Annotated in this window: 104 protein-coding genes and 8 tRNA genes (2 of these 112 running past the window's edge); 73 read left to right on the top strand and 39 right to left on the bottom strand. The window is 60.8% G+C overall.

What is annotated here, in order from left to right:
- The 3 genes from ACZ9W6_RS13140 to ACZ9W6_RS13130 all read right to left on the bottom strand — a co-directional run.
- Positions 1-240, bottom strand: partial view of a LiaF transmembrane domain-containing protein gene (locus ACZ9W6_RS13140; RefSeq protein ID WP_465191610.1) — the beginning only. The gene continues 465 nt to the left of window position 1, outside the view; only the first 240 of its 705 coding nucleotides appear in the window; the start codon lies at positions 238-240; the stop codon falls past the left edge of the window.
- A complete protein-coding gene (locus tag ACZ9W6_RS13135) occupies positions 237-695 on the bottom strand; it encodes a hypothetical protein (RefSeq protein ID WP_465191609.1) in 459 nt (152 codons plus the stop codon). The genes ACZ9W6_RS13140 and ACZ9W6_RS13135 overlap by 4 nt, the downstream gene beginning before the upstream one ends.
- 228 nt (positions 696-923) lie before the next feature.
- Positions 924-1,421: an Ivy family c-type lysozyme inhibitor gene (locus tag ACZ9W6_RS13130; RefSeq protein ID WP_465191608.1), complete on the bottom strand. Its 498-nt coding sequence runs from the start codon at positions 1,419-1,421 to the stop codon at positions 924-926.
- A gap of 179 nt (positions 1,422-1,600) precedes the next feature.
- Between ACZ9W6_RS13130 and ACZ9W6_RS13125 the strand changes: the two genes are divergently transcribed.
- The 4 genes from ACZ9W6_RS13125 (at position 1,601) to ACZ9W6_RS13110 (ending at position 7,052) form a co-directional block, all read left to right on the top strand.
- The gene (locus tag ACZ9W6_RS13125) at positions 1,601-2,866 is read left to right on the top strand and encodes a hypothetical protein (protein WP_465191607.1); all 1,266 of its coding nucleotides are present in this window, start codon (positions 1,601-1,603) and stop codon (positions 2,864-2,866) included.
- Positions 2,867-2,908: 42 nt separating this feature from the next.
- The gene (locus tag ACZ9W6_RS13120; RefSeq protein WP_465191606.1) at positions 2,909-3,616 is read left to right on the top strand and encodes a hypothetical protein; all 708 of its coding nucleotides are present in this window, start codon (positions 2,909-2,911) and stop codon (positions 3,614-3,616) included.
- Positions 3,616-6,426, top strand: coding sequence for an AAA family ATPase (locus tag ACZ9W6_RS13115; protein WP_465191605.1), 2,811 nt, complete (start codon positions 3,616-3,618; stop codon positions 6,424-6,426). Before ACZ9W6_RS13120 ends, ACZ9W6_RS13115 begins: the two co-directional genes overlap by 1 nt.
- A gap of 80 nt (positions 6,427-6,506) precedes the next feature.
- On the top strand, positions 6,507-7,052 hold the full coding sequence (locus ACZ9W6_RS13110; RefSeq protein ID WP_465191604.1) for a hypothetical protein: 546 nt from the start codon (positions 6,507-6,509) through the stop codon (positions 7,050-7,052).
- 31 nt (positions 7,053-7,083) lie between these two features.
- Here ACZ9W6_RS13110 and bluB read toward each other — a convergent pair whose 3' ends face one another.
- The gene (bluB, locus tag ACZ9W6_RS13105) at positions 7,084-7,746 is read right to left on the bottom strand and encodes a 5,6-dimethylbenzimidazole synthase (protein WP_465191603.1); all 663 of its coding nucleotides are present in this window, start codon (positions 7,744-7,746) and stop codon (positions 7,084-7,086) included.
- A 181-nt stretch (positions 7,747-7,927) separates the two neighbouring features.
- Here bluB and ACZ9W6_RS13100 point away from each other — a divergent pair, with 181 nt between their 5' ends.
- A complete protein-coding gene (locus ACZ9W6_RS13100) occupies positions 7,928-8,389 on the top strand; it encodes a YbjN domain-containing protein (protein WP_465191602.1) in 462 nt (153 codons plus the stop codon).
- On the opposite strand, the gene ACZ9W6_RS13095 is transcribed toward ACZ9W6_RS13100, so the two are convergent.
- From ACZ9W6_RS13095 to glpK, 4 genes are all read right to left on the bottom strand, one after another.
- Positions 8,383-9,603: an MFS transporter gene (locus ACZ9W6_RS13095; protein ID WP_465191601.1), complete on the bottom strand. Its 1,221-nt coding sequence runs from the start codon at positions 9,601-9,603 to the stop codon at positions 8,383-8,385. The two genes, ACZ9W6_RS13100 and ACZ9W6_RS13095, sit on opposite strands and share 7 nt — an antisense overlap.
- 129 nt (positions 9,604-9,732) lie before the next feature.
- The gene (gene ugpQ / locus ACZ9W6_RS13090) at positions 9,733-10,479 is read right to left on the bottom strand and encodes a glycerophosphodiester phosphodiesterase (protein ID WP_465191600.1); all 747 of its coding nucleotides are present in this window, start codon (positions 10,477-10,479) and stop codon (positions 9,733-9,735) included.
- Positions 10,476-11,984: a glycerol-3-phosphate dehydrogenase gene (glpD, locus tag ACZ9W6_RS13085; RefSeq protein ID WP_465191599.1), complete on the bottom strand. Its 1,509-nt coding sequence runs from the start codon at positions 11,982-11,984 to the stop codon at positions 10,476-10,478. Before glpD ends, ugpQ begins: the two co-directional genes overlap by 4 nt.
- A gap of 23 nt (positions 11,985-12,007) precedes the next feature.
- Positions 12,008-13,507 carry a glycerol kinase GlpK gene (glpK, locus tag ACZ9W6_RS13080; RefSeq protein WP_465191598.1) on the bottom strand — a complete coding sequence of 500 codons (1,500 nt, stop codon included), beginning with the start codon at positions 13,505-13,507 and terminating at the stop codon, positions 12,008-12,010.
- A 201-nt stretch (positions 13,508-13,708) separates the two neighbouring features.
- On the opposite strand from glpK, the gene ACZ9W6_RS13075 reads away from it, so the two are divergent.
- From ACZ9W6_RS13075 to ACZ9W6_RS12990, 18 genes are all read left to right on the top strand, one after another.
- Positions 13,709-15,229: a helicase HerA-like C-terminal domain-containing protein gene (locus ACZ9W6_RS13075; RefSeq protein WP_465191597.1), complete on the top strand. Its 1,521-nt coding sequence runs from the start codon at positions 13,709-13,711 to the stop codon at positions 15,227-15,229.
- Between the two features lie 99 nt (positions 15,230-15,328).
- Positions 15,329-17,482 (top strand): UvrD-helicase domain-containing protein, encoded by a 2,154-nt coding sequence (locus tag ACZ9W6_RS13070; RefSeq protein ID WP_465191596.1) that lies wholly within the window; start codon positions 15,329-15,331, stop codon positions 17,480-17,482.
- 40 nt (positions 17,483-17,522) lie between these two features.
- A complete protein-coding gene (locus tag ACZ9W6_RS13065) occupies positions 17,523-19,229 on the top strand; it encodes a response regulator (protein WP_465191595.1) in 1,707 nt (568 codons plus the stop codon).
- 38 nt (positions 19,230-19,267) lie between these two features.
- A complete protein-coding gene (locus ACZ9W6_RS13060) occupies positions 19,268-20,041 on the top strand; it encodes a hypothetical protein (protein WP_465191594.1) in 774 nt (257 codons plus the stop codon).
- 60 nt (positions 20,042-20,101) lie between these two features.
- The gene (locus tag ACZ9W6_RS13055; protein WP_465191593.1) at positions 20,102-20,281 is read left to right on the top strand and encodes a DUF3460 family protein; all 180 of its coding nucleotides are present in this window, start codon (positions 20,102-20,104) and stop codon (positions 20,279-20,281) included.
- 60 nt (positions 20,282-20,341) lie between these two features.
- Complete coding sequence (locus ACZ9W6_RS13050; RefSeq protein ID WP_465191592.1) at positions 20,342-21,007, top strand: class I SAM-dependent methyltransferase; 666 nt, start codon at positions 20,342-20,344, stop codon at positions 21,005-21,007.
- A gap of 137 nt (positions 21,008-21,144) precedes the next feature.
- Positions 21,145-21,552 carry an ExbD/TolR family protein gene (locus ACZ9W6_RS13045; RefSeq protein ID WP_465191591.1) on the top strand — a complete coding sequence of 136 codons (408 nt, stop codon included), beginning with the start codon at positions 21,145-21,147 and terminating at the stop codon, positions 21,550-21,552.
- On the top strand, positions 21,549-22,403 hold the full coding sequence (tolA, locus tag ACZ9W6_RS13040; protein WP_465191590.1) for a cell envelope integrity protein TolA: 855 nt from the start codon (positions 21,549-21,551) through the stop codon (positions 22,401-22,403). Before ACZ9W6_RS13045 ends, tolA begins: the two co-directional genes overlap by 4 nt.
- A gap of 4 nt (positions 22,404-22,407) precedes the next feature.
- Positions 22,408-23,706, top strand: a complete 1,299-nt coding sequence (gene tolB / locus ACZ9W6_RS13035) for a Tol-Pal system beta propeller repeat protein TolB (protein WP_465191589.1) — start codon at positions 22,408-22,410, stop codon at positions 23,704-23,706.
- A gap of 111 nt (positions 23,707-23,817) precedes the next feature.
- Positions 23,818-24,381 (top strand): OmpA family protein, encoded by a 564-nt coding sequence (locus tag ACZ9W6_RS13030; RefSeq protein WP_465191588.1) that lies wholly within the window; start codon positions 23,818-23,820, stop codon positions 24,379-24,381.
- A 45-nt stretch (positions 24,382-24,426) separates the two neighbouring features.
- Entirely contained in the window at positions 24,427-25,179 is a 753-nt protein-coding gene (locus tag ACZ9W6_RS13025; RefSeq protein WP_465191587.1) for a YbgF trimerization domain-containing protein, read from the top strand.
- A gap of 109 nt (positions 25,180-25,288) precedes the next feature.
- Complete coding sequence (gene purE, locus ACZ9W6_RS13020) at positions 25,289-25,774, top strand: 5-(carboxyamino)imidazole ribonucleotide mutase (RefSeq protein ID WP_465191586.1); 486 nt, start codon at positions 25,289-25,291, stop codon at positions 25,772-25,774.
- Positions 25,775-26,905: a 5-(carboxyamino)imidazole ribonucleotide synthase gene (locus tag ACZ9W6_RS13015; RefSeq protein ID WP_465191585.1), complete on the top strand. Its 1,131-nt coding sequence runs from the start codon at positions 25,775-25,777 to the stop codon at positions 26,903-26,905.
- Positions 26,906-26,958: 53 nt separating this feature from the next.
- Positions 26,959-27,822: a phosphoribosylaminoimidazolesuccinocarboxamide synthase gene (locus ACZ9W6_RS13010; RefSeq protein ID WP_465191584.1), complete on the top strand. Its 864-nt coding sequence runs from the start codon at positions 26,959-26,961 to the stop codon at positions 27,820-27,822.
- A 181-nt stretch (positions 27,823-28,003) separates the two neighbouring features.
- Positions 28,004-28,591: a GNAT family N-acetyltransferase gene (locus ACZ9W6_RS13005; RefSeq protein WP_465191583.1), complete on the top strand. Its 588-nt coding sequence runs from the start codon at positions 28,004-28,006 to the stop codon at positions 28,589-28,591.
- 164 nt (positions 28,592-28,755) lie between these two features.
- Entirely contained in the window at positions 28,756-29,688 is a 933-nt protein-coding gene (locus ACZ9W6_RS13000; protein WP_465191582.1) for a sodium-dependent bicarbonate transport family permease, read from the top strand.
- 9 nt (positions 29,689-29,697) lie between these two features.
- Positions 29,698-30,000: a P-II family nitrogen regulator gene (locus tag ACZ9W6_RS12995; protein ID WP_465191581.1), complete on the top strand. Its 303-nt coding sequence runs from the start codon at positions 29,698-29,700 to the stop codon at positions 29,998-30,000.
- Positions 30,001-30,009: 9 nt separating this feature from the next.
- On the top strand, positions 30,010-30,945 hold the full coding sequence (locus ACZ9W6_RS12990; protein ID WP_465191580.1) for an alpha/beta hydrolase: 936 nt from the start codon (positions 30,010-30,012) through the stop codon (positions 30,943-30,945).
- Positions 30,946-31,005: 60 nt separating this feature from the next.
- On the opposite strand, the gene ACZ9W6_RS12985 is transcribed toward ACZ9W6_RS12990, so the two are convergent.
- Positions 31,006-31,575: a carbonic anhydrase gene (locus tag ACZ9W6_RS12985; protein ID WP_465191579.1), complete on the bottom strand. Its 570-nt coding sequence runs from the start codon at positions 31,573-31,575 to the stop codon at positions 31,006-31,008.
- 233 nt (positions 31,576-31,808) lie between these two features.
- Here ACZ9W6_RS12985 and ACZ9W6_RS12980 point away from each other — a divergent pair, with 233 nt between their 5' ends.
- The 3 genes from ACZ9W6_RS12980 (at position 31,809) to ACZ9W6_RS12970 (ending at position 38,048) form a co-directional block, all read left to right on the top strand.
- Positions 31,809-33,830, top strand: a complete 2,022-nt coding sequence (locus ACZ9W6_RS12980) for an oxidoreductase (protein WP_465191578.1) — start codon at positions 31,809-31,811, stop codon at positions 33,828-33,830.
- A gap of 211 nt (positions 33,831-34,041) precedes the next feature.
- Entirely contained in the window at positions 34,042-34,908 is an 867-nt protein-coding gene (locus ACZ9W6_RS12975) for a phosphate/phosphite/phosphonate ABC transporter substrate-binding protein (protein WP_465191577.1), read from the top strand.
- Positions 34,905-38,048, top strand: coding sequence for a bifunctional diguanylate cyclase/phosphodiesterase (locus ACZ9W6_RS12970; protein WP_465191576.1), 3,144 nt, complete (start codon positions 34,905-34,907; stop codon positions 38,046-38,048). Before ACZ9W6_RS12975 ends, ACZ9W6_RS12970 begins: the two co-directional genes overlap by 4 nt.
- Here the strand turns inward: ACZ9W6_RS12970 and ACZ9W6_RS12965 are convergent.
- Positions 38,045-38,545, bottom strand: a complete 501-nt coding sequence (locus tag ACZ9W6_RS12965; protein ID WP_465191575.1) for a TlpA family protein disulfide reductase — start codon at positions 38,543-38,545, stop codon at positions 38,045-38,047. The genes ACZ9W6_RS12970 and ACZ9W6_RS12965 overlap by 4 nt on opposite strands.
- Before the next feature lie 120 nt (positions 38,546-38,665).
- Here ACZ9W6_RS12965 and ACZ9W6_RS12960 point away from each other — a divergent pair, with 120 nt between their 5' ends.
- The 5 genes from ACZ9W6_RS12960 (at position 38,666) to ACZ9W6_RS12940 (ending at position 43,428) form a co-directional block, all read left to right on the top strand.
- Positions 38,666-39,610, top strand: a complete 945-nt coding sequence (locus tag ACZ9W6_RS12960; protein WP_465191574.1) for a carbohydrate kinase family protein — start codon at positions 38,666-38,668, stop codon at positions 39,608-39,610.
- Positions 39,611-39,751: 141 nt separating this feature from the next.
- Positions 39,752-41,035, top strand: coding sequence for a glutamate--cysteine ligase (gene gshA, locus ACZ9W6_RS12955; protein WP_465191573.1), 1,284 nt, complete (start codon positions 39,752-39,754; stop codon positions 41,033-41,035).
- 7 nt (positions 41,036-41,042) lie between these two features.
- Positions 41,043-41,996 (top strand): glutathione synthase, encoded by a 954-nt coding sequence (gene gshB, locus ACZ9W6_RS12950; RefSeq protein WP_465191572.1) that lies wholly within the window; start codon positions 41,043-41,045, stop codon positions 41,994-41,996.
- Positions 41,981-43,051, top strand: coding sequence for an FAD:protein FMN transferase (locus tag ACZ9W6_RS12945; protein ID WP_465191571.1), 1,071 nt, complete (start codon positions 41,981-41,983; stop codon positions 43,049-43,051). Before gshB ends, ACZ9W6_RS12945 begins: the two co-directional genes overlap by 16 nt.
- The gene (locus tag ACZ9W6_RS12940; RefSeq protein WP_465191570.1) at positions 43,048-43,428 is read left to right on the top strand and encodes a diacylglycerol kinase; all 381 of its coding nucleotides are present in this window, start codon (positions 43,048-43,050) and stop codon (positions 43,426-43,428) included. Before ACZ9W6_RS12945 ends, ACZ9W6_RS12940 begins: the two co-directional genes overlap by 4 nt.
- Before the next feature lie 80 nt (positions 43,429-43,508).
- Here ACZ9W6_RS12940 and ACZ9W6_RS12935 read toward each other — a convergent pair whose 3' ends face one another.
- The 6 genes from ACZ9W6_RS12935 to ACZ9W6_RS12910 all read right to left on the bottom strand — a co-directional run bounded on the left by ACZ9W6_RS12935 (position 43,509) and on the right by ACZ9W6_RS12910 (position 49,798).
- A complete protein-coding gene (locus tag ACZ9W6_RS12935; RefSeq protein ID WP_465191569.1) occupies positions 43,509-43,892 on the bottom strand; it encodes a hypothetical protein in 384 nt (127 codons plus the stop codon).
- A gap of 129 nt (positions 43,893-44,021) precedes the next feature.
- Entirely contained in the window at positions 44,022-44,429 is a 408-nt protein-coding gene (locus ACZ9W6_RS12930; protein WP_465191568.1) for an SRPBCC family protein, read from the bottom strand.
- A gap of 344 nt (positions 44,430-44,773) precedes the next feature.
- Positions 44,774-47,074, bottom strand: coding sequence for a type I DNA topoisomerase (gene topA / locus ACZ9W6_RS12925; protein ID WP_465191567.1), 2,301 nt, complete (start codon positions 47,072-47,074; stop codon positions 44,774-44,776).
- Positions 47,075-47,196: 122 nt separating this feature from the next.
- Positions 47,197-47,655 carry a Smg family protein gene (locus ACZ9W6_RS12920; protein WP_465191566.1) on the bottom strand — a complete coding sequence of 153 codons (459 nt, stop codon included), beginning with the start codon at positions 47,653-47,655 and terminating at the stop codon, positions 47,197-47,199.
- Positions 47,656-47,672: 17 nt separating this feature from the next.
- A complete protein-coding gene (gene dprA, locus ACZ9W6_RS12915) occupies positions 47,673-48,785 on the bottom strand; it encodes a DNA-processing protein DprA (RefSeq protein WP_465191565.1) in 1,113 nt (370 codons plus the stop codon).
- A complete protein-coding gene (locus ACZ9W6_RS12910; protein ID WP_465191564.1) occupies positions 48,782-49,798 on the bottom strand; it encodes a LysM peptidoglycan-binding domain-containing protein in 1,017 nt (338 codons plus the stop codon). The genes dprA and ACZ9W6_RS12910 overlap by 4 nt, the downstream gene beginning before the upstream one ends.
- A 111-nt stretch (positions 49,799-49,909) precedes the next feature.
- Between ACZ9W6_RS12910 and def the strand changes: the two genes are divergently transcribed.
- The 8 genes from def (at position 49,910) to ACZ9W6_RS12870 (ending at position 58,438) form a co-directional block, all read left to right on the top strand.
- Positions 49,910-50,413 carry a peptide deformylase gene (def, locus tag ACZ9W6_RS12905; RefSeq protein ID WP_465191563.1) on the top strand — a complete coding sequence of 168 codons (504 nt, stop codon included), beginning with the start codon at positions 49,910-49,912 and terminating at the stop codon, positions 50,411-50,413.
- 85 nt (positions 50,414-50,498) lie between these two features.
- Positions 50,499-51,422 (top strand): methionyl-tRNA formyltransferase, encoded by a 924-nt coding sequence (gene fmt, locus ACZ9W6_RS12900; protein ID WP_465191562.1) that lies wholly within the window; start codon positions 50,499-50,501, stop codon positions 51,420-51,422.
- A 60-nt stretch (positions 51,423-51,482) separates the two neighbouring features.
- On the top strand, positions 51,483-52,337 hold the full coding sequence (gene htpX, locus ACZ9W6_RS12895; protein WP_465191561.1) for a zinc metalloprotease HtpX: 855 nt from the start codon (positions 51,483-51,485) through the stop codon (positions 52,335-52,337).
- An 82-nt stretch (positions 52,338-52,419) separates the two neighbouring features.
- Positions 52,420-53,667, top strand: a complete 1,248-nt coding sequence (gene rsmB / locus ACZ9W6_RS12890; protein ID WP_465191560.1) for a 16S rRNA (cytosine(967)-C(5))-methyltransferase RsmB — start codon at positions 52,420-52,422, stop codon at positions 53,665-53,667.
- A 13-nt stretch (positions 53,668-53,680) separates the two neighbouring features.
- Complete coding sequence (locus ACZ9W6_RS12885; RefSeq protein ID WP_465191559.1) at positions 53,681-54,247, top strand: DUF4390 domain-containing protein; 567 nt, start codon at positions 53,681-53,683, stop codon at positions 54,245-54,247.
- A complete protein-coding gene (locus ACZ9W6_RS12880) occupies positions 54,247-56,358 on the top strand; it encodes a sensor histidine kinase (RefSeq protein WP_465191558.1) in 2,112 nt (703 codons plus the stop codon). The genes ACZ9W6_RS12885 and ACZ9W6_RS12880 overlap by 1 nt, the downstream gene beginning before the upstream one ends.
- Positions 56,358-57,626, top strand: a complete 1,269-nt coding sequence (locus tag ACZ9W6_RS12875) for a sigma-54-dependent transcriptional regulator (protein ID WP_465191557.1) — start codon at positions 56,358-56,360, stop codon at positions 57,624-57,626. Before ACZ9W6_RS12880 ends, ACZ9W6_RS12875 begins: the two co-directional genes overlap by 1 nt.
- 23 nt (positions 57,627-57,649) lie before the next feature.
- Positions 57,650-58,438, top strand: coding sequence for a HesA/MoeB/ThiF family protein (locus ACZ9W6_RS12870; protein WP_465191556.1), 789 nt, complete (start codon positions 57,650-57,652; stop codon positions 58,436-58,438).
- A gap of 53 nt (positions 58,439-58,491) precedes the next feature.
- Here the strand turns inward: ACZ9W6_RS12870 and ACZ9W6_RS12865 are convergent, their stop codons facing one another.
- The 6 genes from ACZ9W6_RS12865 to ACZ9W6_RS12840 form a co-directional block, all read right to left on the bottom strand.
- Entirely contained in the window at positions 58,492-58,986 is a 495-nt protein-coding gene (locus ACZ9W6_RS12865; protein WP_465191555.1) for a TlpA family protein disulfide reductase, read from the bottom strand.
- A 20-nt stretch (positions 58,987-59,006) separates the two neighbouring features.
- Entirely contained in the window at positions 59,007-59,423 is a 417-nt protein-coding gene (locus ACZ9W6_RS12860) for an acyl-CoA thioesterase (RefSeq protein WP_465191554.1), read from the bottom strand.
- A gap of 42 nt (positions 59,424-59,465) precedes the next feature.
- Positions 59,466-59,828, bottom strand: coding sequence for a VacJ (locus ACZ9W6_RS12855; RefSeq protein WP_465191553.1), 363 nt, complete (start codon positions 59,826-59,828; stop codon positions 59,466-59,468).
- Between the two features lie 11 nt (positions 59,829-59,839).
- Positions 59,840-60,682: an energy transducer TonB gene (locus ACZ9W6_RS12850; RefSeq protein ID WP_465191552.1), complete on the bottom strand. Its 843-nt coding sequence runs from the start codon at positions 60,680-60,682 to the stop codon at positions 59,840-59,842.
- Positions 60,683-60,732: 50 nt separating this feature from the next.
- Complete coding sequence (locus ACZ9W6_RS12845; RefSeq protein WP_465191551.1) at positions 60,733-61,197, bottom strand: Dps family protein; 465 nt, start codon at positions 61,195-61,197, stop codon at positions 60,733-60,735.
- A gap of 74 nt (positions 61,198-61,271) precedes the next feature.
- Positions 61,272-61,715 (bottom strand): FxsA family protein, encoded by a 444-nt coding sequence (locus tag ACZ9W6_RS12840; RefSeq protein WP_465191550.1) that lies wholly within the window; start codon positions 61,713-61,715, stop codon positions 61,272-61,274.
- A gap of 24 nt (positions 61,716-61,739) precedes the next feature.
- Between ACZ9W6_RS12840 and cutA the strand changes: the two genes are divergently transcribed.
- The 4 genes from cutA to ACZ9W6_RS12820 all read left to right on the top strand — a co-directional run bounded on the left by cutA (position 61,740) and on the right by ACZ9W6_RS12820 (position 62,441).
- On the top strand, positions 61,740-62,063 hold the full coding sequence (gene cutA, locus ACZ9W6_RS12835; RefSeq protein WP_465191549.1) for a divalent-cation tolerance protein CutA: 324 nt from the start codon (positions 61,740-61,742) through the stop codon (positions 62,061-62,063).
- Positions 62,064-62,186: 123 nt separating this feature from the next.
- Positions 62,187-62,262 (top strand) — tRNA-Lys (locus ACZ9W6_RS12830).
- 13 nt (positions 62,263-62,275) lie between these two features.
- Positions 62,276-62,351: transfer RNA gene (locus tag ACZ9W6_RS12825), tRNA-Lys, on the top strand.
- A gap of 14 nt (positions 62,352-62,365) precedes the next feature.
- A tRNA-Lys gene (locus tag ACZ9W6_RS12820) sits at positions 62,366-62,441 on the top strand.
- A 62-nt stretch (positions 62,442-62,503) separates the two neighbouring features.
- On the opposite strand, the gene ACZ9W6_RS12815 is transcribed toward ACZ9W6_RS12820, so the two are convergent.
- Both ACZ9W6_RS12815 and ACZ9W6_RS12810 read right to left on the bottom strand, forming a co-directional pair.
- Positions 62,504-63,571 carry a glycosyltransferase family 4 protein gene (locus ACZ9W6_RS12815; RefSeq protein ID WP_465191548.1) on the bottom strand — a complete coding sequence of 356 codons (1,068 nt, stop codon included), beginning with the start codon at positions 63,569-63,571 and terminating at the stop codon, positions 62,504-62,506.
- Positions 63,559-64,356, bottom strand: a complete 798-nt coding sequence (locus ACZ9W6_RS12810; protein ID WP_465191547.1) for a UDP-2,3-diacylglucosamine diphosphatase — start codon at positions 64,354-64,356, stop codon at positions 63,559-63,561. Before ACZ9W6_RS12810 ends, ACZ9W6_RS12815 begins: the two co-directional genes overlap by 13 nt.
- Before the next feature lie 177 nt (positions 64,357-64,533).
- Between ACZ9W6_RS12810 and ACZ9W6_RS12805 the strand changes: the two genes are divergently transcribed.
- From ACZ9W6_RS12805 to ACZ9W6_RS12770, 8 genes are all read left to right on the top strand, one after another.
- Complete coding sequence (locus ACZ9W6_RS12805; RefSeq protein WP_465191546.1) at positions 64,534-66,153, top strand: phosphoethanolamine transferase; 1,620 nt, start codon at positions 64,534-64,536, stop codon at positions 66,151-66,153.
- 3 nt (positions 66,154-66,156) lie between these two features.
- Complete coding sequence (locus tag ACZ9W6_RS12800; protein ID WP_465191545.1) at positions 66,157-66,852, top strand: phosphatase PAP2 family protein; 696 nt, start codon at positions 66,157-66,159, stop codon at positions 66,850-66,852.
- Positions 66,853-66,927: 75 nt separating this feature from the next.
- Positions 66,928-67,197, top strand: coding sequence for a PepSY domain-containing protein (locus tag ACZ9W6_RS12795; protein ID WP_465191544.1), 270 nt, complete (start codon positions 66,928-66,930; stop codon positions 67,195-67,197).
- A gap of 89 nt (positions 67,198-67,286) precedes the next feature.
- On the top strand, positions 67,287-67,838 hold the full coding sequence (locus ACZ9W6_RS12790; RefSeq protein ID WP_465191543.1) for a cytochrome b/b6 domain-containing protein: 552 nt from the start codon (positions 67,287-67,289) through the stop codon (positions 67,836-67,838).
- 3 nt (positions 67,839-67,841) lie between these two features.
- Positions 67,842-68,504: a response regulator gene (locus ACZ9W6_RS12785; protein WP_465191542.1), complete on the top strand. Its 663-nt coding sequence runs from the start codon at positions 67,842-67,844 to the stop codon at positions 68,502-68,504.
- Positions 68,491-69,834: an ATP-binding protein gene (locus ACZ9W6_RS12780; protein WP_465191541.1), complete on the top strand. Its 1,344-nt coding sequence runs from the start codon at positions 68,491-68,493 to the stop codon at positions 69,832-69,834. Before ACZ9W6_RS12785 ends, ACZ9W6_RS12780 begins: the two co-directional genes overlap by 14 nt.
- Before the next feature lie 409 nt (positions 69,835-70,243).
- Positions 70,244-71,212 (top strand): LysR family transcriptional regulator, encoded by a 969-nt coding sequence (locus ACZ9W6_RS12775; protein WP_465191540.1) that lies wholly within the window; start codon positions 70,244-70,246, stop codon positions 71,210-71,212.
- A 200-nt stretch (positions 71,213-71,412) separates the two neighbouring features.
- Complete coding sequence (locus ACZ9W6_RS12770; protein ID WP_465191539.1) at positions 71,413-72,699, top strand: NAD(P)/FAD-dependent oxidoreductase; 1,287 nt, start codon at positions 71,413-71,415, stop codon at positions 72,697-72,699.
- A gap of 75 nt (positions 72,700-72,774) precedes the next feature.
- Here the strand turns inward: ACZ9W6_RS12770 and ACZ9W6_RS12765 are convergent, their stop codons facing one another.
- A complete protein-coding gene (locus tag ACZ9W6_RS12765; protein ID WP_465191538.1) occupies positions 72,775-73,152 on the bottom strand; it encodes a SirB2 family protein in 378 nt (125 codons plus the stop codon).
- An 82-nt stretch (positions 73,153-73,234) separates the two neighbouring features.
- Between ACZ9W6_RS12765 and recC the strand changes: the two genes are divergently transcribed.
- The 3 genes from recC (at position 73,235) to ACZ9W6_RS12750 (ending at position 80,303) form a co-directional block, all read left to right on the top strand.
- Positions 73,235-76,411, top strand: coding sequence for an exodeoxyribonuclease V subunit gamma (gene recC, locus ACZ9W6_RS12760; protein ID WP_465191537.1), 3,177 nt, complete (start codon positions 73,235-73,237; stop codon positions 76,409-76,411).
- Complete coding sequence (gene recB, locus ACZ9W6_RS12755; protein WP_465191536.1) at positions 76,404-79,979, top strand: exodeoxyribonuclease V subunit beta; 3,576 nt, start codon at positions 76,404-76,406, stop codon at positions 79,977-79,979. The genes recC and recB overlap by 8 nt, the downstream gene beginning before the upstream one ends.
- A 99-nt stretch (positions 79,980-80,078) precedes the next feature.
- Positions 80,079-80,303, top strand: a complete 225-nt coding sequence (locus tag ACZ9W6_RS12750; RefSeq protein WP_465191535.1) for a hypothetical protein — start codon at positions 80,079-80,081, stop codon at positions 80,301-80,303.
- Between the two features lie 110 nt (positions 80,304-80,413).
- On the opposite strand, the gene ACZ9W6_RS12745 is transcribed toward ACZ9W6_RS12750, so the two are convergent.
- Entirely contained in the window at positions 80,414-81,256 is an 843-nt protein-coding gene (locus ACZ9W6_RS12745) for a flagellin N-terminal helical domain-containing protein (RefSeq protein WP_465191534.1), read from the bottom strand.
- Positions 81,257-81,464: 208 nt separating this feature from the next.
- Between ACZ9W6_RS12745 and pap the strand changes: the two genes are divergently transcribed.
- The 4 genes from pap (at position 81,465) to ACZ9W6_RS12725 (ending at position 86,190) form a co-directional block, all read left to right on the top strand.
- A complete protein-coding gene (gene pap, locus ACZ9W6_RS12740; protein WP_465191533.1) occupies positions 81,465-82,952 on the top strand; it encodes a polyphosphate:AMP phosphotransferase in 1,488 nt (495 codons plus the stop codon).
- Positions 82,949-84,691, top strand: coding sequence for an exodeoxyribonuclease V subunit alpha (recD, locus tag ACZ9W6_RS12735; protein ID WP_465191532.1), 1,743 nt, complete (start codon positions 82,949-82,951; stop codon positions 84,689-84,691). Before pap ends, recD begins: the two co-directional genes overlap by 4 nt.
- A 101-nt stretch (positions 84,692-84,792) precedes the next feature.
- A tRNA-Pro gene (locus ACZ9W6_RS12730) sits at positions 84,793-84,869 on the top strand.
- Between the two features lie 121 nt (positions 84,870-84,990).
- Positions 84,991-86,190, top strand: coding sequence for a cation:proton antiporter (locus ACZ9W6_RS12725; RefSeq protein ID WP_465191531.1), 1,200 nt, complete (start codon positions 84,991-84,993; stop codon positions 86,188-86,190).
- 60 nt (positions 86,191-86,250) lie between these two features.
- On the opposite strand, the gene ACZ9W6_RS12720 is transcribed toward ACZ9W6_RS12725, so the two are convergent.
- Together ACZ9W6_RS12720 and ACZ9W6_RS12715 are read right to left on the bottom strand one after the other, a co-directional pair.
- A complete protein-coding gene (locus ACZ9W6_RS12720; protein WP_465191530.1) occupies positions 86,251-87,030 on the bottom strand; it encodes a ferredoxin--NADP reductase in 780 nt (259 codons plus the stop codon).
- 419 nt (positions 87,031-87,449) lie between these two features.
- A tRNA-Tyr gene (locus ACZ9W6_RS12715) sits at positions 87,450-87,534 on the bottom strand.
- Positions 87,535-87,656: 122 nt separating this feature from the next.
- On the opposite strand from ACZ9W6_RS12715, the gene ACZ9W6_RS12710 reads away from it, so the two are divergent.
- On the top strand, positions 87,657-88,904 hold the full coding sequence (locus ACZ9W6_RS12710; protein WP_465191529.1) for an ATP-binding protein: 1,248 nt from the start codon (positions 87,657-87,659) through the stop codon (positions 88,902-88,904).
- The gene (locus ACZ9W6_RS12705; protein ID WP_465191528.1) at positions 88,882-89,406 is read left to right on the top strand and encodes a response regulator transcription factor; all 525 of its coding nucleotides are present in this window, start codon (positions 88,882-88,884) and stop codon (positions 89,404-89,406) included. The genes ACZ9W6_RS12710 and ACZ9W6_RS12705 overlap by 23 nt, the downstream gene beginning before the upstream one ends.
- Positions 89,407-89,660: 254 nt before the next feature.
- Here ACZ9W6_RS12705 and ACZ9W6_RS12700 read toward each other — a convergent pair whose 3' ends face one another.
- The 7 genes from ACZ9W6_RS12700 to ACZ9W6_RS12670 form a co-directional block, all read right to left on the bottom strand.
- Positions 89,661-91,082: an FAD-binding oxidoreductase gene (locus ACZ9W6_RS12700; RefSeq protein ID WP_465191527.1), complete on the bottom strand. Its 1,422-nt coding sequence runs from the start codon at positions 91,080-91,082 to the stop codon at positions 89,661-89,663.
- On the bottom strand, positions 91,051-91,389 hold the full coding sequence (locus ACZ9W6_RS12695) for a hypothetical protein (RefSeq protein WP_465191526.1): 339 nt from the start codon (positions 91,387-91,389) through the stop codon (positions 91,051-91,053). The genes ACZ9W6_RS12700 and ACZ9W6_RS12695 overlap by 32 nt, the downstream gene beginning before the upstream one ends.
- A complete protein-coding gene (locus ACZ9W6_RS12690; protein ID WP_465191525.1) occupies positions 91,376-92,014 on the bottom strand; it encodes a glutathione S-transferase family protein in 639 nt (212 codons plus the stop codon). Before ACZ9W6_RS12690 ends, ACZ9W6_RS12695 begins: the two co-directional genes overlap by 14 nt.
- Before the next feature lie 54 nt (positions 92,015-92,068).
- Positions 92,069-92,710, bottom strand: coding sequence for an exopolysaccharide biosynthesis protein (locus ACZ9W6_RS12685; protein ID WP_465191524.1), 642 nt, complete (start codon positions 92,708-92,710; stop codon positions 92,069-92,071).
- 49 nt (positions 92,711-92,759) lie between these two features.
- A complete protein-coding gene (locus ACZ9W6_RS12680) occupies positions 92,760-94,118 on the bottom strand; it encodes an aldehyde dehydrogenase family protein (protein ID WP_465191523.1) in 1,359 nt (452 codons plus the stop codon).
- 64 nt (positions 94,119-94,182) lie between these two features.
- A complete protein-coding gene (locus ACZ9W6_RS12675; protein WP_465191522.1) occupies positions 94,183-95,058 on the bottom strand; it encodes an NUDIX hydrolase in 876 nt (291 codons plus the stop codon).
- 213 nt (positions 95,059-95,271) lie between these two features.
- Positions 95,272-95,348 (bottom strand) — tRNA-Arg (locus ACZ9W6_RS12670).
- Between the two features lie 165 nt (positions 95,349-95,513).
- On the opposite strand from ACZ9W6_RS12670, the gene ACZ9W6_RS12665 reads away from it, so the two are divergent.
- Positions 95,514-96,251, top strand: a complete 738-nt coding sequence (locus tag ACZ9W6_RS12665) for a c-type cytochrome (protein WP_465191521.1) — start codon at positions 95,514-95,516, stop codon at positions 96,249-96,251.
- A 109-nt stretch (positions 96,252-96,360) separates the two neighbouring features.
- Here ACZ9W6_RS12665 and ACZ9W6_RS12660 read toward each other — a convergent pair whose 3' ends face one another.
- Positions 96,361-98,364, bottom strand: coding sequence for a UvrD-helicase domain-containing protein (locus ACZ9W6_RS12660; protein ID WP_465191654.1), 2,004 nt, complete (start codon positions 98,362-98,364; stop codon positions 96,361-96,363).
- Positions 98,365-98,507: 143 nt separating this feature from the next.
- Between ACZ9W6_RS12660 and ACZ9W6_RS12655 the strand changes: the two genes are divergently transcribed.
- Positions 98,508-99,329, top strand: coding sequence for a symmetrical bis(5'-nucleosyl)-tetraphosphatase (locus ACZ9W6_RS12655; RefSeq protein ID WP_465191520.1), 822 nt, complete (start codon positions 98,508-98,510; stop codon positions 99,327-99,329).
- A 90-nt stretch (positions 99,330-99,419) separates the two neighbouring features.
- Here the strand turns inward: ACZ9W6_RS12655 and ACZ9W6_RS12650 are convergent, their stop codons facing one another.
- The 3 genes from ACZ9W6_RS12650 to mutM form a co-directional block, all read right to left on the bottom strand.
- On the bottom strand, positions 99,420-100,745 hold the full coding sequence (locus ACZ9W6_RS12650; RefSeq protein ID WP_465191519.1) for a dicarboxylate/amino acid:cation symporter: 1,326 nt from the start codon (positions 100,743-100,745) through the stop codon (positions 99,420-99,422).
- Positions 100,746-100,966: 221 nt separating this feature from the next.
- The gene (locus ACZ9W6_RS12645; protein WP_465191518.1) at positions 100,967-101,722 is read right to left on the bottom strand and encodes a lysophospholipid acyltransferase family protein; all 756 of its coding nucleotides are present in this window, start codon (positions 101,720-101,722) and stop codon (positions 100,967-100,969) included.
- A 55-nt stretch (positions 101,723-101,777) separates the two neighbouring features.
- Positions 101,778-102,593, bottom strand: coding sequence for a bifunctional DNA-formamidopyrimidine glycosylase/DNA-(apurinic or apyrimidinic site) lyase (gene mutM / locus ACZ9W6_RS12640; protein ID WP_465191517.1), 816 nt, complete (start codon positions 102,591-102,593; stop codon positions 101,778-101,780).
- A 75-nt stretch (positions 102,594-102,668) separates the two neighbouring features.
- On the opposite strand from mutM, the gene ACZ9W6_RS12635 reads away from it, so the two are divergent.
- From ACZ9W6_RS12635 to ACZ9W6_RS12585, 11 genes are all read left to right on the top strand, one after another.
- Complete coding sequence (locus ACZ9W6_RS12635) at positions 102,669-104,432, top strand: tetratricopeptide repeat protein (protein ID WP_465191516.1); 1,764 nt, start codon at positions 102,669-102,671, stop codon at positions 104,430-104,432.
- A complete protein-coding gene (lolB, locus tag ACZ9W6_RS12630; RefSeq protein WP_465191515.1) occupies positions 104,429-105,010 on the top strand; it encodes a lipoprotein insertase outer membrane protein LolB in 582 nt (193 codons plus the stop codon). The genes ACZ9W6_RS12635 and lolB overlap by 4 nt, the downstream gene beginning before the upstream one ends.
- Positions 105,007-105,870 carry a 4-(cytidine 5'-diphospho)-2-C-methyl-D-erythritol kinase gene (ispE, locus tag ACZ9W6_RS12625; RefSeq protein WP_465191514.1) on the top strand — a complete coding sequence of 288 codons (864 nt, stop codon included), beginning with the start codon at positions 105,007-105,009 and terminating at the stop codon, positions 105,868-105,870. Before lolB ends, ispE begins: the two co-directional genes overlap by 4 nt.
- A gap of 7 nt (positions 105,871-105,877) precedes the next feature.
- A tRNA-Gln gene (locus tag ACZ9W6_RS12620) sits at positions 105,878-105,954 on the top strand.
- 24 nt (positions 105,955-105,978) lie between these two features.
- Positions 105,979-106,055: transfer RNA gene (locus ACZ9W6_RS12615), tRNA-Gln, on the top strand.
- An 86-nt stretch (positions 106,056-106,141) separates the two neighbouring features.
- Positions 106,142-107,125 carry a ribose-phosphate pyrophosphokinase gene (locus ACZ9W6_RS12610; protein ID WP_465191513.1) on the top strand — a complete coding sequence of 328 codons (984 nt, stop codon included), beginning with the start codon at positions 106,142-106,144 and terminating at the stop codon, positions 107,123-107,125.
- Positions 107,126-107,190: 65 nt separating this feature from the next.
- On the top strand, positions 107,191-107,478 hold the full coding sequence (gene rplY / locus ACZ9W6_RS12605) for a 50S ribosomal protein L25 (RefSeq protein ID WP_465191512.1): 288 nt from the start codon (positions 107,191-107,193) through the stop codon (positions 107,476-107,478).
- 93 nt (positions 107,479-107,571) lie between these two features.
- Entirely contained in the window at positions 107,572-108,153 is a 582-nt protein-coding gene (gene pth / locus ACZ9W6_RS12600; protein WP_465191511.1) for an aminoacyl-tRNA hydrolase, read from the top strand.
- 3 nt (positions 108,154-108,156) lie between these two features.
- Complete coding sequence (locus tag ACZ9W6_RS12595) at positions 108,157-110,205, top strand: acyltransferase family protein (RefSeq protein WP_465191510.1); 2,049 nt, start codon at positions 108,157-108,159, stop codon at positions 110,203-110,205.
- Between the two features lie 73 nt (positions 110,206-110,278).
- The gene (gene ychF / locus ACZ9W6_RS12590; RefSeq protein WP_465191509.1) at positions 110,279-111,370 is read left to right on the top strand and encodes a redox-regulated ATPase YchF; all 1,092 of its coding nucleotides are present in this window, start codon (positions 110,279-110,281) and stop codon (positions 111,368-111,370) included.
- 84 nt (positions 111,371-111,454) lie between these two features.
- Positions 111,455-111,633, top strand: the 5' portion of a protein-coding gene (locus ACZ9W6_RS12585) for a glycosyltransferase family 4 protein (RefSeq protein WP_465191508.1). 964 nt of this gene lie beyond the right edge of the window; only the first 179 of its 1,143 coding nucleotides appear in the window; it begins with the start codon at positions 111,455-111,457; its stop codon lies off the right edge, out of view.

Here is a 111,633-nt window from a genome sequence, read left to right as displayed (position 1 = left end):
ATCCAGCGTCATCAAGAGGCCGAGGCCGAACAGCAGGCCGGCGCTGAGTTTGCGCCGCAGCGGGCCGCCTTTGGCCAGCAGCAGGCCGCCGAACAGCATGAACATCAGTGGCCAGAACGGTTGCTGGCTGAAGCTGCCGATTACGCCAAGATTATTCAGCAGCAACAGGCAGCCGCCGGCGATGATGACGAGGCCCGCCAGCAGGCGTTTGCGCGCGGCGGTGGCGTATGCCGGTCTCATTGCTCGCCCTCGCTGTTGACGCGCACGCGGATGCCGCCGGCAGGCAGCAGGACACCAAGGCCGAACAGGATGATCAGCAGAGGCCAGCTATTGGCAAAAGTCAGGCCGGCCAGCTGCTGCAGGCAGGTAAACAGCCAGGCCGCCAGCGCCACTCGCACAAAGCCCTTCCATAGGCCGCGAGCATCACGCCGGCTGAACCAGTGCGACAGGCCGGACAGCAACAGCAGAGCGGCAAACAGATGGCCGATGCCGTAGTCGGCCACGCTGCCCGCCCATTGCGGCCAACTCAGAAAAGGCAAGAGGTCGAACTGGTGCAAGAGCAAGAGACTGCCGGCCACCAATAGCACCAAGCCCCAGAAGCGGCGCAGGCGCTGATGGCGTTGCGGATGACGTTGGCCGCAAGACAGGTGCTTGTGCGGGTGATGGCAGGCGGACTGATAGTCAGGTGAGGACATGGGCGGCTCCGGCAGCAGGATTGAACATGATCACAACATATCTGTTGCCGGGCAAGTTGTCGTGGCGCTTTCGGTGAATGCCGCCGCTGCTTCGGCGAGTGCCGCCAGGCTAGGGTATTTTGTTGGCAATAGCGGGCGGGATGGCTATGCCTTGCGGCCAGCCTGTATGTTGGCCGCACAGCAAAAAGCCCGGCATGACCGGGCTTTTTTTGTTGGCGTGCTGGCAGCTCAGGGCAGCGACAGCGGCAGGGCGCTGTTGTCGTTCAGCTTGCCGGCCAGCGGCGAGGCCGGGTCGCTTTCTTCGCGCAGCAAGGCCTGCTGTTGTGTATCCGGCTGGCCCAGCAGCAGATTGCTGCCATCCTCGCGCGCATAGCGCGCCTGCAGCGCATGTGTATCGGGGCGATACAGCACTGTCAGCTGGTGCGGGCAGTTGTGCGGCTCGCACACCGTGCCGCGCAGATACAGGGTGTTGCCCTGACGCAGCGGAATCATCGGCGTATTCACGCCACGCGCGACCCAGCGCGGCTGTTTGAGGCCGGACTCGCGAAAAGCCTTGCGCAGCGCGTCGCGGAAATACTTGTCGCCGGCATAGACATCATGAAAATAGCTGCATGCGGCGATCTCGCCGCACAGGCTGGCCTTGCGGGCGTCAACGGGGGCATGGGCCAACACCGGCCGGGCCAGCAATAACAGACTGGTCATGGCCAGCAAATGCCGGATCTTCATTCATCTACTCCACGGGCACAAATCCTGAACAGCCGCCACCTTGCCAGTGCCGGCCGCTGCTGGCAAGAGCACAGTTTACTTAAACCTTGAAATGAGCCGGCAAGCCCGCGCCAGTGTCATTGACTTGCCGCATTCGGCCACCGACAATCCCATGCTTCATTGCAAAGCGGATATCTGCCTTGGATTTGCTTTCCGATTACTTACGTCCCGGCCTCGGCGCGGACGAGCTGCCGGCGCTGCAGCGCCTGACGGCGGCCTGGCCTTATCTTGCCGTCTTCATCACCCTGTTTCGCGGCAGCGACGACGATGTGCTGATGCGGCTGCTGGTGCTGCGCGAGCTGGGCCAGCGTGCCGATGCGCCGTACTGGACGCCGCAAGACATCGCCCAGCGTTTTGCCTACCTCAACGACACCAAGCTCACCACCATCCTGACGCGGCTGCGCGAGGGTGATCTGCTGGTGTACGACAGCGATGCCGGCCATTACAGCCTCAGTGAAGGCGCGCGCGTCGCCTTGTCGGCGCTGGCGACACTGATAGACTTTGCCGGCGACGATGTCGAGCTGGGTTATCTGACCAGCCAGGTGGCCGCCGGCCAGTCGCTGGGCCAGGTCTCGCACGAGGCGATGCAGCATCTGCTGGCGCGGCTGAACGAGCTGCATGCCGAATTTGCCGAGGCGCTGGAGTCGCAGTCCGAATTCCGCATCCGCGCCGCCCAGCACCGGCTGGAGTCGGTGTGGCGCTGGGTGGAGAAATCCACCAGCGTGGTGCGCAGCCTGACCGCCGACGACACGCTGACCCTGCTGACGCTGGCTCAGGCGCAGGCGATTGCCCTGGCGCAAAGCCGCATGCTGGCGCTGGCCGCGACTTTCGAGCGCCGCCTCGCCCAGTTGGCCGCACAGCGCGTGCATCTGGGCAGCTCCGGCCTGACCTCGACCGATATCGCCGACTGGCTGCGCCATCTTGGCCCCGCTACCTTGGCTGGTCTGGCCGACGGCCTGGTTGCGGCCAACCTCGAGCCGGCCTTTGTCACCACGCCGGAGCTGGCCGACGTTGCCGAATTCGAGCTGATCGGCCGCGAGCGGCAAGCCGCCAGCGATATGGCGCTGCCGCAAGCTGCCAGTGCCGAAGTCGGTGATGCGCCCGAAGTCGAGCGCCTGCTGGCCGCCGAAGCCTTGTACGACGAACTATTGCAGCTGGGGCTGGACCTTGCGCCGGGCGAGTCGCAAGACATCGCGCAGGCGGTGCTGGCCGACAGCTACAACGAGACTGCCTATCGCCTGTCGCTGCTGTCGCTGTTGGGCGACCCGGAAAGCAGCCGCGATGCCAGCGTGATTGCCGAACTGGCCCGCCTGCCGCTGACGCTGGCCGGCGGCGACGACATCATCAACCCCGACCACCCCGAAGTGGCCACGCTGTCCGATGCGCGGCTGGTGGCGGGCAAGTGACCCAAGCCGCCGGCGCGTGCCGGCGGCAGCCGAGAGAGACTCATGGATACGCAACTCTCCACCTTGATTGCGCGCCTGCTCGCGCATCGTGTGATTCCGCGCCACGACCCGCTGGCGCGGCGCGCGCTGCTGGACGACAGCTTCCGCAGCGAGCTGGAACAAAGACTGGCCGCCTGCGGCCTGCGCCTGGTCGAGAACCCATACGCCGAGCACATTGCCGTGGCATTGCTGCCGAAAGAAACCGAAGCGGTGTTCGGCTCGGGCGAGGCCTGGCTCAACAATAATCTGGGCCTGCCGCGCGATGGCGTGGCGCTGCTGGTGATTGTCTGGGCACTGATCATTTTGCCCAAGCGCGAACGGCAGATCAGCCGTGTCGAGGCCGGCCGTGAAAGCCAGCACGATATGTTTGCCGCGCAAAAACCGCTGGCAACCGGCGAGGCGGTGTCGGTCGGTATTTCCGAAGAGGCGCTGTTTGCCGACTTCGGCAAGCAGCTTGGCGGTCGCACCCGCTTTGCGGCCAACCTTGGCCGCCTGGTGAATCTGGGTTTTCTGGTCCGCCGCAACAAATGGCTGGAAGAAGGCCCGCTCTTGGATGTGCTGATCGACTACAGCCAGCTGGCGCCGCGCATCATTGATGGCGCGCTGGGCGAAGTGCTGGCGCGCCGCGCCAGTCTGACGGCTGGCACGGATGCCGGCAGCGATGAATCAAGGTTGGCCGCAGACAGCCAGCCGCAAGCGGAGCAAGCCTGATGTTCCAGATGAAATCGGTAGAAATGGTGCACTGGGACTTCTGGCAACGGCTGACCGTGCCGCTGGATGCGCAGATTGTCACCATCATCGGCCCGAACGGTTCGGGCAAGACCACGCTGCTGGATGCCTTGCGCACCCTGCTGGCGATCAAATGTTCGGGCAAGCGCGATTACAAGCGTTATGTGCGCAATAACCGCGCCGCCTTTGCCTATCTGAAAGGCGTGGTGGCCAACCCGCGTCGGCTGAATGGCGGTCTGTATCCGACGCCGTTTTTCCCGCTGGTCAGCGAGGAAGTCACCCTGCTGTGCCGCATCAAGAAACAGGGCGGCGACTGGGTGCGCCATTACGCGATTGTCGAAGGCGATGCCGAGCTGGATCACGCCGTCAGCGCCGCCGACACCGCCTGGCTGGGCGTGCAGGAATACCGCCGCCGCCTCGAGGCTGCCGGCCTGACTGCAGCCGTGGCCGAGGTGCTGGCGCTGGAGCAGGGCGACACCGACAAGCTGACCGAATACAGCCCGCGCCAGTTGCTGGATCTGGTGTTCCAGGTGTTTGGCGACAAGGATGTGCTCGACAACTACCAGCGCGCGCGTGACGAACAGCAGGCGGCCGAGGCCGAGCTGAACGCGCTGTCGCAACAGCAGGAAGCACTGGATGTGCGCGTCGAGGCGATGAAGTCGCGCGCCAACCGCTACCTCGAATGGCAGGGCCTGCAAAAGCGTATCGAACGGCTGCAGAACGAAGCCTTGCCGGTGCTGGGCCTGATGGATGGCCGCGCCGCGCTGGGGCGCGATTGGCAAAGCTATCGCGCCGAGCTGGAACGTTATCAGCGCGTGCGACTCGAGCATCGCGATACGCTTGCCCATGTGGCGCAGCTGGCGCAACAGGAAAGCAGCGCGCAACAGGCGCGGCGTGAGGCCGAAGCAGCGCGTGCCAGCCAGCAGCAGGCCTTTCTGGCGGCGCGTGATGCCTTGCGCGATGTACAGAGCCGGCTGAAAGAGCGCGATCGCCTGCAAGCGCTGGCCAATCAGCAATACGGTGCCGATGGCGAAGTGCTGCAGCAAAGGTTGGCCGCCAGCCGCGCCACGGTAGACAGCCTGCGCGACAGCCTGCGGGCGGCGCGTGGCCAGCGCGATGCGTTGCATGGCGAGCTGGCCGGCCTCGAAGGCGGCAAGCCGCGTGCGGCCGAAGAGGTGCGCCAGTTCCGCGCCGCGCTGGACGAGGCCAACATTGCCCACAGCCTGCTGGCCGATATTGTCGAAGTAACCGACAGCCAGTGGCAGGGCGCAGTCGAGGCGCTGCTGCGGCCTTACCGCCAGGTCATCATCCTGCACGACGAATCCGACCGCCGCGCAGCCTGGCAGCTGGGTGAAAAGCTGCGTTACCGCCATTTCGTGGTGGCCGAGCGCCATGCCGCGCCGGCCGCGAAAAAAGGCAGCCTGCTCGAAGTCGTGCGCTTTGCCGAGGATGCGCCGGAATGGCTGCATCAGCAGCTCAACCGCGTGACGCGGGTGGCCGATGTTGCCGCCGGTGCCAAACTCGATGGCGACTGGATTACCGCCGACGGTTATTTCCGCGAGCGGCGCGGTGCGCGCCACATCGGCATTCCGGCGCGTGAATACGCGTTTGGCGAGGCGGCGCGCATGGCGCGTATCGCCAGCCTGCAACAGCAGCTGAAAGCGCTGAACCAGCAGATCCTGCGTGAAGAAGAAGCACTGGTCAGCGCCAGCCGCGACAGCGCGAGTCTGGCCGAGTACCTGTCAGGCATGGACAGCCTGCAGGCGCTGGCGCAGCGTGCCGAAGAATTCGCCGCTCTCGAGGCGCAGCTGGCCAGCCTCGAAGCTGCCGTCAGCGAGCAAGGCGCCAGCCTCGCCACGGCTGACGAAGCCTGCCGCGCCGCCGAACAGGCCTATGGCGATGCGCGTCTGGCGCACGACCGCGTTTGCCAGCGCGAGCAAAGCAGCCTGCAGGGCGAGCAGCAGGCACGCAGCAGCGTCGAGCTGCGCCGTCGCAATCTGCGCCGCCAGCTGGCCGAGCTGCGCGATTGCCGCCAGCATCTGCCGGCCAGCGCACAGGACGCGGCCTATGTCGCCGCGTTGAACGAGGAATTCGAGTCGGCCGCCGATGTGCGCCACGAGATTCACTATCTGTCGGAAAAACTCGCCAGCGGCGACTGGGAGTGCGACCCGGCGGTGCTGCAGCTGAAAGACAAGCTGCAGGAAGACCAGGGCAATCTCTTGCGGGATTGCCAGCGCCGTCAGGCCGAGGTCGAACGCGCGGCCGCGCTGACTACCGATGCGCGCGAGGCTTATCTGGGCAAGCTGCGTGCCACCGTGCGTACTTATGCGGCCAACCTCAAGCGCCTGGGCGAGCTGGCCGGCATCGCGGTGGAGGTCGAGCTGCCGGTGCTCAGCAACGACGACGGCATGCTCGCGCAGGCCGGCCTGCAGTTGAAGTTCAACTTCGACCAGAAGGGCATGATGGGGCTGAACGACGGCGAGGCCTCCGGTGGCCAGCAGGTGATGAAGTCGCTGATTTTGCTGATCGGCCTGATGATGGACGAGGCCAACCCGTCGGGCTTTGTGTTCATCGACGAGCCGTTTGCGCATCTGGACATCTTCAACATCGACCGCGTCGCCGGCTTTTTGAAGGTTACCGGTGCGCAGTACCTGATCACCACGCCGAACACGCATAACATCAATATCTTCGCGCCCTCCGGCCTCACGCTGGCGACGCGCAAGAAGCGGCCGGGCGAAACCTGGGCCCCGCCCATCCTGCAAACGCGCAGGCGGGTGGCTGGAGAAGAGTGATTATGATGTCTGGCTTATTGATATGGAATTTTAAACAATGTAGTATGCATTTCCTTATCAATTATTAATGCAATTTGATTATGAGAAAAAGCATTTTTGTGGTTCTGCCAGTTGTCGCAATGCTGGCTGCTTGTTCTACGACTAGCTCTGTCGCTCATTACAAAGCGTCCATGACTAATGTCATCGCAATTAAAGATCAAGCAGGGTCGCAAGATAAGAAAGTGAAAGTCGGGGCTTTTACCCAGAACTCGTCCATTGGAAGTTTGTGGTGCCGTGCAGTTGGTCCCGTGTCTATTGGGGCAGGGAAAACGCCAGCAGTTTTTGTACAAGAAGCTCTGCAAGAGGAGCTTTATATGGCTGGTGTTTACTCAACAAAGGCGGCTAATCAAATTACAGGCCATCTGGATGAAATCACGTTCAGTTCCATTAGTCCTGCAAACTGGGAAATCAGGCTGACCTTGAGTTCGAGTAATGGCAATTCATATTCGACAAAAGTAAAACATGGTTTTGACACCAGCTGGGATGCAATCTCGGCATGCAAAAATGTAACTGACTCGTTCCCAGCAGCAGTTCAGTCTGTCTTGAAGGAAGCGGTGTCTGATCAACGTTTTGCTAAATTGTTTTAAGCAAGCGAGCATCGGTTAAAAGCTGATAAAGCTATTGGGCTAATCCTGCTTGAGAGCTAGGGTTAGCCCAAATATCGTCAAACACCAGCTCGGCCAGCGGCTGGCGTCTGGCCCAGTTTTCCTGTTGCAGCATGGGCTGCTCGTAAAAGGCATCCACCTGGCCGATGCACAGGATAGCAACGGCCTTGGCACCCTCGGGCAGCTGCAGCAGGTCGGCTACAGCGGCCGGGTCGAAAATCGATACCCAGCCAAGGCCTATACCTTCGGCGCGGGCGGCCAGCCACATATTCTGGATGGCGCAGGCCACCGAGGCGAGGTCCATCTCCGGCAGGGTACGGCGGCCGAACACATGGCGCTCGCGGCCATCCATCAGCGCGGCAACCAGCACCTCGGCGCAATCGCGCAAGCCTTCTACTTTCAGCTGCAGGAAAGCCTGCTGTTTTTCGCCCAGTGCCGCCGCCGTGCGCTGGCGTTCGGCCTCGACGATCTCTTGCAGTGCGCCGCGTACCTCGGGCCGGGTGATGCGGATAAAGCGCCACGGCTGCATGAAACCGACGCTGGGGGCGTAATGCGCGGCCTGCAGCAGGCGGGCGAGCATGCCCTCTGGCAGGGGGCCGGGGCGGAAATGGCGCATGTCGCGGCGTTCGCGAATCACGCGGTAAATGGCGGCGATATCGGCATCGGGGTAGTGCATGGGGCGTACCGGTTGCGGGCAAGGCCGACAGCTTAACGGCTTTGCCGCGGGCAGGCGAATCAGTCCGGTGGGGGCGAGGGGGGCGGTCTAAGCTGGAAGGGTGCCAGCCTGCCGCTGGCCGGTTACGGTGTGCCTCCGGTCCGCCCCGTTGCCCTGACGCCGACCGGCCAAGGGGATAAGCATGTGGAAAATCCTGTTATGCGCAAGCCTGCTGTTGCCGGCAAGCGTGCACGGCGCAGACAAGCTGGTGGATGCGGCCAACCCGGAGGCGCTGTTGGCGCTGGCGCGCTATTTCGGCCCGGCTGATCTGATGGTGGACGAGATGGGCACGCCGCTGATGCGCGGCAGCATGAATGGCGAGACTTATGTGCTGCTGTTTCTGGGCTGCAAGCAGGGCAAGGAGTGCAGCGATATCCAGTTTGCCAGCAGTTGGCCGCAAAGCCGCGTGTCGCTGGAGCAGCTGAACCTGTGGAACCGCAGCATGCGCTACGGCCGCGCCTATCTGGATCTGGAAGAAGACCCGGTGCTGGAGATGACGGTCAATCTGCAGCACGGGGTCTCGGCCGGCAATCTGGCGGAATGGTTTGACTGGTGGCGGGTGACCTCGGCCTATTTCAGCCAGCTGGTGCGCCCGCTTCAGTGAATCTCGCGGATCTGCGGGTAGCGCCACAGCATGGCAACACACAGCAGCAGCATCAGGCCGCCGGCCACCAGCAGAATGGCCTGATGCGGCACCTGCAGCGCCAGCAGGCCGGTGACGATCACATAAGACAGCGGCGTGAGGCCGTGCGAGAGGGTGTCGTTCAGCCCCATCACGCGCCCCAGCTTGTCGCGTTCGCTATAGCTTTGCAGCATGCTCATGGTCGGCACATTATTGCAGGCGATGCAGATGCCGATCAGCACCACGTTGGCCGCAACAAACCACAGGCCTGGTGTGTATGCCAGCAGCGCCAGTAACACGCTTTCCAACATCAGCATCGCCATCACGAACAGGAATTTGTGCCGGCGCGGCGCAAAGCGCAGCATCAACAGGCCGCCCAGCGTCATGCCGACGCCAAAGCCCGACAGCAAGGTGGTGTAGCTGTGGCTGTCGCCGCCGAGCTCGCGGGTGACAATCAGCGGGATGCTCTGCTGCAGCGGCCCCATGAACAGCACATTGGCAAAGGCAAACACCAGCAGTAACAGCGACAGCTGCGGATGGTGGCGGATGTAGGCGAGGCCCTCCAGCAGCTCGTGGCGAAAGCTCGGGCGCGTGCCGGCGTGAGTCTCGGCGGCCATCTGGCGTCTGCCCAGCTGCCAGTAACACAGCAAGGCCGCCGCCAGCAGGATGACACCCTGCCACAACAGCACCGCGCCATACGGCAGCAAGAGCAGCAGGCCGCCGGCCAGCACCGGGCCCAGTATCATCCCAAGCTGCGAGGTGACCAGCAGCAGCGAATTGGCCTGCGGCAAATCCGCCTCGGGCACCAGCTCCGGCAGCAGCGCATCGCGCGCCGGCCAGTAGCAGGCATCCAGCAGGCCATAGCAAAAGGCAAAGGCCAGCAACAGGCCGAAGCTGGCCGCATCCTGCAGCATCAGCCAACCCAACAGCGCAATCAGCAGCGCACGAAAGCTCAGCGAGAAGGTCAGCAACCGCGACTTGGCCACGCGGTCGGCCAGCACGCCGCCGGCCAGCATGAAGATCAGGCGCGGCACGGTGGCGGCAATGAGGATATAGCCGTAATCGCTCTCGCGACCGAGCACCTTGATCGCATACCAGCTCTCGGTCACCCAGGCGACCGACAGGCTGAAGACCGACAACAGCGTGGTAAACCACAAGGCAAGAAAACGGGGTTGGCGCAGACTGGCAGCTAGCATGGTGGTGGCAGGACTCGGCAGGTGGGGAGGCTCATGCTAGGTGAAAGTCAGCTGGTATTCAATTGGTATTGAATGATGTGGTCAAAGCCGCTGCTCTTTGTGTTGCAGCGGCCACGACGTGTCGCAGTCTCACGGGCGAATCTGGTCTACCGCATCGGTAATCACGCTATCGACGCCCCAGGCCAGCAGCTGGGCGACGCGGGCCGGTTCGTTGGCGGTGTAGCACAGCAGGCGGTAGCCGGCGTGCTTGATGGCGCGGATGCGCTGCTCGTCCAGCAGCAGGTGATTGCAGTCCAGCGCCATCGCGCCGCAGGCGGCCAGCTGCGCTTGCCAGTCATCAGCCCATTCATCCAGCAGCAGGGCGCGCGGCAAGGCCGGCGCGGCCTCGGCGGCGGCTTGCAGTGCCGCCAGCGAAAAGGATGACAGCAGTGGTGGCACGGCAGCCTGTTGCCAAAGGTTGGCCGCATCGAGTGCGACGGCGGCGCCGGTTTGCCGTTCGCGGCCGGGCACCGGTTTGATCTCGATATTCGCCAGAGCATTATTGGCCAGCAGATAGCGTGCAATCGCCGCCAGTGTCGGCAGGCTTTCACCGGCAAAGGCTGCACTGTGCCAGCTGCCGGCATCCAGTCGCGCCAGCTCGCCCAGCGTCAGCGCATCGGCACGGCCTTGGCCATTCGTGGTGCGCGCCAGGGTGTCGTCGTGCAGCAGAAAGCTGTGGCCATCGCTGCTGAGCTTGACGTCGAATTCGAAAGCGCGCTGACCAAGCTGATGGCCGAGGCGAAACGCCGCCAGCGTGTTTTCCGGGGCGAGCTTGCCGGCACCGCGATGGGCGATGATGGCAGGATAGGGCCAGCTGGACAGGCGGGTGTCGGTCATGAGCTTGATTCCGTTTGATTGGTACGGGGAGCAGGCGGATGGGCGTGCAGCCAGTCATCCAGTATCCGGCCGGCGTTGGCGGGCAGGTGCAGATAGAGCTTGCTGCGCCGTTGCAGCATGTCTTCGGCGCAGCCGGCCCATTCATTGTTGCGCAGATAGTCGATTTCGGCGGCAAACAGCCCGGGCAAGACTTCCTCGCCCAGCGCGGCGAGGCTCTGGCTGTCACCCAGCCAGCGCCGGGCGCGGCTGCCGTAGGCGCGGGCGATGCGCTCGCTCAGGCGCACGGGAAGCCACGGGTAGTCGCGGCGCAATTGCTGCAAAAAGCCGTCAAAATCAGCGTCAGGCAGATCGCCACCGGGCAGCGGGCTGCCGGCTGTCCATGGTACGGGCTGCTGGCCCAGCCAGGCTTGCAGCTGATCGACGACCTGTTCCGCCAGCTTGCGGCTGGTGGTGATCTTGCCGCCGTAGACCGACAGCAGCGGCGCGCCTTGGCAGTCGCTTTCCAGCGCGTAATCGCGGCTCACGCTACGGGCTGACTCATGTTCGTCATCCAGCAAGGGGCGAACGCCGCTGAAGCTGGCGACCACGTCGGCCGGGCTGATCTGGCGGCGGAAATAGCGATTGGCCATCGTACACAGATAGGCGGTTTCGGCGGCATCTATGCCGGCCTTGGCCGCATCGCCATGAAAGTCGGTATCGGTGGTGCCGATCAGGGTGAAGTCGTGTTCGTAGGGCAGGGCAAAAATGATGCGACGGTCGGGGTTCTGGAAAATATAGGCGTAGTTGTGGCTGAACAGGCGCGGCACGATGATGTGGCTGCCCTTGACCAGCCGGATATGGCGGCGCAGCGGCGCGGCGATCACGCCGTCCAGCAGTTGCTGTACCCACGGCCCGCCGGCATTCACCAGCATGCGGGCCTTGATCGTGTGCGGCGTATCGCCGCCGAGCTGGCACCGCCAGTAGCCGTCTTCGCGCTGCGCCGACAGGCAGGGCGTGCGCGGCAGGATGTTGGCCCCTTGCTCGCTGGCGGCCAGCGCATTGAGCACCACCATGCGCGCATCGTCCACCCAGCCATCCGAATAGACAAAGGCCTGGCGGAAGCCGTCTTGCAAGGGCTCTCCGGTTGGGTGCTGTGCCAGCCGGATGCGCTGACTGGCCGGCAACACACGGCGACGGGCGAGGTGATCGTAAAGCCACAGGCCGATGCCGATCAGCCAGGCCGGACGTTGGCCGCGGTCATGCGGCAGCACGAAACGCAGTGGATGCATGATGTGCGGCGCTGCCGCCAGCAGGGTTTCACGCTCCTGCAGGGCCTTGCGTACCAGCGCGAATTCGCCGTATTCGAGATAGCGCAGGCCGCCATGGATCAGCTTGGTGCTGGCGGAAGAGGTGTGCGCGCCCAGATCATGCTGCTCGCACAGGGTAACGCTCAGGCCGCGCCCGGCCGCGTCGCGGGCAATGCTGCAGCCATTGATGCCACCACCGATGATCAGCAGATCCTGCATGTTTGCCTCCCGAGGCTGCCTGTTCAGCCGCCGCTGGCCTGGTACAACACCTGACGAATGGCGGCCTGCCAGCCGCCCAGCAGCCGTTCGCGCCTGGCCTCATCCATTTGCGGGGTGAATACCTTGCCGGCCTGCCACAGCTTGGCCAGCGCCGCCTGGTCCGGCCACAGGCCGCAAGCTAGCCCGGCAAAGCCGGCCGCGCCAAGCGCCGTGGTTTCGGTTTGTTGCGGCCGCAGGACGCGGCAGCCCAGCAAATCGCTCTGCGTCTGCATCAGCAGATTATTGACGGTGGCGCCACCATCTACCCGCAACTCGTGCAGGCTCATGCCTGCATCCAGCTGCATGGCCTGCACCACGTCGTAAGTCTGCAGGGCAATGCTCTCCAGCGTGGCGCGCGCGATGTGGCCGCGCTGGCTGGCCTGAGTCAGGCCGCCAAGTTGGCCGCGCGCCTGTGGCTGCCAGTACGGTGCGCCCAGGCCATTGAAGGCCGGCACCAGATAAACGCCGTCGCTGTCGGCCACACTGGCGGCCAGCGCCTCGACTTCGCTGCTGTCGCGAATGATGCCGAGGCCGTCGCGCAGCCATTTCACCGCCGAGCCGGCGATGAACACGCTGCCTTCCAGCGCATAGCTGGTGTGGCCATCCAGCTGCCAGGCGATGGTGGCGATCAGGCCTTGTTGCGACACCACCGGCTGCGCGCCGGTATTCATCATCAGGAAGCAGCCGGTGCCGTAAGTGTTTTTCACCATGCCCGGCTGCGTGCATTGCTGGCCGAACAGCGCCGCCTGCTGGTCACCCGCCATGCCGCAGATGGCGATTGGCGCACCGAAACAGCTGGCTTCGCTATGGCCGAACAGCCCGCTATTGCCGCGCACCTCGGGCAGCAGGCTGGCGGGGATGTCGAACAGCGCCAACAGCTCCGCATCCCACTGCAGGCTGTGGATGTTGAACAGCATGGTGCGCGCGGCATTGCTGACATCGGTGGCGTGTACCTTGCCGCCAGTCAGCTGCCACAGCAGCCAGCTGTCCACCGTGCCGAAGGCCAGCTCGCCGCGCGCCGCACGCTCGCGGGCGCCCGGCGTGTTATCCAGCAGCCAGCGCAGCTTGCTGGCCGAGAAATAGGCATCGAGCAACAGGCCGGTCTTGCGCTGTACCAGATCGGCCATGCCGGCCTGTTGCAGCGATTCGCAATAGGCGGCAGTGCGGCGGTCTTGCCAGACGATGGCCGGTGCCAGCGCCTCGCCGCTGTGCCTGTCCCACAAAATGGTGGTTTCGCGCTGATTGCTGATGCCGATGGCGGCGATGTCGGCCGCGCTGACGGCGGCCTTGTGCAGCGCTTGCCGCGCCACCGCCAGTTGCGAAGTCCAGATCTCGGCGGCGTCGTGTTCCACCCAGCCATCGTGCGGGTAGGACTGGCGGAATTCCTGTTGTGCCATGGCCAGCGCCTGGCCCTGACGGTCAAACACGATGGCGCGTGAACTGGTGGTGCCCTGGTCCAGGGCGAGAATCAGGCTGGCTGGCATGGGGTGTCCTGCTAATGGCTGCTGGTCATTACAGTGTTGTGCCGCGGGGCGTGCTTGTAAACGTTGGCCGCAGGCACTTGCGGCCAACTGTGGCAGGAAAACCCCTTGTCATCGTCTGTGGCTGCGTGGCGCTGTGGCTGGCGGCGAGGCGGGTTTACACTGCAGGCAGCGAGATCCCGCGTTCGTGCTGAAGGAGAGATGATGGCTGCACCTTTGCTGATTGCCCGTCGGGGCGACACCGTTTGCGAGCTGTTGCCCGGCTATGCCAACCGTCACGGCCTGATTACCGGCGCCACCGGCACCGGCAAGACGGTGACTTTGCAAACCCTGGCCGAGCAATTCTCGCGCGCCGGCGTGCCGGTATTCATGGCCGATGTGAAAGGCGATCTTGCCGGCATCAGCCAGCCCGGGCAGATCGGCGGCAAGTTGGCCGCAGTGCTGGCCGAGCGCGGGCTGGATCTGCCGGCGGCCGCCGCCTGCCCGGTGACCTTGTGGGATGTATTCGGCGAGGCCGGCCATCCGGTGCGCGCCACCGTGTCGGACATGGGGCCGCTGTTGCTGGCGCGCATGCTGGATCTCAACGACACCCAGAGCGGGGTGCTGAATCTGGTGTTCCGCATCGCCGACGAGCACGGCCTGCTCTTGCTCGACATGAAAGACCTGCGCGCTATGCTGCAGTACGTCGGTGACAACGCCAAGGCCTTTACCACCGAATACGGCAATATCAGCGCCGCCAGCATTGGCGCGATCCAGCGCGGTCTGTTGCAGATCGAGACCCAGGGCGGCGACCGTTTTTTTGGCGAGCCGATGCTGGACATCCGCGACTTCATGCAGACCGTCGGCGGGCAGGGCGTGGTCAATATCCTGGCGGCCGACCGCCTGCTGCAGTCGCCACGGCTGTATGCGACCTTCCTGCTGTGGCTGCTGTCCGAATTATTTGAAACCCTGCCCGAGGTCGGCGACCCCGACAAACCGGTAATGGTGTTCTTCTTTGACGAGGCACATCTGCTGTTCGATGGCGCGCCGGCGGTGCTGGTCGAGCGTATCGAGCTGGTGGTGCGGCTGGTGCGCTCGAAGGGCGTCGGCGTGTATTTCGTCAGCCAGAATCCGCTCGATATCCCCGACAGCGTGCTGGGTCAGCTGGGTAATCGCGTGCAGCATGCCTTGCGCGCCTTCAGCCCGCGCGACCAGAAAGCGGTGAAAACCGCCGCCGATACCATGCGGCCGAATCCGGCGCTGGATCTGGCCAGCGCGATTACCGAGCTGGCAGTGGGCGAGGCGCTGGTCAGCCTGCTGGATGGCAAGGGGCGTCCGGCGGTGACCGAGCGCGTGTATGTGCTACCGCCGGCCAGCCGTCTGGGCGCGCTGAGCGCCGCCGAACGGCAGGCTTTGCAACAGGATTCGCTGGTGGCGGGGGTATATGAGCAGACGGTCGACCGCGAAAGTGCCTTCGAGCGGCTGCGCGGTCAGGCTGCGGCCAACCCCGAGCCGGCCAGCAAGCCCTTGCCGGGTAGCGCCACACCGGCGGCTAATGAAGCCGCCGGCGAGCAAAGCGCCTTGTCCGAATTGCTGTTTGGCCGCACCGGCCCGCGTGGCGGCCAGCATGATGGCCTCGTGCAGACGGTGGCCAAGAGTCTGGCGCGCACGGTCGGCAGCAGCCTTGGTCAGCAGATCGTGCGTGGGGTGCTGGGCAGCCTGCTTGGCGGCAGCAAGCGGCGTTAGTGCGCTTGCCGCGACAGGGCAAAGCCTGGCCGCAAGTTGGCGCTCGGGCTTTGTCAGGTAGAATGTCAGCCCTTGCCCATCTATCAAGACGCCTTGCCCATGAATGCTGATCTGCTCGCCGGTCTGAATCCCGAACAATTGTCCGCCGTTACCTGGCCTGCCAAAAGCGCGCTGGTGCTGGCTGGCGCCGGCAGTGGCAAGACGCGGGTGCTGACCACCCGCATCGCCTGGCTGATCCAGACCGGACAGATCAGCCCGCACGGCGTGCTGGCGGTGACCTTTACCAACAAGGCTGCGCGCGAGATGCAGACCAGGTTGGCCGCGATGTTGCCGCTGAATACGCGGGCGATGTGGATCGGTACCTTCCACGGCCTGTGCAATCGCCTGCTGCGCATGCACTACCGCGACGCCGGCCTGCCGCAGACTTTCCAGATTCTCGATTCGGGCGAGCAGCAAAGCGCGATCAAGCGCCTGCTGAAGAGCCTGGATCTGTCGGACGAGAAGTTCCCGCCCAAACAGGTGCAGCAGTACATCAACGGCAAGAAGGAAGCCGGCGTGCGCGCCAGTGCCATTGCCCACCCGATGAGTGCCTACGAGGCCAAGCTGATCGAGATTTACGCCGCCTACGATGCGCAGTGCAACCGTGAAGGCGTGGCCGACTTTGCCGAGCTGCTGTTGCGCACTTACGAGCTGTTGTCGCGTAATGCCGCGCTGTGTGCGCATTACCGCGAGCGTTTCCGTCATGTGCTGGTGGACGAATTCCAAGATACCAACCGCCTGCAGTATGCCTGGCTGACGCTGCTGGCTGGCACGGATAACGCGCTGTTTGCTGTCGGCGATGACGACCAGTCGATTTACGCCTTCCGTGGTGCCGAAGTCGGGAATATGCGCGCGCTGCTTGGCGATTACGGCATCAGCGGGCCGATCCGCCTCGAGCAGAATTACCGCTCCAGCGGCAATATTCTTGATGCGGCCAACGCGCTGATCGAGCGCAACGACGGCCGTCTGGGCAAGACGCTGCGTACCGATGCCGATGCCGGCGAGCAGATCCGCCTGTATGAGGGCTTTTCTGATGGTGACGAGGCGCAATTCGTGGTGGACGAGGTGCGCGGCCTCGCGCGCGATGGCTGGTCGCTGGCCGATATGGCGGTGCTGTATCGCTCCAATGCACAGTCACGCTTGATGGAGCAGGTGCTGGTGAAGGCCGGCATCGCCTACCGCATTTACGGTGGCCTGCGCTTTTTCGAACGGCAGGAGATCAAGCATGCACTTGCCTATCTGCGTCTGGTGGTAAATCCGGACGACGACAATGCCTTGCTGCGGGTGATCAATGTGCCGGCGCGCGGCATTGGCGCACGCACGGTGGAAAACCTGCAGACTGTCAGCCGCGAGCAGGGCGTCAGTATGTGGCAGGCAGCCTGCGCCGGCAGCAGCGGCCGCAGCGCCGGCAAGGTCGGTGATTTTGTGCGCCTGATTGACCAGCTGCGTGGCCGCTGCGAGACGCTGAATCTGGCCGAGCAGATCAGCCTGATCATTGATGACTCCGGCCTGCGTGCGATGTACGAGGCCGACCGCAAGGAAGGCGAAGACCGACTGGAAAACCTGGATGAACTTGTCAACGCGGCAACCGGTTTCATGCCGCAAGAGCCGCAACTGGCGGTGGTGGAGTTCCTGACCCAGGCCAGTCTGGAGGCCGGCGATCATCAGGCCGATGCCGGCGAGGATGCCTTGCAGCTGATGACGGTGCATGCGGCCAAGGGGCTGGAGTTCCAGGCAGTATTCATTACCGGTCTGGAAGAAGGGCTGTTCCCGCACGAGAACAGCATGAACGATGCCAAGGGCCTCGAAGAAGAGCGCCGTTTGATGTATGTGGCAATCACGCGCGCGCGTAAACGACTATACCTGTCTAGTGCGCAAAGCCGCATGCTGCACGGCCAGAGTCGTTATCCGATCCGCTCGCGTTTTGTTGACGAGATTCCGGCTGATTTGCTGCGTCATTTATCTGCTAACGTTAAAACTGTGTCCAGAGAAAAAGTCGCAGCATTCAACAAGCCGGTCTGGGCCTCACCGGTCAGTACGATTGCCGGTGGCTGGCAGATGGGACAGGCACTCACGCATAGCAAGTTTGGTAGCGGTGTGGTGATTAATGCCGAAGGCAGTGGTGATGACGTGCGCTTGCAGATCAATTTTGCCGAGCATGGCATCAAGTGGCTGGATTTACGTTATGCTGCCGACAAACTAACGAAATGTTAAAACACCTTGAAGCAGAGTGGTGTCAGGGAGTGCAATCAAAATGAGTGAAATGTCCCGACAGACGACAACATTCAACGCGATTACCAGTACGCAAAAAAGCAAGCATCACAAGGAGTACGTGAATCCGTACGCCAAAAAACAGTTTCTGATTGTGGACAGCGTGCCCGAAATGCAGCGCGCACTGTCAATGACACTGGCGTCTTTCGGGGCGGAGAAAGTCGAATATGCCGGCAAGGCCAGCGATGCGCTGGTCAAGCTCATGCGTTATGACTTTGATGTGGTGTTGTGCGACTTTGACCTTGGCGGCGGCAGCGATGGCCTGTATCTGCTGGAAGAAGCCAAAGAGCGCAATCTGCTGAAGCAGTCTTGTGTGTTCATGATCATCAGTGGCGAGCGGCGTGCCGCCCGTGTGATTTCGGCGGCCGAACTGGCACCGGATGATTATCTGCTCAAACCGTTTACCGGCGAAGTGTTGGCCGCACGGCTGGAGCGTGCCATGCGCCGGCGCGATGCCTTCCGTATCGTGGATGAGGCATTGCTCAATCACGAATACCTGACGGCAATCGATGCCTGCAACAAGAAAATTGGCGAGCGCAACGAATTCACGCTGGACTTCATGAAACTCAAGGGCAGCCTGAGTCTGAAAATTGGCGATTACGATACGGCGCGTAATCTTTATGGACAGGTACTGAAAATCAAGGAGCTGCCTTGGGCCAAGATGGGCATGGCCAAATCACTGGCCCAGCTCAAACAGGTCGAGCCGGCACTGGGACTGTTTCAGCAAGTGATAGTCGAGAATGACCGGGTGATGGAAGCCTATGACTGGCTGGCCAAGCTCTATCAGGATAATCACAACCTGCCCAAGGCGCAGGACACGCTGAAACGCGCTACAGAGCTGTCGCCGGCCACCATCCGCCGTCACAAGGCACTGGCCGAGGTGGCGGTCGAGAATGGCGATCTGAAGCAGGCTCAAGAGGCTTATAACACCACGCTGGAGCTTTCCAAAGCCAGCTTTCATCGTAGCCCCACGCACTATGCGGCGCTGGCGCGCGTCCAGCTGGCAAACGGAGAAAAGGGGGATGCGGCCAAGACGCTGGCTGCGCTGCGCCGCGATTACAAATACAAGCCTGATGGCGAGTGGATGGCGGATGTGCTTGATGCGCAGATCCAGAAAGCCAGCGGCAATCCGGCACAAGCCGAAAAACTGCTGGCGCATGCCAAAGAGCAGATGGCACATATCGACAATCTGCCGGTAGAGGCCAAGATGGAGTTTGCGCGTGCCTGCTATGCGCAAGGCAAGCAGGAGATGGGTAATCAGGTTTCGCAGGAGCTGGTGCGCAACAATCATGACAACGAAGGCCTCTTGCAGAAGTTGTCGACGATGTTCGACCAAGTTGGTCTGGGCGATATGGGGCGTGACCTGATTGCCAAGAATGTGCAATCGCTGGTCGAGCTGAACAACGCCGGTGTACGTGAAGCGCAGGCTGGTAATCATGACAAGGCCATTGATCTGTTCAGCAAGGCGCTGGAAGAAATGCCGGAAAACGTGCAGCTGATGCTGAACCTCGTCAATGCCATCATCGCCGAAGTGCATGTCAAGGGCTGGCACGAGAGTCATATCCGCAATGCGCACCTGCGTCTGACCAAGGCGCGCGAGCTGGCACCGACCAACAACAAACTGCAAAAGTTGTTGCAGGCCTGGCGTGGTCTGATCGAGAAAAGCGGTAAACGGGAGTTTCTGCTCTGAGTTCGCGCCGTCCGGTCGTCTATCGTCTGCTGCTCGCCTTGCTGGCATGGCTGCTGCTGGCGCTACTCTGTGTTTTTCTGGCACTGGAAACCACCCGGGATGATGCACAGGTGCAGTTGCAGTTGCAGGCCGAGAAACAGGCCGACGAAGTCAGCCGCAATATCCTGCTGCTGCAACAGCAACTGGCCTTGCTGGCGCATTCGCAGCAAGGTGCCAGTGCCAGCATGATCAATACCTGGGTGCCATCCATCATCTTGCAGCGCTTTCCGGCGCTGGAACGCGTCGCGGTTCTCGATACCTCACAACAGCAATTACGCGTTGAATACATCGTGCCCATGCGGCTGGCCGGCGACATTCTGCCGCAGCAGGACCTGTCGGGGCAGCGAGGCTATCAGGGGGTGGTAGCGAGCTTGCGACAGGGGCGGCAGCATCTGCTGGATGCCAGTCTGATTCCGGGCGAGTCGCGCCTGCTGTGGCTCTACCCGTTTCCGGGGCAGCGCACGGCACTGGCGATCTGGTTTTATCCGCAGCGCTGGCTAGAGGGTAATGGCGAGCGTGGAATCAGTCTTTATCTGCGCCAGGGTCAGGCGCTGGCGGGGTGGCGCGGTGTGGCTGATATCTGGCGGGCGCCCTTGATCGCCCGCGACTTTATCCTGATTGGCGGCCAACGTTATCAGCTGGAGTTGCAGAGGCCGCTGCAGTACGGCGATTTCGATCTGCTGCGCTGGATACCGCTGGTGTTGTTTTTGCTGTTGCTGGCGGTATTGTTGTTGCGGCGGCCCGTGCTGGTTCTGTGGCGCGGCGCGCGCTAGGGCTGTCACCCGGGCGCAATTGCAGTACAATCACCGCCATCTTTTAGCGGGGTAGACAGCATGTACCAGTCCGATTTTACCAAGTTCATGAACGAGTACCTGGAGAAGAACCCACAGGTAGACAGCGAGCGTCGCGAATTGCGCCTGACCTGGTGGGATCGCGAAGTCAGCCTGGACGATCAGGCGCGCTGGAAAGCATCGCGCGTGCCGCAAAAGCCGTACGTCTACCAGCCAGAGTAAGCCTTGGCCTTACCGGTACGATAACAACGCCCGCAAGGGCGTTGTGTTTTTGGAGCGAGCATGACCCGTCAGACCATTGCCGTCGATGATGCACTGGCAAGATACATCCTGGATGTCGGTGTAACCGAACATCCGGTACAGACCGCCCTGCGCGAATTTACCGCCGGCCACCGCATGGCCAAGATGCAGATTTCCCCCGAGCAGGGCCAGTTCCTGCGCTGGCTGGTCAAGCTGACCGGTGCGCGCCGCTATCTCGAGATCGGCGTGTTTACCGGCTATAGCGCGCTGAGCGTGGCACTGGCCATGGGCGAAGAGGGCCATACTGTCGCCTGTGACATGAGCACAGAATTCACCGGCTATGCGCGTGACTACTGGGCGCAGGCCGGCGTTGCCGACCGTATCGAGCTGTATGTGCAGCCGGCGGTGCGCACATTGCAAAAGTTGCTGGATGAAGGCAAGGCCGGCAGTTTCGATCTGGCCTTTATCGACGCCGACAAGACCTCTTACGCCGACTACTACGAATACTGTCTGCAGCTGGTTCGGCCGGGCGGCATCATCGCGGTGGATAATGTCTTCCTCAGCGGCCGCGTTGTCAGTCCGCAAGACAGCGATCCGGCTGGTGTACATGCCGTGCATGCCTTCAATGCCAGCCTGCGTAATGATCCGCGAGTCGAGCTGTGCCTGTTGCCGGTCGGTGACGGCATGACCTTGCTGCAGCGTCGTTAACGGCTTTTCACAAAATACATGCTTGCCATTCTGCATGGCAGCATTAAGCTTGCAGCTTCACCGCACAATGCACGCCGGCAGGGCAGCTGTCCTGCCGCTTACCGGCAAGCCTTGCCGGCCATGGAACAGGAAGCCCTATGTTGCAGCGTCGTCCCCGCAGAATGATGAACCAGATGAACGTCGTGCCCTATATCGACGTGATGCTGGTCTTGCTGGTGATCTTTATGGTCACGGCCCCGATGTTCACTCCCGGCGTGATCGAAGTACCCAGCGTTGGCCGCGCCGCCCAGCTGGATGTCGCCCCGCTGGAAGTCAGTATCGAGCAGGATGGCAGCTATTATGTCGGCGAAAACGGCAAGCGCCAGCCTGCGGCCAACCTTGACGTGCTGATTGCCGAAATCAAGCAGCGCCTGCGTGACAATCGCCCGGTGGTGGTGACCGCGCATCAGGATCTCAAGTACAGCGAAGTGGTGAAAGTGGCTGATCGCCTGCATGAAGCGGGCATCAACCGTGTGGCGCTGACCGTGCGGCAGGGGAAGGGATGAGCCGTCAGCAGATAGGTTTGCCGGCCTGGGGCCTGTCGCTGCTGGTGCACGCGCTGATCGTGCTGCCCTTGCTGTGGCTGAACAAGACCAGCCCGCTAATCACTCCGCCGCCTTTGGCGCTGGAATTATGGAGCGGTGGTGCGCCGCAGGCGCAGACTATCGACGTACCAGCCACTGCGCCGGCACCGGCGCCTGTTGCGCCACCCACGCCGCCAACCCCGATCAGCCCCCCGGTCGTGCCGGATGCCGATATCAAGCTTGCGGCGGCCAAGCCGATTGCCGAGCCGCCCAAGCCTGAAACCAAGCCAAAGCCTGAGCCAGCACCGCGCAAACCCGAAACAAAACCTGAGCCGGCCAAACCGGCCAAGCCCGAGCCAGCTACCAAGCCCGCCAGCAAAGTGGATAGCCAGACCAGCAAGGACAAGGCCGCCGCCAAGCCGCAACCGGCGCTGCCCAAGGATGATCTGCTGGCCGAGCTGGATCTGCCGCCAGGCCCGGGCACTAACAAGAGCAAGAGCCAGACTGGCAGCCCGCAAGGCGTGGCTGGCGGCAGCGCCAATGGTGTGGCCGGTGTCAGCCTGCAATACGCACAGCAGGTCAGCAATCGCGTGCGGCCTTATGTGATCCTGCCGCCCGACATCAAGGGGAACCCTGAGGTGGTGTTGCAGATCGAAATCCTGCCGTCACTGGAAGTGCGTACTGTCCGTCTGCAAAAGAGCAGCGGCAATGCTGCTTACGATCAGGCAGTGCAGGATGCCGTGCGCGAGATGCGCCGCTTCCCGCCGCTGCCCAAAGGTGCAGCCTTCACCGATTACCGTCGTATCACCATGAGTTTCCGACCCAAGGAGTAAGACTTTGCTAGCCAGCCTGTTACAACCCTTCCGTCGTGTTTTTGTCTGGCTGTTGCTGGCCATGCTGTCTGCGGCCAACCTTGCCCATGCCGATCTCAAGGTCGAAGTGATAGGTGGCGGCAGCAACCGTTATCCGCTGGCCGTGCTGCCGTTGCAGAACGAACAGCTGCTGGCAGAAAGCCTGACCGATACTGTGCGCAACGATCTGGCCATGTCAGGGGCGTTTTCGCTGCTCGATAGTGCCGGCCAGCAAAGCCCGGCCAGTAGCGCCCAGCTGGATGTTGCCGGCTGGCAGGCGCGCAATGCACGCGCCGTGGTGCATGGCAAAGTCAGTCGTGGCAGCGATGGCCGGCTGAAGCTGGCTATCTGGGCCGAAACCCTGTCGCCGCGGGAAGAGAAGTTGGCCGCAGAGTTTGACCTGGCCAGTGTCGAGCTGCGTGATGTCGCTCACCGCGCCGCCGACATGATTTACGAAGCCTTGCTTGGCGAGAAGAGCCTGTTTGCCAGCCGTATCGCCTTTGTCACCCGCGCCGGTCGCGAATATCGCCTGCAGATTTCCGATGTCGATGGCCGGCGTGCCCAGACGGTATTGCGTTCCTTCCAGCCCATCATGTCGCCGACCTGGAGCCCGGATGGCCGCAAGCTCGCCTATGTGTCTTTCGAACAGCAAAAGCCCATCATCTATCTGCAGGATCTGTCCACCGGTCAGCGTCGCATCGTGGCCAACCAGCGCGGCAGCAACTCCGCGCCCGCTTTCAGCCCGGATGGCAAGCTGATTGCCGCGACGCTGACGCTTAGTGGTAATTCGCAGATCTACCTGATGAACAGCGAGGGCGGCAATCTGCGCCGTTTCAGCTACAGCGATGCCATCGATACCGAGCCGGCCTTCAGCCCCGATGGCCGCCAGATCGTGTTTGTGTCTGACCGTAGCGGCAGCCCGCAACTGTATATCCAGCCACTGGATGGCTCGGCGGCAGCGCGGCGGGTGACATTCCAGGGGAACTATAATGTCTCTCCGACCTTCTCTCCTGACGGGCGGCAAATTGCCTACATCAGTCGTGAAGGTGGCCGTTTCCGCGTGATGCTGCTGGATCTGGCCTCGGGCGATCATCGCCTGATCAGCAATAGTGCCTTTGACGAATCGCCGTCTTTCTCGCCTAACGGCAAGATGGTGCTGTTTGCCAGCGTCGAGTCGGGTCGCAGCGTGCTGTTTGCTGCCGTTGCCGGCCAGCCGGGGCGGGTCAAGCTGGGTACCTTGAACGGTGAAGTACAAGACCCGGCCTGGGGGCCATTCAATCCCTGAGGATTGCGTTTGTAATATTGTTTTGTGTAAAAACAATTGCGATGATGCTGATGTCACAGTAGGCTGTTTGCACCGCTGATAAATTGAAACCTGATTAGCTAGGAGATTTGCATGAAGAAGTCACCCATCGTCATTGCTGTAACTGCCTTGCTGCTGGCAGCGTGTGCCAGTACCCCGACCTCGGCACCGGTTGCCCAGACTCCGGCACCGGTAAGCCAGCCATCCGGCGGCGTAACCACCGTTGATGTGACCCAGACCAGCCCGTCCATGCCGGCCAGCCGCGTCAGCGCAGCCGAGTTGCCAGGCGCGATCCGCAATGCGCCGGATGCCAAGACTGCCCTCGCGCTACTGCAAGGGCACAGCGTGTATTTCGATTTTGACCAGTCTGTCGTGCGCGAAGACCAGCGTGGCGTAGTAGAAGGCAATGCCATCTACCTGAACCGCTTCAACGGCAAGGTACTGCTGCAGGGCAATACCGATGCCAGCGGGAGCCGCGAGTACAACCTGGCACTGGGCCAGCGTCGTGCCGAGAGTGTGAAGCAGTCGATGGAAGTGCTGGGCGTGAAGCCGCAGCAGATCGAGGCGGTAAGCTTCGGCAAGGAGAAACCGCGTGCCGAAGGCACCAGCGATGAAGCCAATGCCGAAAACCGTCGCGTAGACTTCGTACAACAGTAAACACCAAGGTTGGCCGCAGGCAGCCGTCTGCGGCCGGAGAAACCGATGATCACAAGAAAATGCTGGCTGCCGCTGGTGGCCATGAGCATGCTGGCCGGTTGTGCCACCACCGGTGACCTCGAGCAGACGCGGCGCGAGCTGGAAGCCAGCCGTCAGGAAGCCAGCAGCCGTCTGAATGATGTCGAATCCAAGATCAACAGCGAACGCCTGCTGGGCCTGGTAAAAGAAGTCGCCGCGCTCAAGGAGCAGTTCGCGGCGATGCGCGGCCAACTTGAAGTGCAGGCTCATCAGCAGGGCGAAATCGCCAAGCGGCAGAATGATCTGTATGCCGATCTGGATCTGCGCCTGGGCAAGATCGAACAGGCGGCCCGCGATGTTGCCGCGGCTGAGGCCAGCGCGGCGGCCGGCGTGGCACCAAACGCCGACAGCAAGGCGATGTCCACGCTGGACAAGGCGCTCGAGCTATTGCGCAACCGCGAGTTTGCCAAGGCCGTGCCGCAGCTCAAGTCGGTAATGGATACGCAGCAGGGCAGCAGTGAGGCGCAGGAAGCCATGTACTGGCTGAGTGTCGCCCATACCTATCTGCAGCAATACGATGCCGCCATCGACATCCAGCGCCGTTTTGCCGAGCAGAATCCGAACCATGCGCGCGCGCCAGAGGCGATGCGGCTGATGGCGGAAAACCAGCTGGCATTGCAGCAGAAAGACCAGGCGCGCGTGACCTTGCGCAAGCTGATCAAGCAGTATCCCAACAGCGCCGCCGCCAAGCGCGCGCAAGAACGTCTAAGCAAGATGTAATCTGTATGCCGCCGTGCTGCATTGCATGGCGGTATCCTTAAAGCTGCAGCAAGTCCTTGCCGAATCAGGTAAAATCCCGGCTTTCCTCATCCTTGATGGTCTAGCCCCCATGATCGAAGTTGGTATCGTGATGGGTAGCAATAGCGACTGGGAAGTCATGCAGAACGCCGCCCGCGTGCTGAAGGACTTCGGTGTTGCTTTTGAAACCCGCGTAGTTTCCGCCCACCGCACGCCTGATCTGTTGTTCCAGTACGCTTCAGACGCCGAAGCGCGTGGCCTGAAAGCCATCATCGCCGGTGCCGGTGGCGCCGCTCATCTGCCAGGCATGCTGGCGGCCAAGACCCATATTCCGGTGCTGGGTGTGCCGGTTCCTTCCAAATACCTGCGTGGCGAAGACTCGCTGCTCTCCATCGTGCAGATGCCAAAAGGCATTCCGGTGGCGACGTTCGCGATTGGCGAGGCCGGTGCGGCCAACGCGGCGCTGTTTGCCGTGGCGCAGCTGGCGACGACCCGTCCCGAGCTTGCCGACAAGCTGAAAGCCTTCCGCCAGCAACAGGAAGCCACCGTACTGGCCATGACCCTGCCGGAGGTGTAAATGAACGCCATTCTGCCGCCAGCCATGCTGGGCATTCTGGGCGGCGGCCAACTTGGCCGCATGTTCGTGACCGCTGCCAAGCGCATGGGTTATCGCGTGACCGTGCTGGATCCGGATGCCAATGCGCCGGCCGCCGAGTTTGCCGATGTGCATCTGTGTGCGCCTTACGATGATGCCGAGGCGCTGCAGACACTGGCTGCCAGCTGTGCCGCCATCACCACCGAATTCGAAAACGTCAACGCCGACGCCATGCGCCTGCTGGCCAAGACCACGCGCGTGTCGCCGTCCGGCGATTGCGTGGCCATTGCCCAGGATCGTATCGCCGAGAAAAGCTGGATCAACAAGGCCGGTCTGCCGACTGCGCCGTATCTGGCCATCGAAAGCGTTGAAGACATCCAGGTTGACCTGACGCCTTACCTGCCGGGCATTCTCAAGACCGCGCGTCTGGGTTATGACGGCAAGGGCCAGGTGCGGGTGAAGACCGCTGACGAAGCACGTGCCGCTTACGCCAATCTTGGCGGCCAGGCTTGCGTGCTGGAAAAGATGCTGGACCTGCAGCTGGAAGTGTCCGCCATCGTGACGCGTACCAGCGCCGCGCAAGTGGCGGTGTTCCCGGTGGCCGAGAACATCCACAAGAACGGCATCCTCGACGAATCCATCGTGCCGGCGCGTATCGCGCCAACGTTGGCCGCCGAGGCGCAGCAGTACGCGATCAAGCTGGCCGAGGCGCTGGATTATGTGGGCGTGCTGGCAGTCGAATTCTTCGTGCTGGCTGACAACAGCCTGGTGGTGAACGAAATCGCGCCGCGTCCGCACAACTCCGGCCACTACACCATCGACGCCTGCCTGACTGATCAGTACCAGCAGCAAGTGCGCGCCATGTGTGGCCTGTTGCCGGGCCGTACCGATTTGCTGTTGCCGGTGGTGATGGTCAATCTGCTGGGCGATGTCTGGCCGGAAAAAGGTGGCGAGCCGAACTGGGCGGTACTGGCCGAGGCACCGAATGTGCATCTGCACAGCTACGGCAAGAAGCAGGCCAGGGTTGGCCGCAAGATGGCGCATTATTGCGTGCTCGCGGCCAACGTTGAAGACGCGCTGGAACAGGCGCGTGCCCTGAAGGACACGTTGTAAGAATGCAGGCGACGCCCATCGGGTGTCGCCTTTTGTTTGATGAAGGAAGTTTCATGAGCCAACTCACCTGCCTGAAAAAAATCTACTCGGGCAAAGTCCGTGACCTGTACGAAATCGACGACAAGCGCATGCTGATGGTGGCCAGCGATCGTCTGTCCGCCTTTGACGTGATTCTGGACGACCCGATTCCGGGCAAGGGCCAGATCCTGACCGCGATTTCCAATTTCTGGTTCGACACCCTGAAAGACGTGGTGCCGAATCACCAGACCGGCGACAAGGTCGAAGACGTGGTGACTGCTGCCGAGCTGCCGCTGGTAGCCGGTCGCGCCGTGGTGGCCAAGCGCCTGAAGCCGGTGATGATCGAGGCTGTCGTGCGCGGCTATCTGGCCGGCTCCGGCTGGAAGGAATACCAGAAGTCCGGCACCGTCTGCGGCATTGTGCTGCCGGCCGGCCTGCAGGAATCGAGCAAGCTGCCTGCACCTATCTTCACGCCGTCGACCAAGGCGGCAGTGGGCGATCACGACGAAAACATCACCTTCGCCCAGTGCGAGGCGATTGTCGGTGCAGAACTGGCTGCCAAGGTACGTGACACCGCCATCATGCTGTACCAGACCGCGTCGGAATTCGCGGCCAAGCGCGGCATCATCATCTGCGATACCAAGTTCGAATTCGGTCTGGATGAAGATGGTACCCTGGTGCTGATGGACGAGGCGCTGACGCCGGATTCCAGCCGCTTCTGGCCGGCTGACAGCTATGCTGCCGGCACCACCCCGCCATCGTTTGACAAGCAGTTCGTGCGCGACTGGCTGGAAGCTTCCGGCTGGAACAAGCAGCCGCCGGCACCGGCCGTGCCGCTGGATGTGCGCGAGAAGACTGCCGACAAGTATCGCGAAGCGCTGACTCGTCTGACAGCCTGAGCCTTGCTGTCTGTCTGACATCAAAACCCCGCGCAAGCGGGGTTTTGCCTGTCTGCCGGTATTGAAATGCTGGTGGCTGTCGGGGCCTCTGGCTGACTGTCCGACAATTTGCCGCTGTTCTGGACGTATGGTAAGTTTCGGCGCCGCATTTGCGGCCAACCTTATCGCAAGGGAGTGCAGAATGAGTGTTCTGGTTATCCAGCCAACCCTGAAAACCGCACGCATGCAGTTGCTGCCGGCCAGCGCCGGCTGGGCACGCGCCATGCTCGATTTTGAAGTGCGTAACCGCCAGCATTTCGCACCGTGGGACCCGGCGCCGGGCGATATGTTCTTCACCGAGCTGTTCTGGGCCATGCGTCTGCGCCAGCGCGAGGACGATGCGCGTCAGGATAAAGGCATGATGTTTTTGCTGATGGCCGAGAAAGAGCCGGGCAAGGTTATCGGCATGATCAATCTGTCGAACTTTGTGCGCGGCATGTTTCAGGCCTGTCATCTGGGCTACAAGCTGGACAAGGATTACGAAGGCAAGGGCCTGATGAGTGAGGCGCTGCAAGCGGTGATCGGCTTTGCCTTTGGCGAGCTGAAACTGCATCGCATCATGGCCAATTACCAGCCGCAGAATGTCCGCAGTGCGGCGGTACTGAAAAAACTTGGCTTCAGCATAGAAGGCGAGGCCAAGGACTATCTGTTTCTGAATGGTGCCTGGCGCGACCATGTGCTGACGGCGCTGGTCAATCGCGATTACGACCAGAAGCCTTTGTTGAACTGAGCATCTGGCTGGAACTCGTCCTGTGTCTGCAGACACTAAGAGTCGCTGACAAAGCCTGCTGCGCGACTACCTCTCACAAGTGCACCGCCGTCGGCTGAGTCCGGTTTCCTGCGGGAGACCTTGGGCGGTGTCACGTCCGACAACATTGCAAGGAAAGGTAAGGCATGACGCTGGACCCGGTTGTACTGTTTTTCTTGCTGGGGCTGTTTGCCGCCCTGGCCAAATCCGATCTGAAACTGCCTTCGGCGCTGTACGAGACGCTGTCGGTGTTCCTGTTGATCGCCATCGGCCTCAAGGGCGGCGTGGCGCTGGCCAAGAGCGCCAGCCCGGCGGTACTGCTGCAGGTGGGGGGTGTTATCCTGCTGGGTACATTGCTGACGCTGGCGGCCTTCGCTGTATTGCGCCTGCGCTTTTCGCGTGCCGATGCGGCGGCGACAGCGGCGCATTATGGCTCGGTCAGCGTGGTCACGTTTGCCGTGGCGGCCAGCTTTCTGGCACGCCATCAACTTGAGGCCGAGCCGCAGCTGACGCTGTTTCTGGCGGTGATGGAGATGCCGGCGCTGGTGGTTGGTGTGTTGCTGGCGCGCTTGGGCGGCGAGCGCAAGGTGAACTGGGCACGACTCGGCCACGAGGTTTTCCTTGGCAAGAGTATGGTGCTGTTGCTCGGCGGTCTGGTGATCGGTTTCCTGGCCGGGGCCGAGGGCATCAAGAGCCTGTCGCCGCTGTATATCGACCTCTTCAAGCCGGTGCTGTCGCTGTTCCTGTTGGAAATGGGCCTGGTTACCGCCGGCAAGCTGGCCACCTTGCGTCAGCAGGGCGTGTTTGTGGTGCTGTTCGGTGTTGCCGTGCCGGTGATTTTCTCTTTTGCCGGTATCGCTACGGCCTTGCTGCTGGGCTTGTCGGCACCGGGCGCACTGCTGCTGGCGACTTTGTGCGCCTCGGCCTCGTATATCGCGGCACCGGCTGCGATGCGTATCGCGGTACCGGAGGCCAATCCGGCGCTTTCGCTGGGAGCCAGTCTGGGGGTAAGCTTTCCGTTCAATCTCTTGCTGGGGATTCCGCTGTATTGGCAGATTACCCAGGCGATTTATGCTTGAGGACGCAGCATGATTTTCCATGACAAGAAGCTGTTGACCATCATCACCGAGTCCGTACTGGAGCCATCGCTGGTCAAGGCGCTGCAGCGACTCGGCGCGCATGGCTATACCATTTCCGATGCGCGCGGTGGCGGGCAGAGCGGGGTGCAGGGCGGGGCGTGGTCGTTCGAGGTCAATATCCGCATCGACGTGGTGTGTGATGACACGGTGGCACAGGCGATTGCCGAGCACTGCCAGCAGAAATATCTGCCGGATTACGGCCTGATCCTGTATGTGTCCGACGTTGGCGTGATGCGCGCCAACAAGTTCTAGCCGTCGGCCATGTCAGCGGCCGGCTTTCGCCCCTTCAGTGTGCCCGCCAGCGATGGCCAGACTATCGCCGGCTGGGCGTGCCTGCCGGCAGGCATGCCGCGCAGTGTGGTGCTGATCGTGCACGGGCTGGGCGAGCACAGTGGCCGTTATCAGCCGCTGGCGCAAAGGTTGGCCGCAAGCGGCCACGCGGTGTATGGCTATGATCAACGCGGCCACGGCGAGCGTGCCGGCCTGGCCGGCTATTTTGCCGACCGTCACGGCTGGCCCTTGCTGATCGAGGATGTACGGGCGGTGCTGCTGTACATGCAGGCTCAGTATCCGGATGTCCCGCGTGTGCTGCTGGGGCACAGCATGGGTAGTCTGATCGCCAGGCAGTTTTTCCAGCAGCATGGTGGCTTGTTGCAGGGACTGGTGTTATCGGCCACGGCTTATCGCCAGCGACCGTTGGCCGCAGCCATGCGTACTCTGGCGCGTTTGTCCTGCTGGCTCGGCGGGGCGCGCCGGCCCAGCCTGATGCTGGCCTGGCTGGTGTTCGGCAGTTTCAACCTGGGCTTTTGGCCGACCCGTACGCGGGTGGACTGGTTGTCGCGCGACAAGGCGCAAGTCGATGCCTATCTGGCTGATCCGCTGTGCGGCCGCGTGCCGACAGCCGGGCTGTGGCGTGATCTGTTTGGTGGCATCGTGCAGCTGGAGACGGCCGAGGCCGCCGGGCAGGCGAGGCATGCTGAATGCCGCGTACTGCTGATGGCCGGCAGTCGCGATCCGGTCAGTTTCGGCAAGCTGGCCTTGCAGCAGTTGGCCGCAAGATATGCGCGTGCCGGCATTGCGCAGATTCATACTCACGTTTATCCGGGCGGCCGTCACGAGATGCTGAACGAGACCAATCAGGCCGAGGTCGAGGCTGATCTGTTGCGTTGGCTGGATGCCTGCGCGCACCGGGCCTGAGTGTTGCTGTCATGAAAAAACGGCCGCAGTGCGGCCGTTTTGCTTGGGGTGCAGAGCGGATCAGCCCTTGGGCACGATCTGCTGTACGCTGCCGTCGAGTGCCATCAGATAGGTCTCGACGCCGAGTTCCGGATATTTGCCAAGAATGGCCTTGCGCAGGCCCATCAGGGTCTCGGCATGGATGGCGGTTTCCTTCTCCGGATTCTTGCCGAAGTCTTCGCCCAGCACCACTTTGTAGGCCCCGCAGTCACGGTGATCAAGCACCATGACCTTCTTGATGTGATGCAGCTGGATGGCGACATCGAGATGTTCCCAGAAGGTGGTATTCCATGCCGGAAACTTGCCGGTAACCGCACCCAGTGATGCACCCGCCAGAATCACATGATCGTATTTATCGCGCAGGCCCTTGCCGGACATGAAACGCTCGGTGTCGTCGACCAGACGATAATCCATGCAGGACAGCAGCAGGGCTTCGGTGCCACCAGCGGCTTGTGCCGTGCGTGGCAGGAAGCTGGCCAGCAGCAAGGCACCACCACCCAGCGTACCGAGTTTGATGAAATCACGGCGGCCGATGCTCTGTGTCTGGCCGTATTGCTGACAATCACGATACTGCTGTTTGTGCTCGCACATGCTTTTCTCCCTGACGGATCGTTGTTCTGTTGCCTGCCGGCATTATTGGCTATCCGTTCACTCTAAATGAATAAATGTATTTGCGCTTTGATCTGGCATCGTTGTTGGTCAAACACTCGTTTGACAACTTACTGATCAGTAAGTATTGTCAACAGCAGAGTGATAATCAGAAATAGACCATTTGCAGCCTATGCTGCAAGCAGACAACGGCAATTCGATACGAGGGCATGATTATGGCGGCTTATCCCCATCTGTTGGCACCACTGGACTTGGGCTTTACCACACTGAAAAACCGCGTGCTGATGGGCTCGATGCATACCGGTCTCGAAGAGGCACCGCAGGGCTTCGAGAAGATGGCGGCGTTTTACGCCGAGCGCGCGCGCGGCGGGGTTGGCCTGATCGTGACCGGTGGTGTCGGCCCGAACGAAGAAGGCCGTGTCGCCGAAGGCGCATCCATGCTGGCAGATGAGGCTGAAGTGCCACACCACCGCATCGTTACCGACGCCGTGCATGCTGCCGGCGGCAAGATCGCGATGCAAATCCTGCATACCGGTCGTTACAGCTTTCAGGAAAGTCTGGTTTCCGCCTCGCCGATCTGTGCGCCGATCAACTTCTATCGCCCGCGCGAGATGTCGGAAGACGACATCCAGCGCACCATTGCCGACTTTGCCCGTTGTGCCAAACTGGCGCAGGATGCCGGCTACGATGGCGTAGAAGTGATGGGTTCGGAAGGTTATCTGCTCAACCAGTTCATCGCCCGCCATACCAACAAGCGCACCGACAACTGGGGCGGGAGTTTCGACAACCGCATCCGCTTTGCGCTCGAGGTGTTGCGTGCCGTGCGTGCCGCGGTTGGCCGCGAGTTCATCATCATCTATCGCCTGTCGATGCTGGATCTGGTGAAGGATGGCAGTGACTTTGACGAAGTGGTGCAGCTGGCGCAGGAAGTGGAAAAAGCCGGTGCCAACATCATCAATACCGGCATTGGCTGGCACGAAGCGCGCGTGCCAACCATCGCCACCAGCGTGCCGCGCGGCGGCTTTGCCTGGGTGACGAAAAAGCTGATGGGCAAGGTGAGCATCCCGCTGATTACCACCAACCGCATCAATACGCCGGAAGTGGCCGAGGACATCCTCGCCAGCGGCTGTGCCGATATGGTGTCGATGGCGCGACCATTCCTGGCCGATCCAGAGTTTGTGATCAAGGCCGAGCAGGGCCGCAGCGACGAGATCAACACCTGTATCGGCTGTAATCAGGCCTGTCTCGATCATATCTTCCAGGGCCAGCTCACCAGCTGTCTGGTGAATCCGCGCGCCTGCCGCGAGACCGAGCTGAATTACGAAAAAACTACCGCAGCGAAAAAGCTGGCGGTAGTCGGCGCCGGGCCGGCTGGCCTTGCCTTTGCCACCATCGCCGCCGAGCGTGGCCATGACGTGACCTTGTTTGATGCGGGCAGTGAAGTGGGTGGCCAATTCAATGTGGCTAAGAAAGTGCCGGGCAAGGAGGAGTTTTACGAGACGCTGCGCTATTTTGCGCGTCGTATCGAGATTACCGGCGTCACGCTGCGCCTGGACACCCGCGTCACAGCGGCTGATCTGGCAGCGTTTGATGAGGTGGTGCTGGCGACCGGTATTGCCCCGCGCAAGCCGCCTATTGACGGTATCGACCACGCCAAGGTGCTCGGCTATCTGGACGTACTCAAGCATGGTGCAGAGGTTGGCCGCAAGGTGGCGATTATCGGTGCCGGCGGTATCGGTTTTGACGTGGCCGAGTTCCTCGCGCACGAAGGTAAGTCGCCTTCGCTGGACGTGCCGGCCTTCATGAAAGAATGGGGCGTGGATATGGAGATCGCTAGCGCCGGCGGTCTGGCCGCCAGCGGCCCGCAGCCGCATCCAAGCCCGCGCGAGATCTATCTCTTGCAGCGCAAGAGCAGCAAGGTGGGCGAAGGCCTGGGCAAGACCACTGGCTGGATTCACCGTGCCAGCCTGCAGATGAAAAACGTGCGCATGATCCCGGGCGTCAGCTACGACAAGATCGACGATGCCGGCCTGCATGTGACCATCAAGGGCGAGCAACAGGTGCTGGATGTGGACAATGTGATCATCTGTGCCGGCCAGGACCCGCTGCGCGAACTGCAGCAGCCGCTGCTGGATGCCGGCAAGCCGGTACACCTGATTGGTGGTGCCGATGTCGCGGCCGAGCTCGATGCCAAGCGTGCGATCAATCAGGGCGCAAGGTTGGCCGCAAGCATCTGATCGGCTTGAGCTGATCATGCCGAAACCGGTGGTGTGTGATGCACGCCACCGGTTTTTTATTGAAACATGCGCTGTATGAACGGCAGCTTGTGTCAATTTGTCAGGAGTATTTGCTCAGGATCAGCATGCATTTTTGCGTCTGATGCTTAATTGCTTCATCATTAGCCTGTAAATTCTTAACAATAATGACAGCGTGTCTTGATAGAGACGAATGACTGTCCATGAAGAACAGCAGAACGAGAACGGTGTGATGGTCAGGAAATGGCTTGCTGGCTTGTGTTTGTGCCTGCTTGGGGCTGCCACGGTGCAGGCTGCCGAGAGTCTGGTGCTTGGTGTGGTGCCGTATTTGTCAGCACGCAAGCTGGCAACGCTGTATGAACCGCTGCGCGCCGAATTGCAACGCAGCCTCGGGCAAAGCGTTACGCTGGAAACCGCGGCCGATTACAGTTTCTTTCTCGAACGCACCCGGCAAGGTCGTTATGACATCATTGCCACTTCGCCTTATTTCGGGCGTCTTGCCCAGCTTGAGCAACTCTATATACCGCTGGCCAGACCGCTGACCGATCTCGAACCCTTGCTGATTACCCGCCCTGACGGGGTCAAGCGCATTGCCGAGCTGCGTGGCAAGGTGGTTTCTACCAGTGACAGGCTGGCGAACCTCACGTTGGCCGCCCATCGTCACTTTGTCAGCCTGGGTTATGCCCCCGGTAAAAACATCATCATCCGCCCGACCGGCAGTCACGCCAACTCGATGGCTTCATTGCTTAGTGGCGAGTCGGCCGCGGCCATCGTATCTGTGAGCTCGCTATACCAGCTCGGCCCCGAGGCGATGAAAAAAGTCAGGGTACTCGAACATCTGCCCAAGACCACGCCCTTGCTGTATCTGGGACATCAGCGCCTTGGCAAGGCACGAATCGACAAGCTGCAAAAGGACATGCTGCACTTTGCCAACGAGACCGAGCTTGGCAAGGCTTACAGCCTCGAACTCAAGCACGATGGCTTGCGTGAAGTCAGCAATGCCGACATGCAGTCGCTGGATCCCTTCGTCAAGGATCTGAAAGGGTTGATGAAACAATGATCTCCCGGCTTCGTCCACGGTCCTTGCGCTGGAGCATCATCCCGATGCTGCTGCTGGTGCAGTTGTTGGTGTTCGCCATGATCGCCTGGCAAGGCGTGCATGTTTTACAGGAAATGGTGCACAAGCAGACCGAGCTGCGGCTGCGGACGCTGCAAAGTGAACTGCAGGCGGCACTGATTGCGCCGATTCTCGAGCGCGACTTCGTTACTTTGCAGGAGATTGCCGACGAGCTTACCCACGGTGGCGATCTGGCCTATCTGGTGGTGCGTGACAGTAGTGGCAAGGAGCTGACCCGTTCCGGCGTGCCTGATGCCATCGAGCGCAGTCTGGATACCGGTATCGACGATACCAGCGACGAGATTTTTGATACCCAGCTGAAAATCAGCCAGGGGCAGATACAGGTTGGCCTCTACACCACCGAAGCCGGCGAGATCCTGGCTGGTCTTGTTGGCAAGACCGGCCCGGTAATCCTGCTGGGCATGCTGACGATTACAGCCTGGATGATCTGGGCCACGCTGCGGCTGACGCGGCGTTTGGGCTATCTGGAAAGCGCAGCCGAAGCGTTGGGGCAGGGCAATCTCTTGTCGCGGGCGCCCGAGAGCCAGCGTGACGAGATTGGCCGGCTGGGCGAGGCATTCAACCGCATGGCGGCTGCCGTGCAGTCGGCTGATGAAAACTGGGCCAAGAGCCAGCGTTTTGCCGACATGTTGTTGATGGCGATTCCGATTCCGGTATTTTACAAGGATGCACAAGGGCGTTTTCTGGGGTGCAATGCGGCCTTCAGTCGCGTAACCGGTTTCAGCCGGCTCGATATCCGGGGCAAGACCACGGCCGAGTTATGGCCGGAGCAGATTGCCAATATCCACCTTTTGCACGACGACAAACTGATGCGTGGCAGTGGTCATACCGATTATCCGGCTACGGTGCTGACCCAGTCCGGGCAGATTCGCCATGTGATTCTGACCAAGGACGTGTTCTACAACGAGCTGGGTGAAATCGCCGGCATCATCGGTGCCTGGAATGACATCACCGAGCAAAATCTGGCTGAAGAGCGTCTGCGCTTGTTGGCCAGCGTATTCAAGCATTCACACGATGGCATCATCATTGCCGATGCCCAGGCTCGCCTGCTGGACATCAACCGTGCCTGCAGCGCGATTACCGGTTATGAGCGCGAAGAGCTGATTGGCCATACTCCGCGCAAATTCCAGTCTGGTCGCCATGACCGCAACTTCTATCTGCTGATGCGCGAGCGGCTGGAAAAAACCGGCCACTGGCAGGGTGAAATCTGGAACCGGCACAAGAGCGGCGAGGTTTATCCGCTGTTGATGTCGATTTCGGTCATCAAGGACAAGCAAGGTAACGTCAAAAACTATATCGCGGTGTTTGCCGACATCCGCATCATGAAGGCGCAGGAAGCGCGTCTGGCACAAATGGCGCATCACGACCCGCTGACCCATCTGCCTAATCGTGTGCTGCTGGCCGACCGGATGCGGGTGGCGATTGCTCATGCCCAGCATAGCGGCAAGTGGCTGGCGATCTGCTTTATGGATCTGGACGGCTTCAAGGTGGTCAACGATCGCTATGGCCACGATGTTGGCGACCAGCTCCTGGTCAAAGTGGCGGAGCGCTTGCAGAACACTCTGCAAGGCGGTGACACGCTGGCGCGTCTTGGCGGTGACGAATTTGTGTTGCTGCTGGGTGGTCTGCCTGATCTGCAGGCCTGCCGTTACCAGTTGCAGCGGGTGCTGGATACGGTGGCGCAACCGGTGGAGCTCGGGAATATCCGCATCGATATCTCGGCCAGTATTGGCGTCACCCTATATCCGCAAGACGAGCAAGATCCGGATACCCTGTTACGCCACGCCGACCAGGCGATGTATCAGGCCAAGGAACGCGGCCGTAACGGCTACCAGATTTTTGATGCGGAGCATGATCGCCTCAGCCGCAGCAAGCAGGAGAGCCTCGGCCGGCTGACTCAGGCGTTGCAGCAGGGCGAGCTGTGCTTGTATTACCAGCCCAAGGTCAATATGCGTGATGGGCGCGTGATCGGTGCCGAAGCGCTGATGCGCTGGCAACATCCGGAGCGCGGCTTGCTGGCACCAGCGCACTTCCTCAGCGATGCCGAAGGCACCGAGCTGGATATCGCGATGGGTGAGTGGGTGATCCGCACCGCCTTGCAACAGATGCAGGTCTGGCTGGATCAGGGCCTGAATCTGCCGGTCAGCGTCAATATTTCGGCCCATCATCTGCAGCAGGACAATTTCGCCAGCCGGCTGCAGGATTTGCTGGATGAGTTCCCTGATCTGCCAAGAGGCATGCTCGAAATCGAGGTGCTGGAAAGCACGGCATTGAAGGATATCGCGCGGGTCGGGGCCTTGATGTCGACCTGCCGCTCGCTGGGCGTCGAGTTTGCGCTTGATGACTTCGGTACCGGCTATTCCTCCTTGCTGTATCTGAAACGGCTGCCGGCGCGCAAGCTGAAGATAGACCAGTCCTTCATCCGCGACATGCACGAGGACGGTGATGACCTCGCCATTGTGCAGGGCATTGTCGGCTTGTCCGAGGCGTTCAACCGTTCGGTGGTGGCCGAGGGCGTGGAGAGTGTCGAACATGGCAGCCTGCTGCTGCACATCGGCTGTGATCAGGCGCAAGGCTATGGCATTGCCAAGCCGATGCCGGCGGAAAACATGCTGCCGTGGGCGCAGACCTGGCAGGCGGATCAGGCCTGGAAAGAGGCCGGTGCTCGGCGCTGGACGGGTGACGATACGCGGCTGTTCAACCTCGAGCTTGCGCATCGTCAGCAGACCAACCAGCTGATTGCCTGGTTGGCCGCAGGTGCCAATGCGCCGTTATCGCTGGATAACGAAGGTTATCGTGACTTTGATAACTGGTATCACGGTGCCGGCAATGCCTATTTTGGCGAGCATCCCTTGTATGGCACGCTGGGACAGGTTCACCAGAAACTGTTCATTTACGGCGAGAGATTGCTGACCTGGCATCATGGCGAGCAGACCGAAATGGGGGCAGAGTTGGCCGCATTGCGCGACCGTCTGCAATACCATGTGCGCACCATGCTGGGCTCGGCGGAATTGCCGGCAGCCCGTCAGCAGGCGGTACGCGAAGAAGAGTTCACCATCTAGCGCAGTGGCGTGCCAAGCCGCGCCAGCTCGGCTTGTAGTTTGGTCTTGTCTATCTCTCCAAGCAGACTCGCACGCAGCTTGCCCTTGTCGTCGACGATGACGGTATAGGGCAGGCCGCCGCTGCGATTGCCCATCTGTTTCATCGCTGCAATGCCATCCCCGTCACTCAGCAGGATGCGGTAGCTCACCGGATTTTTCTGCAGATAACTTGCCACTGCATCGGGCTGATCGAGTGCTATACCGACAAAGTGCACGCCTTGCTTGTTCGCTGCCTTGGCCATCTCTGACAGCATCGGCATTTCCTTGCGGCAAGGAGGGCACCAGGTCGCCCAGAAGTTGATCACGTTCAGTTTTTTGCCAAGAGGCTGCAGTTCCGCAACTTTACCCTTGATGTCCTTCAGTTGCATGGCGGGGATATCAGCGGCCCAGCCTTGCGGGCTCGCCAGTAAAATGATGCCGGCGGCGCTAGTACAAATGAATTTATTGATGACATTCATGGGTTTTCCTGAAATTTATGTGCATTTAACAACAGTTTCCGGCTAGGGAGTTGCGGCGGGCTGGGTGATTGCGCCGGCGTGCCGTGATACAATGTTCGATTACTTTTTGCTCGTCCGGCCATGTCCATTCTCGTTTGCGGCGCGCTTGCCTACGATACCCTGTTTTCGTTCAAAGGTCGTTTTGACAGCCAGATCCTGCCGGATCAGCTGCATAAAATCTCGACCACCTTTCTGGCACCCAGCATGCGCCGCGAGTTTGGCGGCATGGCCGGTAATATCGCCTACAGCCTGAGCCTACTGGGCGAGCGTCCATTGGTGATGGGGGTTGTCGGCGAGGATTTCGAGCCTTACCGCCAGCACCTGCGCCGCAATAATGTGGACGACCGCTATATCCGTACCATTCGCGGCCAATATACCTCGCAATGCTTCGGCATCTCTGACAAGGATGGCAACCAGCTGATGGCCTTCCATCCGGGGGCGATGGATTACTCCACCGAAAATCATATCTGTGACATTGCCGAGCCGGTCAAGCTGGCCATCCTGTCGCCGGGCGGTCACAAAGCGTTTATCGTGCATTCGCGCGAGTTGCACGAAGCCGGCATTCCTTTCGTGTTCGATCCGGGCCAGGAGTTGCCGCTGCTGTCGGCTGACGAGTTGCACGAGATCGTGGCGCTGGCCGACTATGTTGCCATCAACGACTACGAGAGCGAGCTGATGCGCGAGCGCGCCGGCCTGACCATCGACGAGCTGCGCCGCAAGACCAAGGCGCTGGTGGTCACGCGTGGCTCCAAGGGCGCCGAGATCTATGTGGGCGACACCGTGCATGTGATTCCGCGCGTACAGATGCCGATCAAGCCGGTAGACCCGATGGGCTGTGGCGATGCCTTCCGTGCCGGCCTGCTGTACGGCATCCTGAATGGCCTCGAGTGGAAGGTCACCGGCCGTCTGGCGAATGTGATCGGTGCGATCAAGGTGACTACTCACGGTTGCCAGAATCACCATTTCGACTGGGACAAGCTGCGCAGCATGTACCAGCAGGCTTATGACGAGCCATGGCCGCTGTAAGCCGGCACGTTCAGCCCCGACCAAGCAAGGCATGCGTTCGCGCATGCCTTTTTTTGCGGCCAGGGTTGGCCGCAGACTTGAAGTGAGGCCGTGGCGGCCCCACCATCCTGCAATTACACATCCCTCGGCAGAAAGGGCATCATGACTGTTCCACACCTCACCACCGCACTTACCGGCCCCCTGCTGGAACTGGAAAGCCGCATCCTGGCCGCCCAGCCGCAGATCGAACACTGGTTCCGTACCCAGTGGAACAATCATGCAGTGCCGTTTTATGGCTCGGTTGACCTGCGCAACAGCGGCTTCAAGCTCGCACCGGTCGACATGAACCTCTTTCCGGGCGGCTTCAACAATCTGAACCCCGAATTCCTGCCGTTGGCTGTTCAGGCGGCACAAAGTGCGGTGGATCGCGTTTGTCCGGAAGCGCGCAGCATCCTGCTGATTCCGGAAAACCACACCCGCAATACCTACTATCTGCAGAACGTCGCCGCGCTGGTGCATATTTTCGAGCAGGCGGGCCTGAAAGTACGTCTGGGTTCGCTGAATCCCGAAATTACCGAACCGACTACCTTGCAGGCGGCCAACGGCGACGAAGTCATTGTCGAGCCGCTGCAGCGCCAGGGCCGTCGCGTGGTATTGGCTGATGGCTTCAACCCTTGCATCGTGCTGCTGAACAACGATCTGTCGGCCGGCCTGCCGGAGATTCTGCAGAATCTGGATCAATACCTGCTGCCGCCGCTGCACGCGGGCTGGGCGGTACGTCGCAAGACCAATCACTTCGCCGCTTACGATCGTGTGGTGGCCGATTTCGCCACCATGTTGTCTATTGACCCGTGGCTGATCAACCCGTATTTCGTTGCCGCCAAGGGACTTGACTTCCATAGCCGTCAGGGCGAGGACGAGTTGGCCGCACTGGTGGATGCGACGCTGGACAAGATCCGCGCCAAATATCAGGAATACGGCATTAACCACGAGCCTTTCGTGATCGTGAAAGCCGATGCCGGCACCTACGGCATGGGCATCATGAGCGTGAAGAGCGGCGAGGAAGTGCGCGGCCTGAATCGCAAGGCACGCAACAAGATGGCGGTGGTGAAAGAAGGGCTGGAAGTCTCCGAAGTCATCGTGCAGGAAGGCGTTTACACCTTCGAAAGCGTCAACGAAGGCGTGGCCGAGCCGGTGGTATACATGATGGACCGTTATGTGATCGGCGGTTTCTACCGCGTGCATACCGGCCGTGGCATCGATGAAAACCTCAACGCACCGGGTATGCATTTCGTGCCGCTGTCTTTCGAGAAGCCCTGCCTGCCGGATCGCAAGGAAGGCCCTGACGCGCCGCCAAACCGCTTCTATGCTTATGGCGTGATTGCGCGTCTGGCGCTGTTGGCCGCCGCGCTGGAACTCGAAGACACCGACCCCCTTGCCGAGTGAGGCCAAGATGAGAATCCTGTTTGTTGCCGACCCGCTGGACAGCTTCAAGATCAAGAAAGACAGCACTTACGCGATGATGGAGGCGGCCGCCAAGCGCAGCCACGCCATTTCTTTCTGCGAGCCGGCCGATATCACCGTTGAAGGCGGCCGCGTGATGGTGGATAGCGTGCAGGTGACGCTGACACCGCCGCGCGACTACAAGGACTGGTACCGGCTGGGCGAGGCGCAGCGTCTGCCGCTGAACGCCTTTACTGCCGTGGTGATGCGCAAGGACCCGCCGTTCGATCTCGAGTACCTGTACGCCACCCAGCTGCTGGAGCTGGGCGAGAAGCAGGGCGCGCGCGTGTTCAACCGCCCGCAAACCTTGCGTGACTTCAACGAGAAGCTGGCGATCCTGAATTTTGCCGACTTCGTCGCGCCGACACTGGTGACCTCGCGGCCATCCAAGCTGCTGGCCTTTGTGCGCCAGCATCAGGATGCGATCCTGAAACCGCTGGACGGCATGGGCGGCAGCGGCATTTTCCGCGCGCGGCCTGATGATCCCAACCTTAACGTGATCATCGAGACGCTGAGCCAGCAAGGCACGCGCACGCTGATGGCGCAGCGTTACATCCCCGAGATCCGCAACGGCGACAAGCGCATTCTGGTGATTGACGGCAAGCCGGTCGATTACTGCCTCGCGCGCATTCCGCAAGGCGGCGACAACCGTGGCAACCTCGCGGCCGGCGGCCGTGGTGAAGTGCGCGAGCTGTCGGCGCGTGACCGCGAAATCGCAGAGACACTGGGGCCACAGCTGAAGGCTCGCGGCATCCTGCTGGCCGGCCTTGATGTGATTGGCAACTACCTGACCGAGGTCAACATCACCAGCCCGACCTGCTTCCGCGAGATCATGGATCACAGTGATGTCGATGTGGCAGGGCTGTTTATCGACGCGCTGGAGCGTGCATGCAGCACGCACTGAGCATCGGACGACAGGCAATGACAAGGGCGGCTCTGGCCGCCTTTGTCGTCTTGGCACTGGCCGCCTGCAGCAAGCCCGAGCCGTGGAAGCAGGAAAGCTATGTGTTCGGCACCCGCGTCGAGCTGACGGTGTATGCGGCCAACCTGACCGTGGCGGAACAAGCTGCCGCCAGTGTGCTGGCCGATCTGGATCGTCTGCACAGGCAACTGCATCCGTGGCAGGCCGGCAGCGATGTGGTGGCGGCCAACCAGGCGATTGCCGCCGGCAAGCCTTTTACCCCGTCTGTCGAAGTCGCCACGCTGGTGCGCGAGGCGCAGCAGCTGGAGACACGCAGTGGTGGCCTGTTCTCGCCGGCCATCGGTGCCATGGTCGCGTGGTGGGGCTTTCAGCAGGACAATCCTGCCGATCGGCAACGCCCGGCCAGCGAGCTGACCCGCCTAGTCGAGGCGCGGCCACGCATGGCGGATCTGGCGTGGCAGGGCAGCCAGCTGTATAGCGCGAACCGCCAAGTGAAGCTGGATTTTGGCGGCATGGCCAAGGGCTGGGTGCTGGATCGTGCCTATCGCCAGCTGCAAGTCGCCGGTGCCAGCGCGGCGCTGGTGAATATCGGCGGCAATATCATTGCGCTGGGCGAGAAGCCGGATGGTGAACCGTGGCAAGTCGGTATCCGCCACCCACGCCAGAGCCTGGCGATGGCTGTGCTGCCGCTGCACGATGGCGAGGCCATCGGCACCTCGGGCGATTATCAGCGCTATTTCGAGGTCGCCGGCCAGCGTCATTGTCATCTGATCGACCCGCGTGACGGCAATAGCGACTGTCGCGTGCAGTCTCTGAGCGTGCTGGTGCCCAAGGGTGCACAGGCCGGCCTGCTGTCCGACGTGGCCAGCAAGCCGATGTATTTTGCCGATGCGGCCAACTTGCCTGTGCTGGCACGGCAATTCGGTGTCACCGGCTGGCTGCGCATCGATGCCAAAGGTCATGCCATGCTCAATCCTGTCATGGCAAAACGGTTAGAATGGCGCCTCAAACCCGACAGTATCCAGGAAGCCCCATGAGTCACGAGGAAAGCCCGTTCAAGGGCAAGACCGGTCTGCGCCGCCTGTTCAATGCCTTTGGCTATTCGCTGGATGGCCTGCAAGCCGCCTTCCGCCACGAAGATGCCTTTCGCCAGCTGTCCTTGCTGTCACTGCTGCTGATTCCGCTGGCGTTGTTTGTGGTGGATGCCAGCAGTCTTGGCCGCGCCATGCTGGTGGCCAGCTGCCTTGCCACGCTGGTGATCGAGTTGCTGAATTCGGCGATCGAGGCCGCGGTCGATCACACCTCGCTGGAGCGTCATCCGTTGGCCAAGCGCGCCAAGGATATGGGCAGTGCTGCCCAGCTGCTGGGGCTGATCAATCTGGCCTCGGTATGGGGCCTGGTGTTGCTGGGCTGAGCCTGTCTGGTGGATGCAAAAAAGCGAACCCGCGGGCTCGCTTTTTTCTTGCTTGGCTTTGCCTGGATACACATTGGCACTTACTCACGGCTACGGTTTTGCAATTCCGTATCAGCCAGTCTGGCTTGCTCCTCCTTGCGAGCCTGCTCCTGTCGTACCAGCTCCTGCAAGCGAGCCTCCTGCGCCTGGCGCTGCTTTTCCGCTTCCTCAGCCTGTTGCCGGGCAATCTCTTCCTTGCGAGCCTGTTCGGCCAGCGCCTGTTTGCGTTTGCGCTCCTCCTCGCGCATATGCGCAAGGTAAACCTTCACCAGCGGATGCAGGGTCAGCACCAGCGTGAGGGCGAAGCCCAGCACGATGAAGGCGACGTCCTTGGGGTCAAGCAGCAGCAGGATAAAACTGCTGAGCGCACAATAGATGGCCAGCAAGTAAAACCCGGTGGTGCGCGGAGGAGCTTGTTTGTTCATGTTCTCCAAAAGCGGCAAGCAAACCATGGCAGAAGCTGAATTATCCGTTCATGCCGCGAGATTGGCACGCCAATTTTGTGCAAACGTATCGGGCGCAAACTGGAGCAGAGCTATTTATCGCGCCACCAGCTAGCCTTGCTTGTGAACATGGCGGGCAAAGTTGTCGAGTATCGCCTGCCAGCCCTGACGCTGCAGCTCGGCCGGGTGCTGCTGTTCGGCGTCAAAGCAGACCTGCACCAGTACGCTGTCTGCCTGCGGCTGAAAATGCACACTGCACTGACGCTCGCCAAAGGCGTATTCGATCAGCTCGTGCGGCACGATACGGGTATAGCTGCCGGCAAAATCAAAACCGGCACTGCCATCGCGGGCTTCCATACGCGAGCAGAACGCCCCGCCAACGCGCAGATCCACCGTCGCCCTGGTGGTATGCCAGTCATCCGAAGCGGCATTCCACTGCATGATGTCATCCGGCGTAGTGTAAGCACGCCAGACCTTATCGATCGTGGCACGGACCGTGGTTTCAACCGTGATCTTCATCGTGAAATCTCCTTGTCTGTCGGGCGGGGACGATCTGAAACTGATCATGCGTGATTGCGGATTTCAAATCTCATCACCACGTTGGCCGCAAAGTGCTGATGGCTTGCGGCCAACCTTTTCGTGGTAAACGTTGCGCCTCGCTGGCTCGGTAGCAAGCTACGTCAATGCCCGATTTGCCGCGTTGTGTTGGCGTGCCCAAGGTATCAAGGTAGCCCATTCCCGTTGGCGCATGCCGTGAAAAATACTGCCTGTGCGGGAATTCATCAGCGACTCGGATTCAAGTTTGAAAAAAGCGAACCCGCAGGTTCGCTTTTTTCATTTCTTAGCCATGTAAGCCAGCTGCCTTATTCGGCATCTGCCGCCTTACCTTCCGGCGGGGCGATCTGTTCGGCGTAGCCGCATTCCTTCTGCGGGCAGACCTTTTCGGTGCCGCGACGCTTGGTGGTCTTGATCGTCAGTACCGGCCACTGGCATTTCGGGCAGGTTTCGGCAATCGGCGGGTTCCACGTCGCGTAGGTGCACTTCGGATAGGTGTTGCAGCTGTAGAACAGCTTGCCGTAGCGGCTCTTGCGTTCGATCAGGCTGCCGGCCTTGCACTGCGGGCACTCCACGCCGGTGTCGCGCGGTTTTTCCAGCGGCTCGATGTGCTTGCACTTCGGATAGTTGGCGCAGCCGATGAACTTGCCGTAGCGGCCTTTCTTGATGTGCAGCTCGCCATCGCAGGCCGGGCAGCGACGGTCTTCGATGACGGTCGGTGCTTCGGCTTCGGCGGCGGCTTGTTCGGCGGTTTCGCCGACGTTGCGCGTGTAGTCGCAGTCCGGGTAACCGGTACAGGCGATGAAGCGGCCGCGTTTGCCGAACTTGATTGACAGTGGCTTGCTGCATTTCGGGCAGGCTTCATCCAGGCTTTCGGTGGTGATTTCGGCGCGCGAAATGCCTTCTTTTTCGGTGATCTGCTTGAAAAAACCTTTCCAGAAGCTGTCCAGCACCGGTACCCATTGACGGGTGCCGCTGGCGATTTCATCGAGCTGGTTTTCCAGCTTGGCGGTGAAGTTGTAGTCAACGTACTGGGCGAAATGCTCGGTCAGGAACTTGTTGACGATGTCGCCGGTATCGGTCGGGAAGAAACGCTTTTTGTCGAGAATCACATACTCGCGGTCTTTCAGCGTCGAGATGATGCTGGCGTAGGTCGACGGGCGGCCGATGCCGTACTCTTCCAGCGCCTTGACGAGACTGGCTTCGGAGAAGCGTGGCGGCGGCTGGGTGAAGTGCTGCTCGCCGTAGAGCTTGTCAACCGGCAGGCTGTCGCCGACCTCCAGGAGCGGCAGCTTGGCGTTTTCTTCGTCTTCGGCGTCATCGACGTCTTCTTCGTACACCGACAAGAAGCCGGCAAATACTAGCACCTGGCCGCTGGCGCGGAAAATGCCGTCGCCGACGGCGATGTCCACGCTGGTGGTGTCGAACTTGGCCGGTGCCATCTGGCAGGCCAGCGTCCGCTTCCAGATCATGTCGTACAGCTTGAACTGGTCGGACGTCAGGAAGGGCTTCATTGCCTCCGGCGTGCGCAGGATAGAGGTTGGCCGCACGGCCTCGTGCGCCTCTTGCGCGTTCTTCGACTTGTTCTTGTAGGCAATCGGGTTTTTCGGCAGATGGTCGCCGTCAAAACGCTCGGTGATATAACCGCGGATTTCCTCGACCGCTTCGTTGGCGAGAGCCACCGAGTCGGTACGCATATAGGTAATCAGACCGACGGTGCCCTGGCCGATGTCCACACCCTCATACAGCTGCTGTGCGGTGCGCATGGCGCGGTCGGTGGTCATGCCCAGCTTGCGCACGGCCTCCTGCTGCAGGGTGGAGGTGGTGAATGGCGCGGCCGGATTGCGGGTCTTTTTCTTCTTTTCGATATTGGCGACGTTGGCCGCATGATTCTGCAGCAGTGCCAGAATGCGCGACTGTTCGCCTTCGTTCGGGATGCTGAACTGTTCGAGTTTTTCGCCCTTGAACTGGATCAGCTTGGCGCTGAACTTGGTGCGGCCCTTGTGGCTGTCGAGATGGACAGTCCAGTATTCCTGCTCGACAAAGGCCTTGATCTCGTTTTCGCGTTCGCAGATCAGGCGCAGCGCCGGGCTTTGCACGCGGCCGGCAGACAGGCCGCGACGGATCTTTTTCCACAGCAGTGGCGACAGGTTGAAGCCGACGAGGTAGTCCAGCGCACGGCGTGCCTGCTGGGCGTCGACGAGGTCCTGCATGATGGGGCGCGGGTTGGCAATCGCATCCAGCACGGCGTTCTTGGTGATTTCGTGGAACACCACGCGCTGGGCGGTCTTTTCCTTCAACAGTTTTTTCTTGTTGAGGATCTCGACCAGATGCCAGGAGATGGCTTCGCCTTCGCGGTCCGGGTCCGTTGCCAGATAGACGTGATCGACCTTGTTTACCGCTTCGATGATGGCATCGACGTGCTTGCTGTTGCGGGCGACCAGCTGGTACTTCATCGCGAAGTCTTTTTCCGGGTCAACCGCACCGTTTTTCGGCACCAGATCGCGCACATGGCCATAGGAGGCCAGGACCTCGAAATCCGGGCCCAGGTATTTTTTCAGAGTCTTGGCCTTGGAGGGCGACTCGACAATCAGCAGGTTAGCGGGCATAGGTGTTTGTCATTCAGTGTGTGCCGTGGCACGACAATATTGTGTATTCATCAAACGAAACAAGAGCGCAAGTCCGGCGCTCTTGGTATTGCATTCATTCCAGCCACGACGGGTGGCGGGATTTATTGCATCGGCGGCTCGCCGTGCAGTGCGCACAGCAGTTCTTCACCGATGAGGATGGGCAGCTCGGCACCCTGTGCCCACAACACCATCAGCGCGGCCAACTTGGCCGTCGGCAGGGTGATTTCGTCGTCCGGCATCGCCAGCAGGCGGTCGATCAGCATTTCGCGCTGCGACGGTGACAGTGCGCCGTTGTGTTCGAGAAAGACGATCAGGCCACGGATTTCGCTGTCCAGCCGTTCGGTTTCCTCTTCGCAGAACACGCGACAGCCTTCGCTATCGTCCAGTGCCGCGTACAGACCCTTGTTGATCTGCTTGAGCCCGTCCAGCCAGTCGAGTGCATCGCTGATTTCCTCGTGCTGAAAGCCGGCGGCAGCCAGCTGACGGCCCAGGTCGTCGCGCTCGGGGCAGGCGGCCGGGTCGTTGAATTCTTCGAGGAGAAACGCCAGTACATCAAACATGGTATGCAATCGTCAGGTTAACTTGGGGTGACAGGGTCAAGACGGCAGCGCTGATAGCGGCCACTGCCCAGATTTTCTACCTGTCCGGCCAGCTCAAACTCGAGCAGCATCGCGTAAACCTCGGCAGCCGTCAACTTGAGGCGCTGTGCCAGCATGTCGGCATCAATGGGGTCATAGCCCATGCTTTGCAAGAAGCCGTCACCTGCATTATCGGCGTGATCTTGCTCTTGGCGGCTGTCCGGCAGGGGAGTGGCCAGGCTGATGCGGCCAAGCTCGTCGAGCACATCGTCGACGCTTTCCACCAGCTTGGCACCTTCCTTGATCAGGCGATGGCAGCCACGTGTTTGCGGGTTGAGGATGGAGCCGGGGATGGCCATCACCTCGCGGCCGACTTCCAGCGCCAGCCGCGCGGTGATCAGCGAGCCGCTGTTGGTGGTGGCTTCGACCACCAGGCAGCCGCGGCACAGGCCGGCGATGATGCGGTTGCGTTGCGGGAAGTGGCTGGCAAGCGGGCCGGTGCCCAGTGCAAACTCGGACAGGATTAGCCCTTGGCCGGCGATGCGGTGTGCCAGCTCGCGATTGCGCGCCGGGTAGACGCGGTCAATGCCGGTGCCGATCACCGCGATGGTGCCGGCTGCTTCATCCAGCGCGCCTTCATGTGCGGCGGCATCAATGCCATCGGCGAGGCCGCTGACAATGCTGTAACCGTGTGCGGCCAACCTTTTGGCAAACTGCCGGGCATGATCATCGCCCTGCACGGTGGATTGGCGGCTGCCGACAATCGCGAGCATCGGCTTTTGCAGCAGCTCGCGCCGGCCACGGGCAAACAGTAGCGGCGGCGCGTAGCCGGTTTCGGCCAGCTGACAGGGGTAGTCGTCGTCATTGAGTGTCAGCAGATGGCAACCTTCGCCGGCTTGCCAGGCCAGTGCCGCCTCGGCCGCCCGTTCGCCGTCACCGCTGTCGAGCGCAGCCAGCACCCGCGCATCCAGCACATCGCGCAGCTGGCTATGGCTGGCATCGCGTGCGGCACTGGCCGAGCCGAAACGCTGCAGTAATTGCAGGAAGCGATGAGGGCCGATGCCGGGCGTCAGCGCCAGCGTAGCCCAGTCCAGTAGTGCCTGTTCGTTCACGGCTGGCCGATTTTGTCTTTGATGGCAATCGCCTGGGTCGCATCCAGCACTAGGGCGTAGGACGCCTTGTTGAACACGCGGAACACCATCAGGCGGCCAACCTTTTCTTCCGGCAGGGTGACTTGCTGCTTGTTGCTGGTGGTGACTGTACGTGGTGCCTTGTAGATGCCGAATACGTGGCCGGGCTCGATGCCGTCACGTTGGCCGCGATTGATCATCACATTGAATTGCTGGCCGATCTCGTTGACTCCGCCGTAGCTGCTGACAATACGGCCGCTGAGGTTTTCCGGTGGCTCTTTCGGGATGAAATTGGTCACCGGCAGCGGGGCGCTCTTCATCAGACGGTCGCCCACCAGTACTTCTTCGGCAATCTTGCGCACCGACAGGGTGGTGACCGCGCCGGTTTTCTCGACTTGCAGATCGCCGCCGTAGGTAATCTCGATGCCAAGCACCTCGCCGCTGTCAGGGTCTTTCACCGTGCGGCCAAGGCGATAGGCCTGCCAGATGCCGCCGCTGTCGAGCGCTTCGCTGTAGACGCGGTCCATGCTGGTGAGAATCACGCGATTATCCGGACCGGCTACGATGCGTGGGGCGTTCTGGTAGTCGTTTTCGTTTTCCAGCAGCAGCGGCCGCTTGAGAAAGGGGCCGATCACCTTGTCCGGAATGGTCGGAATCGCGCTGTCCAGCGGCTCGGCCCGCACTTCGGGCGAGAGCTTGACCACGCGCGGCAGGTCGGTGGCGCGACTCAGGCGTGGCTGGCCGTTAACCATGCTCAGCTGCAGGGTTTCGCCCGGGAAAATAAGATGAGGATTGCGCACTTCGTCGCGGTTCATATTCCACAGCTGTGGCCATTTCCACGGGCTTTGCAGGAAGCGGCTGGAAATATCCCACAGGGTGTCGCCTTTCTTGACGACATAACGTTCCGGCGCGTCCGGGCGCAGGGTCAGCGTGTCGGCCATGGCCGGCAGTGACAGGCCCATGGCGAGAAGCAGAGGTATAATAGGTTTAAACATCGCTTGTTGACCCCATCTGGGTTGTGACCCAGACATTGATTGATATTCGGGATGCTGCCAACATTATCGTCGTGCTGTGCAGCTTCCTACAACTGAAAAACGGTTTGATTTATGGCATTGCTTACCATTTTGCACTATCCCGATCCTCGCCTGCATACCGTGGCCAAGCCGGTAACGGTTTTCGATGAGGCCCTGCAGCAGCAGATCGACAATATGCTCGAGACCATGTACCACGCCAACGGTATCGGCCTTGCTGCGACCCAGGTGGACTTCCATCAGCGCGTGATCGTGATTGACGTCTCCGAGTCGCGCAAAGAGGCCATCGTGCTGATCAACCCCGAGTTCATCAGCAAGAGTGGCGAGCGCGAGTATGAAGAAGGCTGCCTGTCGGTGCCGGGCATTTACGACAAGGTAACGCGTGCCGATACCGTCACCATCCGTGCGCTCGACCGTCATGGCAAAGCCTTCGAATTGCAGGCCGACGAGTTGCTGGCTACCTGCATCCAGCACGAGATCGATCACCTTGATGGCAAGGTCTTCGTACAGTACCTGTCCGGCCTGAAACAGAACCGCATCAAATCCAAGCTGAAAAAGCGCGAAAAACAGACCATGTAATGTCTGGCGGCCACGATTGGCCGCAACGCCGATCTGCTTGCAAAGGGACACGCTGGTGTCCCTTTGTCGTCATTGGAGAACCCGCATGAAACTGATTTTTGCCGGCACGCCGGTATTTGCCGCCGAGGCGCTGGCCGCGCTGATTGACGCCGGCCACGAGATTGCCATGGTGCTGACCCAGCCGGATCGTCCGGCCGGCCGCGGCATGAAGCTCAAGCCCAGCCCGGTGAAGGAGCTGGCGCTCAAGCATGGTCTGCGCGTCGAGCAGCCGCTGACGCTGAAAACGCCCGAGGCACAGGCATTGGTGGCCGACGTCGGTGCCGAATTGATGGTGGTGGCGGCCTATGGCTTGCTGTTGCCCAAGGCGGTGCTCGACATGCCGGCGCGTGGCTGTCTGAATATCCATGCCTCGCTGCTGCCGCGCTGGCGTGGTGCCGCGCCTATCCAGCGCGCGATTCTGGCGGGTGATGCCGAAACCGGCATCACCATCATGCAGATGGATGTCGGTCTGGATACCGGCGATATGTTGTCGATTTACCCGCTGGCGATTGCGGCGGATGACAGTGCGGCCAGCCTGCACGACAAGTTGGCCGCACTCGGGGCGACGGCGATTGTCGAGACGCTGGCGAAGCTGGACGACTGCCCGCCAGAAAAGCAGCCGGAAGAGGGCGTGACTTACGCCGCCAAGCTCAGCAAGGAAGAGGCGCGCATCGACTGGAGTCTTTCTGCTGTGGCAGTCGCAACGGCGATTCGTGCCTACAACCCGGCACCCGGCGCGCATACGCTGCTGCGCGGCGAAGTGCTGAAACTGTGGCAGGCCGAGGTCGTGGCCGATGCGACAGGTGAGGCGGGCGAGGTACTGTCGGCGGGGGCGGACGGCGTGATTGTGGCTTGCGGTAGTGGCGCGGTGCGTTTGCTGGTGTTGCAGGCTGCCGGTGGCAAAAGGTTGGCCGCACGCGAGTTTGTCGCCGGACAGGGTGAGTTGATCGGCAGCCGGCTCGGAACTTGATAACGTTTTATCCGTCCCTATATTGATGGCGTCTGGGCGCAACCACTGCGGGAGGGAATCATGGGCTTTAACTGGATCAAGACAGCCATGCTGATGGCGGCCATCGTGGCGCTGTTCGGCATCATCGGCGGCATGATAGGTGGCCAGCAAGGCATGCTGCTGGCGCTGCTGTTTGGCGGCGTGATGAATGTGATTGCCTACTGGAACTCCGACAAGATGGTGTTGCGCATGTACAACGCGCAGGAAGTCGATGCGCACAGTGCGCCCGAGTTCTACGGCATGGTGGCCGAGCTGGCGCAGCGCGCCAATATGCCGATGCCGCGGGTTTACGTGATTCACGAAGAACAGCCCAATGCCTTTGCCACCGGCCGCAGCCCCGAGCATGCGGCCGTGGCAGCGACTACCGGCATCATGCGCATACTCGACTATCGCGAGCTGCGCGGGGTGATGGCGCACGAGCTGGCGCACGTCAAGCATCGCGATACGCTGATTTCGACCATCAGCGCCACCATGGCCGGGGCGATCTCGGCGCTGGCCAACTTCGCCATGTTCTTTGGTGGCCGTGATGAAGAGGGCCGCCCGGTCAACCCGATTGCCGGCATTGCCGTCGCGTTGCTGGCACCGTTGGCCGCGAGCCTGATCCAGATGGCGATTTCGCGCGCACGCGAATTCGAGGCGGATCGCGGCGGGGCCGAAATCAGTGGCGACCCGCTGGCGCTGGCCAATGCCTTGCAGAAAATCGAGTACTACGCGCAGGGGCGCATCCTGCCAGCGGCCGAGGCACATCCCGAAACCGCGCAGATGATGATCATCAACCCGCTGTCCGGCGGTGGGCTGTCGGGCTTGTTCCGCACTCACCCGCATACCGAAGAACGTATCTATCGCCTGCAACAGCTGGCACAAGGACGCCACTGATCAGGTATCATGGCCGCCATAGTCACAAGGCCGCCGTCCATTGCCGGACGGCGGCCGGTTTTATTTGGAAAGAACCTTCAGCATGCTTCGAATTCAGGAACTCGCCGCCAATGTCCTCGCCCGTGTCGAGGAAGGCAGAACATTGACGGAGGCACTCGCCACCGTCCAGCAGGGTGTCAGCCTCAGTGCTGGCGAGCGGGGAGCCTTGCAGGATATCTGTTACGGCAGCCTGCGTAATCTCGGTCAATTGCGTTTCATCTTGCGCGCACTGGTACCCAAGCCGCTGCCGGCCGTGGATGTCGAGCGCCTGTTGCTGGTGGCGCTCTATCAGCTGATTCACACCCGTGCCGCGCCCTATGCGGTGGTGGATCAGGCGGTGACCCGTGCCGAAGATCTGGCCGCCGGCCGCCTGAAAGGGCTGGTCAATGGTGTGTTGCGCAACTTCCTGCGCAACAAGGAACAGCTGCTGGCCGATGCGCAGGGCGATAACGAAGCACGCTACAACCATCCGCGCTGGTGGGTGCAGAAGGTGCGTGCCGCTTACCCGACCCGTTGGGCCGATGTGCTGGAAAAGAGCAACCGTCATCCGCCGATGACCTTGCGCGTCAATGCCCGTCACGGCACTGCCGAAGCCTATGCGGCCGAGCTGGCCGAACTGGGCCGTGGCAGCCAGCTGCTGGGCAGCCACGCGCTGAAGCTGGACGTACCCTGCAATGTGCGCGATCTGCCGGGCTTTGCCGAAGGCCGCGTGTCGGTGCAGGACTTTGGCGCCCAGCAAGCTGCTTTGCGTCTGGATATCGCTGACGGTATGCGCGTACTGGATGCCTGCGCGGCACCGGGCGGCAAGAGCGGCCATCTGCTGGAGCTGGCCGATATCCAGCTGACCGCGCTGGATGTGGATGCCGAGCGCCTGAAGCGCGTCGACGAGAACCTGCAGCGTCTGCAATTGCCGGCCACCCTGTTGGCCGCCGATGCCGCCAAGCCTGCCGCCTGGTGGGATGGTCAGACCTTCGACCGTATCCTGGCTGATGTGCCGTGTTCGGCCAGCGGTGTGGTACGTCGCAACCCGGACATCAAGTGGCTGCGTCGTCCGGACGACTTTGCCGGCCTTGGCAAGCAGCAGGCTGCGATGCTGGATGCGCTGTGGCCCTTGCTGGCCAAGGGTGGCAAGCTGCTGTACGCTACCTGCTCCGTCATGCCGGAGGAAAACCAGCAGCAACTGGAAGGCTTCCTGCAGCGGCATGCCGATGCGCGCCTGGCGGACTCCGAACAACTCTTGCCATCGGCAGACCATGACGGTTTCTATTACGCCTTGCTGGAAAAGGCTTGAACGAAGTTTCCTGATGTTGTTGCTCGTGCTGGCCGGCCTTGGGCTGGTCAGCGAGCGTAGCTGGGCGGCCGACGGTATCGCTGCCCAGCGTGTACGGCTGGAGGTGCGTGACAACGCACTGGCCGTCAGCAGCCGTTACCGTATTGTCCTGCCCGACTCCCTGCAGAACGCCGTGATGCAGGGCGTACCGCTGTCTTTCCAGTTGCAGTTCGACCTGACCCGGCCGCGCTCTGCTGCCTCGTGGAACAGCCTCAGCAACTGGTTTGCCCCGACGGCCAGCATGCAGTTCAAGCTCGCCTACTATGGCCTGACCGGGCGCTATCGCGTCACCATCGGCGGCCTGTCCAAATACTATCCCGGTCTGGATGAGGCCTTGGCCGCCGTCGGCAGCATTGCCGGCTGGCGGGTGCTGGATACCGCCGGCTGGGATGAGTCAGACCGTCGTCGTGCTGCCGGCAAGGTGCGGCTGATGCTGGATATCTCGCAGCTGCCACGACCTTTCCAGTTACGCGCGGTCGGTGCTGATGACTGGGAGCTGGACTCGGGTTGGCACGAAATCGCCGTGGCGGAGGAAGGCTGATGCGTTACCCCGTCATTGCTGCCGCTATCGGTTTCATCCTGCTGTATCTGCTGGCCATTTCAACCGGCAACACCTCTAAATTGGCCGAATATTACTGGTGGTTCTTTGCGCTGAATGCCATCGGACTTGCCGGGTTGATGGCGGTGGTGATTAGGCAGTTGCTGCGCTTGCGCCGTCGGGTGCGCAGCCGCGAATTCGGTGCCAAGCTCACGCAAAAACTGGTGGTGATGTTTACCCTGGTGGCGCTGCTGCCAGGGGTGCTGATGTTTACCGTGTCGGCGCAGTTCCTCACGCGCAGTATCGAGAGCTGGTTCAATGTCCAGGTCGAAAGTGCGCTGGATCGTGGCCTGGAGCTGGGGCGCAATGCGCTGGGTTTTGTGCTGACCGATCTGTCGCGCAAGTCGCGGCTGGTGGCGCGCGAAGTGGCCGACTACAGCGACGAGCGACTGGGTATGCCTTTGTCGCGAATGCGCGAACAGCTGGGTGTGCAGGAAATTGCCATCTACAACCAGCAGGGCCGCTTGCTGAATTTTGCCGGGCCGGACGAGGTGCGCTACCTGCCCAGCGCGCCTGATATCGAATTGCTGCGCTCCTTGCGCCAGCGCAAGCCGCACGAGAGCATCGAGAGTGATGCCAAGGGCAATCTGATGCTGCGCGTGCTGTTGCCCTACACCAGTTATGCGACTGACGAAACCAAGATCATCCAGCTGATCCAGCCGGCACCGGCCGATATCGCGCGTGATGCCGAGCTGATCGAGGATGCGCGCGGTGATTATCGTCAGCTGCTGCTGTCGCGTGACGGGCTGAAGACGTTCTACATGCTGACCTTGCTGATGGTATTCCTGCTGGCACTGACGGCAGCGCTGGCATTCGCGCTGTTCATCTCAGAGCGCCTGTCTGCGCCCTTGTCAGAGTTGGCCGCAGGGACGCGTGCGGTGGCGCAGGGTGACTTCTCCAAGCGCCATCCGGTGTATCGCAAGGACGAGCTGGGCATCCTTACCACCATGTTCAACCGCATGACGCAGCAGCTGGACGAGGCAAGGTTGGCCGCAGACGAAAGTCGCCGCCAGCTGGAATCCGGCAAACTGTATCTCGAGAGTATCCTCGCCAACCTGTCGGCCGGGGTGATGGCTTTTGACAGCAACTGGAATCTGCGCGCCAGCAATGCCAGCGCTGCGCGGATTCTCGGCGTCGATTTTGACGAGCTGGCCAGTCAGGAAATGCAGGTGTGGCCGGCCTTGCGCCCTGAGCTCACGCCGCTGGTGGATACCATTCTGCGCGAGGCGGCGACCGACAAGCCGCATGACTGGCAGCAGCAGATCGACTACAGCAGTGCCTATGGTAATCGCCAGCTGGTGGCGCGTGGCGCCATCCTGCCGGAGCAACCGGCAACGGGCTATGTGGTGGTGTTCGATGACATTACCGAACTGGGGCGGGCCCAGCGTGATGCCGCCTGGGGCGAGGTTGCCAAACGGCTGGCGCACGAGATTCGCAACCCGCTGACGCCGATTCAGTTGGCCGCAGAGCGGATGATGATGAAGCTGGCGGACAAGCTGCAGGGCAATGATGCCGATATCCTCAAACGCTCGACCGACACCATCGTCAAACAGGTGACTGCACTGAAAGGCATGGTCGATGCTTTCCGCGATTATGCACGGGCTCCGCGGACCAAACTGGGCAATCTCGAGCTGAACACGCTGCTGCGTGAGGTATTGGTTCTGTACGAAAGTAACCCCGCAATCAAGGTGGATTTGAGCCCGGAACCCTTGCCAGTGCTGGGTGATGCGGCTCTTTTACGTCAGGTTCTGCATAACCTTTTGCAGAACGCGCAAGATGCAATCCTTGACGCTGACATCCCGATGATTCAAATTAGCACCCGACTAGAAGGAAGAAACGTGCTTGTCCGTGTGGAGGACACAGGCCCGGGCTTCAGTTCAGACATCCTGCCGCGTGCATTCGAGCCTTATGTAACCAATAAGGCCAAGGGCACCGGACTGGGATTAGCCGTGGTGAAGAAGATTGTAGAGGAGCACCATGGACAGATCAGCCTGGCGAATGTGGATAGCGGCGGTGCGCGCATTCTTCTCACCATGCCCTTGCTGGAGGCTTAATGCGAAGCAGCGATATTCTGATTGTGGATGACGAGATCGGTATCCGGGAGTTGCTCTCGGAGATCTTGCAGGACGAAGGCTATACCGTAGCCCTGGCCGAAAATGCCGAAGTGGCGCGCCAATTGCGTAATCAGACGCGACCGGCGCTGGTATTGCTGGATATCTGGATGCCGGATTGTGATGGTGTCACCTTGCTGAAAGAGTGGGCCAAGTCCGGCCTGCTGAACATGCCGGTGGTGATGATGTCCGGCCATGCCAGTATTGATACCGCGGTCGAAGCGACGCGTATCGGTGCTTTTGATTTTCTGGAAAAGCCGATTGCCCTGCAGAAGCTGCTGACGACGGTGCAGCGCGCACTGAAGTATGGCGATATGCAGGCCAATACCTCGCTGAATCTGGACAAGATGGGCAAGAGCGACACCGTTCAGGAGCTGAAAAAGCAACTGGATCGTGTTTCCAAACTCAAATCGCCGATTCTGCTGACGGGCGAGCCGGGTGCCGGCTTCGAGCTGGTGGCGCGCTTTTTCCATCAGGGCAATACACCGTGGGTGACGCCTGCCAAGCTGGAACAGCTGGCAGATGCGCCGCTGGAGTTGCTGCAGAAGGCGAACAACGGCGTCTTGTATCTGCCTGAAATCGGCCAGTACAGCCGTCGTGTACAGCAAGGCTTGCTGTTCTTGCTGTCCAAACTCGACCGCTTCAATGTGCGTCTGGTCTGTTCCTGCAGCCGGCCCTTGCAAGAGCTGCTGGTTGATCCGGAATGCGATAACCGCATGCTGACGGCGCTGTCCAGCGTGATCGTGCCGATTCCATCGCTGCGCGAGCATCCGGAAGACATCACCTTTATCGCCGAGCAGATCCTGCACGAGCTGGTGGAGTCCAAGCAGGTGCCAAGCCGCAAGTTGACGACCGCCGCGCTGAATGCGCTGCGTCAGTATGACTGGCCGGGCAACCTCGAACAGCTGCGCAGCATCATCAAGAGCCTGGCGCTGACTGCCGAGTCCAGCGAAGTGGACGCAGCCGAAGTCAATAAGGTGCTGGCACAGTTCCGCCATGACAAGCCGGCCGAAGAAACCGGCTTCGACTTCAGCCTGCCGCTGCGCGAATTGCGCGAGCAGCTGGAGCGCCGCTACTTCGAGTACCATATCGTGCTGGAAAACGGCAATATGAGCCGCGTGGCGCAGAAAGTCGGCCTCGAACGCACGCATTTGTACCGCAAGCTGAAACAGCTGGGCGTGAAATTCAGCCGCAAGACGGCCGAAGAGTAAACCGGCAAGACCTGAAGGATGTGATGGCCGCGCAAGCGGCCATTTCTCATGGCATGACACAAGAACTCAATGATGCAGCGCTATTGCGCTATAGCCGGCACATCCTGTTGCCGCAGATCGATATTGCCGGGCAGGAGCGTCTGTGTGCGGCGCGGGTGCTGGTCGTCGGTGCCGGTGGCCTTGGCGCGCCGGCACTGCTGTATCTGGCCAGCAGCGGTATTGGCCAGCTGACGCTGGTGGATGATGATGTGGTCGAACTCAGCAATCTGCAGCGTCAGGTGATTCACGACATGAACACGCTGGGCCAGCGCAAGGTCGACTCGGCAGCGCAAAGGTTGGCCGCCATCAATCCGGCAGTCAGCTTGCGGCTTTTGCATGAGCGTCTCGCTGGCGAGCGCCTGCAAGAGGAAGTCGCTGCGCATGATCTGGTGCTCGATTGTTCTGACAACTTCACCACCCGCCACGCCATCAACCGTGCCTGTGTCGACGCAAAAGTGCCGCTGGTATCGGGTGCCGCGGTACGTTTTTCCGGTCAGCTGGCGGTTTATGATGTGCGCGATGCGGCGTCGCCGTGCTATCACTGCCTGTTTCCGGAAGAGGGCGAAGCCAGTGATGGCCCGTGTGCGACCTTTGGCGTGCTGGCGCCGCTAGTCGGTGTCATCGGCAGCCTGCAGGCAGTTGAGGCGGTGAAGCTGCTGGCAGGTGCGCCAGTCGCGCTGGGGCAGCTGACTTTGTACGAGGCGCTGGATGGCAGTTTCCGCCAGCTGAAAGTGCCGCGCGATCCGGATTGTCCGGTTTGCGGCCAACGTTAAGACAAACAAAAACCGCTGCACTGGCAGCGGTTTTTGTTTGGGGTGGATGAGGCTTAAGCGCTCAGGCTTTTTTCGATCAACTGGTGCAGCTCGTTGAAATCCGGCTCGCCGACAAAACGCTTGATGATCTTGCCGTTCTTGTCGATCAGGATCGAGGTCGGGGTCAGCTGGATTTCACCGAAGGCCTTGGCAATGCTGCCGTCGCTGTCGAGCGTGACAAAGAAAGGCAGCTTGGTATCGTTGACATAGGTGTTGACGTAGTTGGGCGGATCGTAGCTCATCGCCACTGCCACCGTTTCGTAACCCTGCTCGCGATATTTCTCGTGAGTGGCGCGCAACTTCGGCATTTCAGCCATGCAGCCGCTGCAGCTGGTTGCCCAGAAGTTCACCAGTACCACCTTGCCTTTCAGGCTCTCGGTGCTGGCTTGCTTGCCAGCCAGGCTGGTGTATTGCACGGCCGGTGCCGCTGCCTGGTTAAACAGGGCTAGGTATGCCACGACAGCGGCGATTACCACCGCGCCGAGAGTGATCAGGCCTTTCTTCATCATGCTTTCCTGGTGCTGGGCAATCAGGCTTGCCCGGTTTCCTGCAAGGAGATCAACAAATCGCGCATTGCGCCTTCAATCGGTACCGCCTTGTTCTGGCGGCCATCAAACGCCACGAAGGTCACATCGGCTTCGGCAACCAGCTTGTCGCTGCCGGCCAGCACAACCCGCTGGTTGATGACGGCGCTGCGATTGCCTACCGATTTGACGCTGGTCTCGATCACGAGTTCATCATTCATCGTCGCCGGGTGGCGATAGTCGATGTTGATATTGACCACGATCAGCGCGATACCTGAACTCAGGAAGGCAGGCAGGTCGGCTCTTTCTTCAAAGAAAGTCCAGCGAGCCTCTTCGAGAAACTCGAGATAGCGTGCGTTATTGACGTGGCTGTACAAGTCGAGATGATAGCCGCGAACCTTGATGCTGGTCTGGTGTGTCATGTTTCTTCTTCGTGTCTGTTGTCAAGAATTGTTATGGTTGTTTCAGTTTTGCTCTGGCAGCTCGAAAGGCGTGAAGGCCTCGCGCTCCAGCGGGTAGTCGACCATATCGGTCACCACCGGATGAATGTCGAGATCGAACCAGGCCATGAATTGCTCGACGCCCAGTGGCGGCCACAGGGCTTCGTCTTCGCACCAGTCGGCCAGTTCGGTGGCAAACAGTTGCTGATAGTGGCTGGCGAGAAAATCGGCCGGGTCCAGCTCTTCGACATGCGGAATCAGTACCGCGTTGCCGTTGGCGCGCAAGGCGTCGAGTTCGACAGCCGGGGCACCGGGCAGAGATTGCAGCCAGTCGACGAAGGGCTGGCGTGGCTTGATGATGACGATGCTGCGATTGACTTCAAACATGGTGTCTGGTTTCAGTGGGTAGAGAGTTGGTTCTGATTGGTAAAACGCCAGCGCCGTACGATTTCGAGGCTGCGGTGTTCTGCGGCCAACGTTGGCGGAAAGGGTGCGAACGGCGCGGCGGTTTCCACGATTTTTCTGGCGGCATCATCGAGGATGTTGTGCCCTGAGCTGCGCAGCATGCGGATTTCCTGCAGGCTGCCATCGGCGCGAATCACCACGGCAAGCTCCAGCGTGCCGAACAGATTGCGGCTACTGGCTTCGACGGGGTAGTTGAGCTTGCCGACGCGTTCGACCTTCAGCCGCCAGTCTTCGACATAGCGAGCCCAGCTGACGCCGGTCGCCGAGACGCCATAAATGCCTTTGGCCCTGGGGTCAGCCTCCGAGCGGTTTTGTTCGCTGGCGAGCTGGCGTGCCTGGGCCAGTAAATCGGTACTGCTGTTGGCTTGCTGTGGTGCCGGACTGCCATCTTGTTCTGGCAGGCGGTAGTCACTGTTGGCTTGCTTGCTGACTTCGTGTTTTTCGGGTGAGGCAGCTTTGACGTTGGCCGCAGCCGGAATGTGTCTGTTTTCCGTTTGTGCAGCCGGCACGGCGGTGGTCTTGCCGGTAGCAACAATCTTGCCGGCGTGGCTGTCATGTTCGGAAAAAGCCTTGGGGCTGTCTGGCGGCTCGGCCGGGCTGGACACGGGGGCAAGGACAACTTCAAGCGCCAGCGGTGTCCAATCGGGTCTGGCAGAAAAAGACGGGAAAGGGTTTTGCAGGAACAGCAGGAACACATGCAGTGCCAGTGACACCAGCACAGCCGCTTGCAACAGGCTGCGATCGGCTGGTTGAGGGGCTGGTGTGAAACGGGACATGATGGTCAGTAATCTTGGCGAATTCCGATTCTAGCATGTCCCGTCGAGTGTCAGTCTTCCAGCAGGCTGCGCAGCATCCAGGCAGTCTTTTCATGCACTTGCAGACGCTGTGTCAGCAGGTCGGCAGTCGGCTCGTCACTGGCGGCATCGATGACCGGGAACAGGGCGCGGGCAGTGCGGCAGACGGTTTCGTGCGCCTGTACCAGTTCGCGAATCATGTCTTGTGCTTTCGGCACGCCGTGGCTCTCGGCAATCGAGGTCAGGCGGGCGTAATCGCCATAGCTGCCCGGTGCGATATGACCCAGTGCACGAATGCGTTCGGCGACGAGGTCAACTGCCAGTGCCAGTTCGTTGTACTGCTGTTCAAACATCACGTGCAGGGTCTGGAACATCGGGCCGGTGACGTTCCAGTGGAAGTAATGGGTTTTCAGATACAGGGTGTAGGTGTCTGCCAGCAGTCTGGACAGGCCTTCTGCAATCTGGGCGCGATCCTGTTCGTTGATACCGATATCCATGTGCTTCTCCTGTGCAAGAAAATACGTTGTCTTGGATTGGCAGCTTGCCGTTTGCCGGCGGCTGACGCAATCATTCAGTGCAGACGCGAGTCAGGGTCGACAGTCTTGTCTACACGTTGATACTCGCCTTCGATGATATCGCCATCTTGTGGACTTTGCTGCTGCGGCTGGAAGCCTTGCATCGGGTCAGGTGTTTTGAGGCTTGGCCCTTTGAATGGCAGCAAGAGCACAATGGCCAGTACATCGCTGATCAGGCCCGGAATTGCAAACAACAGACCGGCCAGTACGATGCGCAACGGCCACAGCAGGGAAAACAGCGAAACTTCGCGCTCGCGCATCACCGAACCCAGTGTCAGCAGACTACCCAGCTTGCCATTACGCATCATGCCAATACCCAGCAGGACGGTGGCCAGAATCCAGGCAAAGGTCCACCCCGAGCCGATGGCATCAGCCAGATAGATCAGCGAAGCCAGTTCGGCAATCGGATAAAGCAGTAAAACCAGCAAAAATGCGCGCATAGATTTTTCGTACTAGGGGTAAGAATGGAAACAATGATTGTGCTGTGTAATGTACCCGAGCAAGCGCTGGCAGAACAAATTGCCACAACACTGCTGAATGAGCAGTTGGCCGCTTGCGTCAATATCATGGCTGCTTGCCAGTCCATGTATCGCTGGCAGGGCAAGATCGAGACAGCGAGCGAGATTCCCATGCTGATCAAGAGCAGCAAGGCGCTTTATCCGCGCCTGCAGGCCCGTCTGCTCGAACTGCATCCGTATGAGGTGCCTGAGATTGTGGCCTTGCCATTGCAGGATGGCTTGCCAGCCTATCTGACATGGGTGGCTGGCGAGCTTCTTTCAAGTCCTTGAACTGAAAATTGTTTTTTCGACAAATTTACGACGGAATAATTCTGCCGGACGGATTTTGGAAATTTTCTTCAGAAAGTGCTTGACGGAAAAAAGGGCTGTCGGTATAGTTCGGTCTCTCTCGAGGGGTCGTTAGCTCAGCTGGTAGAGCAGCGGACTTTTAATCCGTTGGTCGCAGGTTCGAATCCCGCACGACCCACCACGAGACCCCTGATGGGTCGTTAGCTCAGCTGGTAGAGCAGCGGACTTTTAATCCGTTGGTCGCAGGTTCGAATCCCGCACGACCCACCATCAGGCACCCTTTAGGGTCGTTAGCTCAGCTGGTAGAGCAGCGGACTTTTAATCCGTTGGTCGCAGGTTCGAATCCCGCACGACCCACCAGTATTCAACAAAAAGCCCGGCTTTTGCTGGGCTTTTTGCTTTTCTGCGTCTGGATATTTTCGCTATCTGCCACCATGCGGACTGAAGGCCATGCCCTCCTGTTCGCCGATGGCGCGCGGGCTCAGGTGCGCTTCAAACTGATGCGTGGCGGCTGTCCAGCTATAGGCTTCGGCGCAGCGGCGCACAATATTCCGGTCCAGTTGCAGAGCCTGCAGGCAGGCTGTGCGCAAATCCTCGTGCAGTACACCTCCCGAGCCGTTTTCCACCACATCCAGTGGGCCGGTTACCGGATAGGCGGCGACCGGTGTGCCGCAGGCCATGGCTTCGAGCAACACCAGGCCGAAGGTATCAGTCAGGCTGGGGAAGACGAACACATCCGCGGCACGATAAAAGCGTACCAGCTCGGGTTGCGGTAGTACGCCTTCGAAATGCACCTCGGGGTAGCGTGCTTTCAGCTCGGCCAGTTGCGGGCCGTCGCCGACTACCCATTTGCTGCCCGGCAGATCCAGTTGCAAGAAGGCCTCGATATTCTTTTCGACCGCGACACGGCCGATGTAGACAAAGCGTGGCGCGGCAGTATCCAGCCGGTCACGCTCGCCGGGGCTGAACATCACGGTGTCGACCCCGCGACTCCACAACACCACATTACTGAAGCCGCGCTGACGCAGCGCCTGCCCCATGCTGCGCGTCGGCACCATCACCGCGCGGGCCGGCTGGTGAAAGCGGCGGATAAAGGCATAGCTGATAGCCAGTGGCAGGCGGATGCGTGCCTGCACGTATTCGGGGAAGCGGGTGTGATAAGCGGTGGTGAAGGGCTGATTGTGCTTGCGGCACCAGCGGCGTGCCGCCCAGCCCAGCGGGCCTTCGGTGGCGATATGTACGGCATGCGGTGCGAATGCTGCCAACCTGGCGGCCACCTTGCGGTATGGCAGCAGCGACAGGCGGATGTCGGGATAGGTCGGGCAGGGCAGGGTGAGGAAGCCGTCGCTGCTCGCCTGCTCGCCGCCCAGCGGGGTAATCAGCTCGACCTCATGACCAAAGCTGCGCAATTCGCGCACGGTTTCCAGCAGGGTACGAACCACGCCGTTGACTTGCGGCAGCCAGGCGTCGCTGACAATCATGATGCGCATGTTTGCTCCTCTTCGGTTTCGCTTGCAGCCTGCGGGGTGACGGCCGCTTGCGGCGCGTGCCAATGCACAATCTCGAGCCGGCCATCGTGGTGTTCGACCAGGGCGCTGAGGCTTTCCACCCAGTCGCCACAATTGCCGTACAGCATGTCGCCGCTGTAGCGCAATTCAGCCTTGTGAATGTGGCCGCAGATCACGCCGTCAAAACCGCGTGCGCGCGCCTCGGCCTGCAGCAGGCTTTCGAAGTCGCTGATAAAGCTGACGGCATTCTTGACCTTGTGCTTCAGATACTGCGACAGCGACCAGTAAGGTTGGCCGCAAAAGCGCCGCCAGCGATTGAGATGGCGATTCAGAAACAAGGTGAAGGTGTACAGGCTGTCGCCGACATAGGCGAGCCAGCGCGCGTGCTGCATCACGCCATCGAATTCGTCGCCATGCATGATCAGCAGACGCTTGCCATCGGCGCTCAGGTGCTCGGCCTCGCGGCGGATGGCGATGCCGCCGAAATCCAGCCCGCAGTACTGGCGGGCGGCCTCGTCATGGTTACCGGGGATGTAAACCACGCGCGTGCCCTTGCGCGCCTTGCGCAGCACTTTCTGCACTACGTCGTTATGGCTTTGCGGCCAGTAGAAGCCTTTTTTCAGTTGCCAGATATCGATAATGTCGCCAACCAGATACAGCTGCTCGCACTCGTGTTCGCGCAGGAATGCCAGCAGGTAGTCGGCCTGGCAGCCGCTGCTGCCCAGGTGGATATCAGACAGGAAAATGCTGCGATATTCGGCGATCATGCAGAGCTCCGGCCAGTATTTGTACCCAGTCTGGCGCGATTGCATGACAGCAAGATGAGTTGTCGATGAAGGCTGGATGACAGCTGAGCCATCGCGAGGCTTAAGCTGCCGTTAAGACATTGGTGTTGAAATGGTATCGAGCAGATATGCTTGCATACCATTTCAATAAGAATGCCGATGATGAAACTGCCCACCTGGCGCGCCGAATGGCTGGCCATTGCTCTGGCCGCCTTGCTGGTTGCGGCTTTCAATATCCCGTTCTGGCAGCGCATGCTGCAGATTCTGCAGCCGCTGGATGCGCGCGGTGTCGGCATGCTGGTGATGTCGGCCGTCTTTCTAACTGCCTTTCTGGCGCTGTTTATCCAGCTCTTGCTGTGGCCGCGCATCGGCAAACCACTGTTGATGCTGATCCTGCTGCTGTCGTCAGCCATCAGTTATTTCATGCTGCAATACGGCGTGATGGTGGATGTGAACATGTTCCGCAATGCGCTGCAGACCGACCCGGCCGAGGTGTGCGACCTGCTGTCGTTCAGGCTGCTGCTGACGGTGCTGCTGCTTGGCGGTGTGCCGTGCTGGCTGCTGTATCGCAGCGAGATCCGCTACCGGCCGTGGTGGCGCGAGCTGCTGGCGCGCGGCATTGCGCTGTTGCTGACCGGTGGCGTGCTGGTGGCGGTAGCACTGATTGCCTATCAGGATTTTGCCTCGCTGTTCCGCAATAACCGCGATCTGCGGTATGTGATCAATCCGGTCAATTACATCGGCGCTACCCAGTCGTATCTGAAGCGGGTATCGGCCAAGCCGCAACCTTTGCAGGTGATTGCTGCCGATGCCAAACAGGTCAGCCGCTGGCCGGCCGGCAGCAAGCCGCGCGTGCTGGTGCTGGTGGTGGGCGAGACCGCGCGTGCGGCCAACTTCGGCCTTAACGGTTATGCGCGGCAGACTACACCGCAGCTGGCCAAGGTCGCAGGCTTGCTCAATTACCCCGATGTCTGGTCTTGCGGTACCGAGACGGCGGTATCGGTGCCGTGCATGTTCTCCATCCAGCCGCGGGCGACGTTTGATGCTGACACGGCCAAGCAGCAGCAAAACCTGCTCGATGTCCTGCAGCGCAGCAAGGTGACGGTGAACTGGTGGGATAACAATTCTGGCTGCAAAGGCGTGTGCGCGCGGGTGCCGACCGAGATGCGCTACGAGCGCAAGGACGGGCCGTGGTGCACGGCCGACGAATGCTTTGATGAAGTGCTGCTGGATGGCCTGCCGCAAAGGTTGGCCGCAGCCCGCGCCGACGAGGTCATCGTGCTGCACCAGAAAGGCAGCCACGGCCCAGCGTATTACAAGCGTTATCCCCAGCAGTTCGCCCGCTTCCAGCCGGTGTGCCAGACCAGCGAGCTGCAAAAGTGCAGCAGCGCCGAAATCACCAATGCCTACGACAATACCGTGCTGTATACGGATCATTTCCTGAGCCGGGTGATTGCCAGTTTGCAGGCGCAAGACAAGGTGGCGGCCAGCATGCTGTACCTGTCTGACCATGGCGAGTCGTTGGGCGAGAACAATCTCTACCTGCACGGCACGCCCTATATGCTGGCACCCGATGTGCAGAAGCATATCCCGCTGGTAGCGTGGTTCTCGCCGGCGTGGCAGCAGGCGGCCAGGCTGGATATGACTTGCCTCGACAAATCGCGCCGACAGCGCTACAGCCAGGACCATCTGTTCCACAGTGTGCTGGGCCTGATGGACATTCATACAGCCAGCTATCAGCGCGAGCTCGACATGTTCGCCAGCTGCCGTCAGGGCTAAACCATGCAGGATGCCAAGTCGATGTCTTGCCGCCTCTATCTGCAACATGGGCTGTGGCTGCTGTTAAGCGGCGTGTTGTTCTGGTATCTGGAGACGCGTACCGGCATGGATGGCTGGTTCAGCAGCTGGTATTTCGATGCGAGCCTGCAGCGTTTTCCGTTGCAGGATGCCTGGTGGCTGGAGCTGCTGAATCACCGCCTGCTCAAGGACGGCATCATCCTGTTTTCACTATATCTGGCCTGGCGTGCCTGGCGGCAGCGCGATGGCCGGCTTGCGCTGACGGTTACCGCCATGCTGCTGGCCACGGCGCTGGTCAGCCTGTTGAAGAGCCAGAGCCTGCATGCCTGCCCGTGGGAGCTGCAAGCCTACGGCGGCACGGCGGAGTACTTTGCCTTGTTTGCCCACGCGCCAGCCAATACCGGCGAGGGGCGTTGCTTTCCGGGTGGCCACGCCAGCGGTGGCTTCAGTCTGATGTTGCTTTACTTTTACTACCAGCCACGTTGGCCGCAGCTGGCGCGCTACTGGCTGGCGGGCGGCTTGCTGCTGGGCATGTTGATGGGCTGGGGCCAGCTGATGCGTGGTGCGCATTTCCTGTCGCACAATCTGTGGAGCGGCTGGCTGGTGTGGCTGGCGGGCGTGCTGCTGTTTGCTGTCTATGACGGCTACCGCCAGCTTAAGCTTCGCCTAATCATGGCATAAGCATCACTTAAGCTTGGCAAGGTTAAATCCAGTTGTACCGCAAGCGTAAGCGGGATTTCTCCAAGGATGCATACCATGAAAAAACTGATTGCTGTTGCCCTGATCTCCGCCTTTGCCAGCAGCGTCGTGATGGCCAAAAACTACTGCCAGCCACAGCCGAAAGACAAATGGCAAAAAGAAGCCGACTTCAAGAAAACCCTCGAAGGCCAGGGCTACCAGATCAAGACTTTCAAGGTATCTGGCGATTGCTACGAGATTTACGGCAAGAACAAGGAGGGCAAGAAGGTCGAGATCTACTTTGACCCGGTAAACGGCAAGCCGGTAAAGAGCGAGATTGACGACTAAGTCAGGCCACGCGCTGACGCACCAGCAGACGACGGCGTGCCCGATGGCGGCGCGCCGTTTTTCATTCTCGGCCATCACGGGAGTTGATCATGAATGGACAGGTAATCCGGCAGCAGCAGGTCTGGGATGTACTGGTAAGGGTGCTGCACTGGAGTCTGGTGACCTGCGTTGCGGCCAACCTTTTGGTACTGGAAGAGGGCGAGGCGCCGCATCGCTGGGCAGGTTATGCCGCTTGTGGCGTGGTGCTGATTCGTCTGGTTTGGGGTTTTGTCGGCAGCCATCATGCGCGCTTTGCCAACTTTGTGCGCTCGCCGCGCGCTGCCTGGCTGCATCTGCAGCAGGTTTTGCAGGGGCGACATCAGTCCGAGCCTGGCCATAATCCGGCCGGAGCCCTGATGATGCTGTCGCTGCTGGCGCTGGTGTTGTCACTGGGGATCAGTGGTTATCTGATGGGTACCGATGCATTCTGGGGTGAAGAGTGGCTGGAAGAGGTACACGAGGCGCTGGCCAATACCCTGCAGGTGGCGGTGCTGCTGCATGTGCTGGCGGCCGTCGTCATGAGCCGCATCGAGCGGGTGAATCTGATCCATGCCATGATAAGCGGGGTCAAAGTCTGGCGCGGTACGGCGCCCAAGGAGTAAGGCATGCGCATCTTGCTGATCGAGGATGACCGGCAAATCGGCGATGGCCTGCAAGCCGGTTTGCAGGCGCTGGGTTTTGCCTGTGACTGGGTTGTCGATGGCAAGCTCGGGTTGGCCGCGATTACGGCGGCCAACTATGACGCAGTGGTGCTGGATCTCGGATTACCCGGCATGGACGGGCTGGAGATTCTGGCGCAATGGCGACGGCAGGGGCGGCGCGAGCCGGTGTTGCTGCTGACCGCACGCGATGCGGTGGATGACCGTATTCGCGGCCTCGATAGCGGTGCGGATGATTATCTGGTCAAGCCGTTCGCGCTGGGTGAAGTGGCCGCCAGATTGCGTGCGCTGCTGCGCCGTCAGCAGGGGACTGCGGCCAACCTGCTGGCACACGGCGCGGTCAGTCTGGACCCGGCAACCAAGCGGGTGTTGCTGGCCGGGCAAGAGGTATTGTTGAGCGCGCGCGAGATGGCGGTGCTGGAGGTGCTGCTGCGTAACAAGGGCCATATCGTCAGTCGCGAGCGTCTAGAAGAAAAACTGTACGACTGGGCGCACGAAGTCGAGAGCAATGCCATCGAGGTGCATATCCATCATTTGCGCAAGAAGCTGGGTAATGACTTCATCAAGACACGCCGCGGACTGGGTTACACACTGAATGACCTGGCCTGATTTTTTCCGTCACAGCCTGCGCGGCCAACTGTCACGGCTGCTCTTGCTGGTGGTCACGCCCTTGTGGCTGTTGGCGATGGTGCTGCTGTTGCTGATCTCGCGGCATGAGGTTTACGAGTTGTACGACGAGCAGCAACAGCTGTTTGCCGAGCAGCTCTACGCGGCCTTGCCGTCCTTGCGTGGTGAAATCGAAGACGACGAGGAGCTGCCGGCCTTCAAGCAGGCACTGGGCAAGCACATGCTGGTGGGTATGTGGCATGCCGACGGCCATCGTCTGCTGGGCGACGAGGAGGGCAAGACGCTATTGCCCAAGCCGCAGCAGACCGGCTACGCCAGCATCGATTTTCATGGCCAGCAATGGCGTGTTTATTACTTGCAGGGCGAACAGGGCAGTGTAGCGATTGCCCAGCAATATGCCGAACGCTGGGAGGTGATACGCGGGTTGGTGCTGACCCATGCCGTGATGTGGTTGCTGCTATTGCCATTGGCTTTGTTGGCGGTGTGGTGGGCAGTTGGCCGCGGGCTGTCACCGCTGACCGCCTTGCAGCAAACGCTGCTGGGCAAGACACCCGATGACAACACCGCCTTGCCGGAGCCGCAGCAACGCGAGCTCAAGCCGCTGGTGGCAGCACTCAACCGTTGGCAGGCACGGCTGCAGCAGGTCTTGCAACAGGAACGTCGCTTTACCGCCGATGCCGCGCATGAGTTGCGCAGCCCCTTGGCCGCGATTCGTGTACAGGCCGAGGTGGTGCAATTGGTGGATGACCCGGGCGCTCGCGAACACGCTTTGCAGCAATTACTGACCGGGGTAGACCGGGCCAGCAAGCTGATCCAGCAATTGCTGACGCTGTCGCGGCTGGACAGTCTGCAAGCGCAAAGCTTGCAGCCAGTAGATTGGCCATCCTTGCTGGCTGATTTGCAGGGCAGCCTGGCCGCAGAAGCGGTGAGAGCCGGTGCCGAGCTGCACTTCCCGCCGGCCGGGGCGTGCTGGCCTGTCAATCAGGGCGAGCCGGTGCTGTTGCAGTTGATGCTGCGTAACTTGCTGGAAAACGCCCTGCGTTATGGCGGCAAGCGGATCGAGCTCGCTTGTGACGAACAGGGCATTCATGTGCTGGATGACGGCCCGGGCCTGGCGGCGGATGAGCTGGCACGAGTACGCGAGCGGTTTTATCGTCCGGCCGGTCAGCAGGTACAAGGTAGCGGGTTGGGTTTGTCGATTGTCGAGCGGATTGCCGAGCTGCACGGCTTGCAATTGCAATTGGCCAACAGGCCTGATGATGGCTTGCAAGTCAGCCTGCAGCTGGTGCGCAGCGAGCGCACAAGGCGCTGAGTATTCAAGCCTTGTTGCAATAATGTTGCATTAATCTTCAAGATCGGACGGTAGGGCGTTCGTCATCAAATTATCCGCATGGCAAGCTTGCAAAGGCGTGCTTACAGCACTTCTGCGGTATTGTTAAAAAAACCACGGTAATCACTTTGCGTTTCTATAGCGTGCAAATGCCTGGCTGCTCTAAAGGAAAGCAGGCATAATGCCCAGTGCTATTTGAATGGCATTTTTATCGATGAAACAAGATCAGTTGTATCCATTTTGTTAAACAAGGTCTATTAACAAATAGAAGATTTGATTTAAGCATCGACTGTTTTGTCGTATCATTTTCATCAATTAATTGTGAATCGTCTGACGATTGCTGGCATTTCCATGTCGGATCTGAAGATTTCGTGGAAAGTCGAGTAAAGCGATGGATACACTGAAAGCCTTGATGGTGTTCATGACAACTGCCGAAAACGGCAGTTTTTCGGACGCTGCACGCAAGTTGGGTGTATCGCCTGCAGCCGTCAGCCAGAGTATCGCCAGGCTGGAACAGGAACTCGAAGTCCGCCTGTTCAACCGTACTACCCGCCAGTTGACGCTGACCGAAGATGGCCGCCGCTTTTATGCGCAGTGCCGTGGCCCGGTCAACAATCTTGATGCCGCCATCAACCAGCTGAAAGCCAGCCGCGACGAGCCGGCCGGTCATCTGCGCATCAGCCTGCCGAATGCTTTCGGTCGTCGTTTCATCCTGCCGCTGATGGAAGAATTCTGTGCCCGTTATCCGAAAATCCGCGTGTTTTTCGGGATGGACGACCATTTCAGCGATCTGATCGAGGATGGTTACGATGTCGGCGTGCGGGTAGGCATGATGCCGGACAGCCGCATGGTGGCGCGTCATCTTTCCCACATCCCGCAGTACGTGGTGGCCTCGCCTGATTACTGGGCCGAGCACGGCAAGCCGGCCAATCCGGAAGAGCTGTCTGCCCACGATTGCATCAACTTCCAGTTTCCGACCTCGGGCCGCTTGTACAAATGGGAATTCGAACGCAATGGCGAGCGCATCCCGCTGGAGGTAAACGGCACCTACACCGTCAACGATGTTGATGGCGTGCTGGAACTTGCGCGTCTGGGTCTGGGCGTGGCGCAGCTGCCAGGTCACGAGATTCTGGCCGATATCCGCAGCGGCAAGCTGGAAGCCGTGCTGACCGACTTTGTGTCGATGGAGCGCTCGATCTATATCTGCTTCCCGCACCGCGACCATATCGCGCCGCGTACCCGCGTGTTTGTCGACTTTGTGGTGGAAAAGCTGATCGATCACCCGGACATTATTGCTGACTTGCCTGGCCTCGATTTGTCGGCCAAGCGCGAGGCGATGAGCCAGCGTGATGGTGGCTGAGTCACTCGAAACGCGATAAGAAAAGCCCGCTGTTGCGGGCTTTTTTTGCAGTGCAATGTCTAATATATTAGACATTGTGTGCAATTTAATTTGATAATCGCTCATCCATGTTGGCCGCAAGACCGGCATAACACCCGCACCGACACATCAGGCAAGCGCTGCGCTTGGCGGCGACTGGCTCACTTCAGGGAGAACAGAACATGGCACAGACCATAGAACACACCGGCTCTTACTATGCCTATTCGGCCAACCCATCACCGCAGCGCGACAGCCTGCGTGGCAGCCATAGCGCCGATGTCTGCGTGATTGGCGCGGGCTATACCGGTCTGTCGACGGCGCTGCATCTGGCCGAGGCCGGTTATCAGGTCATTGTGCTGGAGTCGGCGCGCGTCGGCTGGGGGGCGTCGGGGCGCAATGGTGGCCAGATCGTCAACAGCTACAGCCGCGATATGGATGTGATCGAGGCGCGGCATGGCAAGGAAGCGGCGCGGCGGCTGGGGGAGATGGCTTTCGAGGGCGGTCGTATCATCCGCGAGCGTATCGCGCGTTACAACATCGCCTGTGATCTGAAAAACGGTAATGTGTTTGCCGCCTTTACCGCCAAGCAGCTGGACGAACTGGAAAGCAAAAAGCGGCTGTGGGAAAGCTATGGTCACACCGGGCTCGAGCTGATCGACAGCGACGGCATGGCCGATATCGTCAGCAGCCGGCAATACCACGGTGCCTTGCTGGATAACTGGGGTGGTCATCTGCACCCGCTGAATCTGGCGCTGGGCGAGGCGGCGGCATTCGAGTCACTGGGTGGCCGTATTTTCGAGCAATCGGCGGTCACGGCGGTCGAGCCGGGTTCTCCGGCGCGAGTGCGTACCGCGCAAGGTGAGGTCAGCGCGCGTTTCGTGGTGGTGGCCGGCAATGCCTATCTGGGCAATCTGATTCCGCAGCTGGCCGAGAAAACCCTGCCTTGCGGCACGCAAGTCGTCACCACCGAGGTGCTGGATGCCGAGCTCGCGCAAAGTCTGCTGCCGGGCGACCATTGTGTGGAAGATTGTAACTTTCTGCTTGATTACTACCGGCTGACGGCGGACAAGCGCCTGCTATACGGTGGCGGCACGGTGTATGGCGCGCGTGATCCGGGTGAAATCGAGAGTCTGGTTCGTCCCAAACTGCTGAAAACCTTCCCGCAGCTGGCCAAGGTGCGTATCGACTTTGCCTGGACCGGTAATTTCTCGCTGACGCTGTCACGGCTGCCGCAGGTTGGCCGCATTGGCGACAATATCTATTACTCGCAAGGTTGCAGTGGCCATGGTGTCACCTTTACCCATCTGTCCGGCCGCATCATGAGCGAGGCGATTCGCGGGCAAAGCGAACGTTTCGATGCCTTTGCCAAACTGCCGCATTACCCCTTCCCCGGCGGGCGGCTGTTCCGCGTGCCGATGCTGACCATGGGCGCGTGGTGGTATGGCGTGCGCGATCAGCTGGGGCTGTAAGCGGCGAGCCATCGGGTAAAACAAAAAACCTGCCAGCCGGCAGGTTTTTTGTTTTGCGGCGGCGTGAATGCGGGGTCAGAACGGCCATACCAGCTTGGTCTTGGCTACGGCAATCATATACAGGGGCATCGCCAGCGCGGCCAGCAACACCACGGCGCGATATGGCTTGCCGGCCAGCTTTTTCAGACCGATGAAACCAAGCACGATGTAAGCGATGAGCGCCACCAGCTTGGCTGCCAGCCAGGGCTGATTATGCGGCGACAGGCCGGCCATCACCGCAAGGCCGATGGCGGCGGCCAACAGCAGGCTGTCGATGATGTGCGGCGAGATGCGCAGGGCGGCGTGCTGCAGCGCCGTTGGCCGCAGATATGACAGCGCGGCGCGACAGGCAAACAGCAAGACCGAGAGATAGGCGAGCCCGGCGTGGGCGTGTTTCAGCGTCAGATAATCCATGGGGTTTCCTGTTGATCGGCAAGTCGGACGGCAGAATGCCGGTGGTACACTGGCGGCTTCCGAGTGATGCCAATATTCTGCCATGTCCTTGCAACTGTATCAGTCCAACCGGCTCGAAGCGCTGGGCATTCTGTACCGGCACCTGTCAGACCAGCCGCTGAGCGATCCGTTCGCCAGCGAGATCATCATGGTGCAAAGCCGTGGCATGGGTCGCTGGCTGACACTGCAGCTGGCGCGCGAGCGCGGCCTGGCGGCCAACCTTGAATTCGTGCTGCCGGCCGGCTTTGGCTGGCGGCTGATGCAAAAAGTGCTGCCGGGCCTGCCGCCGAAATCGGCCTTTGCGCCCGAGGTGCTGGTGTGGCAGCTGCATCAGCTGCTGCCGACGCTGCAGGGCGAGCCTTACGGCGCCATCGAGCACTATCTGCAAGGCGGCGAGCTCGCCTGTTTCGAGCTGGCCGGCAAGATCGCCGACATCTACGACCAGTACCTGGTGTTCCGCCCCGAATGGATACGCGCGTGGGAGGCCGGCCAGTTGCTGGATCTGGGCGTGGACGAGGCGTGGCAGGCGGCGCTGTGGCGCGAGCTGGTGGCGCGCATGCCCGGCCGCCACCGCGTGATGATGCTGGACGACTTTCTCGGCGGCTTGCGGCGCGAGCATCTGCCCGAGCGCGTGTCGGTGTTCGGCATCGCCACGCTGGCGCCGATGTATCTGGCACTGTTGCAGCGCATGGCCGAGCTGACCGAGGTGAATGTCTTCCTGCTCAACCCTTGCGAAGCCTACTGGGGCGATATCGTCGATGCACGTGGCCAGCTGAGGCTGTTCGAGCAGGGCGAAGTCGCCGATGGCGGCCATCCGTTGCTGGCCTCGCTGGGCAAGCAGGGGCGCGATTTCTTCGATACCCTGGCCGCCGGCAGTGCCGATCCGGTGTCGCTGTTCATGCCGCCTGAAGGCGACAGCCTGCTGGCGCGGCTGCAGCAGGACATGCTGAGCCTCAGCGCGCCTGCGGCCAATCCTGATCAGCCGCCGGATGACTCCATCGTCTGCCATATCGCGCACAGCCCGATGCGCGAGCTCGAAATCCTCAAGGATCAGCTGCTGACGATGTTGGCCGCAGACCCGACGCTGACGCCAGCCGATATCGCGGTGCTGACGCCTGACATCAACAGTTACGCACCGTATATCGAGGCAGTGTTCGCGCGGCGCGAGGACGGCGCGCCCTTCATCCCTTACAGCATTGCCGACCGCCGCGTGGCGCGCGAAGTGCCGTTGCTGACTACTTTTGCCGCCGTGCTGCAGCTGGCCGACTCGCGTTTCGAGGCCGATGCGCTGCTGGCGCTGCTCGATTGCCCGCAGCTGCTGGCGCGTTTCGGGCTGGAAGACGGCGATATCGCGCTGTTGACGCGCTGGGTGCGTGAAGCCGGCATCCGCTGGGGACGCGATGCTGCGCACAAGACGGCGCTGGGCCTGCCGGCCGAGCCAGCGCACAGTTGGCGCTGGGGGCTGGATCGCCTGTTGCTGGGCAGCATCCTGCCGGCGGCGCTGGCCGGTGATGATTACCCGCTGTTTGCCGGCCTGCTGCCGGACAATGCCGCCCACGGCCAGCTGGCAGAAAAACTCGCCGCCTTGGCCGCCCTGTTTGAATTGCTTGATGGCTTTGCCCGCGACTGGGCGCAGCCGGCCACGCCAGCCGGCTGGGCGTTGCGGCTGCGTAGTGCTATCGACAGCCTGCTGCTGATTGACGAGGCGGCCGAGCCGGCGCTGGCCAAACTGGCCGACATCCTCGCGGCGCTGGAAAACGACGCGGCGCTGGGCGGCTTTGACGGCGAAATCGGCCTGGCGGTGATTCGTGATCTGATCGTGCGCCAGCTGGAGCTGCCCTCCAGCGAGGGCTTTCTCAGCGGCGGCCTGACGTTCTGCGCCATGGTGCCGATGCGGGCGATTCCGTTTCGCGTGTTGTGCCTGATCGGCATGAATGACGGCGCTTACCCGCGGGACGAGCGGCCGGTGAGTTTTGATCTGGTGGCGCGCCACCCCAAGCGCGGCGACCGTTCGCGCCGTTTTGACGACCGTTACCTGTTTCTCGAAGCCTTGCTGTCGGCGCGCGAGAAGCTGTACCTGAGCTGGGTTGGCCGCAGCATCCGCAATGACGAGCCGCTGCCGCCGTCGCCACTGGTGGCCGAGCTGCTGGACGTGCTGGCGGCGATGAGCGGGCGCGACATCAGCGGCGAGATCAGCACCAGCCACCCGCTGCAGCCGTTTTCGCGCCGTTATTATGATGGCCGCCTGCCTTCGTTCGAGCCGCTGTGGGCGTCCGCGCTGGCCATCGATCATGTAGCGGCCAAGCCTTTTGCCAGTCGCTTGCCCTTGCCGCCGCCGACCATCATCACCGTGGCGGCCTTTCTGGCGTTCTGGCGCAATCCGCCGCGTGCCTGGCTGGCCAGTGCACTCGGCATCCGCCCATCGCGGCTGGACGAGGCGCTGCCGGTGCGCGAACCCTTCGAGCTGGATCGCGACAGCAGCCAGCAAATCCGCGAGGCGCTGGTGCTGGGGCGGCTGGCCGGCAAAAAACTCGGCCATATCGAGGCGCGGCTGGCGGGGCAGGGCCTGCTGCCGGATGCCGCGCTGGGTGAGGCCTGCCTGCAGCAGGAACGCGGCGCCAGTGCCCGTTTCGCCGCGCAACTGCCGGTGACCTTGTTGCGGCCAACCTTGCCACCGCAATGCCTGCGCCTGACATTCGATGGCGTCGAGCTGGTCGGCGAGCTGGCCGGCCTGCGCCCCGAGGGCTTGCTGCGCGTGGTGGCACGCAAGGCCTATGCGCCGGAGCAGATCGGCCTGTGGCTGGAGCATCTGCTGAGGTTGGCCGCAGACCTGCCCGGCGTGGCAAGCGACAGCCTGTTGTATGCCGAGGACGATGTTTACCGCTTTGATGCCAGCGATGCCGACGGCCGGCCGCTGGACGCGATGAGTCTGCTGGCACCGTGGGTTGCGCGTTTTATCCAGGGCCAGGCCGAGCCGCTGCCCTTTTTTGCGCGCACCTCGCTCGCCTATGCCAAGGCCGAGCTCGGCAAGGAAATGGCGGCCGCGCATAACGAATGGTCGCCCGATAACGATTACGGTCGCAGCCCGCAGCGCGACGAGGCGGCCAATCTGTTGGCCTTCCGCCATGCCGAGCCGCTGTCCGACCCGCTGTTTGTCCAGCTGGCCGAAACCCTGTTGCGTCCGATGACGGCGGCGCTGAAAGGCGGCCGCGATGACTGAGAACACTGCAAGCATGCAAGCTCTTGATGCCCTCAACTGCCCGCTGACGGGCGTGAACCTGATCGAAGCCTCGGCCGGCACAGGCAAAACCTGGACCATCGCCGCGCTGTATACGCGCTTGCTGCTGGAAACGCGGCCGGACGGCAGCCCGCCGCCGGCGCTCGATCGCATTCTGGTGGTTACCTATACCAAGGCCGCCACCGCCGAGCTGCGCGACCGCCTGCGCCGCCGCCTGGTGGCGCTGTCGCGGGTGCTGGATGGCGAGACGAGCGAGGACAGTTTTCTGCAGGCGCTGGCTGACAGGTTGGCCGCAGACAATCTGGCGCTGGCACGCGAACGGCTGCGTACCGCGATTACCGGTTTTGATGCGGCGGCGATCTACACCATTCACGGCTTCTGCCAGCGCATGCTTACAGATGCCGCTTTTGACAGCGGCCAGACCTTTGCCGCCGAGCTGGTGCATGACAATGCCGCCTTGCTGCAGCAGCTGACCGATGATTTCTGGCGGCGCAAGATCGTGGCCGAGCCGGCACTGGCGATGCTGCTGGCCGAGCTGGGCGAAACGCCCGAGCAATGGCTGGCCGAGGTCAGGCCGCATCTGGCCAAGCCCTATCTGCAATTGCCGCAGCTGGCCGAGCGCAATCTGCTGGCGGTGCGCCAGCGGCTGGAGCAGGCATGGCAGGCGCTGCAGGCCGAGCCGGAAACACTGCTGACGGGCGGTGCACTATTGCAAACGGCCAAGGGCCTGAAGCAGACCAGCCACAAGCCCGAGCAATGCCAGCGCAGCCTGCGCCTGCTGGCGCTGCTGTGCAGCAGCAATGCCTTGCCAGTGTTGGCCGGTGCCCAGATGAAGGAGCTGGCGCGGCTGCGCCAGAGCGTGCTCGACAAGGCGGTGAAAAAAGGCGAAAGCGCGCCCGTGCATCGGCTGTTTGCGCTGGTGGAAGACTGGCTGGCCGCCTGGGACGATTATGCGGAAGTGCTGCGCCGGCAGCTGTCGGCGCTGAAACTACAGCTGATCGAATGGATCAACGAGCAGTCGGCGCGGCAGCGGCGCGATACGCGCCAGCGTGGCTTTGACGATTTGCTGACCGATCTGGCGGCGGCGCTGGCCGACCCGCTCAGCGGGCCGCCACTGGCGGCAAGGTTGGCCGCCAGCTTCGATATCGCGCTGATTGACGAATTCCAGGATACCGACCCGCTGCAATACCGGATTTTCCGCCGCAGCTTTGTGGACGAGGGGCGCCCGGTGTTCATGGTGGGCGACCCGAAGCAGGCGATTTACAGTTTTCGCGGGGCCGATATCTTTGCCTATCTTGGCGCGCGCGATGATGCGCCGCCGGAAAAGCGTTACACCCTCGCCACCAACCGCCGCTCGCAAGCGCCGCTGGTGGCGGCGGTCAATCGCCTGTTTGCCCGTCGCCAGCCGTTTTTGCTGGACGGCATTGATTATCACCCGGTAGCGGCGGCACCGGCTGGCGGCACCAGATTGCTGCTGGACGACGGCGATGCCGCCTTCAATATTTTGCAGTTTCCGGCCAGCGACAGCGACAAGGCCATCAGCAAGACCGAGGCCGGGCAGGGCGCGGCCGAGGCGTGTGGCCACGAGATTGCGCGCTTGCTGACGCTGGCGCAGCAGGGCAAGGCGCAGCTGGAGAAAAACGGCGAGGCGCGCGCCTTGCGCGGCGGCGATATCGCGGTACTGGTGGCGACACACCGCCAGGGCGAGATGGTGCGCGAGGCCCTGGCCGCACGCGGCGTGACCGCGGTGGCGCTGAGCCAGCAAAGCGTGTTTGCCAGCCAGGAGGCGGCCGAGATGCGTTTGCTGCTGCGCGCCTGGGTCGAGCCGACTGCCGAAAACCGCCTGAAAGAATTGTGCGCCAGCGAGCTGATCGGGCTGGACGCGGCGGCCTTGCTGGCACAAAGCGAGGACGAGGCGCAGTGGGAGGCGCGGCTGGCGACCAACCTTGCCGATCACCACGGCTGGGCGCGGCAGGGTTTCATGCCGGCGTGGCGAGCCTTCATGGCGCGCGAGCAGCTGGCGCAACGCGTGTTGCCGCAGGCCGAGGGCGAGCGACGGCTGACCAATCTGGGCCATCTGGCTGAGCTGTTGCAGCAGGAAAGCCAGCAGCTGGCCGGGCAGGCACCGCTGTTGGCCTGGTTTGAAGCACAGCTGGCGGCGCAGACGGGTGGCGAAGAGGCGCTGTTGCGGCTGGAGAGCGATGCCGAGCTGGTGAAGATCGTCACCATCCACACCTCGAAAGGGTTGCAATACCCGCTGGTGTTCTGCCCCTTCCTGTGGGATGGCGCGCTGGAGCGGCGCGATACCGCTTTCTGGCGCTTGCGTGCCGATGGCGCGGCGCAGCTGTTGCCTGACGCGCTGCTGGGTGATTCCGAACGCGAACTGGCGCGCGGCGAGATGCTGGCCGAGAAGCTGCGTCTGTTGTATGTGGCGCTGACGCGCGCCGAGCACCGGCAATATGTGGTGTGGGGCCACGTCAAGGACATGCAGACCGCCGCGCTGTCGTGGCTGTGGCATGGCGAGTCGGCGGCCAACCTTGGCGAGCTGGCCGAGCTGAAACTCGACGATGCGACGATACGCCAGCAGCTGGAGGGCTTTGCGCGTGATCTGACAGCGGCGGTGGTATGCCGCGAGGTCGAGCTGGCGCGCAATAGCGTGCCGCAAGCGGCACAGGCGCAGTTTGTGCCGCAGCTGGCGACGATCAACCGGCCGCTGTACACGCCGTGGCGCATGGCCAGCTTTACCAGCCTGACGCGCGATTTGCATGGCCACGCGCCGGCGCTGGCCGAGCGACCGGATCACGATAGCGGCAGCCTGCTGCTGGCCAGCGACATCCTGCTGGACGAGCGCTTTGCCTTTCCGCGCGGCGCACGGGCCGGTACCTGTTTGCACGAGATGTTCGAGAATATCGACTTCAGCCAGCCGGAAGCTTGGCCGCAAGCGGTGGCGGCCAGCCTGCATCGCCATGGCTTTGCCGAGGACTGGCAGCCGGCGGCGCTGAGCATGTTGCAGGCGGCGATAAGGCATGAGCTGGCACCCGGCGTGCGGCTGGCCGAGGTGCGGCCGGCGGAGCGACTGGTAGAGATGGAATTCACCCTGCCGGCGGACGGGCTGGATGTGCCCAGGCTCAGGCGCATCCTGTGCGAGCCGGCGATGGGTCTTGCCGCACCCTTGCGCGCGGCTGCCGCCACGCTGGATTTCGAACGGGTACGCGGTTTCCTGAAAGGATTTATCGATCTGGTATTCCGCCGCGGTGAGGAGGTCTGGCTGGTTGATTACAAATCCAACCATCTGGGCGATGACTTCGCCGCTTACGATAAGGAGGCGCTGGCCGCCTCGATAGCGCGCGAGCACTACTATCTGCAGTACCTGATTTACGCGGTGGCGGTGCGGCGCTATCTGGCACAGCGCGGTGGCAGCCTGCGCCTGGCCGGCGTGGCGTATCTCTATCTGCGCGGTATTGATGGTGCGGGGCATGGCATCTGGCATGACCAGCCATCCGCAGCTTTGCTGGACGCACTGGATGAGCTGTTTGCCGTGCGCCGGTAAAAATACCGCGTAAAAACATTCAAGTCACAGGGGTTTGTGGACGATATCTAGGTATGAGGACTGCCAAGGCAAGTCTCTCGTATCCGGGAGGATGTCATCATGGATACCAGTAAGTGGTGTGAAGTATTGCGTCAACAGAGTGCCTATCACCAAGCGGCCGCAATGCTCAAGGCAATTGAAGAACACCGGCAGGCGATTGAACGCATCGAGAGCTCTTTGCAGAGCCTTGGCGAATTCGCCGAGCTGGCGCGGCTGGACCGGCGTCAGCTTCACCCACTGGATGGTGTCACCATGACTTTCCCGCCCGGGACGATGCCGACTTGACCGTTCGCATCAACTGAAAAAAGGGAGCCGCAATTTTGCGGCTCCCTTTTCATTTGGCTGGCGAGGCGTTTGTGCCAGGGTCACCTAATGGGGCGAACCTGGCGGGATGCTTATCCGCGCAGCAAGGAAATAACGCTCTGCGGCACGCTATTGGCCTGGGCAATGAGGCTGGTGGTGGATTGCTGCAAGACCTGGCCGCGGGTCAGCACCATTTTCTCGTAGGCAAAATCTGTGTCCATGATGCGGCTGCGGGCGGATTCCAGATTCTGGACATTGTCCATTCTGTCATTGATCAGGGTTTCGAAGCGGTTTTGCAGGGCACCGAATTCAGAGCGAGTCTGGGTTAGCGTATTGAGAGCCACATCCATGGCCGAAATGCTGGCCGAGGCCTGATGAAAGTTGCTGATATTGATCACGCCGGTGGCGGTCAGGTCGGCGCTAAAGCCCGCAAGGGTAGACAGCTCAATGCCGCTGGTGGTCAGTTGCGAGGGAGAGGCTGCGTCCCATCCGGTCTGAAGGGTAATGCCCTGGCCGCCAGAGAGCAGAGCCGTGCCATTGAAATGGGTCGTGGCAACGATACGCGACACTTCTTGTGTCAGCTGGTCGACTTCCTTTTGCAGCTGCGCGCGGTGATTATCCTGCAGGCTGCCATTGGCCGACTGTACGGCCAGCTCGCGGATGCGTTGCAGATTGCTGCTGAGCTGGCCAAGCGAGCTATCGACAGTCTGGGCAATGCTGATACCGTCGTTGAGCGCACGAACCCCCTGTCGATTACCGCGAATCTCCATGGTTAGCCGTTCATTGACGGCGAGTGCTGCGGCATCATCTGCGGCGCTATTGACCCTTTGGCCGCTGGTAAATCGCAATAGCGATTGCGATAGCTCCCGACCCTGGATACTCAGCTGGCGGGCCGCAAAGCCGGATGCGTAATTGTTGTGCAGGCTGATTTTCATTTTCTTGCTGACGGCACTTGAACGATGTTTCTATCGACATTTCTGTAAGTTCCTTTAACAGATGTTTTGGCAATCTCAACGGAAATCTATAGAGCATGATCTTTGCTCCAGAATTAATGTCATCGTGTTTGATACGCGGCATGGACAAGTAGCGGATTGTTGCGCCATGCTTTTCTGATCAAGGGCAATGCAAAGAAAAGAGTGTGAAATGTTCGAATCAGCAGAAATCAGCCACCAGATCGACAAGGCCAGTTACAAGGAAGAAGAGGCGTTGTTGCGCGAAGCCTTGCTGGATGTGCAGTACGAGCTGAAGCAGCGCGGCGAGTTTCCGCTGTTGTTGCTGATTCACGGCATGGATGGGGCTGGCCGCGGCGAGGTGCTGAACCAGATCAACGAATGGCTGGACCCGCGGCTGATTCACACCGCGGCATTTGATAACCCGAATGATGAGGCACGCGCCCGGCCGTGGATGTGGCGTTATTGGCGCGAGCTGCCGGCCAAGGGACGTATCGGCATGTTCTTCGGCTCTTACTACTCGGATGTGCTGTTTGATCAGGTTGATGACAAACTCGGCCGCGATGCCTTTGACAAGAAACTGTTCGATATCCTGCGCTTCGAGCGCATGCTGGCCAACGATGGCGTGCTGGTGCTGAAGTTCTGGCTGCATCTGGGCAAGGACGCGCAGAAGAAACGCTTCAAGAGTCTGGAAAAAGACCCGGCGACGGCCTGGCGGGTCAGCAGTACCGACTGGGAGCATTACAAGCAGTACGACCAGATCAAGGATGGTGCGGCGCACATGATGCGGCTCACCAATACCGCCTATGCGCCGTGGCTGGTGGTGAATGGTGAGGATGCCAACTTCCGCAGTCTCAGTGTTGGCCGCGCGATTCTGTCGGCGCTGAAGCAGCGGCTGGGGCTGGATCATGTCTGGCACCCGCGTGCTGATGCGGGCGCTATCCAGCCTCCGGTCGACAATCGCCTGTTGCTGGAATCGCTGGTGCTGGATCAGCCATTCGACAAGGACAGTTACCGCGAACAGCTGAGCAAGTTGCAGGGGCGCTTGTATCGCCTGACCCGGCAGGCCGAATTTGCCGGCCATTCACTGGTGCTGGTGTTTGAAGGCAATGATGCAGCGGGCAAGGGCGGTGCAATCCGCCGCATTACCCAGGCGCTGGATGCGCGCCAGTACCGCATTGTGCCGGTGGCGGCACCGAGTGAAGAAGAGCGCGCCCAGCCCTGGTTGTGGCGCTTCTGGCGTCAGGTACCAGGCAAGGGCAAGGTGACGGTATTTGACCGCAGCTGGTATGGCCGGGTACTGGTCGAGCGGGTCGAGGGCTTTGCCGACAAGGCCGACTGGATGCGTGCTTATTACGAGATCAATGATTTCGAGCACCAGCTGCATGAGAACGGTGCCATCGTGCTGAAATTCTGGCTGGCGATCAGTGCCGACGAGCAGCTGGCACGCTTCAAGCTGCGCGAGGAAACCGGCTTCAAGCGCTTCAAGATTACCGATGAAGACTGGCGCAACCGCGACAAGTGGGACGATTACAAGGTCGCGGTTTGCGACATGATAGACCGCACCAGCACCGCTTCGATTCCGTGGACGCTGGTGGCGGCCAACAACAAATACTATGCGCGCATCCGGATCCTGCAGACGGTCTGCGATGCGCTGGAAGCGAGACTGAGCAAGGCGTGAGTGTGGCAGCAGAATTAAAAGTGGCGAGCGCAGCTGATGCGGCCAACCCTGCGTCTTTTTATCCGGCGCAACTGGCGGGCTTGCTGCAGCGGCTGGATGCGCAGCATGGCGCAGCCTTGCGGCCGCTGCTGCAACGATTGTTGCAGGCGCTGGAGGCGGGCAATGTCTGTCTGCATGGTCTGAGTGATGAAGAGCTGGCCGTGCTGCGATCGTCGCCGCTGGTGGCGGCAGCCGGTGCCTATGCGCCGCTGATCCTCGAAAAACGGCGCTTGTATTTTGCGCGGCAATGGCTGGATGAGGTCGAGTTGGCCGCCGGCATTTTGCGGCTGGCTGCGGCAGCGCCAGATGAAGTGCCGAACGAGGCGCGCTTGGTCGAAGTCTTGCAGCAGCTGTTTGGTGCGGAAAACGGCCTCGATTGGCAACGCATGGCCGCAAAGCTGGCGCTGCAGCGCCGTTTCCTGACGATTTCCGGTGGCCCGGGTACCGGCAAAACCACCACTGTGGTGCGTTTGCTGGCGGCACTGGCAATGACATCGTCGCGGCCGCTGGTGATGGCCATGGCTGCGCCGACCGGCAAGGCGGCAGCGCGACTGACCGAGTCGGTGCGGGCCGCGCAAGCACGCATGGCCTTGTCCGCCACGCTGCAGGCAACGCTGCCGCAATCGGCACAAACCCTGCACCGCCTGATCGGCCTGATCCCCGGTGTCGCCCAGCCGAAATATCATGCGGCCAACCCCTTGCCGCTGGATGTGCTGGTGATTGACGAGGCCTCGATGATCGATCTGGGCCTGATGGCGCAAACCATCCGTGCGCTGCCGGCGCATGCCCGGCTGATTCTGCTGGGCGACAAGGATCAGTTGAGTTCTGTCGATGCCGGTGCGGTGCTGGCCGATATCTGCAGCCAGCAATGCTGGCGGACGGCGACGGCAAAAGATATTGCCGCGCTCGGTGGCGTATTGCCGGGGCGGATAGACGATAGCGCCACCCTGGCCGATAGCGTGGTCATACTCGGCAAGAGCCATCGCTTTGCTGCTGACTCGGGCATCGGGCAACTGGCACGGGCGGTGAATGGCGGTGAGGTTGCCGACGTTGCGGCGCTGCTTGCTGAGTCGCGCGCGGATCTGGCGCAGCAGGCGGCCTTGCCGACGGCGGCAGAGCTGATTGCGATGCGGCAAGCGTACTGGCAATGCGTGGCTGAAGACGAACCGTCGCCGGCTGCGATGTTCACGTCGTTTTCGCAGCTGATGCTGTTGGCCGCAGAACGTCATGTGGTGGCTGGTATTAATCGCCAGATCGAGACCGAGCTGGAGCGGCATGGCCGAAAGTCGCCCGAGCGCGACTGGTATGCCGGCCGGCCGGTGATGATCAGCGAGAACGACTACACCATCGGCTTGTTTAACGGTGACGTTGGTCTGACCGTGCGACAGGATAATCAATTGCGGGTGGTGTTTCCTACTGCGGATGGCGGCTGGCGTTATCTGTCACCGGCACGTCTGCCGCGTCATGAGACAGTTTTTGCGATGACAGTGCACAAGTCACAAGGCTCGGAGTTCGACACAGTGTGGCTGGCGTTGCCGGATGCGCCAAGCGCCATTCTGACGCGGGCGTTGCTGTACACCGCCATCACCCGCGCGCGCAGTACTTTCGTGCTGGCGGGCAACCCGGCAATACTGGCGGCAGGCGTCAAAAATGCCCCGCTTCGTCAATCGGGATTGGCGCAGCGATTGTGGAGCCGATGAGTCATTATCATCGCTGTGCCGCACGATATAAAATATTTACAACCAGTGCTTGACAGGGGGCAAGGTGCTGCCTATAATTCGCCTCACTTCTTCGGAAGCAACGGAGTGTAGCACAGCCCGGTAGTGCGCCTGCTTTGGGAGCAGGAGGTCCAAGGTTCGAATCCTTGTACTCCGACCAGTTAGCTGAAAGCCAGTAATCGCAAGATTACTGGCTTTTTCGCATTTCTACGATGCTTGCGAGTGCTCTCTGTTGTTTTGGCTGACTTATAGTGCAGTCAGGCAGCCTGCGCGGAGTCATCATGCTGGAAATCATCGGCTGGCCCTGGCAGGGCAATGCATTCATTCTCTTTGCCGTCTTGCTACTGGCTGGCGTACTGGTTGGGGCGGTAGTCAGCAAGACGCGTCATGTGCCGCGCATCAGCGGCTTTATCTTTGCGGGTGTCTTGCTGGGTCCCAGCGTCAGTGGTGTGCTGGATCACGAGTTGCTGCGAAATGCACAGCTGTTTGTTGATATCGCACTCGGCCTGATTCTTTACCGCCTGGGTTTGTTGCTCGATTTTCGCCAGACCTGGCATGTCTGGCAGGTTCGCTATGGTGCGGTGGGTGAGGCTGTGCTGACGCTGCTGGCCGTGTCCGGCCTGCTTTACTGGTTTGGCTTGGGCTGGCTCGAGTCCTTGCTGGCCGGGGCCATCGCGATTTCATCCTCTCCGGCCGTCTTGCTGATGGTGGCTGGCGAGCTTGGGGCCAAAGGGCCGGTGACCGAGCGTGCGCTAAGTCTGGTGGCACTCAATAATGCGCTGTCATTCATCCTGTTTGCTACTTTTCTGCCGCTGCTGCATGCCAATCAGGATGCCTCGTGGGCAGTCATTATTGGCCAGCCCCTGTATAGCTTGTGTGGTTCCCTGCTGTTGGGCGGGGTGCTGGCGTGCTTGCAGTCCTTGCTGCTGCGTTTTTGTGCACGCGAGAATGAGTTCTTTGCCTTGATGATTGCGATCATCATGCTGGGGCTTGGCGTGGCCAAGGCCTTGCATCTGTCACCGCTGATGGCTTTGCTGGCTTGCGGTGCTATCAGTCGTAACCTGCCGGCTGGCGGGCGCTTTGGTGATGTCGATTTTGGCCGTAGTGCCGAGCTGTTTTTTATTTTGTTATTCGTGATTGCCGGCGCGAACCTGCATCTGGCCGAGCTTGCCCACTACTGGTTGGCCGCAGTGCTGTTTGTGCTGGCGCGTAGCGTGGCCAAGTTGTCGAGTTCGGCCTTGATTGCCAGGCTGTCCGGGCTGGATGGGCGGCAGGGCTTGGGTTTGGGCTTGAGTCTGACGCCGATGGCGGGGTTGGCGATTGGTCTGGTGCAATCCTCAAGCCAGCTTTATCCGGGCTTTTCGGCAACGTTGTCGGCTATCGTGCTGGGGGCGATCGCGATTCTGGAGACAGTGGGGCCGCTGGCAACCGAGTTCGGTCTCAGGCATGCGCGTGAGGTGGATGGCAGTATCGAGCACTGAATAAAAAAGCCCGCCGGTTGGCGGGCTTTTTGCTGCGATGCTGCAGGCCTGAGTCGTGGTTTATTTTTCGACGAAGGCGCGCTCGATTGCGTAGTGGCCAGGCTCGCCCATGCGTGGTGATTCCTTGAAGCCCAGATCGTCGAGGATCTTGCAGGTGTCGTCCAGCATGGCCGGGCTGCCGCACAGCAGGGCGCGGTCGGTTTCCGGGTTCAGTTGCGGGATGCCCAGCTGCTTGGCCAGTTCGCCGTTGACGATCAGATCGGTCAGACGGCCCTGGTTGCGGAATGGCTCGCGGGTAACGGTTGGGTAGTAAACCAGCTTTTCGCGGATCATTTCACCCAGGAACTCGTGCTCGGCCAGTTCCTTGGTGATGTAGTCGTGGTAACCCAGCTCGTTCACCCAGCGCACGCCATGAATCAGGAAGATCTTGTCGTAGCGATCGTAGACTTCCGGGTCCTTGATGATGGACATGAACGGTGCAAGGCCGGTACCGGTGGCCAGCAGGAACAGGTGTTTGGCTTCCGGCAGCAGGTTGTCCTGCACCAGGGTGCCGGTCGGCTTGCCGGAGATAACGACCTTGTCGCCAGGCTGCAGGTGCTGCAGGCGCGAGGTCAGCGGGCCGTTCTGTACCTTGATGGAGTAGAACTCGAGGTGTTCTTCCCAGTTGGCACTGGCAACCGAGTAGGCGCGGATCAGTGGTTTGCCGTTGACTTCCAGACCGATCATCACGAACTGGCCGTTGATGAAACGCAGGCCCGGGTCGCGGGTGCAAGTGAAGCTGAACAGGGTGTCGTTCCAGTGATGGACGGACAGGACGGTTTCGGTGGAGAGAGTAGCCATGAGGTATCGTCTTATCAAACGGGCAAATTTCACGAAGCGCGTATTCTACCCCGAGTTCCAAATAACTGCTTGGATGTAAACGTTCTGTCTTTATTGCTTTTTGATTTATATCAGAATATATAATGATATAAATTCTCGAATGCAGTATTGGCGCGGCTTGTCGGCTTGTCTGACAGTATGTGTGGCAGGGGCGGATGTTGCCTTGCAGCAACAGGCGGTGCTCGTCAGGCGTCTTGCGATACCGGAGGTTGCGACATCATGTCGCATATGGCGCGAGTGGGGCTTGGGCTATAGTGGCTTTGACCCGAGTGCGTCGGGTTTGCGAACTGGACTGTCACCAGGCGAAGGCGTCTGGTGATTTTTTTGGCTGGCAGAAACAACAAAGCCCTGATCGCTGTGCGCTCAGGGCTTGTGTGTTTTGGTGGCGGGAGAAGGATTCGAACCTTCGAAGGCAGAGCCGTCAGATTTACAGTCTGATCCCTTTGACCGCTCGGGAATCCCGCCGTCCAAGAGCTGCGCATTCTAGACATGCATCATCTGATCGTCAAGCACTTTTCAGAATTATTTACAGGCTGCGGCGTTTTGTCACAGCCTGCCGTCTTCGGGGGCAGTGCTAGAATTGTGGCATGCTTGATTCCCTGAAAATGGCTGATGCGGCCAACCTTGGCGTGATGGCGCGTGCGCTGTCGCGCTTGCGCTTTGTGATGCTGGCTTTGGCCGTGCTGTGCCTGTTGCTGGCGGCAAGCTGGCAGTGGCAGCTGCCGTGGCTGTTACTTGCTCAGGCGCTGGTGATGCTGGGCTTGTGCAATGTCTTGTTGCCGCGCTCGCCATGGCGTGCCGATCAGCAGCTGTTTGCCGGCTTGCTGGCCGATATTGTGGTGCTGACCGAGCTGCTGGCTTTCAGCGGCGGTGCGGCCAACCCGCTGGCGTCGCTGTATCTGCCGCCTGTTCTCTTTGCAGCCTTGCTGCTGCCGGCACGGCAGACCTGGTGCCTGGCGCTGGCGAGCATGCTGGCCTATGCCTTGCTGTTTGTCTGGCATTTGCCGTGGCCGCTGGCGGGGGATGATGCGGCTTATGCTTTCCAGCTGCACCTGATCGGCATGTGGCTGACTTTTGCCGTCTCGGTCTTGCTGCTGACCTTGTTTGTATCGCGGCTGTCGCGCCAGGTGCGCCAGCAGGCAGAAGCCTTGCAGCAGGCGCGCGAATTGCAGCTGCGCGATGAACAGCTGGTTGCCATCGGCGTGCAGGCGGCTGGGGCCGCCCATCATCTGTCTACGCCGCTCAATACCCTGACGCTGCTGTGTGAGGAAATGCGTTTCGAGCAGCCGGATCACCCGGATCTGGTATTGATGGCGCAGCAGCTGCAGCTGTGTCGTAGCGCGCTGGCGAGTCTGAAGGCTGGGGTCGAGGTCGAGGCGACGGCTCAGCCCTTGTTTGGGCAGTTGGCCGCACGTTTGCAGGGCTGGCATGCTTCACGACCGGGTGTGGCCTTGCAACGCGCTTGTCCGGCCAGTGGTGGTCCGCTGATGCGGCTGGATCCACGCTTCTGGCCGGCGTTTTTCAACCTGCTCAATAATGCCGCCGAAGCTGGTGATGGCGTGGTCGAGCTTGATGTGGTGCTGACGCCCGCCAGGGTGGAGTGGCAGATCCGCAATCGCAGCGGCCGCCTGAGCGAGGCGCAACTGGCCCGCGCTGGCCTTGCGCCACTGGACAGCAGCAAACCGGCCGGCATGGGCATCGGCATGATGCTCAGTCACGCGACGTTATCGCATCTGGGCGGCGAGCTGCAATTGATCAATGAAGCGCAGGGCGGGGTGCTGGCGATCATCCGCATGCCCAGAGAGGATGGCGATGACCACGATACTGCTGATTGATGACGACGAGGCCTTTGCCGCCATGCTGGCGCGGGCGCTGACGCGGCGTGGCTTTGCGGTGAGTGTTGCCCATGATGCGGCCAGTGCCTTGCAGGCGATGTTGGCCGCACCGCAGATGGTGGTGCTGGATCTGAATCTGGCGGGCGAAAGTGGTTTGCGGTTGTTGCCGCAGCTGCGGGCGCTGTCTGCCGATAGCCGGATTCTGGTGCTGACCGGCTATGCGAGTATTGCGACGGCGGTGGATGCGGTGAAGCTGGGTGCCGTCAATTATCTGGCCAAGCCGGCCAGCGCTGATGACATCCTGCAGGCACTGGGTAATATTGCGGCCAACCCTGAGCAGGCGCTGCCTGACAGCACCATGTCGCTGCGCCGAGTCAGCTGGGAGCACCTGCAGCGCGTGCTGGCCGAGCACGGCGGCAATATCTCGGCGACGGCACGTGCACTCAATATGCATCGTCGTACCTTGCAACGCATGCTGGCCAAGCGGCCGGTGCGTGACTGAATACAATTACCCGTATGTCATTGATTTAATGCTGGACAAATTAGAGCAATTACCTTAAATTGTGCAGCGCACTCAAGCCGTAAGGTTTTTGTGGTGTTAGCCCCTCGAAGCATTCATCGGCCCCTCGCCGGTGTGTGTTTCTTCCTCGTGTTGGCCCCTGCGAAACCGTCAGGGGATTTTTTTTGCCTGTCGTTTTTGTTTTGCTTGCCCGATAAAAAAATGGCACCGCTTGCGCCGTGCCATTCCTGTCTGTTCTAGAGCCACTTTCCCGGATTCATGATGCCTTGCGGGTCCAGCCACGCCTTGCATTGCTGCATCAGCTTGAGCGCCAGCGGGTCCTTGTAATCCCTGATCCAGTCGCGCTTGAGCTGGCCGATGCCATGCTCGGCGGCAATCGTGCCCTGATACTGACTGACGAGGTCGTAGACGATGCGGTTGACAGCGGCCTCGTCGGCAAACAGCTGGCTGCTGTCGGCGCGGGTGTGGCTGATGTTGTAGTGCAGATTGCCATCGCCGGCATGGCCGAAAGCAATGATGCGCACGCCGGGGAAAGCCTGCTGCAAGGCCGCATCGCAGTCGGCGAGAAAGGCCGGAATCGCCGAAGTCGGCACGCCGATATCGTGCTTGATGCTGGGGCCGTCGCGTTTCTGGATGTCGGCCATCTGCTCGCGCAGCTGCCACAACTTTTGTCTTTCCTGCTCGTTTTTGGCCAGCACGCCGTCCTGCAAGTCAACCTCGGCCAGACAGTCCTGCAGCCGCTGTTGCAGCCCGGCCTCGTCTGCCTGATCCGACAGTTCGGCCAGCACCAGCCACGGTGCGGCAAACGGCAGCTGGCCGGGCTGGTATTGCTGCAGCAATTGCTGGCAGCTGGCCGACAGGATTTCGAAGCTGGTCAGCCGGTCGGCAAACTGCTGTTGCAGGCGATTCAGCAGCCTGATGGCGGCGGCCGCATCGCTCACGCCGAGCAAGGCCGTGGCATGCGCTTGTGGTAGCGCAAACAGCTTGAGGCTGGCGGCCGTAATCAGCCCCAGCTGGCCTTCGGCGCCGATAAACAGTTGCTTGAGGTCAAGCCCGCTGCTGTCCTTGCGCAGGGTTTTCAGCTGCTGCAACACCTGCCCATCGGGCAGCACCACTTCAAGCCCCAGTGTCAGCTCGCGCATGGTGCCGTAGCGCAGCACGGCCAGGCCGCCGGCATTGGTCGAAAGATTGCCGCCGATCTGGCAACTGCCTTCGCTGGCCAGCGACAGCGGGAACAGGCAGCCCGCCTGTACCGCGGCCTCTTGCACTTGCGCCAGTGTGCAGCCGGCCTCGACGGTGATGGCAAGGTTGGCCGCATCCACACTGCGGATGCGATTGAGCCGGCGCAGCGCAATCACCAGCTGGTGGCCGCTGTCGTCCGGCGTGGCCGCGCCACAGGTCGAGGTATTGCCGCCTTGCGGCACGATGGCGATGCGCTGATCTGCACACAGGCGCACCAGTGCGGCCACTTCGGCCGTGCTGGCCGGCAGGGCTACCGCCAGCGGCTTGCCGTGGTAGCGGCCGCGCCAGTCGTGGCTGTAGGGCTGCAGATCGGTATCAGAATGCAGAACGTTGGCCGCACCGCAGATGGCGGCAAGGCGGGCAAGGATTTCGGCGGGGGTGAATTCAGGCGTGGTCATGGTATTCGAGATCGACATCGGTATCGCAGCCTTGGTCTATCGCCAGATAGCGGCGGGCAAAACGGCGGAAGAGGCTGGCCGCCCAGCGCGGCAGCCAGCGCAAGTAGTGCTCGGGGCTGACAATCAGCCCGCAACGGTAAACAGCCGCATCGGCCTGCCACTGCAAGGCCGGGCAGGCATCGCGGCGATGGCCAAGCAGGCTGCGCGACAGCGGGCAGGGCATGGCTGCACAGCACAGGCCGCAGCCATTACAGGGCTGGCCCTCGTCAGGCTTCAGCGGGGCAGCCTTTTGCAGCCAGATGATCTGCTTGTCAGCCGGCAACATGGTTGGCCGCACGCTCGGGTGCCATCAGCGCCGGCAGGCTTTCCCAGCGTGGCTGGGCGGCAATGGCGGCCAGCCAGCGGCAAATTGCCGGCCAGGCGGCCAACTCGATGCCGGCATCGCCAGCGAGGCCCAGATAGCCGCTGAGCGACAGATCGGCAATGCTGAGGCCGCCGGGCAGAATGAAATCACGCTGCTGTAGTTCCTGTTCGAGTACGGCCAGATCCGCCAGCACGCGTTCGGCCAGCCAGGCCTCGGTCTGTGCGCCGGCCGGCTCGAAACAGCGCGAGTAGCGCAGATTGGGCAGCGAAAAGCCGATGCGGTTGCTCTCCCATGCCAGCCATTCCTGACGCAGCTGGCGCTCGTGTGGCAGGCCGGGCAGCACGCCCATTTCATCGGCCAGCCAGCTCAGAATGGCGTTTGACTGCACCAGATTCAGCTCGCCGGCACGCAGCGCAGGCACTTCATCCCAGCGGCTGGTAGCACGGAAGTCGGCCGGACGCTCGGTGCGCGGCAGATGCAGGGAAACGTGGCGGTATTCGTGCGGGATGCCGGCCAGCACCAGCGCCAGCCGGACTTTGTAGCTATGGCCGGACAGGCGGTTGCCGTAAAGAATCAGCGGAGACATCGTAGACTTTCACTTGGCAGGATGCCTGCATGATACGTCGCGCTGAGGGCTTTGTCAGACAGGCAGCCAGCCGGCCGGCAGCCACTGCGCCGCCCAGCGCAGGATTTCGGCACCGGCCCACCACAGCAGGCCGACATAGATCCAGGCCAGCACCGTCATCAGATAACCGGCCAGCAACAGGCCACCATCGCGCACGCGCAGGCCGAGGGCCAGCAGCACCACCGCCATCGCCGGCACTACATTGTCGAAAGACACGATGGGCATTGGTGTCATCATGCTGCCACCGGCCAGCATCAGCATCACGCCGTTCAGATAGCGATAGCGCGGGCCGCTGAGAGCCAGCAGGCGCGGCTGGCTGAAGCGCGACAGCGAGGATGACACGCGGTGCAAGACCTTGTGTACCGCCTTGCCCAGCGTTGCCGGCAGCGGGCGACGGGCCAGCCACTGCGGCAGCGGAATCGGCCGCGCCAGCAGGGTAGACAGCGCCAGCAGCAGGCAGAAAGCCCCAACCGTGGTAGCCATGCCCGGAATCGCTACCGGCAGCATCAGCGGCAGCGCGAGCAAGGCCAGCCAGGTCAGCTGCTGGCGCGGGTGGCGGCCGATGGCCTCGCCAAGCGAGGTGTCGGCCAGCAGGTTGGCCGCGGCTGCAATGCGTAACCAGCTGCGGCGCGGGCTGTCAGAGCGATTCTTGATCATGGATTTTTCGCAAAGGAAAAAGCTACAGACCGGCAGTATGGCGGCTGGTTCAGCGCTGCCAGTAGGTTTTTACGTTAACAAATTCATACAGGCCGAATTCGGACAGCTCGCGACCATAGCCCGAAGCTTTTACCCCGCCGAAGGGCAGGCGCAAATCCGAGCTGGTATAGCGGTTGATATACACCGCGCCGGCACTGATCTGTTTGCCCAGCTGCCAGGCACGTTCGCTGTCGGCGCTGAAAATGCTGGCACCGAGGCCAAATGGCGTGTCATTGGCCAGGCGGATGGCATCGGCCTCGTTGCGGGCGCGCAGGATGCTGGCTACCGGGCCGAACACTTCCTCGTGATAGACACGACAACCGGCATGCACCTGATCCAGTACGGTGGCCGGGTAGAAGAAGCCGGCACCGGCTGGCATCTGGCCACCGCACAGCAGGCTGGCGCCCTGATTGAGCGCATCCAGTACCTGGCCGTGCAGCTGCTCGCGCAGGTCGGCGCGCGCCAGCGGGGCCAGCGTGGTGTCATCGGCCCAGGGTTGGCCGCAACGAAGCGCACGCGCATGTTCGACAAAGCGTGCGATGAAAGCATCGGCGATTTCAGGCACCACAATCATGCGCTTGGCGGCATTGCAGCTCTGGCCGGCATCGCGAAAGCGGGAGTGCGCGGCTTCGGCAGCGGCGGTGTCGATATCGGCATCGGCCAAGACAATGAAGGGATTGCTGCCGCCCAGTTCGAGCACGGTTTTTTTCAGATGGCGGCCGGCGGTAGCGGCAATCTGGCGACCGGTCGTGGTCGAGCCGGTAAACGCCACGGCATCACAGCCGCGAATCGCCTCCTCGACCTGTTCCGGGTCTATCCAGGCGATATCCAGCAAATCACCAAGGCCGGCTTCGCGTACACAGTCTTGCAGCAGCGCCGTGCATTGCGGCACCGATGGCGCAGGTTTGACCAGACAGGCATTGCCGGCCATCAGCGCCGGTACCGCAAAGCGCAGTACCTGCCACACCGGGTAGTTCCACGGCATGATGGCGATGACAAGGCCTAGCGGCTCGAAGGCTACGCCGCTGCGGCTGGCCTGGGTCGGAATGTCCTTGTCGGCCAGCAGGGTAGGGGCCAGGCCGGCGTAATAGCGAATCAGCTGTACCGATTTGTCGATCTCGGCCAGGCATTCGCGTTCCAGCTTGCCGACTTCCTGCGAGACCAGTCTGGCCAGCGCCTCGCGCCGGGCTGTCAGGGTGTTGGCCAGCCCCAGCAACTGCAGGGCGCGGCTGGCGCTGTCCTGCCTCGCCCAGACTTGCTGGGCGCTGCGCAAGGTGTGCAATTGTTGCTGGAGTTGTTCGGGATGGCTGGCCGCACGAGTGAAGCTCACTTCGCCGGTCGCCGGGTTACAGCTGGTAAACGCGGTCATGGGCGGTACAGAGACATATAGAAGGAATAAAGGCTACTGTATCAAATGCCGCCCGTATCGTCGCCTAGCTGCCGTGCACCATGCGGCCAACCTCGCTGCGGACGGTGTCCAGCAGCTGATTGGCGGCTTGCTCGCTGCCCCAGTAGCCGAGGCGGGCCAGACAGTCGGCAGCCACCAGTGCGGCATCACTCATGAACTGGCCGTTGATCAGGTGTTGTTCGACCTCAGCCAGCGGCATCAGGATATGTTCGGCCACTTCGCCATCCTGATTGCGCGGTACTTCAGCGGCATCCAGCCAGACATCAAACACATGCAGCCACTCGCGATGCAGGCCGCGTGCTACCGGACGTTCCGCCAGCAGCAGTGACTGTTGCGGCAGCAGCGCCAGCTTGCCGGCCGGAATGCCGGCTTCTTCCCAGGCTTCACGCTCCAGCGCGAGCTCGACCGACTCGCCGGCCGCAATGCCGCCGCCCATCAGATTATCCAGCCGGTTGGGCGCGACATTCTTGAACGGGCTGCGACGGCCTATCCACATGCGTACCTCGCCATCCGGCAGGCGTTGCAGGCCATTGAGGTGAACGGCGCGGCTGGTCAGGCCCAGCGTGCGGAACGCCGAGCGTTCCATCTCGAAACAGGGGGTGCCATCAGGCAGAAAGGCGGTGAACAGCTCGTTGCGCCAGCCATCAAACCAGCCGGCATCGTGCCAGCGTTTGGCGGCGGCTGCCAGAATGGCGCTGCGGCTGGCGAAGTCACCGTCTTCGAGTGCGTGCAGGGCGCCGTCGCGCTCGCTGAACAAGGCGGCCTCATGTTGCAGCAGGCGTTCACGCCACTGGGCGTTCACCCAGCCAAGCCGATGGCCAGCGAGAAACAAGGGGATGAATCCGGAACGGTCAAAGCGCACGATTTTGTCGAGCGCCATACTCACGGCCTGCACTTGCATGATGACTCCAGCCTATTTTCAGGAAGGCGACATCTTAACGGCCTTGTTTGTCCGCTCGCAAAAACCGCGACGAGATATCGGCTTGCAGCAAGTCAGGCGTTGCGCATAGCGCAACAATTATTAATATGCTGTAAGAGGTAGGCGAATGGAGTAAGGGCGATTTGATAAACCGCAAAGAGATGCAGGATAAAACAGGGGAGAATCGGCAGGATTTGGCGCACCCGACAGGGATCGAACCTGTGACCTTCAGCTTCGGAAACTGACACTCTATCCAACTGAGCTACGGGTGCCTTGGGAAAAAAGCAGGCGGATCATAGCGCAAACCCGCGCAAAGCGTCCAGCGCCAATTTGGCACTGCAAAAAAATGCTGTACGGGACTTGCCGCCTTTGCCTTGTGCAGGCCCTTTCCGTATAATTTCCCCAATTTTTGAATGACAATTTACAGCGAGGCTGGAATGAGTAATGAAACCAAAGCGCCAGGCCAGATTGTGTCCATTCTGGTTGGCATCGTTGTGCTGTTGGTCGCAGCCGTCTGGTTGCTGGCCAAGCTGGCGACCAGTGGCTTTGACGTAAATGCCGAGGTGATGACCAAGGAGGCTGTTGCTTCCCGTCTGAAGCCGGTTGGCGAATCCATCGCCAGCGACGCGCCTCCGGGCATGCGTACCGGCGAGCAGGTATACAAAGGTATCTGTATGTCCTGTCACGATGCCGGCCTTGCTGGTGCCCCTAAATTCGGTGATGCCGGTGCCTGGGCACCACGTATTGCCCAGGGCTGGGATACTCTGGTCAAGCATGCGACCGAAGGTTTCAACGCCATGCCAGCCAAGGGTGGTGCAGCAGACCTGACTGACGACGAGCTGAAGCGTGCGGTTGCCTATATGGGCAACGGTGCCGGCGGCAAGTTCACTGCGCCTGCAGTTGGTGGTGCCGAAGGTGGCGCTGCGGCTGATCCGGAAGTGGTGGGCAAGAAGGTTTACCAGAGCGTGTGCATGGCCTGTCACGACAGTGGCGCAGCTGGCGCGCCGAAGTTCGGCGACAAGGCTGCCTGGGCACCTCGCCTGCAGCCAGGCATCGACGAAGTCGTGAAGATCGCGACCAAAGGTCTGAACGCCATGCCGCCTAAAGGTGGTTTCTCCGGCTCTGACGAAGAGTTCCGTGCAGCGGTTGTTTACCTGACCAACTCGGCCAAGTAATTCGCTGTCAGCTGTGAAGAAAAAGCGCCGCATTGCGGCGCTTTTTCTTTGCCTGTGATTTGTCAGGGACAATGCTTTTTCAAGGTTGGCCGCATGCGGCCAACCTTGTTCATTCGGGCTTCTTGCTCTTGTCGCCCAGCATCGCCGTCAGGCTGGCCAGCCGGCTCTTGCCTTCGGTTTTGCTGACAATCGGCTCGGCACCCTTCTTGCCGAAATGGCGGATGTCATCGCCATTGATTTCATTGATAAAACGCGAGGGCTCGACAAACAGCCATTCACCGGCGCGGCGGCGTTTGACGCAATACGTCAGCGTCAGGCTCTTTTGCGCGCGGGTGATGCCGACATACATCAGCCGGCGTTCTTCTTCCACCATGCCGTTATCCACCGATTCGCTGTGCGGCAGGATGCCTTCCTCGCAGCCGACCAGAAACACATGCGGATACTCGAGGCCTTTGGAGGCATGCAGGGTGGACATGTGGATCGCATCTACCTCGCCCTCGTCACGGCCTTCCAGCATGGTGATCAGCGCGATCAGCTGGGTCAGCTGGATCAGGTTCTTGCCGTCCTCATTGCCTTTCTTCTGCAGCCACTGCACCAGCTCGAACACGTTTTTCCATTTGATTTCGGCCGCTTTCGGGCTGTCTTCGCTGTCGTATAACCAGGCCTCGAAGCCGATGGCTTTCAGCATTTCCATCAACAGCTCGCCCGGTGCCTCGCGCGTGGCACGGTATTCGAGGTTGACGATGAAGCGGCAGAAGTCTTCCAGCGGCTTCAGCTGGGCATCGCCAACCTGTACCCTAAAGCCCGGCTCGCTGGCGGCGGCAAACAGGCTTTTCTGCATCGCGGCGGCGGTACCGCCGAGCTTTTCCAGCGTGGCCGCGCCGACGCCGCGTTTGGGCGTGGTCAGCGCGCGGATGAAGGCCGGGTCGTCATCCGGGTTGGCAATCAGCCGCAGATAGGCAAGCACGTCCTTGATTTCCGGCTTGTCGAAAAAGCTCTGGCCGCCGGCCATCTGGTAGGGAATGCGCTGGCTGCGCAGCGCGCCTTCGAAAATGCGTGCCTGATAATTGCCGCGATAGAGAATCGCGTAATCCTTGAACTCGGTGCGATGCTCGAACTTGTGCGCCAGCAGGCGGCTGACCACCACATCGGCCTCGTGCTCCTCGTCCTTGCACATCACCGCGTGGATGGGCTCGCCCAGCCCCAGCTCGCTCCACAGCTGTTTCTCGAACAGCTTGGGATTGTTGGAGATCACCGAGTTGGCCGCACGCAGGATGCGCGCGGTCGAGCGGTAGTTTTGCTCCAGCTTGATCACTTTCAGCGCGGGGAAATCATGCTGCAGCAGGCGCAGGTTTTCCATATTGGCACCGCGCCAGGCGTAGATACTCTGGTCGTCATCCCCCACGGCGGTAAACAGGCCGCGCACGCCGGTCAGCAGTTTTACCAGCTGATACTGGCAGGTATTGGTGTCCTGATATTCGTCGATCAGGAGATAGCGCAAGCGCCCCTGCCATTTCAGCAGTACTTCGGGGTGCTGGCGGAACAGCGCCACCGGCAGGCGGATCAGATCGTCAAAATCCACCGCCTGATAGGCCATCAGCGTGTTCTGGTAAGCCTGATAGGTAGTCGCGCAGATGCGGTCGAATTCGTTGTCGGCCTGCAAGAGCGCACTGTCGGCGTCGATCAGATCGTTCTTCCACAAGGAAATGCGGCTCTGCACCTTGCGCACTTCGTCCTTGTGGGTGGTCTTGAGGATGTCGGAAACAATCTTGGCAGCGTCGTAGCTGTCGAGGATCGAAAACTGCGGCTTATAGCCCAGATGCGGCGCTTCCTGACGCAGGATCTGCATGCCCAGCGAGTGGAAGGTCGATACCGTGATGCCTTTGAGCTCGTGGCTGTCCATCAGCTTGCCAACGCGCTCCAGCATCTCGCGTGCCGCCTTGTTGGTAAAGGTGATGGCGGCGATGTGCTTGGCGCTGTAGCCGCATTCGCGGATCAGGTGGCTGATCTTCTGGGTAATCACCCGCGTCTTGCCGGAGCCGGCGCCGGCCAGCACCAGCAAGGGGCCATCGACATATTTGATGGCGTCGCGTTGCGGCGGATTTAGCTGCATCAGGGACATGGCTGTCGTCAATCATTCATTAACAGCTGGCATTGTAGGGCCTGTTGCGGCTTGCGGTCATGCACACAGGCCGTATCATGGCGGCAAGATCTGTCAGCCTTGCCAAGGTTGGCCGCAATCAGAACAGGATAATCATGGCTACGTATGCAATTGGGGATGTGCAGGGCTGCTTTACGCCGCTGATGGCGCTGTTGCGCCAGATCGGCTTTGACAAGGGCAAGGACACGCTGTGGTTTACCGGCGACCTCGTCAATCGCGGCCCGGAGTCGCTGCAGGTGCTGCGCTGGGTGTTCGAGCATCAGGACTGCGTGCAGACCGTGCTCGGTAATCATGATCTGCACTTGCTGGCGGTGTCCGAAGGCTATGGCAAGCTGCATGCCGACGACACCATCCAGCCGATTCTGGATGCCGGTGACGGCAAGATTCTGCTGGAATGGCTGCGCTGCCAGCCGATGATGATTCACGAGCAAGGCTATGCGATGGTGCATGCCGGCCTGCTGCCGGAGTGGAGCATCAAGAAGGCGCTGCGGCTGGCCGAGGAAGTCGAGGACGAGCTGTCGGGCAAACATCATCGCCAGTTCTTTGCCAAGCTGTACGGCAACAAGCCGCTGCGCTGGCAGGATGATCTTAAGGGCATGGATCGCCTGCGCATGATCGTCAATGTGATGACGCGCATGCGCTTCATCAATCGCGACGGCGAACTGGATCTGTCGTACAAGGGTGAGCGCGATGCCGCGCCGCCGCAGCTGTTGCCGTGGTTCGAGGCGGCCAACCGCAAGAGCATGGATACGCCCATCATCTGCGGCCACTGGTCGGCGCTGGGTCTGCATCTGACCGAAGACATCCTGTCTATCGACAGTGGCTGCCTGTGGGGCGGCAGCCTGACAGCGGTGCGGCTGGAAGATCGCGCCGTGTTCTCGCTGCCATGCGAGGCCTATCGCGAGATCATGCGCTGATTGCGGCTAGGTGGTTCGGCATGCAAAAACCCCGGCTTGCGGCCGGGGTTTTGCTTGTCTGACATTCGCGACTAGGGTTGGCCGCAAGGCTCAGGCCAGTTCTTTCGAGACTTCGCGGTTCAGGTGTGGCGCTTCGACAGCCAGACCATGGGCAATCGGTGTCGGGTTGGCGAGTTCGCGTGCCATCTGCTCGCTATCCAGCGATTTTTCCCACTTGGCAACTACTACGGTGGCCACGGCATTGCCGATCAGATTGGTAATCGCACGGGCTTCGGACATGAAGCGGTCGATACCCAGAATCAGCGCCAGACCGGCGACCGGGATTTCCGGCACCACCGCCAGCGTGGCAGCCAGAGTGATGAAGCCGGAGCCGGTGACGCCCGCTGCGCCTTTGGAGGTCAGCAGCAGCACGCCGAGAATGGTCAGCTCTTGCGTCAGGGTCAGGTCGATATTGCAGGCCTGGGCAATGAAGATCGCGGCCATGGTCAGGTAGATCGAGGTGCCGTCAAGATTGAAGGAGTAACCGGTCGGTACCACCAGACCCACTACCGGCTTGGCGCAGCCCAGCTGTTCCAGCTTGGCCATCAGGCGCGGCAGGGCGGATTCGGACGACGAAGTGCCCAGCACGATCAGCAGTTCTTCCTTGATGTAGCGGATCAGCTTCCACACGCTGAAGCCACAAGCGCGGGCAATCGAACCGAGCACCAGACCGACAAATACCACGCAAGTCAGATAGAAAGTGCCCATCAGCGAGGCCAGTTGCACCAGACTGGAAACACCGTATTTGCCAATGGTGAAGGCCATCGCGCCAAAGGCACCGATAGGTGCCAGCTTCATGATGAAGCCGATCATGGCAAACAGTACATGCGAGACTTTTTCAAAGAAGGCCAGTACCGGTTTGCCCTGTTCGCCCATCAGCGACAGGCCGGCACCAAACAGCACCGAGAACAGCAGCACCTGCAGGATCTCGCCATCGGCAAAGGCACCAACGGCGCTTTGCGGGATGATGTGCATCACGAAGTCGATGGTGCTCTGGTCGGCGGCTTTTTCGGTGTACTTGGCAATTGCGCCGGTATCGAGGGTGGCCGGGTCGATATTCATGCCGGCACCCGGCTGCACGTAATTCACTACCACGAGGCCGATGGCCAGCGCGAGGGTGGTGACCACTTCAAAGTACAGCAAGGCCTTGCCGCCGACGCGGCCAACCTTTTTCATGTCTTCCATGCCGGCAATGCCGACTACGATGGTGCAGAAGATGATAGGGGCAATCATCATCTTCACCAGCTTGATGAAGCCGTCACCCAGCGGTTTCAGTTTGGCACCGGTCTCCGGCATGAAGTGACCGAGCAGAACGCCCAGAATGATGGCGACGATGACCTGAAAATACAGGCTCTGGTAAAACCGCTTGTGTTGCATGACATGCTCCTTGTGCTGGCTGGTGTGACCTGCCTTTAAGATTTCTGTGCACATCATGCGAGCTGGCGAATGGCCGGAATATTGGGAATTTCCCGATTGGGGAAAGCCGCAATGCGGAAAGCCCTAATACTTTAATAAAAAATATTATGTCGCACTAATAAAAAATATTATGTCGCACTGCGCCAGGTGCGACCAGAGAGGGGGGCGTGGTGTCGTCGGGCTTAGCGAGCGTGCAGGATCTGGCTGATTTCCAGGAACGACTGCGCGCACAGGGTCTGGCGGCTTTGCTCGGCGGCATCAATAGGCGGCAGATAAGTGAGCTCGGCCACCATGCCGCGACAGGCCAGAATGGCGCGCACGCATTGCCAGAAGGTGACATCACCATCGTAGGCTGGTGCCGCACAGTAGTGGCCGCCCGGCGTCAGATAGCGGATGGCAATCGGCTGTACGGTGGCTGCGGCCAACCTTGCCGACTCGAACAGCGAGGCCTTGAACGGCAATAGCTGGCGGCCATTGCTGGTGGTTGCCTCGGGAAACACCGCCATACAGCCACCGTCTTTCAGTGCCTCGGCCAATTGCTCGTTGACGCGACTGGCATCGCGGCGATTGCTGCGGTCGATAAACAGTGTGCCGGCACTTTTCACCAGGAAACCGGCCAGCGGCCAGTCACGTAGCTCTTTCTTGGCAACAAAGCGCGATACGGTGACGCTGTTCAGCGCAAAGATATCCAGCCAGGAGATATGGTTGGCAACGATCAGGGTATTGGGCGGATAGATCAGGCCCGGCTCGCCGACGACTTTGACCTTGATCGCCAGAATATGCAGCAGCTGGCGTGACCAGCGTTGGGTGATCACCGCTTTCTCCGGCTGTGACAGCCGCGGGTACAGCCGCGCCACGGTGGCAATACCACGCAGGAGGTGCAGGGCAAGACGGGTCAGGCGCAGCGCGCGCACGGGCAGGGAGGTCGGTTTGCTCACGGTGATCTTCTGTGTTTCCGGCATCTGATGTTAGGTGTGGCTTGTTGCATGCAGTTTACCGCGGCTGGCAGTGCGGACAATAACAAGTGCTGCGTTGTCCTTGGCGGATTTCCTCGATCAGGCTGCCGCAGTCGTGGCAGGTCTCGCCGACGCGGCCATACACCTTGTAGCTTTGCTGGAAGTAGCCCGGCTTACCCTTGGCATCCATGAAGTCGCGCAGCGTGCTGCCACCCGCGGCAATCGCCCGCGTCAGCACGGCGCGGATTTCGGCGGCCAGACGCTGGCATTCCTCGCGGCTGAGGCTGGCAGCTGCCCGCGCCGGATGAATGCCGGCGTAGAACAGCGATTCATTGGCGTAGATATTGCCGACGCCGACCACCACGTGATTGTCCATGATCATGAGCTTGATCGCGCTTTGTTTGCTTCGCGAGGCCTGGTACAGCGTGTCGCCGTCAAAGCCGTTTTCCAGCGGCTCCGGCCCCAGTTTTTGCAAGAGCGGATGCAGCTCGGCCACGCCCGGCTGCCACAGGATGGCACCAAAGCGGCGCGGGTCGCGGTAGCGCAGGATGTGTTCGCCCAGGACGAAATCGGCATGGTCATGCTTTTCGGCCGGGGTGTCGGGCGCGACAAAGCGCAAGCTGCCCGACATGCCCAGATGAATCAGCAGGCTGCCGTGATCGAAATCGACCAGCAGATATTTGGCCCGCCGCCGGACGGCACGCACGCTGCGGCCAACCAGGTTGGCCGCAAGATCGGGCGGCACCTCCCAGCGCAGGCGAGGTTGGCGCACGGTGACGGACGCGATGGTCGCGTTTTCCAGTGTCGGGGCAAGGCCGCGGCGGGTGGTTTCCACCTCTGGCAGTTCGGGCATGCTGGCTTCCTCAATATGCGTGCATAAGCAGATGGCGTGTTATTCTACCCGCCTGAATTGACGTTTAGGCCCCGCATGAACGCACTTTCCCGCATGGCTAGCTTGCTGGCCCCGCTATTGCTGACCGCTTGCGCGACTGTCGGCAACTCCCCCCTTGATGGCAAGACTGTCTCGCAGGCTGCGACTCAGCCGGCTGCGGCGGAAGAGGCCGCTGCTGCGCCCGAGCCGGAGAATGATCCGAAGATCCCGCGTCAAGCGCTGACTGCCGAGTGGCTGTATGGCCTGCTGGCCGGCGAGATGGCCGCCCGTTATGGCGGCGCCTCGGTCGCGGCTGATACCTATCTGCAGCTGGCGCGTGAAACGCGCGACCCGCGTATTGCCAAGCGTGCCTCCGAGTTCGCCATGTTCTCGGGCAAGGTGAAAGAGGCGTCCGAAGCGCTGGGCCTGTGGGTGGAACTGGATCCTGACGCTGACGAGGCGCGCGAGCAATTGCTGATCGCCCTGCTGCGCAGCGGCAAGCTGGCTGACAGCAAGCTGCTGATCGAAAACATGCTGGAACGCCAGCCCAAACGCGCTGGTGCCTTGTTTGTTCAGCTGGCCAGATTGCTGGCGCGCCAGCCAGACAAACAGGCCGCGGCCAATATGCTTAGCGAGTTGGCCGCCAAATTCCCTGATTTGCCCGAGGCGCGTTTTGCCCACCTGGCGGTGGCGGCCGAGGCGAATGATCAGGCTGCCGTCAATGAAGAATTCTCCCGTCTTGCCCGGATTGCACCGGTGTGGGATTTGCCAGTGGTCTGGTATGCCGACCGTCTGCGTCGCAGCGACAGCGCGCAGGCTATCGGCTTTCTCGAGCAGCAGCTGGCGGCGCGCAAACAGGCCGGTATCGAGCCGCAGCTGATGCTGATTCGCTTGTATGCCGAACAGCAGCGCTACGCGGAGGCCGAGCAGCGTACTAATCTGGCGCTGCAGCGTTTTCCTAATCACGCCGATCTGCTGAATATGAGTGGCCTGCTGCATCTGCAGTTTGGCCGCTTTGCCAAGGCTCGTCAGACGCTGGAAGCATCGCTTGCGGCCAACTACAGCGACCCGGATGCGTTGCGCCTGACGTTGGGTCAGATCAACGAAGAATTGAAAGAACCGACGCTGGCGATGCAGTGGTACAAGCAGGTGCAGCCGGGTAATGAATATCTGCTGGCCCGTTTGCGCCTTGCCCAGCTGGAGGCCGAGGCGGGCAACTGGCAGCAGGCGATTGATGATCTCAAGCCGCTGGGCAGTGATGCGATCAGTGCTGGCAAGGTCGTTGCGACCCAGGTGCAGATTGCGCGCAAGCAGAATGACATCGAGCAGGGCCTCGCCTTGCTGGACGAGGCGCTGCAGCGTTATCCGCGCAGTGTGCAGATGCTGTATGACCGTTCGTTATTGCTCGAGCAGCAAGCGCGCATTGCCGATGCCGAGCGCGATTTGCGCTTGATCCTGCAGATCGAACCCGAGCATGGTCACGCGCTGAATGCGCTGGGTTATATGCTGACCGTGCATACCCAGCGTTACAAGGAAGCGCTGGTTTATATCGAGAAGGCGCACAAACAGCAGCCGGACGATGCCATGGTGCTCGATAGTCTGGGCTGGGTGTATTTCAAGCTGGGCAAGCTCGAGCAGGCACTCACTCACTTGCAGGCATCCTACAAGCGTCTGCAGGACCCGGAAATTGCCGCTCATCTGGGCGAAGTGCTGTGGCAACGCGGCCAACGTGACGAAGCGAAAAAGCTCTGGCAGGAAGGCTTGAAGAAAGACCCGCAACACAAGATCCTGCGTGAAACCATGCAGCGCTTGATGCCATGAAGAAATGGTTTTGGCTGGCAGTAGTGCTGGGTAGCCTGACGGCATGTTCGACTTTTCGTGAAGTCCGCGATGCACCAAAACCGCTGGCCAGTCAGGTGCAGGATCAGCCGTTTGCCGTTTCCGGCCGTCTGGCGGTGAATTACCAGGGCAAGGGGCATAACGCCGGTTTTGACTGGCAACACAAGCCCGAGCAGGACGCGATCATTTTCAAGACGCCGCTGGGCAATGCGGTTGCCAGCCTGCTGCGCGAGACTGGCGGGGTGTATCTGCAAGCTGACGGCCAGACCCGCTGGGCACCGGATGTGGAAACTCTGACCGAGCGCCAGCTAGGTTGGCCTTTGCCGCTGTCGGGTTTGATCTGGTGGGTGCGTGGCCATCCTGCTCCGCAAGCTGACTATCGTTACGATGCTGACGGCACGCTCTGGCAGCAGGGCTGGCAGATCAGGCTGTTTCGCGATGCCGAGCAGAAAAACCTGCCGCGTCGGCTCGAGCTGGTGCGTGATGATCTGACCATTCGCCTCGTACTGTCTGACTGGAAACAGTATCAACCTTTATCCGTATCTGATGTGACACCATGAACGACCCTGTATTTATCGCCTATCCGGCACCGGCCAAACTGAATCTGAATCTGCTGATTACCGGCAAGCGCGAGGATGGTTATCACTTGCTGGACAGTGACTTTCGCCTGATTGATCTGGCTGACACGGTCGAGCTGGCGGTACGCGAAGATGGACAGGTGGTCTTGCACAATCCTATCCCCGATGTGCCGTCCGAGCAGGATCTGACTGTGCGTGCGGCAAGACTGCTGCAGCCATACGCAGGGTTGGCCGCAGCGGGTGTCGATATCCGCCTGAGCAAGCGGATTCCGATGGGTGGTGGTCTGGGGGGCGGCTCGTCCGATGCCGCTACTGTACTGATGGCGCTTAATCGTCTGTGGGCCTGCAATCTTGCGCGCGAGCAATTGATGCAGCTTGGCGAGAAGCTGGGGGCCGATGTGCCTTTCTTCATTTTTGGTCGCAATGCACGAGTACAGGGCATAGGCGAACAAATGACGGCTATTGACTTGCCGGCTTCATGGTATGTGGTACTGCATCCAACAGTGCATGTGCCGACCGTAAAGGTTTTCAAAGAATTTTCACAAAAGGTGTTGACAGGGGAGTTGGCTTACTCCAAAATGCGAACCCTATCAACGACGACGCAAACGCAAAACGATTTGCAGAGTGTGGTTGAAAGAATGTATCCAGCGGTAAGTAAAGCATTGAATTCCCTGAAAAGTTGGGGTTCGCCGCTGATGACTGGCTCCGGTGCTTGTGTATTTCTGGAGTGCAGTACTGAATGTGAAGCTAGAACAGTATATCAGTCGTTGTCGTCAGAGTTTGTCGGGTTTGTAACAAGGGGCTTGTTGTTTCATCCGATGTTTGACGAGGCGGGATGTTAAGGGATACTGGGGAGTCGCCAAGCTGGTTAAGGCACCGGATTTTGATTCCGGCATGCGAAGGTTCGAATCCTTCCTCCTCAGCCACCACCCTGACAATTTAAAGAATACTGGGGAGTCGCCAAGTTGGTTAAGGCACCGGATTTTGATTCCGGCATGCGAAGGTTCGAATCCTTCCTCCTCAGCCAGGCTTACGAGAGTAAACCAAGAAAAAGCGTGTAAGTTTCCCTTACACGCTTTTTGTTTATCTACTGCATCAGGGCATTCTTTTATCATGGCTGCATACGATAGTTTGATGGTCTTCACCGGTACCGCGAATCCGGAACTGGCACAGAACGTGGTCAAGCACCTCGATATTTCGCTGGGTCGTGCCGATGTCGGCAAATTCAGTGATGGCGAAGTGGCGGTTGAACTGCTGGAAAACGTGCGTGGTCGCGATGTTTTCATTCTGCAGTCCACCTGTGCACCGACCAACGACAATCTGATGGAAATCCTGACCATGGCCGACGCGCTGAAGCGTGCATCGGCCGGTCGTATTACTGCGGCGATTCCGTATTTCGGTTATGCGCGTCAGGATCGTCGTCCACGTTCCGCCCGTGTGCCGATTACCGCCAAACTGGTTGCCAATATGCTGACCAGCGCCGGTATCGACCGCGTGCTGACCGTCGATCTGCATGCCGACCAGATCCAGGGCTTCTTCGATATGCCTGTGGATAACGTCTATGCAACCCCGGTGCTGCTGAAGGACATCAAGTCGCAGCGTATCGACGACCTGATCGTAGTCAGCCCGGACGTCGGTGGTGTGGTGCGTGCCCGTGCCGTTGCCAAAGCACTGAATACCGATCTGGCCATCATCGACAAGCGCCGCCCGAAGGCGAACGTTGCCGAAGTCATGAACATCATCGGTGAGGTTCAAGGCCGTACCTGCCTGATCGTCGATGACATGATCGACACTGCCAACACCCTGTGCAAAGCTGCCTCTGCCCTGAAGGAGCGTGGTGCGGAGCGTGTTCTGGCCTATGCTACCCACGCCGTGTTCTCCGGACAGGCTGTGGATCGCATCAACAATTCGGATATCGACGAAGTCGTGATCACCGACACCATTCCGTTGTCGGCAGCTGCCAAGCAAAGCCCGCGTATCCGCGTGGTTTCCATAGGCGGCCTGATCGCAGAAACACTGCGTCGTATCAACAATGAAGAGTCGGTTTCCTACCTCTTCAATGAAGACATGGTTTCGGCAGGATCCCTCCTGCCATGAGCGGTTCGGCTGGTCGCGGCCGGACTGTAGTTTAAACTGCCGCAAGGCAAATCGGAGTAATACACATGACTATCGAAGTTATCGCTACCAAGCGCGCTGTTGAAGGTACTGGTGCGAGCCGCCGCCTGCGTCGCGCTGGCCAGACCCCGGCTGTTGTTTACGGTGCAGGCAAAGAAGCCGTATCCATCACCCTGGATCACAACACCATGTACTACGCGCTGAAAAACGAAGCGTTCCACAACGAAGTTCTGGATCTGGTTATCGACGGCCAGAAAGAGCAAGTTAAAGTTGCTGACTTCCAGATGCACCCGTTCAAACAGCTGGTTCTGCACATCGACTTCGCTCGCGTGTAAGCCCCTGCTGACGTCATTGCCCAGGCATTGACGGCATGGCCCGTTGCAAGCTCTTGCCTGCAGCGGGCTTTTTTCATGTTGCTGGATCAGACCATGAGCACAATCCGCTTGATTGTCGGCCTGGGAAACCCTGGCCCCGAATACGAAAAGACCCGCCACAACGCCGGTTTCTGGCTGGTGGATGAATTGGCGTGGCAACACAAGGCCGCCTTGCGTGCCGAAAGCAAGTTCTTTGGAGAAGCCGCTCGAGCCACGTTGGCTGCAGGGGATTTGTGGCTGCTCAAGCCGATGACCTACATGAATCTGTCGGGTCAGGCGGTAGCCGCGCTCGCCAAGTTCTACAAGATTGCCCCTGAAGAAATCCTGGTCGTGCATGACGAACTGGATTTGCCACCTGGTGCGGCCCGCTTCAAGCAGGGTGGTGGCCATGGCGGTCATAACGGCCTGAAAGACATCATCGCGCGTCTTGGTTCACCAAACTTCTGGCGTTTGCGCATCGGCATCGGTCATCCGGGCGATCGCAATGAGGTTGCCAATTTCGTGCTGAAAAAAGCCCGCGCCGAAGAGCAGCAGGCAATTGATGATGTGATGGCCAAGGCGATGCAGGTATTGCCGCAGGCGATTGCCGGCGAGATGGCTATTGCAATGAAAAATCTGCATACCGTGGCGAAATAAACAATGACGGAACTGTTGCGATATCGGGCTGACATTGATGGCTTGCGTGCACTGGCAGTGCTTGGCGTGGTGCTGTTTCACATCGGTGTGCCGGGTTTCGCTGGCGGTTTTGTCGGTGTGGATTTGTTCTTTGCCATTTCGGGCTACCTGATTTCACGCCTGCTGCTGGTGGAGTTGCAAAATAGCGGCCGTGTGGATCTGGCTGCATTTTTTGCCCGACGGGTGCGTCGATTATTGCCGGCCTTGCTGTTCGTCCTGCTGGCAGTAATGCTGGTGGCACCGCTGGTCTTGTTTCCTGAGGAGTTACCGAGGCTGGGCAAGTCGGCGATGGCAGTGCCTTTGTTGTGGGCCAACCATCACTTCATGTCGCTAAGTGGTGGTTATTTTGACCCTGCAGTCGATCTGATGCCGCTGCTGCATACCTGGTCGCTATCGGTTGAAGAACAGTTCTATCTGTTGTGGCCGCTGCTATTTATGGCGCTGGCCAAGACTGGTCGCGCCATGCATCTGCAGACCAGGCTGTTGCTGGCGAGCTGGGCAATGGCAATCGCCTCTTTTGGCTATGGCCTGTATCTGCTGCAAAGCTCTCCGAGCCTTGCCTACTTTCTGATGCCAGCTCGTGCCTGGGAATTTGCGCTGGGTGCGATTGCCGGCTTATTGCCGGTGCCTGCCATGCTGATGCGCTGGCGACAGTGGCTTGCTGGCGCCAGTTTGCTTGTGTTGGGTTGGAGCCTGTTCAGTCTGGAGAAAAATGCCGATTTCCCCGGGTTTCTGGCTTTGCCACCGGTACTGGCCATTTCGGTGCTGATGTGGCTGGGTGGCGCAGCCAGCGGGAGCGGGATTTATCGGGGGCTAGGCTGGGGGCCTTTGCGCTGGCTGGGCAAACTTTCGTATAGCTGGTATCTGTGGCACTGGCCATTGCTGGCCTTGGGGCGGGTATGGCGTCTGGGAGAGCGTGATCTTGTTGCCGATGCTTTGCTGGGTGGGGCCTTGGCCTTGTTGCTGGCATGGCTGACTTATCATCTGATCGAGCAGCCGATTCGCCAGCGCCGGCCATGGGGATTTGCCCGTAGCCGCAGCAGCTTGTGGTTGGGGGGCGGCATGTCGCTAACGGTAGTGTTGCTGGCATCCGCTTGTGTCGAATACGGCAAATACGCGCAATCCCGACAGCCTGCGCTTGAGTTTCCGGGTAAATATCAGGCTGATCCGGCAAGATCTTGTCAGGCTGCCGAGGCTGATGGCCAGTTGGCCGCAGTCGACAAATGTACGGTTGGCCCTGCCGGGAAGGCGCCGGCGATCCTGTTATGGGGGGATTCGCATGCTGATCATTACAGCCCCTTGTTTGACCAGTATGGTGTTGCGGCCAACGTAGCAACCTTGCGGCGCGAGCGTGGCTCTTGCCCGCCATTGGCTGGTGTATATACCGTCAAGAAGGGGCGCAAGGAGTCGGGATGCGCCGCACACAGTGAGGCGGTACTACAGAGTCTGCCTGCTTTGCGTGCTGCCGGTTTGCAGGCGGTGGTCCTCAGTTCGCGCTGGGGTTTTTATCAGGGACGACAGCCGCTGGATCCGGGAACCTTCGACGCCATCGCGCTGCTGGACGCACAAAACCCGCAAGAAACATTGCGAGTCGGCGAGTCACCGCTGGATTTTGCCGGCTCCTTGCAAACCCTGCGTCTGGCGCTGGACAAGCAGCTTGGGCAGATGACAAGCCTAGGGCTGCGAGTGATGATCATCGCGCCATCGCCCGAGCTGCCGTATCTGGTGCCATCTTGTGTGCGTCGTCGTGGTGACGATGGCTGCAGTTACTCCCTTGCCCGAGTCGAGGCGAGGCGCGCCGAGGTAATGCAAGTGCTGACCGAGCTAGCCGCTAAATACTCTGGACAGGTACGTCTGATCGATCCTGTGCCCTTGCTATGCCAGGACGGGCTGTGCCGCAGCAGTCGAAACGGCATTTTGCTGTATAGCGACAGTGCGCATCTGACCTCGTTTGCCGCGCAGGCCATGCAGCCTGCCTGGCAGGCGAGTCTGGATTGGGCGGCTGGCCGGTAGTAGGCAAGTCCATGATATAATTATCCGATTCGTGCCGGGGGAATCCGGCCAACCCGAAAAGCAAGGAATTACAATGAGTCTGAAGTGCGGCATCGTCGGTCTGCCCAATGTTGGCAAGTCCACCCTGTTCAACGCCCTGACCAAGGCCGGTATCGAGGCCGCAAACTATCCGTTCTGCACCATCGAGCCTAACGTCGGCATCGTGGAAGTGCCGGATACCCGTCTGGATGAGCTGTCCAAGATTGTCAACCCGCAGAAAATCCAGCCAGCCATCGTCGAGTTCGTCGATATCGCTGGTCTGGTTGCTGGTGCCTCCAAAGGAGAAGGTCTGGGCAACCAGTTCCTGGCCAATATTCGCGAAACTGACGCTATCGTTAACGTAGTGCGCTGCTTCGAAGACGGCAATATTGTGCACGTGGCCGGCAAGGTCGACCCGATTGCCGATCTGGAAACCATCGGTACCGAGCTGGCGCTGGCCGACCTGTCTGCTGTGGAAAAGGCCATCATCCGCGAGAACAAGAAAGCCAAAGCCGGTGACAAGGACGCCATCAAGCTGGTTGCCCTGCTGGAAAAACTGCTGCCACACCTGAACGAAGGCAAGCCGGTACGCGCTTTCAAGCTGGATGACGAAGAAAAACTGGCGCTCAAGCCGCTGTGCCTGTTGACCATCAAGCCGGCGATGTATGTGGCCAACGTTGCCGAAGACGGCTTCGACAACAACCCGCATCTGGACAAACTCAAGGCACTGGCTGATGCCGAAGGCGCGCCGGTGGTTGCCCTGTGTGCCGCCATCGAAAGCGAAATCGCCGAGTTGGATGATGCCGACAAGGTCGAGTTCCTGTCGTCCATGGGGCTGGAAGAGCCGGGCCTTAATCGTCTGATCCGTGCCGGTTACAAGCTGCTGGGCCTGCAGACTTACTTCACCGCCGGTGTGAAAGAGGTGCGTGCCTGGACCGTGCGTGTTGGTGCGACTGCGCCACAAGCTGCCGGCGTGATCCACACCGATTTCGAGCGTGGTTTCATTCGTGCCCAGACCATTTCGTTTGCTGACTTCGTTCAGTACGGTGGCGAAGCCAAGGCCAAGGAAGCCGGCAAGATGCGTGCCGAAGGTAAAGACTACGTCGTGCAGGATGGCGATGTAATGAACTTCCTGTTCAACGTCTAAGCTGTTGTTGTTTTAAAACCAGCCCCAATGGTGATGCATTTTGCATTAACCTTCGGGGCTGTGTTGTTGCTGGAAAGCGATTAAATGTCCGGAAGCCCAAAAGTTGCCTTGGTCTGTGATTGGTTGCAGGTGTATGCCGGTGCCGAACGGGTTATCGAAGAGATCCTGCACTGTTATCCACAGGCCGAAGTATTTGCCGTTGTCGATTTTGTCGAGGAAAAAGACCGGCACTTTCTGCAAGGCAAGCCGGTGACGACGACATT

It is taken from the genome of Vogesella lacus (assembly GCF_979366295.1).
The sequence above is the reverse complement of the archived record's forward strand: the minus strand, read 5'-3'. Positions and strand labels throughout refer to the sequence as shown.

Excerpts from the sequence above, each read along its gene's own strand:
- ACZ9W6_RS13135 (WP_465191609.1), bottom strand. The coding sequence starts at position 695 with ATGTCCTCACCTGACTATCAGTCCGCCTGCCATCACCCGCACAAGCAC.
- ACZ9W6_RS13130 (WP_465191608.1), bottom strand. The coding sequence starts at position 1,421 with ATGAAGATCCGGCATTTGCTGGCCATGACCAGTCTGTTATTGCTGGCC.
- ACZ9W6_RS13120 (WP_465191606.1), top strand. The coding sequence starts at position 2,909 with ATGGATACGCAACTCTCCACCTTGATTGCGCGCCTGCTCGCGCATCGT.
- ACZ9W6_RS13115 (WP_465191605.1), top strand. The coding sequence starts at position 3,616 with ATGTTCCAGATGAAATCGGTAGAAATGGTGCACTGGGACTTCTGGCAA.
- ACZ9W6_RS13110 (WP_465191604.1), top strand. The coding sequence starts at position 6,507 with ATGAGAAAAAGCATTTTTGTGGTTCTGCCAGTTGTCGCAATGCTGGCT.
- bluB (WP_465191603.1), bottom strand. The coding sequence starts at position 7,746 with ATGCACTACCCCGATGCCGATATCGCCGCCATTTACCGCGTGATTCGC.
- ACZ9W6_RS13100 (WP_465191602.1), top strand. The coding sequence starts at position 7,928 with ATGTGGAAAATCCTGTTATGCGCAAGCCTGCTGTTGCCGGCAAGCGTG.
- ACZ9W6_RS13095 (WP_465191601.1), bottom strand. The coding sequence starts at position 9,603 with ATGCTAGCTGCCAGTCTGCGCCAACCCCGTTTTCTTGCCTTGTGGTTT.
- ugpQ (WP_465191600.1), bottom strand. The coding sequence starts at position 10,479 with ATGACCGACACCCGCCTGTCCAGCTGGCCCTATCCTGCCATCATCGCC.
- glpD (WP_465191599.1), bottom strand. The coding sequence starts at position 11,984 with ATGCAGGATCTGCTGATCATCGGTGGTGGCATCAATGGCTGCAGCATT.
- glpK (WP_465191598.1), bottom strand. The coding sequence starts at position 13,507 with ATGCCAGCCAGCCTGATTCTCGCCCTGGACCAGGGCACCACCAGTTCA.
- ACZ9W6_RS13075 (WP_465191597.1), top strand. The coding sequence starts at position 13,709 with ATGGCTGCACCTTTGCTGATTGCCCGTCGGGGCGACACCGTTTGCGAG.
- ACZ9W6_RS13070 (WP_465191596.1), top strand. The coding sequence starts at position 15,329 with ATGAATGCTGATCTGCTCGCCGGTCTGAATCCCGAACAATTGTCCGCC.
- ACZ9W6_RS13065 (WP_465191595.1), top strand. The coding sequence starts at position 17,523 with ATGAGTGAAATGTCCCGACAGACGACAACATTCAACGCGATTACCAGT.
- ACZ9W6_RS13055 (WP_465191593.1), top strand. The coding sequence starts at position 20,102 with ATGTACCAGTCCGATTTTACCAAGTTCATGAACGAGTACCTGGAGAAG.
- ACZ9W6_RS13050 (WP_465191592.1), top strand. The coding sequence starts at position 20,342 with ATGACCCGTCAGACCATTGCCGTCGATGATGCACTGGCAAGATACATC.
- ACZ9W6_RS13045 (WP_465191591.1), top strand. The coding sequence starts at position 21,145 with ATGTTGCAGCGTCGTCCCCGCAGAATGATGAACCAGATGAACGTCGTG.
- tolA (WP_465191590.1), top strand. The coding sequence starts at position 21,549 with ATGAGCCGTCAGCAGATAGGTTTGCCGGCCTGGGGCCTGTCGCTGCTG.
- ACZ9W6_RS13030 (WP_465191588.1), top strand. The coding sequence starts at position 23,818 with ATGAAGAAGTCACCCATCGTCATTGCTGTAACTGCCTTGCTGCTGGCA.
- ACZ9W6_RS13025 (WP_465191587.1), top strand. The coding sequence starts at position 24,427 with ATGATCACAAGAAAATGCTGGCTGCCGCTGGTGGCCATGAGCATGCTG.
- purE (WP_465191586.1), top strand. The coding sequence starts at position 25,289 with ATGATCGAAGTTGGTATCGTGATGGGTAGCAATAGCGACTGGGAAGTC.
- ACZ9W6_RS13015 (WP_465191585.1), top strand. The coding sequence starts at position 25,775 with ATGAACGCCATTCTGCCGCCAGCCATGCTGGGCATTCTGGGCGGCGGC.
- ACZ9W6_RS13010 (WP_465191584.1), top strand. The coding sequence starts at position 26,959 with ATGAGCCAACTCACCTGCCTGAAAAAAATCTACTCGGGCAAAGTCCGT.
- ACZ9W6_RS13005 (WP_465191583.1), top strand. The coding sequence starts at position 28,004 with ATGAGTGTTCTGGTTATCCAGCCAACCCTGAAAACCGCACGCATGCAG.
- ACZ9W6_RS13000 (WP_465191582.1), top strand. The coding sequence starts at position 28,756 with ATGACGCTGGACCCGGTTGTACTGTTTTTCTTGCTGGGGCTGTTTGCC.
- ACZ9W6_RS12995 (WP_465191581.1), top strand. The coding sequence starts at position 29,698 with ATGATTTTCCATGACAAGAAGCTGTTGACCATCATCACCGAGTCCGTA.
- ACZ9W6_RS12990 (WP_465191580.1), top strand. The coding sequence starts at position 30,010 with ATGTCAGCGGCCGGCTTTCGCCCCTTCAGTGTGCCCGCCAGCGATGGC.
- ACZ9W6_RS12985 (WP_465191579.1), bottom strand. The coding sequence starts at position 31,575 with ATGTGCGAGCACAAACAGCAGTATCGTGATTGTCAGCAATACGGCCAG.
- ACZ9W6_RS12980 (WP_465191578.1), top strand. The coding sequence starts at position 31,809 with ATGGCGGCTTATCCCCATCTGTTGGCACCACTGGACTTGGGCTTTACC.
- ACZ9W6_RS12975 (WP_465191577.1), top strand. The coding sequence starts at position 34,042 with ATGACTGTCCATGAAGAACAGCAGAACGAGAACGGTGTGATGGTCAGG.
- ACZ9W6_RS12970 (WP_465191576.1), top strand. The coding sequence starts at position 34,905 with ATGATCTCCCGGCTTCGTCCACGGTCCTTGCGCTGGAGCATCATCCCG.
- ACZ9W6_RS12965 (WP_465191575.1), bottom strand. The coding sequence starts at position 38,545 with ATGAATGTCATCAATAAATTCATTTGTACTAGCGCCGCCGGCATCATT.
- ACZ9W6_RS12960 (WP_465191574.1), top strand. The coding sequence starts at position 38,666 with ATGTCCATTCTCGTTTGCGGCGCGCTTGCCTACGATACCCTGTTTTCG.
- gshA (WP_465191573.1), top strand. The coding sequence starts at position 39,752 with ATGACTGTTCCACACCTCACCACCGCACTTACCGGCCCCCTGCTGGAA.
- gshB (WP_465191572.1), top strand. The coding sequence starts at position 41,043 with ATGAGAATCCTGTTTGTTGCCGACCCGCTGGACAGCTTCAAGATCAAG.
- ACZ9W6_RS12945 (WP_465191571.1), top strand. The coding sequence starts at position 41,981 with ATGCAGCACGCACTGAGCATCGGACGACAGGCAATGACAAGGGCGGCT.
- ACZ9W6_RS12940 (WP_465191570.1), top strand. The coding sequence starts at position 43,048 with ATGAGTCACGAGGAAAGCCCGTTCAAGGGCAAGACCGGTCTGCGCCGC.
- ACZ9W6_RS12935 (WP_465191569.1), bottom strand. The coding sequence starts at position 43,892 with ATGAACAAACAAGCTCCTCCGCGCACCACCGGGTTTTACTTGCTGGCC.
- ACZ9W6_RS12930 (WP_465191568.1), bottom strand. The coding sequence starts at position 44,429 with ATGAAGATCACGGTTGAAACCACGGTCCGTGCCACGATCGATAAGGTC.
- topA (WP_465191567.1), bottom strand. The coding sequence starts at position 47,074 with ATGCCCGCTAACCTGCTGATTGTCGAGTCGCCCTCCAAGGCCAAGACT.
- ACZ9W6_RS12920 (WP_465191566.1), bottom strand. The coding sequence starts at position 47,655 with ATGTTTGATGTACTGGCGTTTCTCCTCGAAGAATTCAACGACCCGGCC.
- ACZ9W6_RS12910 (WP_465191564.1), bottom strand. The coding sequence starts at position 49,798 with ATGTTTAAACCTATTATACCTCTGCTTCTCGCCATGGGCCTGTCACTG.
- def (WP_465191563.1), top strand. The coding sequence starts at position 49,910 with ATGGCATTGCTTACCATTTTGCACTATCCCGATCCTCGCCTGCATACC.
- fmt (WP_465191562.1), top strand. The coding sequence starts at position 50,499 with ATGAAACTGATTTTTGCCGGCACGCCGGTATTTGCCGCCGAGGCGCTG.
- htpX (WP_465191561.1), top strand. The coding sequence starts at position 51,483 with ATGGGCTTTAACTGGATCAAGACAGCCATGCTGATGGCGGCCATCGTG.
- rsmB (WP_465191560.1), top strand. The coding sequence starts at position 52,420 with ATGCTTCGAATTCAGGAACTCGCCGCCAATGTCCTCGCCCGTGTCGAG.
- ACZ9W6_RS12885 (WP_465191559.1), top strand. The coding sequence starts at position 53,681 with ATGTTGTTGCTCGTGCTGGCCGGCCTTGGGCTGGTCAGCGAGCGTAGC.
- ACZ9W6_RS12880 (WP_465191558.1), top strand. The coding sequence starts at position 54,247 with ATGCGTTACCCCGTCATTGCTGCCGCTATCGGTTTCATCCTGCTGTAT.
- ACZ9W6_RS12875 (WP_465191557.1), top strand. The coding sequence starts at position 56,358 with ATGCGAAGCAGCGATATTCTGATTGTGGATGACGAGATCGGTATCCGG.
- ACZ9W6_RS12870 (WP_465191556.1), top strand. The coding sequence starts at position 57,650 with ATGGCCGCGCAAGCGGCCATTTCTCATGGCATGACACAAGAACTCAAT.
- ACZ9W6_RS12865 (WP_465191555.1), bottom strand. The coding sequence starts at position 58,986 with ATGATGAAGAAAGGCCTGATCACTCTCGGCGCGGTGGTAATCGCCGCT.
- ACZ9W6_RS12860 (WP_465191554.1), bottom strand. The coding sequence starts at position 59,423 with ATGACACACCAGACCAGCATCAAGGTTCGCGGCTATCATCTCGACTTG.
- ACZ9W6_RS12855 (WP_465191553.1), bottom strand. The coding sequence starts at position 59,828 with ATGTTTGAAGTCAATCGCAGCATCGTCATCATCAAGCCACGCCAGCCC.
- ACZ9W6_RS12850 (WP_465191552.1), bottom strand. The coding sequence starts at position 60,682 with ATGTCCCGTTTCACACCAGCCCCTCAACCAGCCGATCGCAGCCTGTTG.
- ACZ9W6_RS12845 (WP_465191551.1), bottom strand. The coding sequence starts at position 61,197 with ATGGATATCGGTATCAACGAACAGGATCGCGCCCAGATTGCAGAAGGC.
- ACZ9W6_RS12840 (WP_465191550.1), bottom strand. The coding sequence starts at position 61,715 with ATGCGCGCATTTTTGCTGGTTTTACTGCTTTATCCGATTGCCGAACTG.
- cutA (WP_465191549.1), top strand. The coding sequence starts at position 61,740 with ATGGAAACAATGATTGTGCTGTGTAATGTACCCGAGCAAGCGCTGGCA.
- ACZ9W6_RS12815 (WP_465191548.1), bottom strand. The coding sequence starts at position 63,571 with ATGCGCATCATGATTGTCAGCGACGCCTGGCTGCCGCAAGTCAACGGC.
- ACZ9W6_RS12810 (WP_465191547.1), bottom strand. The coding sequence starts at position 64,356 with ATGATCGCCGAATATCGCAGCATTTTCCTGTCTGATATCCACCTGGGC.
- ACZ9W6_RS12805 (WP_465191546.1), top strand. The coding sequence starts at position 64,534 with ATGATGAAACTGCCCACCTGGCGCGCCGAATGGCTGGCCATTGCTCTG.
- ACZ9W6_RS12800 (WP_465191545.1), top strand. The coding sequence starts at position 66,157 with ATGCAGGATGCCAAGTCGATGTCTTGCCGCCTCTATCTGCAACATGGG.
- ACZ9W6_RS12795 (WP_465191544.1), top strand. The coding sequence starts at position 66,928 with ATGAAAAAACTGATTGCTGTTGCCCTGATCTCCGCCTTTGCCAGCAGC.
- ACZ9W6_RS12790 (WP_465191543.1), top strand. The coding sequence starts at position 67,287 with ATGAATGGACAGGTAATCCGGCAGCAGCAGGTCTGGGATGTACTGGTA.
- ACZ9W6_RS12785 (WP_465191542.1), top strand. The coding sequence starts at position 67,842 with ATGCGCATCTTGCTGATCGAGGATGACCGGCAAATCGGCGATGGCCTG.
- ACZ9W6_RS12780 (WP_465191541.1), top strand. The coding sequence starts at position 68,491 with ATGACCTGGCCTGATTTTTTCCGTCACAGCCTGCGCGGCCAACTGTCA.
- ACZ9W6_RS12775 (WP_465191540.1), top strand. The coding sequence starts at position 70,244 with ATGGATACACTGAAAGCCTTGATGGTGTTCATGACAACTGCCGAAAAC.
- ACZ9W6_RS12770 (WP_465191539.1), top strand. The coding sequence starts at position 71,413 with ATGGCACAGACCATAGAACACACCGGCTCTTACTATGCCTATTCGGCC.
- ACZ9W6_RS12765 (WP_465191538.1), bottom strand. The coding sequence starts at position 73,152 with ATGGATTATCTGACGCTGAAACACGCCCACGCCGGGCTCGCCTATCTC.
- recC (WP_465191537.1), top strand. The coding sequence starts at position 73,235 with ATGTCCTTGCAACTGTATCAGTCCAACCGGCTCGAAGCGCTGGGCATT.
- recB (WP_465191536.1), top strand. The coding sequence starts at position 76,404 with ATGACTGAGAACACTGCAAGCATGCAAGCTCTTGATGCCCTCAACTGC.
- ACZ9W6_RS12750 (WP_465191535.1), top strand. The coding sequence starts at position 80,079 with ATGGATACCAGTAAGTGGTGTGAAGTATTGCGTCAACAGAGTGCCTAT.
- ACZ9W6_RS12745 (WP_465191534.1), bottom strand. The coding sequence starts at position 81,256 with ATGAAAATCAGCCTGCACAACAATTACGCATCCGGCTTTGCGGCCCGC.
- pap (WP_465191533.1), top strand. The coding sequence starts at position 81,465 with ATGTTCGAATCAGCAGAAATCAGCCACCAGATCGACAAGGCCAGTTAC.
- ACZ9W6_RS12725 (WP_465191531.1), top strand. The coding sequence starts at position 84,991 with ATGCTGGAAATCATCGGCTGGCCCTGGCAGGGCAATGCATTCATTCTC.
- ACZ9W6_RS12720 (WP_465191530.1), bottom strand. The coding sequence starts at position 87,030 with ATGGCTACTCTCTCCACCGAAACCGTCCTGTCCGTCCATCACTGGAAC.
- ACZ9W6_RS12710 (WP_465191529.1), top strand. The coding sequence starts at position 87,657 with ATGCTTGATTCCCTGAAAATGGCTGATGCGGCCAACCTTGGCGTGATG.
- ACZ9W6_RS12705 (WP_465191528.1), top strand. The coding sequence starts at position 88,882 with ATGACCACGATACTGCTGATTGATGACGACGAGGCCTTTGCCGCCATG.
- ACZ9W6_RS12700 (WP_465191527.1), bottom strand. The coding sequence starts at position 91,082 with ATGTCGATCTCGAATACCATGACCACGCCTGAATTCACCCCCGCCGAA.
- ACZ9W6_RS12695 (WP_465191526.1), bottom strand. The coding sequence starts at position 91,389 with ATGTTGCCGGCTGACAAGCAGATCATCTGGCTGCAAAAGGCTGCCCCG.
- ACZ9W6_RS12690 (WP_465191525.1), bottom strand. The coding sequence starts at position 92,014 with ATGTCTCCGCTGATTCTTTACGGCAACCGCCTGTCCGGCCATAGCTAC.
- ACZ9W6_RS12685 (WP_465191524.1), bottom strand. The coding sequence starts at position 92,710 with ATGATCAAGAATCGCTCTGACAGCCCGCGCCGCAGCTGGTTACGCATT.
- ACZ9W6_RS12680 (WP_465191523.1), bottom strand. The coding sequence starts at position 94,118 with ATGACCGCGTTTACCAGCTGTAACCCGGCGACCGGCGAAGTGAGCTTC.
- ACZ9W6_RS12675 (WP_465191522.1), bottom strand. The coding sequence starts at position 95,058 with ATGCAAGTGCAGGCCGTGAGTATGGCGCTCGACAAAATCGTGCGCTTT.
- ACZ9W6_RS12665 (WP_465191521.1), top strand. The coding sequence starts at position 95,514 with ATGAGTAATGAAACCAAAGCGCCAGGCCAGATTGTGTCCATTCTGGTT.
- ACZ9W6_RS12660 (WP_465191654.1), bottom strand. The coding sequence starts at position 98,364 with ATGCAGCTAAATCCGCCGCAACGCGACGCCATCAAATATGTCGATGGC.
- ACZ9W6_RS12655 (WP_465191520.1), top strand. The coding sequence starts at position 98,508 with ATGGCTACGTATGCAATTGGGGATGTGCAGGGCTGCTTTACGCCGCTG.
- ACZ9W6_RS12650 (WP_465191519.1), bottom strand. The coding sequence starts at position 100,745 with ATGCAACACAAGCGGTTTTACCAGAGCCTGTATTTTCAGGTCATCGTC.
- mutM (WP_465191517.1), bottom strand. The coding sequence starts at position 102,593 with ATGCCCGAACTGCCAGAGGTGGAAACCACCCGCCGCGGCCTTGCCCCG.
- ACZ9W6_RS12635 (WP_465191516.1), top strand. The coding sequence starts at position 102,669 with ATGAACGCACTTTCCCGCATGGCTAGCTTGCTGGCCCCGCTATTGCTG.
- lolB (WP_465191515.1), top strand. The coding sequence starts at position 104,429 with ATGAAGAAATGGTTTTGGCTGGCAGTAGTGCTGGGTAGCCTGACGGCA.
- ispE (WP_465191514.1), top strand. The coding sequence starts at position 105,007 with ATGAACGACCCTGTATTTATCGCCTATCCGGCACCGGCCAAACTGAAT.
- ACZ9W6_RS12610 (WP_465191513.1), top strand. The coding sequence starts at position 106,142 with ATGGCTGCATACGATAGTTTGATGGTCTTCACCGGTACCGCGAATCCG.
- rplY (WP_465191512.1), top strand. The coding sequence starts at position 107,191 with ATGACTATCGAAGTTATCGCTACCAAGCGCGCTGTTGAAGGTACTGGT.
- pth (WP_465191511.1), top strand. The coding sequence starts at position 107,572 with ATGAGCACAATCCGCTTGATTGTCGGCCTGGGAAACCCTGGCCCCGAA.
- ACZ9W6_RS12595 (WP_465191510.1), top strand. The coding sequence starts at position 108,157 with ATGACGGAACTGTTGCGATATCGGGCTGACATTGATGGCTTGCGTGCA.
- ychF (WP_465191509.1), top strand. The coding sequence starts at position 110,279 with ATGAGTCTGAAGTGCGGCATCGTCGGTCTGCCCAATGTTGGCAAGTCC.